This window comes from Streptomyces sp. NPDC002328, from assembly GCF_042890065.1.
GTDB lineage: Bacteria > Actinomycetota > Actinomycetes > Streptomycetales > Streptomycetaceae > Streptomyces.
Map to the genome: position 1 here is coordinate 1 of NZ_JBIARQ010000020.1, position 110,131 is coordinate 110,131.

General features: G+C 71.9%; 106 protein-coding genes and 4 pseudogenes (1 of these 110 cut by a window edge). 56 read left to right on the forward strand and 54 right to left on the reverse strand.

Annotated elements, in window-relative coordinates:
* Positions 1–149 precede the first annotated feature (149 nt).
* The 3 genes and pseudogenes from ACFYX4_RS34115 to ACFYX4_RS34125 all read left to right on the forward strand — a co-directional run bounded on the left by ACFYX4_RS34115 (position 150) and on the right by ACFYX4_RS34125 (position 1,792).
* Positions 150–767, forward strand: a complete 618-nt coding sequence (locus ACFYX4_RS34115; protein ID WP_389341728.1) for a DUF1707 domain-containing protein — start codon at positions 150–152, stop codon at positions 765–767.
* A 43-nt stretch (positions 768–810) separates the two neighbouring features.
* Positions 811–1,149, forward strand: a pseudogene (locus ACFYX4_RS34120) (IS5 family transposase); the annotation flags it as partial.
* Between the two features lie 145 nt (positions 1,150–1,294).
* Positions 1,295–1,792 (forward strand): YfbM family protein, encoded by a 498-nt coding sequence (locus tag ACFYX4_RS34125; RefSeq protein ID WP_389341731.1) that lies wholly within the window; start codon positions 1,295–1,297, stop codon positions 1,790–1,792.
* A 68-nt stretch (positions 1,793–1,860) separates the two neighbouring features.
* Here ACFYX4_RS34125 and ACFYX4_RS34130 read toward each other — a convergent pair whose 3' ends face one another.
* Both ACFYX4_RS34130 and ACFYX4_RS34135 read right to left on the reverse strand, forming a co-directional pair.
* Positions 1,861–2,586 (reverse strand): dienelactone hydrolase family protein, encoded by a 726-nt coding sequence (locus tag ACFYX4_RS34130; RefSeq protein WP_389341734.1) that lies wholly within the window; start codon positions 2,584–2,586, stop codon positions 1,861–1,863.
* A 100-nt stretch (positions 2,587–2,686) separates the two neighbouring features.
* Positions 2,687–3,247: a barstar family protein gene (locus tag ACFYX4_RS34135; protein WP_389341737.1), complete on the reverse strand. Its 561-nt coding sequence runs from the start codon at positions 3,245–3,247 to the stop codon at positions 2,687–2,689.
* A 324-nt stretch (positions 3,248–3,571) separates the two neighbouring features.
* On the opposite strand from ACFYX4_RS34135, the gene ACFYX4_RS34140 reads away from it, so the two are divergent.
* The 3 genes from ACFYX4_RS34140 to ACFYX4_RS34150 all read left to right on the forward strand — a co-directional run bounded on the left by ACFYX4_RS34140 (position 3,572) and on the right by ACFYX4_RS34150 (position 5,814).
* Positions 3,572–3,697, forward strand: a complete 126-nt coding sequence (locus tag ACFYX4_RS34140; protein WP_389341740.1) for a hypothetical protein — start codon at positions 3,572–3,574, stop codon at positions 3,695–3,697.
* Between the two features lie 358 nt (positions 3,698–4,055).
* Positions 4,056–5,048 carry an STM4015 family protein gene (locus tag ACFYX4_RS34145; protein WP_389341743.1) on the forward strand — a complete coding sequence of 331 codons (993 nt, stop codon included), beginning with the start codon at positions 4,056–4,058 and terminating at the stop codon, positions 5,046–5,048.
* Positions 5,049–5,481: 433 nt separating this feature from the next.
* Positions 5,482–5,814: a DUF6234 family protein gene (locus ACFYX4_RS34150; RefSeq protein WP_389341746.1), complete on the forward strand. Its 333-nt coding sequence runs from the start codon at positions 5,482–5,484 to the stop codon at positions 5,812–5,814.
* Positions 5,815–5,957: 143 nt separating this feature from the next.
* Here ACFYX4_RS34150 and ACFYX4_RS34155 read toward each other — a convergent pair whose 3' ends face one another.
* Positions 5,958–6,371, reverse strand: a complete 414-nt coding sequence (locus tag ACFYX4_RS34155) for a winged helix-turn-helix transcriptional regulator (RefSeq protein ID WP_389341749.1) — start codon at positions 6,369–6,371, stop codon at positions 5,958–5,960.
* An 85-nt stretch (positions 6,372–6,456) separates the two neighbouring features.
* Here ACFYX4_RS34155 and ACFYX4_RS34160 point away from each other — a divergent pair, with 85 nt between their 5' ends.
* The gene (locus ACFYX4_RS34160; protein WP_389341752.1) at positions 6,457–7,269 is read left to right on the forward strand and encodes an NAD(P)H-binding protein; all 813 of its coding nucleotides are present in this window, start codon (positions 6,457–6,459) and stop codon (positions 7,267–7,269) included.
* A gap of 528 nt (positions 7,270–7,797) precedes the next feature.
* On the opposite strand, the gene ACFYX4_RS34165 is transcribed toward ACFYX4_RS34160, so the two are convergent.
* The 5 genes and pseudogenes from ACFYX4_RS34165 to ACFYX4_RS34185 all read right to left on the reverse strand — a co-directional run bounded on the left by ACFYX4_RS34165 (position 7,798) and on the right by ACFYX4_RS34185 (position 14,342).
* Positions 7,798–10,449 (reverse strand): RICIN domain-containing protein, encoded by a 2,652-nt coding sequence (locus tag ACFYX4_RS34165; protein WP_389341755.1) that lies wholly within the window; start codon positions 10,447–10,449, stop codon positions 7,798–7,800.
* A gap of 413 nt (positions 10,450–10,862) precedes the next feature.
* Positions 10,863–10,988, reverse strand: a pseudogene (locus tag ACFYX4_RS34170) (IS5/IS1182 family transposase); the annotation flags it as partial.
* Positions 10,989–11,692: 704 nt separating this feature from the next.
* On the reverse strand, positions 11,693–12,280 hold the full coding sequence (locus ACFYX4_RS34175; protein ID WP_389341758.1) for a TetR/AcrR family transcriptional regulator: 588 nt from the start codon (positions 12,278–12,280) through the stop codon (positions 11,693–11,695).
* 134 nt (positions 12,281–12,414) lie between these two features.
* Positions 12,415–12,900: an SRPBCC family protein gene (locus tag ACFYX4_RS34180; RefSeq protein WP_389341761.1), complete on the reverse strand. Its 486-nt coding sequence runs from the start codon at positions 12,898–12,900 to the stop codon at positions 12,415–12,417.
* A gap of 35 nt (positions 12,901–12,935) precedes the next feature.
* Positions 12,936–14,342 carry a flavin monoamine oxidase family protein gene (locus ACFYX4_RS34185; protein ID WP_389341764.1) on the reverse strand — a complete coding sequence of 469 codons (1,407 nt, stop codon included), beginning with the start codon at positions 14,340–14,342 and terminating at the stop codon, positions 12,936–12,938.
* A 345-nt stretch (positions 14,343–14,687) separates the two neighbouring features.
* Here ACFYX4_RS34185 and ACFYX4_RS34190 point away from each other — a divergent pair, with 345 nt between their 5' ends.
* From ACFYX4_RS34190 to ACFYX4_RS34205, 4 genes and pseudogenes are all read left to right on the forward strand, one after another.
* Positions 14,688–16,886 carry an MMPL family transporter gene (locus ACFYX4_RS34190; protein ID WP_389341767.1) on the forward strand — a complete coding sequence of 733 codons (2,199 nt, stop codon included), beginning with the start codon at positions 14,688–14,690 and terminating at the stop codon, positions 16,884–16,886.
* Positions 16,887–17,713: 827 nt separating this feature from the next.
* Positions 17,714–17,923 (forward strand): hypothetical protein, encoded by a 210-nt coding sequence (locus ACFYX4_RS34195; RefSeq protein ID WP_389341770.1) that lies wholly within the window; start codon positions 17,714–17,716, stop codon positions 17,921–17,923.
* Between the two features lie 39 nt (positions 17,924–17,962).
* Positions 17,963–18,232 (forward strand): annotated as a pseudogene (locus ACFYX4_RS34200) (DDE-type integrase/transposase/recombinase); the annotation flags it as partial.
* 930 nt (positions 18,233–19,162) lie between these two features.
* Complete coding sequence (locus ACFYX4_RS34205) at positions 19,163–20,551, forward strand: MFS transporter (protein WP_389341773.1); 1,389 nt, start codon at positions 19,163–19,165, stop codon at positions 20,549–20,551.
* 150 nt (positions 20,552–20,701) lie between these two features.
* On the opposite strand, the gene ACFYX4_RS34210 is transcribed toward ACFYX4_RS34205, so the two are convergent.
* The 4 genes from ACFYX4_RS34210 to lnt form a co-directional block, all read right to left on the reverse strand.
* On the reverse strand, positions 20,702–22,651 hold the full coding sequence (locus ACFYX4_RS34210) for a helix-turn-helix domain-containing protein (RefSeq protein WP_389341776.1): 1,950 nt from the start codon (positions 22,649–22,651) through the stop codon (positions 20,702–20,704).
* Between the two features lie 77 nt (positions 22,652–22,728).
* The gene (locus tag ACFYX4_RS34215) at positions 22,729–23,532 is read right to left on the reverse strand and encodes a 3-hydroxybutyrate dehydrogenase (RefSeq protein ID WP_389341779.1); all 804 of its coding nucleotides are present in this window, start codon (positions 23,530–23,532) and stop codon (positions 22,729–22,731) included.
* Positions 23,533–23,586: 54 nt separating this feature from the next.
* On the reverse strand, positions 23,587–24,066 hold the full coding sequence (locus ACFYX4_RS34220) for an NUDIX domain-containing protein (protein WP_389341783.1): 480 nt from the start codon (positions 24,064–24,066) through the stop codon (positions 23,587–23,589).
* A 67-nt stretch (positions 24,067–24,133) separates the two neighbouring features.
* The gene (lnt, locus tag ACFYX4_RS34225; RefSeq protein WP_389341786.1) at positions 24,134–25,741 is read right to left on the reverse strand and encodes an apolipoprotein N-acyltransferase; all 1,608 of its coding nucleotides are present in this window, start codon (positions 25,739–25,741) and stop codon (positions 24,134–24,136) included.
* A 250-nt stretch (positions 25,742–25,991) separates the two neighbouring features.
* Here lnt and ACFYX4_RS34230 point away from each other — a divergent pair, with 250 nt between their 5' ends.
* Positions 25,992–27,080, forward strand: coding sequence for an O-antigen ligase family protein (locus ACFYX4_RS34230; RefSeq protein ID WP_389341789.1), 1,089 nt, complete (start codon positions 25,992–25,994; stop codon positions 27,078–27,080).
* Positions 27,081–27,259: 179 nt separating this feature from the next.
* On the opposite strand, the gene ACFYX4_RS34235 is transcribed toward ACFYX4_RS34230, so the two are convergent.
* Complete coding sequence (locus ACFYX4_RS34235) at positions 27,260–27,805, reverse strand: hypothetical protein (protein WP_389341792.1); 546 nt, start codon at positions 27,803–27,805, stop codon at positions 27,260–27,262.
* 97 nt (positions 27,806–27,902) lie between these two features.
* On the reverse strand, positions 27,903–28,688 hold the full coding sequence (locus ACFYX4_RS34240; RefSeq protein WP_389341795.1) for a glutamate racemase: 786 nt from the start codon (positions 28,686–28,688) through the stop codon (positions 27,903–27,905).
* A gap of 39 nt (positions 28,689–28,727) precedes the next feature.
* Between ACFYX4_RS34240 and ACFYX4_RS34245 the strand changes: the two genes are divergently transcribed.
* A complete protein-coding gene (locus tag ACFYX4_RS34245) occupies positions 28,728–29,921 on the forward strand; it encodes a glycosyltransferase (protein ID WP_389341798.1) in 1,194 nt (397 codons plus the stop codon).
* An 18-nt stretch (positions 29,922–29,939) separates the two neighbouring features.
* Here the strand turns inward: ACFYX4_RS34245 and ACFYX4_RS34250 are convergent, their stop codons facing one another.
* Positions 29,940–31,274 (reverse strand): TerD family protein, encoded by a 1,335-nt coding sequence (locus ACFYX4_RS34250; protein WP_389342097.1) that lies wholly within the window; start codon positions 31,272–31,274, stop codon positions 29,940–29,942.
* Between the two features lie 301 nt (positions 31,275–31,575).
* Between ACFYX4_RS34250 and ACFYX4_RS34255 the strand changes: the two genes are divergently transcribed.
* The 4 genes from ACFYX4_RS34255 (at position 31,576) to ACFYX4_RS34270 (ending at position 36,272) form a co-directional block, all read left to right on the forward strand.
* Complete coding sequence (locus tag ACFYX4_RS34255) at positions 31,576–32,016, forward strand: DUF6643 family protein (protein WP_389341801.1); 441 nt, start codon at positions 31,576–31,578, stop codon at positions 32,014–32,016.
* Positions 32,017–32,057: 41 nt separating this feature from the next.
* The gene (locus ACFYX4_RS34260; protein ID WP_389341804.1) at positions 32,058–32,882 is read left to right on the forward strand and encodes an MOSC domain-containing protein; all 825 of its coding nucleotides are present in this window, start codon (positions 32,058–32,060) and stop codon (positions 32,880–32,882) included.
* 191 nt (positions 32,883–33,073) lie between these two features.
* A complete protein-coding gene (locus ACFYX4_RS34265) occupies positions 33,074–33,679 on the forward strand; it encodes a hypothetical protein (RefSeq protein ID WP_389341807.1) in 606 nt (201 codons plus the stop codon).
* A 157-nt stretch (positions 33,680–33,836) separates the two neighbouring features.
* A complete protein-coding gene (locus ACFYX4_RS34270) occupies positions 33,837–36,272 on the forward strand; it encodes a right-handed parallel beta-helix repeat-containing protein (protein ID WP_389342100.1) in 2,436 nt (811 codons plus the stop codon).
* Here ACFYX4_RS34270 and ACFYX4_RS34275 read toward each other — a convergent pair.
* Positions 36,269–38,797 (reverse strand): hypothetical protein, encoded by a 2,529-nt coding sequence (locus ACFYX4_RS34275; RefSeq protein ID WP_389341810.1) that lies wholly within the window; start codon positions 38,795–38,797, stop codon positions 36,269–36,271. The genes ACFYX4_RS34270 and ACFYX4_RS34275 overlap by 4 nt on opposite strands.
* A gap of 303 nt (positions 38,798–39,100) precedes the next feature.
* Here ACFYX4_RS34275 and ACFYX4_RS34280 point away from each other — a divergent pair, with 303 nt between their 5' ends.
* Both ACFYX4_RS34280 and ACFYX4_RS34285 read left to right on the forward strand, forming a co-directional pair.
* Positions 39,101–39,931, forward strand: a complete 831-nt coding sequence (locus ACFYX4_RS34280; RefSeq protein ID WP_389341813.1) for a DeoR/GlpR family DNA-binding transcription regulator — start codon at positions 39,101–39,103, stop codon at positions 39,929–39,931.
* A gap of 189 nt (positions 39,932–40,120) precedes the next feature.
* Positions 40,121–40,597, forward strand: coding sequence for an SRPBCC family protein (locus tag ACFYX4_RS34285; protein WP_389341815.1), 477 nt, complete (start codon positions 40,121–40,123; stop codon positions 40,595–40,597).
* A 49-nt stretch (positions 40,598–40,646) separates the two neighbouring features.
* On the opposite strand, the gene ACFYX4_RS34290 is transcribed toward ACFYX4_RS34285, so the two are convergent.
* Complete coding sequence (locus tag ACFYX4_RS34290) at positions 40,647–41,771, reverse strand: PLP-dependent cysteine synthase family protein (RefSeq protein ID WP_389341818.1); 1,125 nt, start codon at positions 41,769–41,771, stop codon at positions 40,647–40,649.
* A 351-nt stretch (positions 41,772–42,122) separates the two neighbouring features.
* On the opposite strand from ACFYX4_RS34290, the gene ACFYX4_RS34295 reads away from it, so the two are divergent.
* Both ACFYX4_RS34295 and ACFYX4_RS34300 read left to right on the forward strand, forming a co-directional pair.
* Entirely contained in the window at positions 42,123–42,446 is a 324-nt protein-coding gene (locus ACFYX4_RS34295) for a hypothetical protein (protein WP_389341821.1), read from the forward strand.
* A 207-nt stretch (positions 42,447–42,653) separates the two neighbouring features.
* Positions 42,654–43,175 (forward strand): ATP-binding protein, encoded by a 522-nt coding sequence (locus ACFYX4_RS34300; protein ID WP_389341824.1) that lies wholly within the window; start codon positions 42,654–42,656, stop codon positions 43,173–43,175.
* A 115-nt stretch (positions 43,176–43,290) separates the two neighbouring features.
* Here the strand turns inward: ACFYX4_RS34300 and ACFYX4_RS34305 are convergent, their stop codons facing one another.
* The 5 genes from ACFYX4_RS34305 to ACFYX4_RS34325 all read right to left on the reverse strand — a co-directional run bounded on the left by ACFYX4_RS34305 (position 43,291) and on the right by ACFYX4_RS34325 (position 47,415).
* Entirely contained in the window at positions 43,291–43,713 is a 423-nt protein-coding gene (locus tag ACFYX4_RS34305) for a PPOX class F420-dependent oxidoreductase (protein ID WP_389341827.1), read from the reverse strand.
* 195 nt (positions 43,714–43,908) lie between these two features.
* Entirely contained in the window at positions 43,909–44,793 is an 885-nt protein-coding gene (locus ACFYX4_RS34310; RefSeq protein ID WP_389341830.1) for an NAD(P)-dependent oxidoreductase, read from the reverse strand.
* Between the two features lie 79 nt (positions 44,794–44,872).
* Complete coding sequence (locus ACFYX4_RS34315; RefSeq protein WP_389341833.1) at positions 44,873–45,250, reverse strand: SRPBCC domain-containing protein; 378 nt, start codon at positions 45,248–45,250, stop codon at positions 44,873–44,875.
* A gap of 120 nt (positions 45,251–45,370) precedes the next feature.
* Positions 45,371–46,615: an ROK family protein gene (locus ACFYX4_RS34320; RefSeq protein WP_389341836.1), complete on the reverse strand. Its 1,245-nt coding sequence runs from the start codon at positions 46,613–46,615 to the stop codon at positions 45,371–45,373.
* Between the two features lie 137 nt (positions 46,616–46,752).
* Complete coding sequence (locus ACFYX4_RS34325; RefSeq protein ID WP_389341839.1) at positions 46,753–47,415, reverse strand: alpha-ketoglutarate-dependent dioxygenase AlkB family protein; 663 nt, start codon at positions 47,413–47,415, stop codon at positions 46,753–46,755.
* A gap of 94 nt (positions 47,416–47,509) precedes the next feature.
* Between ACFYX4_RS34325 and ACFYX4_RS34330 the strand changes: the two genes are divergently transcribed.
* From ACFYX4_RS34330 to ACFYX4_RS34345, 4 genes are all read left to right on the forward strand, one after another.
* Positions 47,510–48,730, forward strand: a complete 1,221-nt coding sequence (locus tag ACFYX4_RS34330; protein ID WP_389341842.1) for a methyltransferase — start codon at positions 47,510–47,512, stop codon at positions 48,728–48,730.
* Positions 48,731–49,000: 270 nt separating this feature from the next.
* The gene (locus ACFYX4_RS34335) at positions 49,001–50,158 is read left to right on the forward strand and encodes an aKG-HExxH-type peptide beta-hydroxylase (protein WP_389341845.1); all 1,158 of its coding nucleotides are present in this window, start codon (positions 49,001–49,003) and stop codon (positions 50,156–50,158) included.
* On the forward strand, positions 50,151–50,432 hold the full coding sequence (locus ACFYX4_RS34340) for a hypothetical protein (protein ID WP_389341849.1): 282 nt from the start codon (positions 50,151–50,153) through the stop codon (positions 50,430–50,432). Before ACFYX4_RS34335 ends, ACFYX4_RS34340 begins: the two co-directional genes overlap by 8 nt.
* A gap of 303 nt (positions 50,433–50,735) precedes the next feature.
* Positions 50,736–52,307, forward strand: coding sequence for an FAD-dependent monooxygenase (locus tag ACFYX4_RS34345; protein ID WP_389341852.1), 1,572 nt, complete (start codon positions 50,736–50,738; stop codon positions 52,305–52,307).
* A 214-nt stretch (positions 52,308–52,521) separates the two neighbouring features.
* On the opposite strand, the gene ACFYX4_RS34350 is transcribed toward ACFYX4_RS34345, so the two are convergent.
* On the reverse strand, positions 52,522–53,346 hold the full coding sequence (locus ACFYX4_RS34350; protein WP_389341855.1) for an SAM-dependent methyltransferase: 825 nt from the start codon (positions 53,344–53,346) through the stop codon (positions 52,522–52,524).
* A gap of 143 nt (positions 53,347–53,489) precedes the next feature.
* On the reverse strand, positions 53,490–53,888 hold the full coding sequence (locus ACFYX4_RS34355; RefSeq protein ID WP_389341858.1) for a MarR family winged helix-turn-helix transcriptional regulator: 399 nt from the start codon (positions 53,886–53,888) through the stop codon (positions 53,490–53,492).
* A gap of 86 nt (positions 53,889–53,974) precedes the next feature.
* On the opposite strand from ACFYX4_RS34355, the gene ACFYX4_RS34360 reads away from it, so the two are divergent.
* The gene (locus ACFYX4_RS34360; RefSeq protein WP_389341861.1) at positions 53,975–55,465 is read left to right on the forward strand and encodes an MFS transporter; all 1,491 of its coding nucleotides are present in this window, start codon (positions 53,975–53,977) and stop codon (positions 55,463–55,465) included.
* Between the two features lie 70 nt (positions 55,466–55,535).
* The gene (locus ACFYX4_RS34365) at positions 55,536–55,814 is read left to right on the forward strand and encodes a DUF6332 family protein (RefSeq protein WP_389341864.1); all 279 of its coding nucleotides are present in this window, start codon (positions 55,536–55,538) and stop codon (positions 55,812–55,814) included.
* Between the two features lie 10 nt (positions 55,815–55,824).
* On the opposite strand, the gene ACFYX4_RS34370 is transcribed toward ACFYX4_RS34365, so the two are convergent.
* Positions 55,825–56,784, reverse strand: coding sequence for a helix-turn-helix transcriptional regulator (locus ACFYX4_RS34370; RefSeq protein ID WP_389341867.1), 960 nt, complete (start codon positions 56,782–56,784; stop codon positions 55,825–55,827).
* On the opposite strand from ACFYX4_RS34370, the gene ACFYX4_RS34375 reads away from it, so the two are divergent.
* Positions 56,684–56,974, forward strand: coding sequence for a hypothetical protein (locus ACFYX4_RS34375; protein WP_389342118.1), 291 nt, complete (start codon positions 56,684–56,686; stop codon positions 56,972–56,974). The two genes, ACFYX4_RS34370 and ACFYX4_RS34375, sit on opposite strands and share 101 nt — an antisense overlap.
* Here ACFYX4_RS34375 and ACFYX4_RS34380 read toward each other — a convergent pair.
* Entirely contained in the window at positions 56,940–57,632 is a 693-nt protein-coding gene (locus ACFYX4_RS34380) for a TetR/AcrR family transcriptional regulator (protein WP_389341870.1), read from the reverse strand. The two genes, ACFYX4_RS34375 and ACFYX4_RS34380, sit on opposite strands and share 35 nt — an antisense overlap.
* A gap of 153 nt (positions 57,633–57,785) precedes the next feature.
* Between ACFYX4_RS34380 and ACFYX4_RS34385 the strand changes: the two genes are divergently transcribed.
* Positions 57,786–58,241 carry a nitroreductase/quinone reductase family protein gene (locus ACFYX4_RS34385; RefSeq protein WP_389341873.1) on the forward strand — a complete coding sequence of 152 codons (456 nt, stop codon included), beginning with the start codon at positions 57,786–57,788 and terminating at the stop codon, positions 58,239–58,241.
* A 33-nt stretch (positions 58,242–58,274) separates the two neighbouring features.
* Here the strand turns inward: ACFYX4_RS34385 and ACFYX4_RS34390 are convergent, their stop codons facing one another.
* Positions 58,275–59,537 (reverse strand): geranylgeranyl reductase family protein, encoded by a 1,263-nt coding sequence (locus ACFYX4_RS34390; protein ID WP_389341876.1) that lies wholly within the window; start codon positions 59,535–59,537, stop codon positions 58,275–58,277.
* Between the two features lie 134 nt (positions 59,538–59,671).
* Here ACFYX4_RS34390 and ACFYX4_RS34395 point away from each other — a divergent pair, with 134 nt between their 5' ends.
* Together ACFYX4_RS34395 and ACFYX4_RS34400 are read left to right on the forward strand one after the other, a co-directional pair.
* Positions 59,672–61,027 carry a dipeptidase gene (locus ACFYX4_RS34395; RefSeq protein WP_389341879.1) on the forward strand — a complete coding sequence of 452 codons (1,356 nt, stop codon included), beginning with the start codon at positions 59,672–59,674 and terminating at the stop codon, positions 61,025–61,027.
* A gap of 83 nt (positions 61,028–61,110) precedes the next feature.
* Positions 61,111–61,842 carry an MBL fold metallo-hydrolase gene (locus tag ACFYX4_RS34400; protein WP_389341882.1) on the forward strand — a complete coding sequence of 244 codons (732 nt, stop codon included), beginning with the start codon at positions 61,111–61,113 and terminating at the stop codon, positions 61,840–61,842.
* 90 nt (positions 61,843–61,932) lie between these two features.
* On the opposite strand, the gene ACFYX4_RS34405 is transcribed toward ACFYX4_RS34400, so the two are convergent.
* From ACFYX4_RS34405 to ACFYX4_RS34415, 3 genes are all read right to left on the reverse strand, one after another.
* Positions 61,933–62,976 (reverse strand): NUDIX domain-containing protein, encoded by a 1,044-nt coding sequence (locus ACFYX4_RS34405; RefSeq protein ID WP_389341885.1) that lies wholly within the window; start codon positions 62,974–62,976, stop codon positions 61,933–61,935.
* A 140-nt stretch (positions 62,977–63,116) separates the two neighbouring features.
* A complete protein-coding gene (locus ACFYX4_RS34410; protein WP_389341888.1) occupies positions 63,117–63,341 on the reverse strand; it encodes a hypothetical protein in 225 nt (74 codons plus the stop codon).
* Between the two features lie 135 nt (positions 63,342–63,476).
* Positions 63,477–64,430 carry an ROK family protein gene (locus ACFYX4_RS34415; protein ID WP_389341891.1) on the reverse strand — a complete coding sequence of 318 codons (954 nt, stop codon included), beginning with the start codon at positions 64,428–64,430 and terminating at the stop codon, positions 63,477–63,479.
* 262 nt (positions 64,431–64,692) lie between these two features.
* On the opposite strand from ACFYX4_RS34415, the gene ACFYX4_RS34420 reads away from it, so the two are divergent.
* Together ACFYX4_RS34420 and ACFYX4_RS34425 are read left to right on the forward strand one after the other, a co-directional pair.
* Positions 64,693–65,742 carry a LacI family DNA-binding transcriptional regulator gene (locus ACFYX4_RS34420; protein ID WP_389341894.1) on the forward strand — a complete coding sequence of 350 codons (1,050 nt, stop codon included), beginning with the start codon at positions 64,693–64,695 and terminating at the stop codon, positions 65,740–65,742.
* Between the two features lie 124 nt (positions 65,743–65,866).
* The gene (locus ACFYX4_RS34425) at positions 65,867–66,256 is read left to right on the forward strand and encodes a VOC family protein (RefSeq protein WP_389341897.1); all 390 of its coding nucleotides are present in this window, start codon (positions 65,867–65,869) and stop codon (positions 66,254–66,256) included.
* 58 nt (positions 66,257–66,314) lie between these two features.
* On the opposite strand, the gene ACFYX4_RS34430 is transcribed toward ACFYX4_RS34425, so the two are convergent.
* Positions 66,315–67,619 (reverse strand): DUF6986 family protein, encoded by a 1,305-nt coding sequence (locus ACFYX4_RS34430; protein WP_389341900.1) that lies wholly within the window; start codon positions 67,617–67,619, stop codon positions 66,315–66,317.
* Between the two features lie 230 nt (positions 67,620–67,849).
* Between ACFYX4_RS34430 and ACFYX4_RS34435 the strand changes: the two genes are divergently transcribed.
* Positions 67,850–68,743: an endonuclease/exonuclease/phosphatase family protein gene (locus ACFYX4_RS34435; protein ID WP_389341903.1), complete on the forward strand. Its 894-nt coding sequence runs from the start codon at positions 67,850–67,852 to the stop codon at positions 68,741–68,743.
* 90 nt (positions 68,744–68,833) lie between these two features.
* On the opposite strand, the gene ACFYX4_RS34440 is transcribed toward ACFYX4_RS34435, so the two are convergent.
* The 4 genes from ACFYX4_RS34440 to ACFYX4_RS34455 all read right to left on the reverse strand — a co-directional run bounded on the left by ACFYX4_RS34440 (position 68,834) and on the right by ACFYX4_RS34455 (position 71,988).
* Positions 68,834–69,796 (reverse strand): electron transfer flavoprotein subunit alpha/FixB family protein, encoded by a 963-nt coding sequence (locus tag ACFYX4_RS34440; RefSeq protein ID WP_389341906.1) that lies wholly within the window; start codon positions 69,794–69,796, stop codon positions 68,834–68,836.
* A gap of 52 nt (positions 69,797–69,848) precedes the next feature.
* Positions 69,849–70,637, reverse strand: a complete 789-nt coding sequence (locus tag ACFYX4_RS34445; protein ID WP_389341909.1) for an electron transfer flavoprotein subunit beta/FixA family protein — start codon at positions 70,635–70,637, stop codon at positions 69,849–69,851.
* A gap of 219 nt (positions 70,638–70,856) precedes the next feature.
* A complete protein-coding gene (locus tag ACFYX4_RS34450) occupies positions 70,857–71,366 on the reverse strand; it encodes a flavin reductase family protein (protein WP_389341912.1) in 510 nt (169 codons plus the stop codon).
* A 208-nt stretch (positions 71,367–71,574) separates the two neighbouring features.
* Positions 71,575–71,988: a TlpA family protein disulfide reductase gene (locus ACFYX4_RS34455; RefSeq protein ID WP_389341915.1), complete on the reverse strand. Its 414-nt coding sequence runs from the start codon at positions 71,986–71,988 to the stop codon at positions 71,575–71,577.
* Between the two features lie 75 nt (positions 71,989–72,063).
* Between ACFYX4_RS34455 and ACFYX4_RS34460 the strand changes: the two genes are divergently transcribed.
* Both ACFYX4_RS34460 and ACFYX4_RS34465 read left to right on the forward strand, forming a co-directional pair.
* A complete protein-coding gene (locus tag ACFYX4_RS34460; RefSeq protein WP_389341918.1) occupies positions 72,064–72,480 on the forward strand; it encodes a DUF4395 domain-containing protein in 417 nt (138 codons plus the stop codon).
* A gap of 190 nt (positions 72,481–72,670) precedes the next feature.
* Positions 72,671–73,399 carry a lysophospholipid acyltransferase family protein gene (locus ACFYX4_RS34465; RefSeq protein ID WP_389341921.1) on the forward strand — a complete coding sequence of 243 codons (729 nt, stop codon included), beginning with the start codon at positions 72,671–72,673 and terminating at the stop codon, positions 73,397–73,399.
* A gap of 24 nt (positions 73,400–73,423) precedes the next feature.
* On the opposite strand, the gene ACFYX4_RS34470 is transcribed toward ACFYX4_RS34465, so the two are convergent.
* From ACFYX4_RS34470 to ACFYX4_RS34485, 4 genes are all read right to left on the reverse strand, one after another.
* The gene (locus tag ACFYX4_RS34470; RefSeq protein ID WP_389341924.1) at positions 73,424–73,996 is read right to left on the reverse strand and encodes a transglutaminase domain-containing protein; all 573 of its coding nucleotides are present in this window, start codon (positions 73,994–73,996) and stop codon (positions 73,424–73,426) included.
* Positions 73,997–74,080: 84 nt separating this feature from the next.
* On the reverse strand, positions 74,081–75,151 hold the full coding sequence (locus tag ACFYX4_RS34475; protein WP_389341927.1) for a threonine aldolase family protein: 1,071 nt from the start codon (positions 75,149–75,151) through the stop codon (positions 74,081–74,083).
* Positions 75,148–75,894, reverse strand: a complete 747-nt coding sequence (locus tag ACFYX4_RS34480) for an SDR family NAD(P)-dependent oxidoreductase (protein WP_389342103.1) — start codon at positions 75,892–75,894, stop codon at positions 75,148–75,150. Before ACFYX4_RS34480 ends, ACFYX4_RS34475 begins: the two co-directional genes overlap by 4 nt.
* A 41-nt stretch (positions 75,895–75,935) precedes the next feature.
* A complete protein-coding gene (locus tag ACFYX4_RS34485; RefSeq protein WP_389341930.1) occupies positions 75,936–77,333 on the reverse strand; it encodes a DUF6421 family protein in 1,398 nt (465 codons plus the stop codon).
* Between the two features lie 215 nt (positions 77,334–77,548).
* Here ACFYX4_RS34485 and ACFYX4_RS34490 point away from each other — a divergent pair, with 215 nt between their 5' ends.
* Complete coding sequence (locus ACFYX4_RS34490; RefSeq protein ID WP_389341933.1) at positions 77,549–78,268, forward strand: glycerophosphodiester phosphodiesterase; 720 nt, start codon at positions 77,549–77,551, stop codon at positions 78,266–78,268.
* A 3-nt stretch (positions 78,269–78,271) separates the two neighbouring features.
* On the opposite strand, the gene ACFYX4_RS34495 is transcribed toward ACFYX4_RS34490, so the two are convergent.
* Entirely contained in the window at positions 78,272–78,811 is a 540-nt protein-coding gene (locus ACFYX4_RS34495) for a GNAT family N-acetyltransferase (RefSeq protein WP_389341936.1), read from the reverse strand.
* A 158-nt stretch (positions 78,812–78,969) separates the two neighbouring features.
* Between ACFYX4_RS34495 and ACFYX4_RS34500 the strand changes: the two genes are divergently transcribed.
* Positions 78,970–79,362: a VOC family protein gene (locus ACFYX4_RS34500; RefSeq protein ID WP_389341939.1), complete on the forward strand. Its 393-nt coding sequence runs from the start codon at positions 78,970–78,972 to the stop codon at positions 79,360–79,362.
* 70 nt (positions 79,363–79,432) lie between these two features.
* Positions 79,433–80,197: a VOC family protein gene (locus ACFYX4_RS34505; RefSeq protein WP_389341942.1), complete on the forward strand. Its 765-nt coding sequence runs from the start codon at positions 79,433–79,435 to the stop codon at positions 80,195–80,197.
* A gap of 35 nt (positions 80,198–80,232) precedes the next feature.
* On the opposite strand, the gene ACFYX4_RS34510 is transcribed toward ACFYX4_RS34505, so the two are convergent.
* The 3 genes from ACFYX4_RS34510 to ACFYX4_RS34520 all read right to left on the reverse strand — a co-directional run bounded on the left by ACFYX4_RS34510 (position 80,233) and on the right by ACFYX4_RS34520 (position 85,489).
* Complete coding sequence (locus ACFYX4_RS34510) at positions 80,233–82,833, reverse strand: cellulosome protein (RefSeq protein ID WP_389341945.1); 2,601 nt, start codon at positions 82,831–82,833, stop codon at positions 80,233–80,235.
* Positions 82,834–82,949: 116 nt separating this feature from the next.
* Positions 82,950–83,411 carry a MarR family winged helix-turn-helix transcriptional regulator gene (locus ACFYX4_RS34515; RefSeq protein ID WP_389342106.1) on the reverse strand — a complete coding sequence of 154 codons (462 nt, stop codon included), beginning with the start codon at positions 83,409–83,411 and terminating at the stop codon, positions 82,950–82,952.
* Between the two features lie 278 nt (positions 83,412–83,689).
* A complete protein-coding gene (locus tag ACFYX4_RS34520; protein ID WP_389341948.1) occupies positions 83,690–85,489 on the reverse strand; it encodes an FUSC family protein in 1,800 nt (599 codons plus the stop codon).
* Positions 85,490–85,654: 165 nt separating this feature from the next.
* On the opposite strand from ACFYX4_RS34520, the gene ACFYX4_RS34525 reads away from it, so the two are divergent.
* From ACFYX4_RS34525 to ACFYX4_RS34550, 6 genes are all read left to right on the forward strand, one after another.
* Positions 85,655–86,215: a DUF5134 domain-containing protein gene (locus tag ACFYX4_RS34525; RefSeq protein ID WP_389341951.1), complete on the forward strand. Its 561-nt coding sequence runs from the start codon at positions 85,655–85,657 to the stop codon at positions 86,213–86,215.
* Positions 86,216–86,317: 102 nt separating this feature from the next.
* On the forward strand, positions 86,318–87,253 hold the full coding sequence (locus ACFYX4_RS34530) for a M56 family metallopeptidase (protein WP_389341954.1): 936 nt from the start codon (positions 86,318–86,320) through the stop codon (positions 87,251–87,253).
* A 111-nt stretch (positions 87,254–87,364) separates the two neighbouring features.
* Positions 87,365–88,036, forward strand: a complete 672-nt coding sequence (locus ACFYX4_RS34535) for a phosphatase PAP2 family protein (protein ID WP_389341957.1) — start codon at positions 87,365–87,367, stop codon at positions 88,034–88,036.
* On the forward strand, positions 88,033–88,209 hold the full coding sequence (locus ACFYX4_RS34540; RefSeq protein ID WP_389341960.1) for a hypothetical protein: 177 nt from the start codon (positions 88,033–88,035) through the stop codon (positions 88,207–88,209). The genes ACFYX4_RS34535 and ACFYX4_RS34540 overlap by 4 nt, the downstream gene beginning before the upstream one ends.
* Before the next feature lie 10 nt (positions 88,210–88,219).
* A complete protein-coding gene (locus tag ACFYX4_RS34545) occupies positions 88,220–88,912 on the forward strand; it encodes an HAD family hydrolase (RefSeq protein ID WP_389341963.1) in 693 nt (230 codons plus the stop codon).
* 216 nt (positions 88,913–89,128) lie between these two features.
* The gene (locus ACFYX4_RS34550) at positions 89,129–89,839 is read left to right on the forward strand and encodes a TetR/AcrR family transcriptional regulator (RefSeq protein WP_389341966.1); all 711 of its coding nucleotides are present in this window, start codon (positions 89,129–89,131) and stop codon (positions 89,837–89,839) included.
* Here ACFYX4_RS34550 and ACFYX4_RS34555 read toward each other — a convergent pair.
* Positions 89,818–91,329, reverse strand: coding sequence for an LVIVD repeat-containing protein (locus tag ACFYX4_RS34555; RefSeq protein WP_389341969.1), 1,512 nt, complete (start codon positions 91,327–91,329; stop codon positions 89,818–89,820). The two genes, ACFYX4_RS34550 and ACFYX4_RS34555, sit on opposite strands and share 22 nt — an antisense overlap.
* 199 nt (positions 91,330–91,528) lie before the next feature.
* Here ACFYX4_RS34555 and ACFYX4_RS34560 point away from each other — a divergent pair, with 199 nt between their 5' ends.
* Entirely contained in the window at positions 91,529–92,173 is a 645-nt protein-coding gene (locus tag ACFYX4_RS34560; protein WP_389341972.1) for a DUF305 domain-containing protein, read from the forward strand.
* 176 nt (positions 92,174–92,349) lie between these two features.
* Positions 92,350–93,696, forward strand: a complete 1,347-nt coding sequence (locus tag ACFYX4_RS34565; protein WP_389341975.1) for an FAD-dependent oxidoreductase — start codon at positions 92,350–92,352, stop codon at positions 93,694–93,696.
* Between the two features lie 409 nt (positions 93,697–94,105).
* Here the strand turns inward: ACFYX4_RS34565 and ACFYX4_RS34570 are convergent, their stop codons facing one another.
* Both ACFYX4_RS34570 and ACFYX4_RS34575 read right to left on the reverse strand, forming a co-directional pair.
* Positions 94,106–94,666, reverse strand: coding sequence for a DUF2087 domain-containing protein (locus ACFYX4_RS34570; RefSeq protein ID WP_389341978.1), 561 nt, complete (start codon positions 94,664–94,666; stop codon positions 94,106–94,108).
* A 134-nt stretch (positions 94,667–94,800) separates the two neighbouring features.
* Entirely contained in the window at positions 94,801–96,063 is a 1,263-nt protein-coding gene (locus ACFYX4_RS34575; RefSeq protein WP_389342109.1) for a PHB depolymerase family esterase, read from the reverse strand.
* Positions 96,064–96,513: 450 nt separating this feature from the next.
* On the opposite strand from ACFYX4_RS34575, the gene ACFYX4_RS34580 reads away from it, so the two are divergent.
* Both ACFYX4_RS34580 and ACFYX4_RS34585 read left to right on the forward strand, forming a co-directional pair.
* Complete coding sequence (locus ACFYX4_RS34580) at positions 96,514–97,491, forward strand: polysaccharide lyase family 1 protein (protein ID WP_389341981.1); 978 nt, start codon at positions 96,514–96,516, stop codon at positions 97,489–97,491.
* A gap of 40 nt (positions 97,492–97,531) precedes the next feature.
* On the forward strand, positions 97,532–98,332 hold the full coding sequence (locus ACFYX4_RS34585) for a pectate lyase (RefSeq protein ID WP_389341984.1): 801 nt from the start codon (positions 97,532–97,534) through the stop codon (positions 98,330–98,332).
* Positions 98,333–98,413: 81 nt separating this feature from the next.
* Here ACFYX4_RS34585 and ACFYX4_RS34590 read toward each other — a convergent pair whose 3' ends face one another.
* Positions 98,414–99,181 carry a PaaX family transcriptional regulator C-terminal domain-containing protein gene (locus ACFYX4_RS34590; RefSeq protein ID WP_389341987.1) on the reverse strand — a complete coding sequence of 256 codons (768 nt, stop codon included), beginning with the start codon at positions 99,179–99,181 and terminating at the stop codon, positions 98,414–98,416.
* A gap of 71 nt (positions 99,182–99,252) precedes the next feature.
* Between ACFYX4_RS34590 and ACFYX4_RS34595 the strand changes: the two genes are divergently transcribed.
* The gene (locus ACFYX4_RS34595; RefSeq protein ID WP_389341990.1) at positions 99,253–100,926 is read left to right on the forward strand and encodes a DNA alkylation response protein; all 1,674 of its coding nucleotides are present in this window, start codon (positions 99,253–99,255) and stop codon (positions 100,924–100,926) included.
* A 22-nt stretch (positions 100,927–100,948) separates the two neighbouring features.
* Here ACFYX4_RS34595 and ACFYX4_RS34600 read toward each other — a convergent pair whose 3' ends face one another.
* Positions 100,949–101,533: a hypothetical protein gene (locus tag ACFYX4_RS34600; protein ID WP_389341993.1), complete on the reverse strand. Its 585-nt coding sequence runs from the start codon at positions 101,531–101,533 to the stop codon at positions 100,949–100,951.
* A 276-nt stretch (positions 101,534–101,809) separates the two neighbouring features.
* Here ACFYX4_RS34600 and ACFYX4_RS34605 point away from each other — a divergent pair, with 276 nt between their 5' ends.
* From ACFYX4_RS34605 to ACFYX4_RS34620, 4 genes are all read left to right on the forward strand, one after another.
* Positions 101,810–102,895 (forward strand): WD40/YVTN/BNR-like repeat-containing protein, encoded by a 1,086-nt coding sequence (locus tag ACFYX4_RS34605; protein ID WP_389341996.1) that lies wholly within the window; start codon positions 101,810–101,812, stop codon positions 102,893–102,895.
* Positions 102,896–102,920: 25 nt separating this feature from the next.
* Complete coding sequence (locus ACFYX4_RS34610; protein ID WP_389341999.1) at positions 102,921–103,433, forward strand: helix-turn-helix domain-containing protein; 513 nt, start codon at positions 102,921–102,923, stop codon at positions 103,431–103,433.
* Positions 103,434–103,649: 216 nt separating this feature from the next.
* Positions 103,650–103,922, forward strand: coding sequence for a hypothetical protein (locus tag ACFYX4_RS34615; protein WP_389342002.1), 273 nt, complete (start codon positions 103,650–103,652; stop codon positions 103,920–103,922).
* On the forward strand, positions 103,919–104,827 hold the full coding sequence (locus ACFYX4_RS34620) for a hypothetical protein (RefSeq protein ID WP_389342005.1): 909 nt from the start codon (positions 103,919–103,921) through the stop codon (positions 104,825–104,827). Before ACFYX4_RS34615 ends, ACFYX4_RS34620 begins: the two co-directional genes overlap by 4 nt.
* Positions 104,828–104,913: 86 nt before the next feature.
* Here the strand turns inward: ACFYX4_RS34620 and ACFYX4_RS34625 are convergent.
* Positions 104,914–105,348: pseudogene (locus ACFYX4_RS34625) on the reverse strand (DUF389 domain-containing protein); the annotation flags it as partial.
* Between the two features lie 45 nt (positions 105,349–105,393).
* Between ACFYX4_RS34625 and ACFYX4_RS34630 the strand changes: the two are divergent.
* Positions 105,394–105,792: a hypothetical protein gene (locus tag ACFYX4_RS34630; protein ID WP_389342008.1), complete on the forward strand. Its 399-nt coding sequence runs from the start codon at positions 105,394–105,396 to the stop codon at positions 105,790–105,792.
* On the opposite strand, the gene ACFYX4_RS34635 is transcribed toward ACFYX4_RS34630, so the two are convergent.
* From ACFYX4_RS34635 to ACFYX4_RS34645, 3 genes are all read right to left on the reverse strand, one after another.
* Positions 105,695–106,207 carry an anthrone oxygenase family protein gene (locus ACFYX4_RS34635; RefSeq protein WP_389342011.1) on the reverse strand — a complete coding sequence of 171 codons (513 nt, stop codon included), beginning with the start codon at positions 106,205–106,207 and terminating at the stop codon, positions 105,695–105,697. The two genes, ACFYX4_RS34630 and ACFYX4_RS34635, sit on opposite strands and share 98 nt — an antisense overlap.
* A gap of 147 nt (positions 106,208–106,354) precedes the next feature.
* Positions 106,355–107,023: an NAD(P)-dependent oxidoreductase gene (locus ACFYX4_RS34640; RefSeq protein ID WP_389342014.1), complete on the reverse strand. Its 669-nt coding sequence runs from the start codon at positions 107,021–107,023 to the stop codon at positions 106,355–106,357.
* Positions 107,020–107,853, reverse strand: coding sequence for an NAD(P)H-binding protein (locus tag ACFYX4_RS34645; protein ID WP_389342017.1), 834 nt, complete (start codon positions 107,851–107,853; stop codon positions 107,020–107,022). Before ACFYX4_RS34645 ends, ACFYX4_RS34640 begins: the two co-directional genes overlap by 4 nt.
* Before the next feature lie 440 nt (positions 107,854–108,293).
* On the opposite strand from ACFYX4_RS34645, the gene ACFYX4_RS34650 reads away from it, so the two are divergent.
* Entirely contained in the window at positions 108,294–108,500 is a 207-nt protein-coding gene (locus tag ACFYX4_RS34650; protein WP_389342020.1) for a DoxX family protein, read from the forward strand.
* Positions 108,501–108,711: 211 nt separating this feature from the next.
* Here ACFYX4_RS34650 and ACFYX4_RS34655 read toward each other — a convergent pair whose 3' ends face one another.
* Entirely contained in the window at positions 108,712–109,908 is a 1,197-nt protein-coding gene (locus ACFYX4_RS34655; protein ID WP_389342023.1) for an NAD(P)/FAD-dependent oxidoreductase, read from the reverse strand.
* A 113-nt stretch (positions 109,909–110,021) separates the two neighbouring features.
* Positions 110,022–110,131, reverse strand: the final stretch of a protein-coding gene (locus ACFYX4_RS34660; RefSeq protein WP_389342026.1) for a nuclear transport factor 2 family protein. It continues 343 nt past the right edge of the window; only the last 110 of its 453 coding nucleotides appear in the window; its start codon lies beyond the right edge, outside the window — the gene reads right to left on this strand; it ends in the stop codon at positions 110,022–110,024.

Below are 110,131 nucleotides of genomic sequence, written 5' to 3' on the forward strand. Positions count from 1 at the left end.
CTCGCCGACCCACTCACCCATCGCCACATGACGAGTCTGGCCCTGCCGCTGACGCGGCAGGGCCAGAACCCCAAGATCTTCATGAGCCTTCTAGGCAGTGGTTGAAATGCGCAGTCCTCTCGGTCCGATGGCTGTTTATTCTTGTGGCCATGACTGCTCAGCCTCCGGAGTCCTCTCCGCGTCCTGCTCGATTAGGAGAGCTCCGCGCCTCTCACGACGACCGTGAAGCAGTGGTGGAGCAGCTGCGCGATGCGGCAGCCGAGGGGCGAATCGATCTCGACGAGCTTGATTCGCGCCTGGAGCAGGCTCTGAAGTCCAAGACTCACGCCGAGTTGGACGTCCTGACCGCCGACTTGCCGAGGCTGAATCCCTCTGTGAGCCAGCCGCCGCTGGTACTCAAGGGCGGCATGTACGGCGCGTCTCGAGGCCCCGGGCGTTGGGAGGTTCCCGGGCACGTGATCGCTCGCGGAGGCGTGGGGGGTGTGAAGGTTGACTTCACCCGGGTTGAGTGCCGCCTCACGGAGGTCGCAGTGGAGGCGTACGGGGAAACGTCCGGTGTCACGATTGTCATCCCCGACGGCTGGGCCGCAGACACCAGCGGCATGGATCCCGGCGTCGGCGGCCTGACGGACGAGACCACTCCCGACCGGCTCCCGGGAACTCCGCTGATCCGGCTCACTGGGTCGGGTGGCATGGCGGGAGTAGTCATCCGTCATCCCAACCGCCGGGAACGGCGCAAGCTGGACAGCAACCCGACGCAGGGCTAGAACGCGTGCCAAGGTGTTGATCAAGATCTGAAACGATCTTGAAATGACTCGCGGCGATCTGACGGGCGAACAGTGGGTGCGGCTGGAGCGGCTGTTGCCGCCGATACCGACAATGGGGCGACCGCCACGGGATCGGCGGCAGGTCTTCGACGGGATCTGGTGGTGTGCTCGCACGGGCTCGCCATGGCGGCACATACCCGAGCGGTACGGTCCGTGGGAGACCGCATACACACTCTTCCGTCGCTGGCAGATCGACGGCACTTGGGCCAGAGTCTTGAAGAAGTTGCAAGTCAAGGCCGATGCTGCCGGGCACCTCGTGTGGGAGGTGTCGGTCGATTCCACGATCTGCCGGGTCCACCAGCAAGCCGCCGGGGCGAGGAAAAGGAGGACTGGTGATCCGGGCCTGGCGACTCCCGGCGGCCTGGCGGCCGAGCCGGACGAAGAAGGGCACCAAGCCCCGACGCACAAAGTAACCGGCGGCCCGGGGCCCAGCCCCGCTGTCAGATCTGCTCCGTATGCTGCGGCCCATGAGCATGAACGGGGAGTATCTGCGCCTCATACCTGCGGAACTGGACCGGGCCCTCAAGGATCCCGAATGGGCCCTGGACCTCGCTGCGGAGATTCAGGACGCGCAGGAGGAGCACCAGCCAGCTCCGAACGAGGCGTGGCACTTCACCACGCACCAGACATGGGATCTGCTCGGCTTCCTCCTGCGACGCTCCGCCTTCCCGGTCGACATCGTCCACGGCGAGGAGCCCCTCGCTGGCGACGACTGGGGCTACGGACCGCCGCGATACCTCACTCCGGATCGGGTCCGGCTGGCCGCTGACACCCTGCACCAGACGACGTATGACCAGCTCATCCGGGGTGTCGATCCCTCCGAACTCGCCGAGGCCGAGATCTACCCCCGAATCTGGGACTCGCCCACCTCACTGGAGTGGGCCCGCGACCTGTTCACTCCCCTGACAGAGTTCTTCCAGGGTGCCGCATCCACCGGTCACGCGGTGCTGATCTGGCTCGACTGAGCCACCGCCGGCGGCCGGACATTGAACGACACGGCAAGGGCCTGTGAACGCACCCCAGTCCGCCCGGATCACTCCGTCATGGGCAGGCACTCGGCGAGCAGGTCGACGACGTCCCGCCAAGCTCGCTGCGCGTGCTGAGGGTGGTATCCGACCCCGGGAAGCACGATGTGGTCGACCGGTGGGTGATGGAAGGCGTGCAAGGCGCCGCCGTAGACCACGAGGCGCCAGTCGACGCCCGCAGCCTGCATCTCGGCGGTGAACGCGTCCCGTTGCGCGGGCGGCATGATCGGGTCTTCCGACCCGACCCCGGCCCACACCGGGCAGTGAATGCGCGCCGTCTCGCCCGGTCGGCCCGTGGTCAGTCCGTTGACTGTCGCGATGGCGCGCAGGTCGACGCCGTCGCGCCCGAGTTCCAGCGCGATCGCGCCCCCGGTGCCGTAGCCTACGGCGGCGATCCGGTCCGGGTCGGTCCGCGGCTCGGCGCGGAGCACGTCGAGCGCCGCGTGGCCGATGCCTCGCATCCGGTCGGGGTCGGCGAGCAGAGGCATGCAATGCGCCAACATCTCCTCAGGGTCGCCCAAGTAGCGGCCGCCGTGGAGGTCGAAGGCCAGCGCCACGTATCCCAGCTCGGCGAGCGCATCGGCCCGGCGGCGCTCGACGTCGCTGAGCCCCACCCCCTCGGGCCCGACCAGGACCGCGGGCCGGCGGTCGCCGCCGGCCGGGAGCGCGAGGTGCCCGATCATCGTCAGGCCGTCGGCCGCGTATTGGATCGCGCGCGTTGTGACTGTCGTCATGAGCCTGGACTGTAGTGATCGTCGAGCCCGGTCGGGCCGGTGTTCTGCCGTCGGCAGAGGCAGATCTCTGGCGTACGGGGTTTGTTCACAGGCTCTCGCCTCACCGAAGGATGACGCTCACACCTCGTTCCTCGAAGATCTCCAGGAGCAGGTCGAACAGCACGAGCTCGCGATCGCCGACGTGCACGCGCTCCGCCAACCGCGTCCGAGCCTCGCCCGAGAAGTCCCAGAGCAAGGTGAACGGAGTGGTCGCGCCCCAGCCGCCTCTCAGACAGTCGTCCAGAGCGTCCAGGTTCCAGCCGACGTATCCACCGGGTCCGTTGATGGCCTCACCGATCGCGCAGTAGAAGGTGTCCCGGTCGACGACATGTCGGCCGTCCAAGGTGAACACCTGACCTGAAGGCGCATCGGGCTTCCCCCGGCGCTGGTACTCCCGGGACCACAGGGTCACCGACAGCCACGCGTGTCGGTCCTCGGGCGCGAGCTCGTGCCACATTCCGGTGTGGTTCAGGCGCCCGGCGCGGACCAGCTCCCACGGTCGTTCAGCTCCCGGCAGGGCGTTCTCGCACCAGAGCGTCACCGTGAGGTCGACGAGACCGTCACCGCTGGCGGAGGGCTTGACGTCGATGACGGTGACCTCGTTGACGAAGTAGGACCCCATGGTGGCACCGTCACCGTCGAGGAGCTCGAACCAGGCGTTCCCCGCCACAGCACGACGACTGCCGACGTGGTCAACGCACCTCCGTAGGCCACCCTGTGGGAGGCAACCCGCGAGGTGCACTCGGCGCGCGCCCTCCTCACCCGGCAGGGGCGTGAACAACCCCTCTGCCTCGTGAGCGAAGCCCCAGAAATCGCTGTCGTCCTCATCCGAGGTCAGCGCGTACTTCTGCCCCTCGCCGCCCAGCCCCGATGTCCGCATGGCACCCCCCATGAGAGCGCTGATCTTACCGACGCCGGGGGATCTGAAGGTCCGGGAACTCCTCGCATGTCCCTACCCGCAGCGCATCCCGAAGGGCGGGTCCGTCGAGTAGTGGGTGGGCATTTCGACGTCGACCGCAACCTCCAGGACGACAACCGGCTCGACGGTTGGAGTTCGGCGGCCCGGGCCTGACATACGGCCGCGCGGTCGACAGCCTCGCCCGCGCACCAACCGGTCGGCCTGCCGGAGTGCTGCGGAGCGGGCATTCCCTTCGGCGGCCCCGGAGGTCGAAGTCCCCGCCGAGGCCGTGCCGTTGGACCGCGTGGCGTGTTCACGGGCCGCGCACCCAACTGGGCCGCGGCCGCTCGGGTTTGACATGCCTGCTGGGCGAAGGGCCGTGGTCGACGGGGCGGCGGCACTCAGGTATCGCCGCCGCGGGGAACCGAGGACACCGGTCGCCGGCTCGCTCACCGGCGCGTTGTCAGTCGCCACTGGTAGAACCGATGCACGCATCACCCCTCTGACACGTCGTAAGGCAGGAGCAGCGCGCATGAGAACCCAGGACGAGCACCTTGAGGAGCTGTACGGTCTGCCCGCCTTCACGTTTCCCGAGCCCGGCGCGACGGCAGGGCTGCCTGATCCGGACGCCGTGGCCTGGCGGATCGGCCACGAGAGGTGGAAGGTTGAAGAGCTGTGGGTGGATGCCTTCGCCCGTTTCCGCGCCGACGTCGACATCACGCGGGTCCGTGCTCTGATCGTCGGCATCTGGGAGGACCCGGAGGACACCGATCCGTCCGAGGTCGTCGAAGCACTGCTGGCCGTGCGGGACCGGCTGCCCGCCCTGCGGTCGATATTCCTCGGGGACATCACGGACATGGAGTGCAAGCTCTCCCGGATCAGCCAGACCGACGTCACACCGCTGCTGGCCGGCTTCCCGGCACTGGAGGAACTCCACGTGCGCGCGGGAGAGGGCGTCACCATGGGGGAACCCCTGAAACTGAGGTTCCCCACCCTGCGGCACGACACGCTACGCAGACTGACCGTGGAAAGCAGTGGTCTGCCGGGTGACGTCGTACGCGGTGTCGGGGAGAGCGAACTGCCCGCGCTGGAGCACCTCGAACTGTGGCTGGGACGCGCGGACGACGGTGCCGACTACGCGGCGGCCGACCTGGAGCCGATCCTCTCCGGTGCCCGGTTGCCCCGGCTGCGGCACCTGGCCCTGCGCAACAGCGAGATCCAGGATGAGGTCGCCGCCGCCGTGGCGTCCGCCCCGGTGCTCGGTCGGCTCGAGGTGCTGGACCTGTCCATGGGCACCCTGAGCGACGAGGGCGCCACCGCCCTCCTCGACGGCCAGCCGCTGACCCACCTCAAGAAGCTGGACCTGCACCACAACTATCTCAGCGAGCCCTTCCGGCAGCGTATCCGTCAAACGCTGGAGCCCATGGGCGTCGAGGTGAACCTCGACCAGGCCGACGCGGAATCGTACGAGTCGGACGACGGCACCATCGAGCGCTACATCTCGGTGGGACCACTCAGCTACTGAGCACACGCCGACTTCACCGGAGTCACCGACGTCGACCGGCCCTCGCCGAGCCGGGCCCGCGCTCACGAAGCCACGGGACAGGAAAGATCCGCACCGTACGCGGACCAACCGAGCCAGAAAGGCCCCCTCTTACACCATTACCGCAGTGCAGGGGCTCGCAAGCGCTGTTCCACCAGCAGACGAAGGAACTACTAGGCTCATCGAAGGCTCTGCTGTACAGGGCTGAGGAAACAGCAGCAGGTGTTCAGCTCAGACACGAGTCGGTTGCGACCCGGTGAACCGCGGTGCAGCGCACAGCATGACCTACGAGCGTGTGACCATGAGCTTCGAGCCGAGTCCGCAGGTACCGCGCTTACCGACGACCGATGGCGGGCCTGGCGAGTCTTCAGTGTCCCGAGGCGACGGGTTCGCAGGCGGCTGCATCAGTCTGATCGTGCTGCTCATCGAAATCCCGGCCGCCATCCTGCTCTGGCTGATGCTCGGCATCCGTGGATCGGACCGCGCGGACGAGCGAATCGGGACGCCCACGATGGACTGGGTCCCGGTCCTCTGGCTCGGCGGGTTCACGCTGGGCGTGCTCGTGGTCGCCGTCGTCTTCCTGCGCTCGGCTCACCCCTACGCGGGAGCGGTCCAACTGCTGATAGCGGCCACAGCGCTGGTCTTCGCTATGACTGCCTGGCACGAGGAGTACGAGCGTGCCCATCCGTCTCCGCTGCCAACGTGCCCGACAAGGGCCGGGACGCCCTGCGCCTCATCGGTCCCATGACCACCGGCAGGCCAACGGCTGGACTCGGCAGCACTACGCAGATCGTTTGAACGAGCACTCGGGGGCCGTCTCGGCCGTCCGCGGCAGCATGGCCGTCCGCGGCAGCATGCGTCGTAGTCGGCAAGGTGCTGGAGCCCGCTTGTTCAGCGGATTCCGGAGTCGGGATGTTCGGCATCCCATTCTTGACGTGCTTTCGCGATGGCGTCGCGGTGCTCTGCCGACCAGTCCGCGAGGGATTTGACCAGATGTGTAAGGCTGTGGCCCATCGCCGTGAGCTCGTACTCGACCTGCGGGGGCACCGTGGGGTGCACGGTCCGGGTGACCAGGCCGTCGCGTTCCAACCGGCGCACAGTGAGTGTCAGCATCCGCTGCGAAATACCGGGGACAGCGCGCTGTAGCTGTCGGAATCGGCGGACGCCCTGGGCCAGTTCGACGACGACCAGCACCGACCATTTGTCCCCGATCCGGTCGAGTACCTCGCGGATCCCGCAGTCCTCGTGCTCGTCGCCGCAACTGACGACGGGCTCGGTGGTTACCCCTGTGTGCCCCACTGACATGGAAGTGCCTCCTTACGATCCCTGGCGCAAAACCGCAGGATGATCCCGGTTACCCAAGAGAACCTACCGGAACGGGAAGACCCTGATGATCCTGATTACTGGCGCCGCCGGCGCCCTGGGCACGCTGATCTCCGAACGGCTGGCCGACCGCGCCGACACCGTCCTTGGAACACGTGACCCTCAGCAACTCAACGCCCCGCTGCCGGTCCGCCGCATCGACTTCGACGAGCCCGGCACCCTCGCCGGGGGCTTCGAGGGTGTGGATGTGCTGCTGCTGATCTCCGCGGGCTACGGCGAGGACGACATCGTCATAGCCCGGCACGGCGCCGCCATCGACGCCGCGGAGAAGGCCGGCGTGAGGCATGTCGTCTATACGAGCCTGACCACCGACGGCGATCACTTCCCCTACGCCCTGCCGCACCGCTGGACCGAGCGTCGGCTCCAGGCCAGCACCATGGACTGGACGATCCTGCGCAATGGCCTGTACGCGGAGTTGCTGGCCTGGCTCGCGGCACCGTCGGCCGACGGGCGGATCACTGCCCCGCTCGGCGAGGGCCGCCTGGCCGCCGTGGCACGCGCGGACCTGGCCGACGCCGCGGCACGTGTGACGGTAGAGGCACCCGCTCATGCGGGGCGCATCTACGAACTCGTCGGTGAGCAGTCCATCGGCGGCGCCGATCTGGCCCGCGCGCACGGCCCGCACGTCACCTACGAGCCGGAGACTCTCGCCCAGGCCCGCACCCGAATTGCCGCGTCCGGCGCCGAGCCCTTCCAGGTGCCGATGCTGGTGGGCACCTACTCCGCCATCGCGGCCGGGTTCTTGTCCCGCACCGGCGGTGACCTGCGCCGACTGCTGGGCCGCGCACCCCACTCCGCGCTCGCAGTAGCCCTCGCATAGTCCACACAGCAACGAGCCCACGCCGCCAGGAAAATGCCATGCCCCGCGCAATCGAGGGCATCGGCGAGGTAGGCCGCGATGTCGGGCAGGGCGGGGGCACACGACAGCGTTGCTCCTCCCGGTGGAAGCCAGGTCTCCGGCCGTACTGCTCCGGGTCGGCCGACCGTCGCCGACACGGGCTTCAGCTGACGGCTGATGATCGAGTACGGAGGCAGCGTCTGTGCGGCCGCCGTCCCCTGCGCCGCCGTCGTCAGGGCGGCGCCGCCCTTGGCACTCCTGGCCGCCCAAGGGCCGTACCACGGGAAGGACTATGCCCTTCGCCCACGGCAAACCCTCGGCCCTCGGCCGCAGCTGCGGCCGAGGGCCGAGGGTTTGCCGCGCGCAGATGGCCGGCTGTGGCGCGCCGGGTCTGCATCGTTCACGACTTATCGGTGAAGCGAAGTGGCGGCCCATGTCTGCGTGAGGTCCCTCAGCACGGTGCAGGGGCTGCATGCGCACCGGCCTGCGCCCCCTGCCTGGGTGCCTGGGTCAGGACGGGTCGCCGTACTGGAGACCGCGTCCGTTGGTGCCGATGTAGACGCGGCCGTAGGTGTCGGGGTCGCCGGTGATGACGCCGACGCCGCCGATGGAGCCCCACTGGTGGGCGTCGTCGTTGACGCGGAGCCAGCTGGCGCCCTTGTCGGTGGAGCGGAAGACTCCGGTGACGTCCTTGACGGTGCCGATCAGGTACAGGGCCTGGTAGTCGGTGCCCGCCTTGGCCTTGCCGAAGCCGAGGGCGGAGGCGGACTGCACCGTGCTGAGCGTGGTGAAGGTGCGGCCGCCGTCGGTGGAGTGCAGCAGTCCCTTGCCACTGCCGGCGATCCACAGGTCTCCGGCGATGCCGGGGACTGCGGTGAGCCGGCCGGAGGGCAGGCCCGTGGCGCGGGCGGTGAAGGTCGCGCCGCCGTCGGTGCTGGCGTAGAGCTTGCCGCCGGACAGGGAGTAGAGGGTCTTGGCTGTGGAGCGGTCGGCGACGACCACGGCGTCGGTGCCCAGGCCGCTGACCCTCGACCAGCTCGCTCCGTTGTCGGTCGAGCGGTAGGGGGCCTGACCGGCCTGGGTCCAGACGATGGTGGAACCGTCCGCGGCGAGCGCGATGCGGCCGTCCTGGGCGCCGGCCACCGGCTCCGCCTTGAAGCCGGTCCAGGTGCTGCCGCCGTCGGTGGAGTAGGCGCCGGCCTGCGCCCCGCCATGGCCGACGCGGACCATCACCGAGGGGTTGGACTGGGCGAAGTCGATGTCGGTGCTGTTGCCCATCAGCGGGTTATTCAGCCGCCCAGAGGGCACCTTGGTCAGGGAGTCGTGGCGGAAGCCTCCCTGGTCGCCCATGGCGGTGATGACGGTGGCGCCGCCCGGAGGGGCGATCGCGTCCATCAGCGCGGTCTCCTCCAGCCCTCGGGCGCCCGCACTCCAGTGGCTGGTGCCGCCGCTGTCGGAGGCGTTCGCGTCCTTGCTGCGCCAGATGCCGTTGCCGGTGCCGTACAGCACGTGCCCGGAGTTGAAGGGGTCGATGGCCAGGGCGGTCATCCAGTGCCCGGTGTGGTCGCCGACGTACGGCGCGCCGGAGGCGTCCCGCACCGACTTGTCCGCCAGCGCCTTCCAGGTCGTACCGCCGTCGGTGGTGCGGTAGATCTCGTCCTCGGGCCACCAGCGGTCGAGGGTGGTGACCATCACCGTGGAGGGCTTCTGCGGGTCGACGGCCAGACCGGAGAACCCGTAACCACCCTGCGAGGGGGAGATGTTCTTCCACGCCCCGGTGTTCGGGGTGTACTTCCACACCGAGCCCGCCGTCGCGTCCATGGGGCCGATGCTGTTGCTGTAGGACAGGTACAGCGACCCGTCACCGGAGACCACACCGTGCTGCGGCATCTGGCCGGTGGGCTGCCCGGAAACGGCCTGCCAGCTGCTGCCGCCATCGGTCGAACGGTACAAAGGCGTGGACTTGTCGTTGACGCCGACGTAGACCGTGTTGCTGCCGGCCGGGCCGTACGTCACGAAGGAGATGCCTGCGCCGCTGCCCGCCCCGTCCTTGACGGGGAACGAGGAGACCTGCTTCCAGTTCGCGCCGTAGTCGGTGCTGCGCCACAGGCCGTTCTTGCGGGTCCCCAGCAGCAGGGTGCCGTGGTTCGCGGGGTCGATCACCAGACGCTCGCCCGCGCCGCGGCCGGGCTCGTTGGCGCCCAGCTTGAAGGGCAGCTCGGTGCGCTGGAAGGTGCGGCCCTGGTCGGTGGAGCGCAGGATCGCGCCGTTGCCGGCCCAGTCGTTGGTGTAGGTGCCCGCGCCGAGGTAGAGCCGCTTGGGGTCGGTGGGGTCGGTGGCCAGTGAGTCGATGCCCAGGAGGTTCCAGTCCTTCTCGCCGATCCAGTCGGTCAGCGGGATCCACTGCTCGGCCCCGGTGTCCCAGCGGTAGGCGCCACCCATGTCGGTGCGCGCGTACAGCAGGCCCTTCTCCTTCTGGTTGAACACCAGCCCGGTGACGTAACCGCCGCCCACCACCTGAGCGTTCTTCCACACATACGGCCCGGCCGCGGCCGTCGTCTGCTCCCCGCCGGCCCCGGACGCCTGGGTCTCGGCCACCTGCACCAGCTTCCACTGCTGGTTGGTGCCGCCCGTGCCCGGATACTGGATGACCGCCGCGCCCTGGGCCGTGGAGCCCCCGGAGACGTCCAGGACCTGGCCGCTCCTGCGGGAGGTGAGGGTGACGGCGTCGGAACCGCTCACCTCGTCGATCTTCCACTCCTGGGAGGTGGAGGAGCTGTCGGTCTGCTGCTCGGCGGCGGCCGTCCGAGCGGTGGAATTGCCTGCTATGCCGAGCACTTTGCCGCTGTTGCGGTTCACCAACTCGTAGTAGCCGTCCCCGATGGGCCTCAGCTTCCACTGCTGGTTGGCGGTGTTCTGGTCGGTCCACTGCTGGATACGGGTGCCGTCGGCGGTGGAGAAACCGTTGACGTCCAGCACCTTGCCGCTGCGCACCGAGACCAACCGGTAATAGGCAGTGCCGTCGACCGTCGCGGCCTGCGAGTCCTCCTGTGCGTAGAGGAGGTACGGCACGAGGACGGCGGGCACGCCGAGCAGCAGACCGGTGGCGGTCCAGCGGCGGCGGTGACGCCCGCGGCGCCCGCCGTTCGTGGGGTTGTTCATGGGGAGGCGTTCTCCTTGGAAAGCCGTGCACGGGGGAAAGACGGATCCGGGCACCGGAACTGGCCGGATCCATTCCCTTGTTGTCACAGGCCCCGCAAAGGGTTGCCTCGAGCCGGAGAAACTTTTTCAGGGCACCTCGTGGTGCGGCAGGCGTTGATCAGCGTCTGGGTAGGCAGATGCCGCGCACAAGAACCTGGCCGACTGCGCGGAGCGCACCAACTTGCCGGCCGAGCCCTTGGGCCGGCTTTGGTGCGCGGGCGGCTGCCTCAGTGAGGGGCGCCGCCAGTTCGAATGTGGCGTAGCTGACCTGGTTGCTCAATGGGCAGTGTGTGTCGTGAAGTTGCAGGTCACGGGTCTGGTGTGCGCGGGGCTCGGGCTGGTCGCGGGCGGATGACTTCGGTGTAGATCGTCGGTCAGCGGGAGACTTCGCGGTTCGTTAGGACCGGCAGGGCCCTGACCAGGGCGGTCGCCCACTTCGGGTCGGTGCGGACCTTGCCGAGGACCCGCCAGTTCTTCAGGTGGGCGAAGCCGTGCTCGACCGTGAGGAACTGCGGGCCGATGAGCGGCTCGTAGGCGAAGACGGTCCGGCCCACACGGATCGCGGCGGCCTTCTGGATGCGGACCGACACCGCGTCAGGCGAGCGCCGGGGCCGGGTCCCCAGGGAGTCCCTGCGCAACGGCATGCCGGACCGGCCGTCACCGTCGGTCCTGATCGCCAGCACCTGGTTGGCCGCGTGCATGGCCAGCGAACCTCCAGCCGCAGCCCACGTCCAGCAGCCGCTGCCCTCGCGCAGGGCGAGCTTGCGGCAGACCAGGTCGAGTTCGGCCTCCTGGGCCTGCTCCGCAGTGCCGCCGGAGCCGGAGGACTTCTCGCCCTGCCAGTAAGCACAGGAGTAGACGAGCGAGGGGCACTTCGAGATCTCCGGCCACAGACGCCGCAGGGTGTCAGGGTCGCGCAGGACGAAGGCCGGCCCGTTCCTCGGAACCGGCCGTGCTGCCGTCCCAGAGGCGGATTCCCACGGGCAGGGGGAGACCCGGCACCTGTTCACTGGGACAGGCCAGAACTGCTGCGGCTGCCTCGGCCATGAGAATCGGACGTTGATCGAAACCTCAAAGCGGCCTGCTCCCTGCGTTCGGCCGCCCATCCATGCGACCGCGGCTCCCCGCCCCGGCCACCGCGCCGGCCGTGATCGCCCCGCTGGGGACGGAGGCCGCGGTGTGGCGTCGTGATCGCCGAGCGACCTCAGGCCATGGCCAGGACGGCCGAGACCAAGGACCGCAGGCAGACGTGCTCGGCTTCCTCGTCCGGCAGGGAGAGGTGCTGCATCGTCAGTCCGTCGAAGCCGGCCAGGAAGAACCTCGCGATCGTCTCAGCGGGCTGGCCGAGCCGGTGACCGGTGCGTTCGGCGGCCTGCTCGACCAGCTTCGTCGTCACCGCCAGGACCTCGCCGTGGTGGCTCTGAAGAGCCTCCTTCAGGTGTGGCGTACGCAGGGCGAACATGCTCAGCTCGGTGAGCAGCTGGTGCGAGGCGGGCTGTTCGAGCACGGTACGCCAGAGTGCTTCGGCGAGCGTGACGATGGTTCCCTCGAAGCTCGCGTCCGTGGGCGCGGCCCGTGTCACCTGGTCGGTGAGGTCGCGCGTGAGCTGTTCCATGACGGCCCGGTACAGCTCCTCCTTCGTGCCGAAGGTGTAGTGCACGGTCGCCTGTGCCACGCCGAGCTCGGCGGCGATGGCGCGGGTGCTGCCGGCGGCGACGCCCTCCCGGGCCATGAGGACGATTGCCGCCTTGATCAGTTGCGGGCGGCGCTCCGCCGCGGATACATGAGCCATGAAGCGATCCTATCCGACTCAGTCTGTCGAACAGGTCGCTCGACAAATCAGCGATACATGGTGAGGGCCGCTCCTGGGCCGGCGGTCGGCCCACCCGTCCGGCTGGCCGCCGGCCCAGGAGCATTCGCCGCCTGTCAGGGAGCGGTCCTCGACGCCTCGGAACGGAGCAGGGTGCTGAGGTTGTCCATCGAGGTGCGCATGCCGGCGCGCATCGAGGACTGCTGTACGGAGTCGAGGAGCAAGCCCAGCGGGCCGAGACCGATGGTGTACTCGACCTGGTAGAGCATCTCCGTCGCCTCCCGGCCGTCGGCGCTCTGGACCGGGCGGAACTCGAAGATGTTGGTGACGTCCTGGAGTGGGGCGAATCCGACGCCGGTGTCGACGCGGCGCTGCAGGGGCACGATCTCCACGACGGTCCAGACCGAGTCGGTCTTGAGCGGGCCGAGGGTGCGGTTGCGCTCGGAGTAGGTCTTGCCGATGGTGGCGACGCCGTGGTGGTCAGTGACCTCGATGGCTCCGGCGACCCACTCGGCGTACCGGTCGGTGCGGGAGATGACGTCCCAGACCCGCCCGAGGGGGGCGTCGATGACGGCGGTCTCGGCGACGACGAAACGGTTCATGGCAGGGTTCCCTTGCTTGTCGGTACTTCTTGCGCTCAGCTCTGGTGGAGGAGTTCGGTGGCGGTGTGGCGGCCGGAGCGGACCGCGCCGTCCATGTAGCCGTTCCAGTAGGGGGAGAACTCGGCGCCCGCCCAGTGCACGCGGCCGTGGGGGCGGCTCATCCACTGGCCGAAGTCGGTGAGCACGCCGGGGGCGGCGACGGAGGTGGGGCCACCCTGGGTCCACTGCTCGGCGGTCCAGTCCTGCTCTACGTAGTCGACGGTGTCGAAGGCACGGTCCCCGACGACCTGGGCGAAGCAGCGCAGGACGGCGCCTCGGCGCTCGGCGGCCGGGCGGTGGGCCCACTTGCGCCATTCCCTGCCGCCGAGGAAGCCCATCAGGACGCCCGGTCCGCCGTCGGGCGGGGTGTTGTCGAACATCTCGCGGATGGGGGAGCCGCCGCGCAGCAGGCCCATGCCGGAGAGCCCGTCCTCCCGCCAGAACGGCTTGTCGTAGACGGCGACACACTTCATGAGGGTGCCGAACGGCAGCCGCTGGAAGAGCTGGTCCTGCTGGGCCGGCAGCAGCGGGTCCCACACGATCCGCGAGGCCACCAGCGGCGGTACGGCGACGATCACTCGCTCGGCCCGCCAGTCACCGGCGTCGGAGACCACGGTGACACCGGTGGAGTCCTGGCTGACGCGTCGCACCGGCGCCGACAGGTGGACCCGGCCGTCGAGTTCCTCGGCGAGGCGCTGGGCGACGAGCTGTGAACCGCCGACGAAGCGGCTGTCCTGGGCGCCTCCGGTGGTGCCGGTGCCGCGCTCCATGGTGCCGGGGTTGGTCTCGTTGCCGAACGTCGAGACGTACCAGAGGCTGAACAGGGCGGAGGCGTCGCGTGCCTCGCCGCCGTAGGCGGAGTTCAGGAAGAGGCTGATCATGTCGACGGCGTCGCCGGTGATCTCGGCCTTGCGCAGCCAGGTCTCGTAGGTCATGGCGTCCAGCTCACGGGCGTTCGGGGCCTTCCACGGGGCGGCCGGGTCCACCTTGGCCGCGGCCTGGCCGACACGGGCCAGGGCGATACCCATGTCCGGCAGAGCGAGCAGGTCCGGCGGGGTGTGCCCCGTGAACCGCTTGGCCTTGCCGTCGTGCACGTAGACGGTCTCGCCGGGGACGGCGGCCTGGTAGGTGGCCACGCCGACCTCCTTGGCCAGCGCCAGGATGTGGTCCTGGGTCGGACCCACGAACTGCCCGCCGATCTCGGTCACTTGACCGTCGCCGAGGTCGTGGTTGAGCAGCCGGCCGCCGACCCGGTCACGGGCCTCCAGCACGGCGACCGACTTGCCCGCCGCGGCGAGCTCCCGTGCCGCGGTCAGACCGGCCAGCCCCGCACCGATCACCACCACATCCGCCCTGCGGGCGTGGTGCGCCGTGGCGATGCCCCTGTTCTGCGTGCTGCTCATGATCACTCCTTGTCCTGGGGTGGTCCCGGCGCTGCGGACGTGCTCCGCGAGGAGAGCGGCGCAGGCCCATGACCTGGCTCTTCCCGGGGGCGGTGTGCTCCGGTGGCCATCACCATACAGATGACATGGTCGACCGACAATGTCGTAAGTTCAAGTTGAGTGATTTTGTCGTGCGACTTGAGCAGGTGATAAAGTCGATGCTCGAAGCAGCTCGGATGCCGCCTACGGCACCGGCATGCCTCATGCCCGTGGCCGCTCGACGGCGCGGGCCGACCCGCTCCGCCGTTCGTCCCGCGTCCGCGCCGAGACGTCCGGGATATACCTGACCGACCTTGGGAGTTCGCCATGGCAGTCCTGCTCCACCGGCTGGGCCGCAGTACCTACCGCCACCGCAAGCTGGTGCTCGGCATCTGGCTCGTGGTCCTGGCCGCGCTCATCGCGTGCGTCGGCGTCTTCGGCGGCAAGCTCGACGACCGCTTCACCGTGCCGGGCACCGAGTCGCAGCGCGCGCTGGACACGCTCGGCAAGACGCTGCCCGAAGCCTCTGGAGCGGACGCCCAGATCGTCTTCACCGCACCCGAGGGCCACCACATCACCGAGGCCCCCTACAAGGCGGCCATCGCCGAAACCGAGGCGGCGGTCACGAAGGCGCCCCAGGTCAAAGCCGTCATAGGCCCGGGCCTGTCAGGGGCTGTCTCCGCCGACCGGAGCACGGTGATCGTGCAGGTGCAGTACTCGGTGCAGCGGGCCGAGGTACGCCCTTCGTCCCTGGACGTGATCGAACGGGCGGCCGATGCGGCCGAGAAGAGCGGGCTCAGGGCCTCGGTGGGAGGCAGTGCCTACGGCAGCAACGGCGTGCACATAGGCCCGTCCGAGATCATCGGTGTCGCCGTTGCCGTGCTCGTCCTCGTCGTCACCTTCGGCTCCCTGCTCGCCGCGGGCATGTCGCTGCTGCCCGCTCTGCTCGGCGTGGCCGTGGGACTCGCCGGGCTGCTCGCCCTCACTCCGGCCGTCAGCATCTCCTCCACCGCCGTCACGCTCGCGCTGATGCTGGGGCTGGCCGTGGGCATCGACTACATCCTGTTCATCCTGACCCGCCACCGCCAGCAGCTCGCCCGCGGAACCGACCCACAGGAGTCCATCGCGCTGGCCAACGGCACGGCCGGCAGCGCGGTCGTCTTCGCCGGCAGCACCGTGATCATCGCCCTGGCCGCACTCAGTGTCATCGGCATCCCGTTCCTGACCGTGATGGGTCTCGGTGCCGCCGGAGCCGTCCTCGTCGCGGTCCTGGCCGCGATCACCCTGCTCCCGGCCCTCGCCGGATTCGCCGGCACCCGGTTGACCCCGAAGCCCGGCAGCAAGGAGGCCCGGCGGGCCACCGATCCTGACGGATCCGCCGCCAGGGCGACCCTGGGCGCCCGCTGGGTGAGGACCGTCGTCGCCAAGCCCGTGCTCACCGTCCTGGCTGTCGCCGGCGTCCTCGTCGCCCTGGCGCTCCCTGCGGCGGACCTGCGCCTTGCCCTGCCGGACAACGGCTCGGCCCCGGTCACCTCCACCGAACGCAAGGCGTACGACACGGTCGACGACAAGTTCGGCCCCGGCTTCAACGGCCCGCTCCTGGTGCTGACCGAGACCGACAAGGGGCCGGGGGCGCACGCGGGTGCTCAGGCCGCGCGGAAGTTGCGGGACGTCAAGGGGGTCAAGGCGGTCCTGCCCCCCGTGCCCACACGCGATGCCGCGCAGACCGTCATCCAGGTCATCCCGGAGACCGGTCCCGACAGTGCCCGCACCGACCGGCTGGTCCGCGACATCCGTGCCGCCGCCCCGGACATCCGCGGAACGACCGGAGCGACGGTCGCGGTCACCGGCACCACCGCCGTCAACATCGATGTCTCCAACCGCCTCAGCGACTCCCTGCTGCCGTTCATGGCGATCGTCGTCGGCCTGAGCCTGATCCTGCTGACCATGGTGTTCCGCTCGCTGGTCGTCCCGCTCAAAGCCGCCGTCGGTTTCCTGTTGTCGGTGGCGGCCTCGCTCGGCCTGGTCGTCGCCCTGTTCCAGTGGGGCTGGCTGGCGGACAGCCTCGGCCTCGCCAACACCGGTCCCGTCGTCAGCTTCCTGCCGATCATCCTGATCGGCGTGCTCTTCGGACTCGCCATGGACTACGAGGTGTTCCTCGTCTCCGGGATGCGGGAGGAGTGGGTCCACACCGGCGTGGCCCGCAGGTCGGTGACCGACGGCGCGCGGCACAGCGTCCGGGTCGTCACCGCGGCCGCCCTGATCATGTTCACCGTCTTCGCCGGGTTCTTCCCGCTCGACGACGCCCTGATCAAGCCCATCGCCTTCGCACTCGCCGTCGGCGTCGCCATCGACGCCTTCGCCGTCCGCCTGACCCTCGTCCCGGCGGTCCTCGCCCTCGCCGGACGGCATGCCTGGTGGCTTCCCGCCTGGCTCGACCGCGTCCTGCCCGACCTCGACGTAGAAGGCACCCGCCTCCAGAAGGCCCCGCAGGTGCAGCACAAGGAGCCCGAGCGAGCCTGCTGAACCGGCTGCGCACCCGGCGGATCCGCCGCCGGCAGGGGCCCTGGCCCGGAGGGGGCGCCACCTCCGGGCCAGGGCCTCGCCTTTGCTGGGGTGCCGTCCCCCAAGGCGTCCCGATCACGGGGATGCAATCAGGCCGGCTGGAACACCGTCTCCACCATGGCGAGCAGCGCGGCGCGACCCTCACCGAGCTCGCACCAGCCCCGGGAGAGACGAGGCGTGTTGCCCGACGCCTGCTGCGGGTCAACAAGGGGACACCTCGACATGTACTTCCGAATGCATCCCCCGCCTGAATGTCCACTACAGACCGGCGTCGGATCGCATCTGACGCCCGGAATGCCCGGATCTGCCGCGTGGACGGTGGACAGGGGCGACAGTTCGCGGGCATGGCCTCTGAACTGCGGAGATAAAGAGCGGCAGATGAGCCGGGCTGTACGCCGGGTTTTCCTGACGCAACCTTCTGGCCGGCGTCTTCGTGGACCAGATCGGTTGTGACCTGCTAGAGGTCGCGTTGCAGAGGCAGCCGAACGCAGTCAGAGGAAATCGCTCTGATTCGACCCCAATTCGACCGGAGCCACTCGGAACCGATCCGAGGCAATCACCCTCTGGTTCGGCTCGGAGTCGGCCGAGGTCGGGGCGGTGTCGGACCAGGGTCTTTGCGTGATCGAGATTGGTCCGGTTCGCGTGTGACGTGACGTCATGTCCCGTGGCGGGGCCGGGAAGCGGTGCAGGCATGGCCCCGATGATCACGTGGGTGTCGAATCCGTTGATCACCGAGCGAGTCCGTACCTGCCTCTGCATCATCCCCTATGCCCGCGGCGTTGGAGTGCTTGGCCCAGGCCGGTTCCGCGGCGCCGGCCATCGACGCGGTCCGTCTGCGCGGCTTCGTGAACCTGCTGCCCGATCCGCGCGACCGGCGCGGCCGCCGTTACCCGCTGTCCGCGCTGCTGTGCGCGGCGGCTGCCAGCGTGCAGCGATCAGCTGAGCGTTTCCGAATCAGCGGGTGTGCGTTCCGGAGCGATCTTCTGGCCAGCCGCTGACCCGCGGCGACGGAGTTTTCCACCAGCCCCAAGCGCAAGTACCGTCGCTGGCAGCGTGAAGCACCGATGCACCTGTGGCAGCTCGACCTCGTCGGTGGTGTCATGCTCGCTGACGGACACGAAGGCAAGATGGTCACCGGCATCGACGATCACTCCCGCTTCGTCGTGATCGCCCAGGTTGTGGCCGTGCCCAGTGGCCGGGCGGTCTGCGAGGCCTTTGCCCTGGCCATGCGTCGCTATGGGGTGCCCTCGGAGGTGCTGACCGACAACGGAAAGCAGTTCACCGGCCGACACACCAAGCCCGCGCCTGGTCGCCGCCGCAGTTCTGCGACCATGACCCGGGGGCGTCCCAGGGTCGGGAGGCGCTGGTAGGCACTGATCAACCCGCCGCCGCGACGCCTCGGCCAACCGAGCCCCCCACGGGACGAATTCTCAACGCGGTGTCGTCGCGGTCCTCCCAGGACAGTGCCACGGTTGTAGGGCCGGGCCGAACAAACCGCCACTGGCCTCCGCCAGCGCCGGATCCAGCCTTGGTGCAGCCCGGTCAGGACAGTCTTCTGCGGCCCGTCGTCGCCTCTCGAAGCAGTGCCGAGGCCGTCATCGTCGTACGAGCGCAACATGCGAGCACCGCTCATCACCACGAACACTTCTAACCAAGATCCGGACCATACCCGGACCAGCCTTCCGCAGCTGTGGCCATCGGAGCTGTTTTCGCTGGTCAAGCTACATCCGAGCCGTGTACCACCAGCAGACGAAGAATCTGCTGAGCGGGAGGGCCCCTCGCTCACGTGTCGCGAGCGATGAGAAGGCACACAGGCAGGTGCGCATCTTCACTGGCGGGTCGCTTTGAGTTCGGCGATGCAGGGTCACCACAGCGGCGGCGACCACCGACCGACGCACGCCCGATCTGCCCCATGAGCCGGATTCTGACGCAGCGTAGTCAGCACCAAGTCAGCACGGGTGGGGTGAGAACGGGTGATGACGTGGGCTTTTAGTCAGCACGAAGTCAGCACGGGAGTCAGCACCCGGCCATGAAATCATGCCGAACAGTGCAACTCGGACAGCGCCTTCGTGGGGTCGATGGCGGCCTTGGTAGCGGCTTTCGTGATGCCCTCATAGTGTCCGCACGCACCTCTGCGCGCAGAACTATGGTGTCCCACCACATGTGCCACTGACCTGCGGATTCCTACGGTGTGGCGACACGCAAACGTCCCCGCCGACCGTCAGGAAGTGGTGCCGATGTCCTCCCCCGCGACCGCTCCCCCATCCCCCGCCAGCCTCAAACGCATCGTCACCGCGAGCCTCATCGGGACCACCATCGAGTGGTACGACTTCTTTCTCTACGGGTCCGCCGCCGCTCTCGTGTTCAACAAGCTGTTCTTTCCGGACTCCGATCCGCTCGTCGGTACGCTGCTCTCCTTTCTGACGTACGCCGTCGGGTTCGCGGCGCGGCCGCTCGGGGCGTTGGTGTTCGGGCACTACGGGGACCGGCTCGGGCGCAAGAAGCTGCTGGTGCTGAGCCTGCTGCTGATGGGCGGGGCGACCTTCGCCATCGGGCTGCTGCCGACGCACGCGACCGTCGGGACCGCCGCGCCGGTGCTGCTGACCCTGCTGCGGCTGGTGCAGGGGTTCGCGCTCGGCGGTGAGTGGGGCGGGGCCGTGCTGCTGGTGTCGGAGCACGGGGACGCGCGGCGGCGCGGGTTCTGGGCCTCCTGGCCGCAGACCGGGGCGCCGGCGGGGCAGTTGCTCGCGACCGGCGTGCTGTCCCTGCTCACCGCCGTGCTGTCGGACGCCGCCTTCGTCAGCTGGGGCTGGCGGATCCCGTTCCTGCTCTCCGGTGTGCTGGTGATCGTCGGCTTGTGGATTCGTCTGTCTGTCGACGAATCGCCCGTCTTCCGGCAGGCGTTGGCGCAGGCCGAGGCCCGGAAGGCCACGCAGGAGGCCGACGCCGAGAAGCTGCCGCTGGTGTCGGTGCTGCGCCACCACTGGCGTGATGTGCTGGTGGCCATGGGGGCGCGCATGGCGGAGAACATCTCGTACTACGTCATCACCGCCTTCATCCTCGTCTACGCGACCACCTCGGCCGGCGTCTCCAAGCAGACCGCCCTCAACGCCGTGCTCATCGCCTCCGCCGTGCACTTCGCGGTGATCCCGGCCTGGGGCGCGCTGTCCGACCGGATCGGCAGGCGTCCCGTGTATCTGCTGGGCGCGGTGGGCGTCGGGCTGTGGATGTTCCCCTTCTTCTCGCTCATCGACACGGGCGGCTTCGGCAACCTCGTCCTCGCGGTCACCGTGGGCCTGGTGCTGCACGGGGCGATGTACGCGCCCCAGGCCGCCTTCTTCTCCGAGATGTTCGCGACCCGGATGCGCTACTCCGGCGCTTCCATCGGCGCCCAGTTCGCCTCGGTCGCCGCCGGCGCGCCGGCGCCGCTCATCGCCACCGCGCTGCTGGCCGACTACGACAGCTCCACCCCGATCGCCCTGTACGTGATCGCGGCGGTCCTGCTGACGGTGGTCGCCGTGGGCGCGGCCAAGGAGACCCGCCACCGCGACCTGTCCGACGTCGGCCCCTCCGACGGGGTCGGGGAGAGCGAGGCGGCCCGTACGGCGGACGTTCGCGTCGTCTGATCGGGGCGGGACGCCGGAGCGCCGGGGTGCCTGGGTGCCTGGTCGTGGGGGGCGTCAGATCGTCGGGGCGTCGGCTTCCTCGCCGTCGATGCAGTCGCCGCTGGTCCGGCCTCATCCGCCGAGCCCTGTACGCCCACCCGCGTACGGGGCTCAGCGGCGCGTTGGGGACGCCAACGTGTGGAGTCTGAGGGCCAGTTGTATCTCCAGGGTGCGGGCCGGGCTCTGCCAGTCGTCGCCCAGGAGGCGGCCGACGCGTTCGAGGCGCTGGGCCACCGTGTTGACGTGGACGTGAAGTTCGTCCTTGGTGCGGGCCGGGCTCATGCCGCAGGCGAAGTAGGCGTCGAGGGTGCGGACGAGGTCGGTGCCGCGCCGTTCGTCGTAGGCGACCACCTGGCCGATGGTGCGGTCGACGAAGCCCGTCACATCGCGGTCGCCGGCGAGCAGCAGGCCGAGGAAGCCGAAGTCCTCGGCGGCGGCCCCGTCTCCGGAGCGGCCCAGCAGATGGAGGGCCTCCAGGCAGCGGCGGCTCTCCGCGTAGCCGGCGACGACCGAGTCCGGGTGGGCCGTGAGGTCGCGGACGGGTGCGGAGGCGCCGACGGTGACCGCTTCATGGACGGCGGTGCCGAGGTGCCGGGCGGTGCGGCGGGCCAGGTCGGTGGCGGTGTCGCCGGGTTCCAGGGGCAGCAGCAGGACGGTGCCCCCGTCGCGGGCGGCGGCCAGGCCCTGACGTGTGGCGGCGAGGTGGGAGGCGGCCGACCACAGGCGGCGGCGGGCCTCCGCCTCCTCGTCGGCGTCGGCCGCCGCGGCGTCCAAGCGGGCGGCGAGGACGACATGACCGGCGTCGAGGTCGGCGTGCAGCCGGGCGGCGCGGTCGCGCAGCAGGCGGGGGTCGCGGTCGCGGGCGTCGAGGAGGTCGTCCAGCAGTTCGCCGCGGACGCGCTGTTCGGCCTCGGCGGCGGAGCGCCGGGCGAGCAGCAGCAGCGAGGTGACCATCGCGGCGCGCTCCAGGGTGCGCTGGTCGACGGGGTCGAGGCCGGGGTGTCCGCGCAGGACGAGCGCGCCGAGCAGTTCGCCGCCGGCGGCGACGGCCGCGATCCAGTCCTCCTCGTGCCGTACGGCGTGTCCTTCCGCGCGGGACGCCTCCACGGCCGTGGCGGGCGCGGTCTCGGTAAACTCGACCGCGCCGTCGAGGACTTGGGAGACCGCTGCGGCCACGTCGTGGACCCCGCCGCCGCGCAGGACGAGTTCGGCGAGCCGGTCGTGGACGTCCGAGGCGCGCTCGATGACCGCGCTGCGGTCCTGGATGATCTCGTTGGCCCGCTCCAGGCCGGCCAGGGCCGAGCGGGTCTCCGTGAGCAGGTTGGCGGTGTCGATGGCCGCCGCGGCGAGCGCGGCGAAGGAGCCGAGCAGGGCGATCTGTTCCCGTTCGAAGACCCGCGCGCGCCGGTCGGCGGCGAACAGCACCCCGATGACGTTCGCGCCCAGGGTCAGCGGCACGCCGAGGATGGCGACCAGGCCTTCGTCGCGTACGCCGGCGTCGATGCTCGTGGTGTGCCGGAAGCGTTCGTCGCGGAAGTAGTCGTCGGTGACGTAGGGGCGGGCGGTCTGGGCGACGAGGCCGCCGAGTCCCTCGCCCATGCCGAGGCGCAGTTGCTGGAAGCGGGCGGCGACCGAGCCCTCGGTGACCCGCATGTAGGTGTCGCCCCTGGCCGGGTCGTTCAGGCTGAGGTAGGCGACGTCCGTGCCCAGCAGTGAGCGGGCCCGCTGCACGATCGCCTGGAGGACGGCGTCGACGTCGCGCAGACCGGCCAGGTCGTGGGCGGTCTCGAACAGCGCAGACAACTCGGCCTCCCGTCGGCGGCGGCCCTCCAGCTCGGCGCGTACCCGCAGGGCGAGCGGCTTGGCGTGTTCGAGCGCCGCGATCCGCTCGGCCGGCCGTCCCTCGGCGCGCGCGAGGAGCACCGGCCGCTCGTAGGCCTCGGCGGCGGCGCCGCGGGCGAGCAGCTCGAGGAACGGCGCCTCGGCGCTCTCGGGAGCGCCGGGGGCCGGCTCGGCATCGGTGACGGAGCGCTCGATCGGCTCCACGTGATCGCGGGACATGTGCACAGGATTGCTCATCGGCGGGCCGGCCCGTCAGGCCTGTGGATAACTCGAGGTTCCGCTCGCGTCGGGCTCGCTCAGTGCGCGGTCCAGCCGCCGTCGAGGACGAGGGACGCGCCGGTCACGAAGGAGGCCTGCGGTCCGCACAGGTAGGCGACGGCCTCGGCGACCTCCTCCGGTTCGATGAGCCGTTTGACGGCGCTGTCCCGCAGGAGCACGTCGGCCAGCACGCGTTCCTCGGGCAGGCCGTGGGTGCGGGCCTGGTCGGCGAGCTGCTTCTCCACCAGCGGGGTGCGTACGTAGGCGGGGTTCACGCAGTTGGAGGTGACGCCGTGGGGCGCGCCTTCGAGGGCGGCGGTCTTGGACAGGCCCTCCAGCCCGTGCTTGGCGGCGACGTAGGCCGACTTGTAGGCGGAGGCCCGCAGTCCGTGGACGGAGGAGACGTTGACGATGCGCCCCCATCCCTGCCCGTACATGTGGGGCAGCGCGCCGCGGATGAGGCGGAACGGCGCTTCCAGCATGACCGTGAGGACGGTGTGGAAGACGTCGGGCGGGAACTCCTCCAGCGGGCGCACCAGTTGGAGTCCGGCGTTGTTGACCAGGACGTCTGTTCCGGCGGCGGCGGCGACTTCGGCGGCGTCGAGGTCGGTGAGGTCCAGAACGTGCGGATCGACGGCGCCGGGGAGGCCGAGGGCGCTCTCGGTGAGGGACTCCAGGCCGTCGGCGTCCCGGTCGACGGCCCGTACCTTGGCCCCGGCGGCGGCCAGCCGCAGGGCGCAGGCGCGGCCGATGCCGCTGGCGGCGCCGGTGACGAGGGCGGTGCGACCGCCGAGGTCGAGCGGGGTCGCGTGGGGGGCGGGTGGGGCGCTGCGAGCGGTCATGTCCCGACCTTAGGCAGCGCCCCTCCGTCGTCCCATGTGGTCAGCAGCCACACTTCACTCGAAGGGCATGGTGTCGAACCATGTAGGTGCGTCCGACATGGCCTGCTTGATCCGCAGCAGGGCGAACTGGTTCAGCTCCGGCAGGGCGTCCACCGCGAACCAGCCCACCTCCAGCGACTCGTCGTCGTTGACCCGGGCCTCGCCGCCCACCGCCCGGCAGCGGAACGTGATGTCCATGTACTGGCAGACGTCGCCGTTGGCGTACCTGACCGGCTCCAGCGCCTGGACGAGGACGACGCGTTCGACGACGCAGTCCACCGCGGTCTCCTCCTGGACCTCCCGCACGGCGCAGACCGCCGGCTGCTCCCCGGGGTCGGGGATGCCGCCGATCACCGACCACTTGAGGGTGTCGGAGCGGCGTCCGAGCAGCACACGGCCCTCGTCGTCGAAGACGATGGCGGTGACGCCGGGCAGCCACAGCAGTTGGTTCCCGGCGGACGCCCGGAGCGTACGGATGAAGTCAGGAGTAGCCATGGCCCGACCCTAACGGCCAGGTCCCGCCCCGCCGGACGGCTCCGGGGAGCGGGCGACCGGCGTACGGCTACACGCCACCGGCGCGCCGCCCGCGCACTCCCGCGGCGATCGCCCAGCCCAGGCCGCCCGCGGCGACGAGCACCAGGGCGATCTCCGGGAGGATGCCCAGCCGCGTCGCCGGCGTCTCCGAGGAGCGCAGCGGCACCTTCTGCACCAGGGAGTCGGGCACGAACATGCCGGTCTTCTGGGTGATCGTGCCGTCCGGCATGATGATCGCGCTGACGCCGCTGGTCACCGGCACGGTGACGGTACGGCTGTGCTCGACCGCGCGCACGCGCGACATGGCGAGCTGCTGGTAGGTCATCTCACTGCGGTCGAAGGTGGCGTTGTTGCTGGGGACCGAGATCAGCTGGGCGCCGTCGGCGACCTCGGAGCGCACGGCCCAGTCGAAGGCGGCCTCGTAGCAGGTGACCAGGCCCACCTTGGCCTCGCCCATGTCGAACACGCCCGGCTCGGTGCCCCGGCTGAAGTCCTGGCGGACCATCGAGGTCCAGTCGCTGTTGATCGCCCCGATGAGCGAGCGCAGCGGCAGGTACTCGCCGAACGGCTGGATCTGCCGCTTGTCGTACGTCTGGGTGGGGCCCTTCACCGGGTCCCAGAGGATCTGCTCGTTGTAGAGCTTGCCGTCGCGTTCGACGACCCCGCCGACCGAGATGGGCACGCCGATGGCGTCGGCCGCGCGCTCGATGACGGCGGCGGCGTCCGCGTTGGCGAAGGGGTCGATGTCGGAGGAGTTCTCGGGCCACAGCACGAAGTCAGGCTTCGGCGTCTTGCCGGCCTTGACCTCGGCGGCCAGCCGCTCCGTCTCGCGCGCGTGGTAGTCGAGGACGGCCCGGCGCTGGGCGTTGAACTCCAGGCCGAGGCGGGGGACGTTGCCCTGGATGAGCGCGACCGTGGCGGTACCGTCCTCCGCCTTGTCGCTGACCAGCGGGCGGGCGGCCACCGCCGCCATGACCGGCACCGCGAGGCTGAGCAGGGCCACGGCGGCCGCGGACCGCCGTACCTCACGGGTACGACGCCAGTCCAGGCCCACGCGGACCGCCTCGTAGAGGCCGAAGCCGCACAGGACGACGGCGAAGCCGAGCACGGGGGTGCCGCCGACCGCGGCGAGCGGGAGGAAGACGCCGTCCGCCTGACCGAACGCGATCTTGCCCCAGGGGAAGCCCCGGAAGGGCACACGCGCGCGTGCCGCCTCGCCGGCGATCCACAGGGCCGCCGCCCACACCGGCCAGGCGGGAAGCTTCGACACGGCCGCGATCCCGACGCCGACCAGGGCGACGAAGACCGCCTCGATGACCACCAGGGCGAGCCAGGGACCGGGGCCGACCTCGACGCCCGTCCACACCAGCAGCGGCAGCAGGAAGCCCAGGCCGAAGAGGTACCCGAGACCGAGGGCCGTCTTCCAGGCGCGTCCGCGCACCGCCCAGCCGAAGCCGGCGAAGGCCGGCAGGGCCAGCCACCACAGGGTGCGGGGCGGGAAGCTGACGTAGAGCAGGACGCCGGAGAGCGCCGCTACGAGGGCCGGGACGAGGCGCAGGAGCCGGGCGCGGAACGGCGACGCGGTCGCGGGCTCCACTTGGTCCGGTCGGCCTACGGAAGTTGCGGTGACGGTCACCCCGGGAGTGTACGGCGAGTGACCTTTTGGCCGACAGCACGGTCGTCTCGGCCGACGGCACGGTAAGTCCTTTTGGCCGACGGCCCGGCCCACGGCGTCCGGAGCCCCGGCCGCCCGCATCCCGCGCGACACATCCACAAACCGCCCATCAGCCGTTACGGTGTGCCAAAGCTCCCGTCGCGCGGGGCGGCCGGGGTGCGACACGGTCGGGGGGCGACCGGGTTCGGGGGGACGGGTGGGGTCCACGGGGATGACGTCCGCGACCGCTCAGGAGGCGGACGGGGAGAGACGAATCGTTTCTGACACGGCGGGCGTGGCCGTGCTAGGGGCCTGCGCGAGCTGGTCCGTGGTGACCGCCGCCGCGCACGGCGGCCGGCCGGAGGGCGTTCTGCTCGCGGTGCTGGCCGTGGCCGCCGGGTACGCGGCGGGACGGGTCCTCGGGGTGCTGGCGCCCGTCGCCGCGCCCGTCGCGGGCGCGCTGGCCGGGGTGGCCCTGACGGCGGCCGCGCCCCGGCTCGCTTCCGGACCCGAGATCGCCGAGCCGCTGGGGCACGCGGGCGCGACCACGGCGGTGCTGACGCTGTCGGCGGGCGCCGCGTCCTGCGCCGCCTGGGCGACCTCCGCGCCCTCCCTGCGGTTCGCCCTGAGCGTGCTGGCCGGGGGCATCGCGGTGACCGGGGCGGTCGTCGGCTCGACCACGGCGACCGTCACCTGCACCGCCGTGCTGCTGTGCTCCCTGGCCGCCGGCCGGATGCGCCACCGGGGGCGCGGCCTGGCGGGACTGGCCCTCGCGGCCGTCGGGGTGACGGGCCTGACCTGGGCGGTCGCCGGGAACGCGCTGCCCGGCGGACTCGCCGAGTCACTGGAGGACCAACTGACGCCGCACCGGGTCGGCCTGTGGCGTGACGCGCTGCGCCTCGCGCGTGACGACGCGGGGCTGGGCGTGGGCCCCGGCCGGTTCGGCGAGCTGAGCGCCACGGCCGCCCGGTCGCCCCTGTCCGACGGCAAGCCGCACTCTGCGCCGTTGCAGATGGCCGCGGAACAGGGCGTCGTCGGGGTGCTGCTGCTGGCGGCGGTCTTCTGCTGGGTGCTGCTCGCCCTGTGGCGCGCGCCGCGGCCGACGCCGGTCGTGCTCACCGCGGGGGCCGCGCTCACGGCCCTGGCGGCCGTCGCCGCGGTCGGCAACGCGCTGAGTTTCACCACGGTGTCCGTCGGGGCCGGGCTGCTGGCCGGGCTGGCGACGGCCCGCCCGCTCGCCGTCGAACCGACGCCGGCGGCCACGGCGAAGAACGCGCCGGAGAGGGAGCCGCGCCCTCGCGACGACCGCCGGGCCACATGACGCACGCGCCGCCTCACGTACGCGGCCCATGACGTGCGCGCTACCTCACGTACGCGCCCCCATGACGTGCGCGCCGCCCGAAGACCGCCCCACCTGAAGACACCCCCCGACCTCAGCGGGCCGGCCCCCGCGCGCCCGGCCGCACCTCAGCGCCCCGGGCCCGCGCGCCCAACCGCACCTCAGCGCGCCGGCCCCGGCGTCCCCTGCCGCAACCGTGCTCTGATCGCCTGGACGGCGGACTCGGCGTCGTCCACGGTGATGGTGAACGTGTGGCCGTCCCACAGCCGCAGCACCACGCCCTCACCTTGCCGCACGACGACGGCGGTGCCCTTCTCCGGACGCCAGCGGTAGCCCCAGCCGCCCCAGTGGCGCGGGGTGACGTGCGGCTCGAACTCGGCTCCGGCGACATGGGACAGCGGGATGCGGCGGCGCGGCAGCCCGATGTGGCCGCAGCGCACTTCCAGGGACTCCTTGTCGAGCTTCAGGTCGACGTGGACGAAGGCCAGGGTCCCGAAGAGGACCATGAGTCCGGCGGCGATGCAGCCGACGACGGACATGACGAGCGGCGCGGCGCCGGACGTCCAGGCGGAGTCGATCGCCAGTTCGATGCCGAGCGCCATGCAGGCGGCCCCGATGAGCGCGAGCAGCCACTGGAACCGGTTGGTGGCGCGCCCGTGCCAGACGGGAGCATGCGGGGCGCTGTCGTCGCGGGGGTGGTCCCTCATGTTTATGAGACTACTCAGATTCCGCTCCGCCGGTACCGCGTAGCGCAGGGTGACCGCAACGGCCGATCAGGCACGGCCGCTGACCGGCCGCGGCCGGTCAGCGCACCGGGCTGGCCTCCTGAAGGAGCCGGCCTTCCGCATAGGCGAGCGCGGGCGCCGGAAGAGCCCCCTCCCGGCCGCTGAGCAGGACCGTCACCGTGCCGACGGTCTCGGTCTCCGCCTGGAGGCGGGCGCCGATGCGGCGCAGGGCCTGCGCCGCCACCGCGCCGGCCGAGCCGTGCAGCACGAGCGGGGGGCGGCCGGGGCGCTGTACGGCGGCGCGGATGCGTTCGTCCACGAGTTCGTAGTGGGTGCAGCCCAGGACGACGGTGGTGACGTCCTCCGGGGTGAGCGCGGCCGCCGCGGCGACGGCTGCGTCGATCGCCGCCTCGTCCGCGCGCTCGACGGCCTCGGCCAGGCCCCAGCAGGGCACCTCGGCGACGGGGACGCCGTCGGCGAAGTCCCGGATGAGGTTGCGCTGATAGGGGCTGCCGGTGGTGGCGGGCGTGGCCCAGATCGCGACGGGGCCGCCGCCGGCCGCGGCCGGCTTGATCGCGGGGACGGTGCCGATCACCGGGATGTCCGGTTCGAGCAGGGCCCGCAGGGTGGGCAGGGCGTGCACGGTCGCCGTGTTGCAGCCGACGATGAGTGCTTCCGGCCGACGGGCCGCGGCGGCTTCGGCGACGGCCACCGCGCGCGCGGTGAGGTCGTCGGGGGTGCGCGGCCCCCAGGGCATGCCGTCGGGGTCCAGGGAGAGCACGAGATCGGCGTCGGGTCGCAGGCGCCGTACCGCGGCGGTGGCCGCCAGCAGCCCGATTCCGGAGTCCATGAGCGCGATCTTCACCCGGCCACCATAGACGATGTGCTCTCGCGGCCAGTTCCCGTGGGGCAGACTGCGGCCGTGAGCGCCATCGTGTGGATCGCCGCCCTCTCCCTCCTCGCCTGGCTGTGGCTGCTCTTCTGCCAGGGCTTCTTCTGGCGCACGGACGTCCGGCTGCCCCCGCGCGCGACGCCCGCGGAATGGCCGAGTGTGGGCGTCGTCGTCCCCGCGCGCGACGAGGCGGAGGTGCTGCCGGCGAGCCTGCCGTCGCTGCTGTCGCAGGACTATCCGGGGCGCGCGGAGGTCTTCCTGGTCGACGACGGCAGCCGCGACGGCACCGGGGACCTGGCGCGTGAGCTCGCGCGGCGGCACGGCGGGTTGCCTCTGACGGTGGACTCGCCGGGTGAGCCGCCGGCCGGCTGGACCGGCAAGCTGTGGGCGGTGCGGCACGGCATCGGCCTCGCACGCGCGCGTGACCCCGAGTACCTCCTGCTGACGGACGCCGACATCGCGCACGCGCCCGACAGCCTGCGGGAGTCGGTCGCGGCGGCACGCGCGGGCGACTTCGACATGGTCTCGCAGATGGCGCGGCTGCGGGTGGAGACCCCGTGGGAGCGGCTGGTCGTGCCGGCCTTCGTCTACTTCTTCGCCCAGCTCTACCCTTTCCGCCGGGTCGGCCGGCGCGGGGCGCGGACGGCTGCCGCGGCGGGCGGCTGTGTGCTGCTGCGCACCCGGGCCGCCGAGCGGGCCCGGATCCCGGACGCCGTCCGGCACGCGGTCATCGACGACGTGGCGCTCGCACGGGCGGTGAAGGGGACGGGCGGGCACATCTGGCTGGGGCTGGCCGACAAGGTGGACAGCGTGCGGCCGTACCCGAAGTTGCGCGACCTGTGGCGGATGGTGTCGCGCAGCGCCTACGCGCAACTGCGGCACCATCCGCTCCTGCTGGTCGGGACCGTGCTCGGCCTGGTCCTGGTGTACCTGGTGCCGCCGCTCGCCCTCCTGGCCGGGCTCGTGCTCGGCAGCGGGGCCGCGGCGGCGTTCGGCGGGCCGGCGTGGCTGGTGATGACGGGGACGTACATGCCGATGCTCCGCTACTACCGCCAGCCGCTGTGGCTCGCTCCCCTGCTGCCGTTCACCGCGTTCCTGTATCTGCTGATGACGGTGGATTCCGCGGTGCAGCACCACCGGGGGCGCGGTGCGGCCTGGAAGGGCCGCACCTACGCACGCCCGGAGCCGCTGCCCGACGAGGGCTGAGCGGCGCCCTGAAGGGGGCTACTTGCGGCCGGGCGTCCAGTTCATGCCCCACCCGTAGGCGTAGTCGACGGTGCGCTGCGGGCTGACCCCGCGTTCGGGCACCAGGTAGCGGGCCTCGCGCTGGACGACGAGGTCGCCGCCGGTGTTGGTGATGAGGGCGAGCGCGCACACGGTGGAGGGGACCGTGCACTCGTCCAGGGAGAAGTCGATCGGGGCGCCGTGCTGCGGGTGGAGCGTGACGGTGGCGTGCAGGTCGGCGAAGGAGCGGGCGCCCTCGTAAATGGTGACGAAGACGAGGATGCGCCGGAAGTCGAGGCGGTGGTCGAGGTTGATGGTGAGGTTCTCGCCGCTCGCCAGGGCGCCGGTGCGGTCGTCGCCGTCGAGGTGGATGTAGGGCGGCTGGTGCAGGGCGCCGAAGGCGTTGCCGAGCGACTGGACGACGCCCTTGCGGCCGTCGGCGAGTTCGAACAGGGCGCACAGGTCGAGGTCGAGGTCGTTGTGCAGCGCGACCGCGCGTCCGCGTTTGCTGCCCCAGCCCGAGAACTGCTTGCGCACCTCCCAGTTGAGGTTCACGCGCATCGCGCCCGAGGTGCCGCCCTGTTTGGTCAGCGACACCGAGGGGGCGGCCTTGGTGAGCGTCACCTTGGTCAGCCGGACCGGCGCGGCGGCGGGCGGCGCGGGCGGAGGCGGAGGCGGGGCGTGGTGGACGGGCGGGAGCACGGTGGCGGGGACGGAGGGCATCGTGGGCGGAGGCGGCGGTGTCGGGGCCGCGTAGGGCGTCGGCGGCGCGGCGGGGTGGACGGGCTGGGGGGCCGTAGGCGCGGCCGTGTGCTGCGGTTCGTCCACGGTGATGCCGAAGTCGGAGGCCAGGCCCTCCAGTCCGCTGCCGTAGCCCTGTCCGACGGCCCGGAACTTCCAGGCGCCCTGGCGGCGGTAGAACTCCCCCAGCACGAACGCCGTCTCGACGGTCGCGCCGGTGCTGTCGAAGTGGGCGACGACGGTCTGCCCGGCGGCGTCGCGCACTTCGACGTAGAGGTCGGGCACCTGCCCGAACGCGCCGCCGTCCGTCGAGGCGGCCAGGACGACGGTCTCGATCGCGGGCTCCACGCGCGCGAGGTCGACGACGAGCGTGTCGGTCACCCGGCCGCCGGCGTCGCGCTTGCCCTCGTGGCGGACCGCGCCGGAGGAGTGCGCCGGCTGGTTGTAGAACACGAAGTCGCTGTCGGAGCGGACCTTCCCGCCGAGCAGCAGCAGCGCCGAGGCGTCGGCGTCGGGCACGCCGGGCCCGGAGCGCCAGCCCACCTCGACTCTCAGTGCCGCTGTCGGCACGGGAGTGTTCGAACCCTTCGACATGGACATGTCCGCCCCCATCACCTGTGACCACGCCGGTCGGCGCGCCGCTCGGGCGCCCCTCGGCTTGCTTGCCGGGTCAACTTATTCGTCCCGACAGTGAACTCCCATACACGGCACGTGAACAGACCCGTCCGACCTCCGGTAACCCCCCGGAACTCGGCCTTTACACGATTCAGACGGCGACTGCCGCCCTTTTTCGCCAACTTCGCTCGCATTGGGGATCCAGAGTCATGCCCGACACGGAAAACAACCCTCTTATCGGTCTCCCCAACCAGCACATCGTGGGCTTAACTTATGTGCCATGACCTCCCCCCGCTCCACCTATGGCGGCGGCTACTACAGCGCCTCCTTCCCGGACACTCCGATCTACGACTCGCTCGTGGCCGAGCGGGGGACCCCGCAGATCGCCCCGATCCGGGTCCCCGCCGCGTACGACACGAGCAGCAGCGGCCTGCCCGCGCTGCCGTCGGCGCTGCCCGCCCTCCCGGCCGCCCCGTCCCAGCCCGCCTACGGTTACCCGCAGGCGCAGCAGCCCGCCCCGCTGCAACAGGCGCCCGCGGCCTACATCCCGCCGCAGGCCTCCGCCCCGCGCGGCTACCCCGGCCCCCAGGCGCAGCAGCAGCCGCGCCCCGCCGGTCCCGGCACGGGCTACGAGGCGATGCGCCCCGCCGCTCCCCGGCCCGCGGCGCCGCAGTACCAGGACCCGTACAACAACCAGCAGCAGCAGTACCGCGGCTACTGAGCCGACCCGCGGTCGTCCACGCCTCCTGGCAGGATGAGCCCATGGGGTATGCGCGACTGCTGTCGATCCACGTCCATCCGGTCAAGGCGTTCCGGGGCCTGTCGCCCCGGGAGGCTGCCGTGGAGCCCTGGGGGCTGGCCGGAGACCGACGCTGGGCGCTGATCGACGACGGGGGAAAGGTCGTCACGCAACGCCAGCAGCCGCGCCTCGCGCAGGCCGTCGCCGAGTTCACGCCCGGCGGCGGCCTCCGTCTGTCCGCGCCCGGTCTGGAGCCGCTCACCGTCGCCGTGCCCGAGCCGGTGGAGACGGTCCCGCTGGAGATCTTCCGCGACAAGGTGGAGGGCGTCCCCGCCGCCGCGGCCGCCCACGCCTGGTGCAGCGCGTATCTCGGCTTCGACGTGCGCCTGGTGCACATGGACGATCCCGCGACACGCCGCGCGGTGGACCCGGAGTACGCGCTGCCCGGCGAGACCGTCACCTTCGCCGACGGCTATCCGCTGCTGGTCGCCGCCAGTTCGTCGCTCGACGCCCTCAACGCCCTGATCGCGCGGGGCGAGCACGCGGCCGAGGGCCCGCTGCCCATGAACCGCTTCCGGCCCAACATGGTCGTGGAGGGCACCGACCCGTGGGCCGAGGACGGCTGGTCGAGGATCACCGTCGGCGAGGTCGGGTTCCGCGTCGCCAAGAAGTGCGGCCGGTGCGTGGTGACCACGACCGACCAGAGCACCTCGCAGCGCGGCAAGGAGCCCCTGTACAGCCTGGGCCGGCACCGCCGCATCGACGGCAAGCTGGTGTTCGGGCAGAACCTGGTGCCGCTGTCCGGCGGCACGATCCGGGTCGGGGACCCGGTGCGGATCGTCGGCTAGCGCCGAAGACGATCGGGGGGAACCTCCGCGCACCCCCGGGCCGTTGTGTCCGTGTGAGCAGTTCATGAGACGTCCCGGCAGCAGTTCATGAGAGGCCCCGGTTCCGGGTGATTTCGCTCTCTCTTGGACCCGAACCGCACGTGAACGGCTCCACGGGGAGTTATCACGGAGCGGGAAGGGGGTGCGGGACGGTGCGAGCGATCGGTGGAATCTGGCGCTGGCGGCACAATCCGCTGCGGCGTACGACGGATCTGGTCGAGGCATGGGTCGCCCTGTCGGCGCTGCTCCTGGTCCTCCTGGTCGCGCCCGTCGTGGGCGCGGTCGTCGGCGCCGTCGCCCAAGGCGCGTTGCAGCAGGCGGTCCGCGACCAGCGCGAGTCCCGGCACCAGGTCACGGCCACCGTGGTGCGCGGGCTGGGCGGTTCGCCGTTGGAGGCAGACCCGGAGACCACCACCGGACGCGACACGCGCACGCGGGTGCTCGCCGACTGGACCGCCCCCGACGGCGCGGCCGGGCACGGCGCGGTCCTGTCGGGCCTTCAGGACCCGCACCGCGGCGACCGGTTCGCGATATGGACGGACGCGCACGGCAGGCCGGTGGCCCGCCCGCTGGACGCCGCCACGGCGACGACACACGCGGTGCTCGCGGGAATCGGCGCGGCCTTCCTCGCCGCCGGGCTCGTCGAGAGCAGCCGAAGAGTGATCGTCTGGCGCATGGTGCGCCGCAGGTACGCGCGTTGGGACCAGGCATGGGAGCGCGCGGGCCCGGACTGGGGCCGTACCGGCGCCGGCAGCTGACGGCCTTCCGTCACTTGTCAACCGAGCGCCCCCGCGCACGCTACGGTGGACCGGCCGAGACACTCGGCACCAACCCGCGCGCGAGGGAGCCGGAGGGGCATGCCGCCCCGACGGCGAACGAGCCATGACTACCACGAGGTGGGGGCACAGCAACGCCATGGCACAGGGCACGGTCCAGGTGACGCACACCGGCACATCGAGGTGGCGGCGGCGCACGGGTGAGTACGCGTCGCTCGCCGCCGCCCTGGAGGCCGCGGCCGAAGGCGACGTGCTCACCATCGCTCCCGGCACCTACCGGGAGAACCTCGTCGTCCAGCGGGCGGTGACCCTGCGCGGCCCCGAGGGCTCCTCCGGCTCCGTGCGGATCGCGCCCCTGGACGGGGTGCCGTTGACCGTGCGGGCCTCGGCGGTGGTGCAGGACCTGCACGTGGAGGGCCAGGACGCGGCCGCGCCCGCCGTGCTCGTCGAGGAGGGCACGCCCGAGCTGCTGGACCTGCGGATCGTCACCCGGTCCGCGGCCGGCATCGAGGTGTGCGGCGGCGCGCGTCCCACGGTCCGGCGGTGCACCGTCGACAACCCCGCGGGCGTCGGCATCGCCGTGGTCGACGGCGGCGGCGGGGTGTTCGAGGAGTGCGAGGTCGTGTCGGCCGGGCAGGCGGGCGTCGCGGTGCGCGGCGGGGCCCACCCACGTCTGGAGCGCTGCCGGGTGCACCACACCTCCGGCTCCGGGCTGAGCGCCACCGGCGACAACTCCGCGCTGGAGGCGGTCGGCTGCGAGGTGTACGAGGTCCGGGGCAGCGGCGTGCAGATCACCGCCCGCGCCACCGCGCACCTCACCGACTGCGACGTCCACCGCACGACGGGCGACGGCGTCACGCTCGACATGGACGCCGTGGTCACCCTGGCCGACTGCCGGATCCACGACATCCCCGAGAACGCGGTCGACCTGCGCTCGCGGTCCGTCCTGACGCTGACGCGGACGACGGTGCGTCAGTTCGGGCGCAACGGGCTGTCGGTGTGGGACCCGGGCACGCGGGTGGACGCCAACCAGTGCGAGATCTTCGACAGCACCGGCGACTATCCGGCCGTCTGGGTGAGCGACGGCGCCACCGTGGTGCTGGACTCCTGCCGGGTGCACGACGTGCCGGACGCGCTGTTCGTCCTCGACCGCGGTTCGCGCGCGGACGTCGTCGACACCGATCTGACGCAGGTGCGCAACACGGCGGTGTCGGTGAGCGACGGCGCCACCGCCCAGCTCGACGACTGCCGGATCCGGGACGCGGCGACCGGCGCCTGGTTCCGCGACCACGGCAGCGGCGGCACCCTCAACGGCTGCACGATCGACGCCACCCAGACCGGCGTCATCGTCACCAAGGGCGCCGATCCCGTCGTCGAGCGCTGCACGGTCGACTCGCCCTCGGAGGCCGGGTTCTATGTGTCGGCCGGGGGTCGCGGAAGCTTCCTGAACTGCCGCGTCACCAACAGCGGCGGCTACGGCTTCCACGTGATAGACGGTTGCCGTACGACCCTGCGCAAGTGCCGCACCGAGCGCTGCGCGCGCGGGGGTTACGAGTTCGCGGACGGCGCCGACGCCACGCCCGGTACGGGGCCCGTGGCCGAGGACTGCACGAGCGACGAGAGCGCGAGCCGGGGGACGCCGCCGGCGGCGCGTGAGACGGCCGTCCAGACGGCCGACCGCTCCCCCGGGCTGCTCGGCGCGATGCCCGAGCAGCGCGCCGCAGAGCCGGAGACGCCGGCCGCTTTCGAGACGGAGCATCCCGTGCGGACCTCCAAGGACGTGCTCGGCGAACTCGACGCGCTGGTGGGCCTGGAGAGCGTCAAGCGCGAGGTGCGGGCGCTGATCGACATGATCGAGGTCGGCCGGCGGCGGCAGCGGGCGGGGCTCAAGGCGGCCTCCGTCAAGCGGCATCTCGTCTTCACGGGCTCCCCCGGCACCGGCAAGACCACGGTCGCCCGCCTCTACGGCGAGATCCTCGCCGCGCTGGACGTCCTGGAGAAGGGCCATCTCGTCGAGGTGTCCCGTGTCGACCTGGTCGGCGAGCACATCGGCTCCACCGCGATCCGCACCCAGGAGGCCTTCGAACGGGCCCGTGGCGGGGTGCTGTTCATCGACGAGGCGTACGCGCTCTCCCCCGAGGACGCCGGGCGCGACTTCGGCAAGGAGGCCATCGACACGCTGGTGAAGCTGATGGAGGACCACCGGGACGCCGTGGTGGTGATCGTCGCCGGGTACACGGCCGAGATGGAGCGCTTCCTGTCGGTCAACCCCGGTGTGGCGTCGCGTTTCTCGCGAACCATCACCTTCGGGGACTACGGCCCCGAGGAGCTGTTGCGGATCGTGGAGCAGCAGGCCGAGGAGCACGAGTACCGGCTCGCGCCGGGCGCCGCCGAGGGGCTGCTGACGTACTTCACGACGATGCCGAAGGGCCCCGCGTTCGGCAACGGCCGCACGGCGCGCCAGACGTTCGAGGCGATGGTGGAGCGGCACGCGAGCCGGGTCGCGCAGGTGCCGGACCCGAGCACGGACGATCTGACACTGCTGTACGCGGAGGACCTCCCGGAGGCCCGCTAGGTCACACCGTTCCGTTCGGCCTCGTTCTCTCCGTTCCCCTCCTGCGCCGCCCCCTCAGTCCTCTCCTGCGTCGACGGCTCCGTCCCTTCCGTCCTCTCCAGCACGATGACGACGGGGACTTGAGGCTGCTCCGTTCGTGCCCGCTGGGTCGGCAGCTCCGGGTGGAGGCGGGCCAGCAGGCGTTCGCGTTCCACCGCGAACGCCGGGTCCGCCTGGTAGTCGGAGTGGCCGAGGATGGGGGCGGGCAGGGGGTGCTCCTCGGTGCGACCGTAGGCGAGGGGGTCGGCCAGGGGCGGGTGGTCCACCTCGGGGCCGCAGTCGTCGCCGGACAGCCGTACGGGGCCGCCGATGGGGTCGGTGAGCCGGTAGAGGTTGCGCCAGCAGTCGATGTCCTGGTGCAGGGCGTTCAGCGCGGCCGGGCCGAAGTGGGCCGGGAACCAGCGGCCGTAGAGGCGCTCGATCGGGGAACCGTAGGTGAGCAGCGCGACGCGTTTGCGGTCGGCGGGTTGCAGTTGCCAGGCCGCGGCGGCGGCGAGGACGCTGCCCTGGGAGTGTCCCGAGATGACCAGCCGCCCGCCGGTGGCGCGGGTCCAGGTGGCCATGCGCCAGGTCAGGTCGGGGACGGCGCGCTCGGCGTAGCAGGGCGGGGCGAAGGGGTGGGCGGCACGCGGCCAGAAGGTGCCGACGTCCCAGAGGATGCCGATGGTGCGGCGCGCGGAGGCGTCCTTGTAGGCGCGTCTGCCCCAGGTGACGAAGAGGAGGAAGCCGAGCCCTATCAGCCAGGAGCCGAGCGCCTGTCCGGTCTGGGCGGCACCCTGGACGAAGGGGTGGGCGGACTCGGCGGCCCGGTGCGGGGTCCTGCCGGTGGCGAAGGCCCCGACGAGGGCCCCGGCGCCGAGCAGCAGCGTGGTGACGGAGGTGACCGCGACGAGGAGCGGGCCGCGGTCGGTGAGCGTGGCCATGGCCCGCGCGCGGGCGATGCGCCGGGTGCGGGCGGGGTCTCCGGGGTCGGCGTCGTAGGCGCGGGCCACCGCGGCGCGTTCGGCGCGGGTCAGCAGCCAGGCTCCGCGGCCGAGCAGCGCGCCCAGCACGAGCAGCACGACGATCAGCGCGGGGATGACGGAGGCCTGCCAGGTCAGCAGGACGGGCGGGCCGACCAGGAAGGTCCCGGTGCCGTCGAGCCAGTCCGAGACGCGCTGGGCGACCCCGCCGGACATCACGCCGCCGAGCGCGCAGGCCAGCATGGTGACGGCGGGTCCGCCGAGGCCCCGCAGCGCGGTGCGTCCTCCGGGGTCGCGGGCGGAGCCGCGGTGCAGCACGGCGGCGACCACGGCGAGGGCGATCACCAGGGCGCCCTGGGCTATGGCGATCCCGCCGAAGGTCAGATCGCCCGGCAGCCGGCCGGACGACGTCCAGCCGGAACGCTCCCAGCCGGCGTAGAAGAGGGTGAGGACGAGGAGCGCGAGGGCGGCCAGCGGCAGACGTCGTACGAGCTGGGCGTCGAGTTCGCGGTCGAGGCGGTGTTCGCTGCGGCCGCGCCGGCACACCACCCAGACCGTGGCGAGGGCGCCGGCGGCCAGGGCCGCTTCGAGGATCCGGCCGAGGACGTCGAGGAGGGCGGGGCCGCCCGCTCGGGCGTCGTACCGGGCGGCGGCCGTGCCGACGGCGGTGGCCACGGTGAGCAGGCCCGCCGCGGTGTGCGCCGCGCGCAGCCGGGCGACGAGGCGGCGGCCGTACCAGAAGCCGGGGCGGCCGAGGGCGGTGTGGCCGAGCACGTCCTCGGGTTCGGGCCGGGCGTTCAGCGGTTCCTGTGACTCGTAGGCACGCCAGGTGCGGTGGGAGAGGTACCACAGGAGTCCGGTGAGGGCGGCCGGGACCAGGGCGGCGAGGGCGAGGCGGCGGCCGGGCTGGGTCCACCAGCCGCCGTCCCGGACCGTCGGCGACAGGAAGCTCAGCCAGGTGTGCCGCTCGGCGCACGCGGTGGTGCCCGCGCACTGCCAGGCCGTCAGGTCGAGGGCGACCTCGCAGGCGGCGGCGACCAGCAGCACCGTCAGGCTGAGGCCGGCGAGCCGCACCAGCAGTCCGTAGCAGCGGACGGCACGCGTGCGGTCCCGTGCGGCGGGGCGCATCCAGTGGGCGAGGTTGACGACCATGAACGGCAGCAGCAGGAGCCACAGGGCGCGGGTGCCGTTGCCGGAGGTGAGGTTGCACCAGACGTAGGCCTCGGGGACCGGGCGGTCCCGGGGTCCTGCGGTGGCGGCGTGACCAATGTGACCCGCGCGACCCGCGTGATCAGCGTGATCCGTGTGACCGGCGTGGCTGTCGTGGCCCGGGCGGTCGAGGCGGTCGGCGTCGACGTCCTCGGCGCGCCGGAACACGGCGGCCGTCTCGTCGCCGGTGATCCGCACCGTGCGCGGATCGTTCAGCATCTTCTCGGGCGTGGCCCCGCCCACGCCGTGGACCAGGAGTTCGAGGGCGGCCGTGGCCTCCCCACCGGTCGGGGCTCTGTCCTGCGCACGTTCCACCGTTCTGGCACTTCCCCCGTGACGCGCTGTCGACATGTGTGCGTGCGGGGCCAGGATCTCCGCTGGACGGTCCGAGCACACCTGTTGTGACCGAATTTCCCCCGATCCGTGTGACGGACGGAATCGGCGCGTGTCATATCCGTGACATGCTCGCGTCGGACAGGTGGTGGCGCGACCGGTGGCCGCCCGTGCGAGGATGGGACGCCCGCGCCCCGCCGACCGGCAGAATGTCCACGTCGGCGCAGGTGTGCGTGGCGTGTCGGACGGAGTGGATCGGCTTGAGTCGAGAGGACCGGAGCGTACGTGAGTGAGAATCAGAACCTCCTCGCGGAGCAGCGCCGCGCACTGATCCTGGACGAGGTCCGGCGCCGGGGCGGCGTCCGTGTCAACGAACTGACCCGCAAGCTCGGCGTGTCGGACATGACGGTGCGCCGCGACCTCGACGCGCTGGCCCGGCAGGGCGTGCTGGAGAAGGTGCACGGCGGCGCGGTCCCGGTCGTGGAGGCGAGCACCCACGAGCCGGGTTTCGAGGCCAAGTCGGGGCTGGAGCTGACGGCCAAGGAGGACATCGCGCGGGCGGCGGCGGAACTGGTCGCGCCGGGCAGCGCGATCGCCCTGTCGGGCGGGACGACGACGTACGCGCTGGCGCACCGGCTGGTCGACGTGCCGGACCTGACGGTGGTGACCAACTCGGTGCGGGTGGCCGACGTGTTCCATGTCGCGCAGCGCACCTCGGGCCCCCGGCAGGGCGCGGCCACGGTGGTGCTGACGGGCGGGGTGCGCACGCCCTCCGACTCGCTGGTGGGTCCGGTGGCCGACCAGGCCATCGCGGCGCTCCACTTCGACGTGCTGTTCCTGGGCGTGCACGGGATATCGGCCGAGGCGGGCCTGTCGACGCCGAATCTGGCGGAGGCCGAGACCAACCGGCGGCTGGTGCAGTCGGCGCGCCGGGTCGTGGTGGTCGCGGACCACACCAAGTGGGGTGTGGTGGGCCTGAGTTCGTTCGCGGCGCTGGAGCAGGTCGACACGCTGGTGACGGACGCGGGGCTGCCGCAGGCGGCGCGCGCGGAGGTCTCGGAGCATCTGCGGCGGCTGGTGATCGCGGGCGAGCCCGACGAGGACGCGGACATCTGACGGCCACCGGCCGAGGACGCACGCGGCGTCCGACGGCGCGCGGATGTGCGACAGCTCCGGGACGTCCGACAGCTCCGGGACCTCCGACAGCTCGCGTACGACCGACAGCGCACCGGCTCAGGGCGCAGACATCCGGGACGGCACTGGCTAGGGTGACGCACCCGTCCGTCGTGCTGGGAGGTTGCGCTCATGGCTCACCGGTTGCGTCCCGAAGGGCTCGACTTCCTCACGACCGCGCCCGTGCGGCTGGTCTTCGCGCGGGAGGTGTCCGCTCCACCGGAGCAAGTCTTCCGCGCGCTCGCCGAGGACGTGTCCGGCTGGGCAGTCTGGTTCCCGGCGGTGGCGTCCGCGCGGCCGGTCGACGGCGGCGCGGGACGGGACGTGCGGCTGCGGGGCGGGACGCGTTTCCGTGAGACGGTGCTGGCGGCGAAGGATCCCGAGGTGTACGCCTACCGGGTCGACGTGACCAATGCGCCGGGGGCGCGGGCGCTGGTGGAGGAGTGGCTGCTCGCGCCGGCCGGTACGGGGACGCGGGTGCGCTGGACGTTCGCGGCGGACGGCACGGCGGCGTTCCGGGGTGTGCTGCGGCTGGCCCGGCCGGGGATGGGGCGGACGTTCCGGGACGCGGTGACGCGACTGGACCGCCGGCTCACGGCGTCGCCGTAGCGGCGGGCGGTCAGATCACGCCGTGGGGCCGCGGCGGTGTCCCGGCGTGTCACTCCGGCCAGACGCCCGTGGCCAGCAGGCTGTCGATCGCCGCCGTGTACGGGGCGATGTCCAGGCGCTGTTCGGTGAGCCAGGCGTCGGAGTAGTACTTGTCGAGGTAGCGGTCGCCCGGGTCGCACAACAGGGTGACCACGCTCCCCTGCCGCCCCTCCGCCACCATCTCGGCGATGATCTTCAGCGCGCTCCACAGGCCGGTGCCCGTCGAGCCGCCCGCCTTGCGCCCTATGGCCCGCTCCAGCGCACGTACGGCGGCGACGCTGGCCGCGTCCGGGACCTTCATCATGCGGTCGACGGCGCCGGGCACGAAGCTCGGCTCCATCCGGGGCCGGCCGATGCCCTCGATACGGGAGCCGCAGTCGCAGGTGACGTCCGGATCGCCGGTGGTCCAGCCCTCGAAGAAGCAGGAGTTCTCGGGGTCGGCGACGCACACGCGCGTGTCGTGCTGCATGTAGTGGACGTAGCGCGCGATGGTCGCGGAGGTGCCGCCGGTGCCGGCCGTGGCGACGATCCACGCGGGCTCCGGGAACCGCTCCAACTCCAGTTGCCGGAAGATGGATTCGGCGATGTTGTTGTTGCCGCGCCAGTCCGTGGCCCGTTCGGCGTAGGTGAACTGGTCCATGTAGTGGCCGCCGGTGTCCGCCGCGAGGCGGGCGGACTCCTCGTACATCGTGCGCGGGTCGTCGACGAAGTGGCAGCGGCCGCCGTGGAACTCGATCAGGCGGATCTTCTCGGCGCTCGTCGTGCGCGGCATGACGGCGATGAAGGGGACGCCGATCAGCTTGGCGAAGTACGCCTCGGACACGGCCGTCGAGCCGCTGGACGCCTCGATCACCGGGCGGTCCGGCCGGATCCAGCCGTTGCACAGGCCGTAGAGGAACAGGGAACGGGCCAGGCGGTGCTTCAGGCTGCCGGTGGGGTGGGTCGACTCGTCCTTGAGGTACAGGTCGATGCCCCACCGCTCGGGCAGCGGGAAGAGCAGGAGGTGGGTGTCGGCCGAGCGGTTGGCGTCGGCCTGGACCTTGCGCACGGCCTCTTTCAGCCAGGTGCGGTAGTAGGCGTCACTGCGGTCGACGTCGAGCGTGGCGCCGGTCCGGGTCTGCTGGGGGGTGGTCACGGCGGGGCTCCTTCATACGTCGCGCCGACGGCGGCTCACGCGGCCGACTCCTCGATCATAGACACCTTCCGAACCGCTTCCCACCTGCATAAACGCATCTTTGAGGGGCCCAAAGCCGGCCCTGGGGGCAGGGGGCTCGCCGGGTGGGGGCGCATTCGCGCGAGTGCTCCGGGTGGCCGCCGTCCGCGTGTCGCACGTACTGGTGCTCGCCGCCGTGCGGGGGCAGACTGCACGGCGGCGGGGCCAAGGCCCCGGACGGGGGCGCACACTGGATCACGACACGAGCTGGTTGACGGCCCGGGCGACCACGCGGGAGCACGGGCCGGCACACCCACGCGCAAGGGGGCGGGGATGGCGGAGCCGGAGTTCACGGCGACGGGCGTGCGGATCGGGAAGCGGCTGCGCTCGCTCACCCGGGCCGGGCAGGTCCGGATCAACGACGGCAGGCTGGAGTTGCTCACCAGCTACGGCAGCGAGATCGACAGCGCGCCGGTGCAGGCGGTACGCGCCTCCCGGCCGTGGTTCGCGCCGGAGGACCGGGCGCAGGCCGACCTCAACGGCAACCGGTATCTGCTGACCCTGGGCGAGCACGACCCGGCGCCGGGCGAGCCGGGGCCGCCCGCGGCGCGCCGGTTCATCGAGGCGGTGCGCAAGGCGGCGGGGCGCGAGGACTGAGCGGGGCGCGCGGGCGGACGGCGACGGCGAGTTGCGCTCCCCGATCCCCTGCGTCACGCTGTTCTCACGTCACTCTGGGTTTACCGGCGATAACGCTGCGAACCAGCCCGCCGGACACGACAGCAGGCGGCCGCCTCGCGCAGACGCACTGCTCCGATCGATCCGAACTCCGTGTTCTTCCGGACCTCATGTCGGGGAGTCGCAGCCGTGATCAGCAACCCAAGCAGGCACTGCACGGTGGAGCTTCAAGCCCTGCCGTCGCGGATCGGCCAGGTCCGCAGAATCGTCTCGGCGCAGCTGCGCTACTGGCATCTGGACCCGTTGATAGACCGGGCCGCGCTCGGTGTGACGGAGCTGTTGACCAACGTCCATCTGCACGCTCTGCCCGACAAGACGTGCACCGTGGAGATGGAACTGCTGCTCGACCGGCTCACCGTCTCCGTCCACGACCACGATCCGCGCCTCCCGGCGCTCGAGAAGGCCGACGCCTTCGCCACCTGCGGGCGCGGGCTCGCGATGGTGGCGGCGGTCAGCGAGAGCTGGGGCGCGCGGCCGAACGGCGAATCCGGCAAGGTCGTGTGGTTCACGCTGCCGGCGCCCCTTTCCGCGCCGGACCGGCTGGCGCGGCCGCCCCGACGGCTGTCCGGGGACCGGTTGTTCCCCGAGGTCGTCGGGGTCGACGAGCGCAGGCCGGCGCACGCTTCCGTCCGGTCGGCCGCGGTGGGCTGAACACGCGGCCGCGCCGCGCCGCGCCGAGTCGGCGTGACGCGGCCGGGTCCGGGTGCCGGGCCCGGGGGTGCCGCGTTCCGGGTGCCGGGTCGGGTGCCCGGTGTCGGGTGTCGGGTCAGGTGGACGCCTGGTCGCCGTCCTTCATCGCGCCCCAGCCGTGCCAGCGCTCGACCTCGATCCAGGCGCTGACGCGGGGGCGGACCCGGTCCGGGTAGGGCTTGCCGATGTAGTGGGCGGCGATGCGGTCGATGTCGGCCAGGCCGTCGTCCTCGCGCGTCTCGGTCACCCGGCCGATGAGGGACACGTGCGTGTACCAGTCGTCGCCGTCGAGGACGGTGAGGGTGACGCGCGGGTCGCGGCGCAGGTGCTTCAGCCGGACCCGGCCCTCGTCCAGGCTGATCAGCACCCGGCCGTCGTCCCACACGTACCAGGTGGGGGTGGAGACGGGGGTTCCGTCCGAGCGCAGTGTCGCCATCACGCAGGGGTTCGGGCGTTGCAGCAGTTCCACGGCCTCGGCGGGCAGCGGCGGCTTGGACACGGGTCCTCCTCGGGGGTCCGGCGTTACAGGGTCCGGCGTTCCGTGTTCGGGTGTTCCGGATCCGGGTGTTCCGGATCCGGGCGCGCCGGGTTCGGGCGCGCCGGGTTCGGGCGCGCCGGGTTCGGGCGCGCCGGGTTCGGGCGCGCCGGGTTCGGGGGTTCCGGTTTACGGCTTCCCGGTTTACGGCTTTCCGGATCAGGCGTTCTCGTCGAAGCTGGCGAAGTACGCGGCGGCCATGTCCTCGTCGGCGTGGCCCTGTGCGGCGGCCCGCTCCAGGCGCTCGGCGCTCGCGGCCGCCACGTCGAGGCGGACGCCGTTGCTGCGGCCGGCCTCGACGATCAGGCGGGCGTCCTTGGCGGCGGTCGCCACGCCGAACTGGGCGGGCGTGAGCCGGTCCTCGAGGACCAGGCCGGCCTTGGCGCGCAGGTAGCCCATGTCCAGCGGGCCGCCGGCGATCAGCTCGAAGAACGAGTCCGGGTCCACGTCCAGGGCCTTGGAGAGCGCGAGGACCTCACCGGTCGCGGCGGTGGCGGCGATGACCCAGCTGTTCGCGACCAGCTTCAGCCGGGTCGCGGTGCCGGCCGCGCCGTCCTCGCCGGTCCACACCGTGCGGGCGCCCACGGCGTCCAGGACGGGGTTCACAGCGTCGCGGTGTTCGACGGGGCCGGCCGCGAGCACGGTGAGCTGACCGGCCTCGGCGGGCTGACGGGTGCCCAGGACCGGCGCGTCGAAGAAGACGAGGCCATGTTCGCGGGCGAACGCCGCCAGGTCCGCGGTCGCCTCGATGCCGGCGGTCGTCGACTGCACCCAGGCGGTGCCGGGGCTGAGGCCGGGCACCGCCTCGCGCAGGGCGTCCAGGACGGCTGGGCCGTCGTGGACCATGGTCAGGACCACGTCGGCGCCACGGACCGCCTCGGCCGGGGTGTCGGCGACGGTGACGCCGTCGGCGGTCAGCGGCTCCGCCTTGGCGCGGGTGCGGTTCCAGGCGCGGACGGTGTGTCCGGCGCGGGCGATGTTGCGGGCCATCGCGGCACCCATGATGCCGGTGCCCAGAACGCTCACGGTGAGCTTGTCGGTCATGAGACGTCAACTTCCTGAACCATTGGGGGAGCTGTCACGAACGGTGACGGTGCGGGACCGTCCGGGTCACTTCGAAGGGTCACTTCGAAGCGGCGCGGACCAGTCCGTCTAGCCAGGCCTGGTGGCCGTCGAGCATCGGGTTCGAGCGCTCGTTCGCGAGGGCGGCGGCGGGCTCGCCGAGCTGGGTCTCCTGGGTGAGGATGCGGACCCGGCCGCCGGGAAGGTCCTCGACCAGCCAGGCGTGCAGCACGTCGAGCCGCTCCTCGGGGCCGCCGCCGTTCGGGAACGAGATGTCGGCGACGTTGTCGTAGTAGCCCTCCCACTCGGAAGTGTCGACCAGGTAGCTCCAGACCCGGGCGGCGGTGAGGCCCTGGACGATCACCTCGTTGGAGACGAAGTTGTCGCGGGTGCCGGGCAGGTACTTCTCGGGCCAGTCGATCGCGTTCTGCGTGGTCATCGGGGTGTCCCCTTCGGGAGTCCGCGGGTGCCGCCGGTCGGCGACGTCTTCGACGATAGGTTCACCGGACATCGGCGATCCAATAGGAACGTCGATATCTGTCATCGGTGTACCGATGCGTCAGACCCCGGCCAGCGCCTCCAGCGGATCGTCCAGTACCGGCTGCCAGGCCAACTCCGCCGCGCCGACGAGGCTGTTGTGGTCCAGGGAGCACGCGAGGATGGGGACGCCGCCGCTGCGGCCCCAGAGGCCGCGGTCCGCGACGACCGCGCGGAGGCGTTCGGGGTCGGCGTCCAGGAGGGTGCGGTGCAGGCCGCCGAGGATGATGCGGTCGGGGTTCAGGATGTTGACCAGCCCGGCGAGGCCCAGGCCCAGCCGGTCGATGAGGGCCTCGGTCGCGATGCGGACCGCGGGGTCGGTGTACTCCTCGCGGATGAGGTCGTTGGCCTGCTGGAGCAGGGAGCCCTCGGGGCCGGGGTCGCGCCCGGCGGTCGTGAGGAGGGCCAGCGGATCCGCCTCGACGTCCAGGCAGCCGCGGCTGCCGCAGTGGCAGGGGCGGCCCTCGGGGTTGACGGTGAGGTGCCCGACTTCGAGGGCGAGCCCCGAACTCCCCGTGTGCAGACGGCCGTCGAGCACCAGCGCGCCGCCGACGCCACGGTGCCCGGTGGCCACGCACAGCAGGTCGCGGGCGCCGCGTCCGGCGCCGTGCCGGTGTTCGGCGAGGGCGGCGAGGTTGACGTCGTTCGCGGCGAACGCGGGACCGGTGACGCCGGCGGCACGGACCCGCTCGGCGAACACCTCCCGCACCGGCGCGCCCGCCGGCCAGGCGATGTGCAGGGGGTTCAGGGCCAGGCCCTCGGGCTCGGTGACCGCCGACGGCACGGCCAGCCCCGCGCCCACACAGCGGCGGCCCGTCCGGCGCAGCAGTTCGGCCCCGGCGTCCACGGCGGCGCCGAGCACCTTGGCCGGATCGGCGGCCACGGCCTCACAGCTGGGAGTCGTCGCGACGATACGGCCGCCCAGGCCGACCAGCGCCGCACGGAACCCGTCGGCGTGCACCTGCGCCGCCAGGGCCACCGGCCCCTCGTCCGCGAGGGCGAGCCGGTGCGAGGGGCGGCCCTGCGATCCCGCGGCGGCGCCGGGGCGGGCGTCGACCCGGATCAGGCCGAGCGCCTCCAGCTCGGCGGCGACCGCGCCGGCCGTGGCGCGCGTGACGCCGAGTTCCGCGGTGAGCACCGCGCGGGTGGGAGCCCGCCCGGTGTGCACGAGCTCCAACGCGGGTCCGAGCGCACCGCGCCCCCGGTCCAGCCGCGCCCTCGAGGTGGTCCCTTCCCCCGCCTGCCGGGGGTCCGCCTTGCCGCTCATGAGGGCGATCCTCCCATGATCCGCTACGTCTGCCGCTCCCCCGCGTCTGCCGTCGCCTCCGCGTCAGCCGGTGTCGCCTCGGCCTCCGGACGGTGTCCCCGGGGCGTCAGCGGGCATCACCTCGGCGTCAGCAGGCGTCAGTCGGCGGCCGGGAACCCGCTGACCCGCAGCGTCACGTTGAGTCGTCCGCTCAGCCCCAGATGGGCGGGTGCCGTCCCCGAGAACACCCTCGGCACCCCGTGGTGGGCGAGCCGGGACGGCCCGCCGAAGACGAACAGGTCGCCGCTGCGCAGCTCGACGTCGGTGTAGGGCCGGGTGCGCGTCTCGGTGTTGCCGAAGCGGAAGACGCAGGTGTCGCCGAGGCTGAGGGAGACCACGGGCGCGTCGGAGGTCTCGTCCGCGTCGCGGTGCATGCCCATCCGGGCGTCGCCGTCGTAGAAGTTGATCAGCGCGATGTCGTACTCCGCCGCCCCGCCGGCCTGCGGCCCCAGCGCGTCGGCCAGCGCGCGCCGGCCCAGTTCGCCGAGCCAGGCCGGGAAGGGCTTCACGGGCGCGCCGTCGCCGTCGACGACCGTGCGGGAGTAGGCGTACGGGTACCAGTGCCAGCCCAGGCAGACCTGGCGGGCGGTCATGGTGCCGCCGCCGGGTGTGCGGACCGTGCGCAATCCGGCGGGCGGCCTGGCCCACTCGCGACAGGCGACGAGCAGCTCGCGCTGGCGGGCGGGGCCGAGCCAGTCGGGCACGTGCACCGCGCCCGGCGCGATCAGGGCGCGCTCACGGGGAAACAGCTCCGTGTCCATCCCCCCATCCTCCCCCACCACCCCCTCTTCCCCGGCCTCCCCCACGGGGTCTGAGCTGCGGCTCGGTTAGCCTTGACGCACGATGGACGACCGTATGACGACGCCATGGGGCGAGCTCGCGCTGGCCCGCCACCCCGAGGATCCGCGCGACCCGCTGCGCGCCTGGGACGCCTCCGACGCCTACCTGCTGCGGCATCTCGCCGAGCGGGAGACCCCGCTGACCGGGACGGTCGTCGTGCTCGGCGACCGCTGGGGCGCGCTGGTCACGGCGCTCGCGGCGCACCGGCCGGCGGGGGCGGCCGACTCCTCGCCGGCCCAGATCACCGACTCCTGGCTGGGGCAGGAGGCCACCCGGGCGAACCTCGCCCGCAACGGTGTCGCGCCCGGCGCGGTCCGGCTGCTCACCACCCAGGACCCGGTGCCCGAGCGGATCGACGTGCTGCTGGTGCGCGTACCGAAGAGCCTCGCCCTGCTGGAGGATCAACTCCTGCGCCTGGCACCCTCGTTGCACGCGGGGACGGTCGTCGTGGGCGCCGGCATGGTGAAGGAGATCCACACCTCGACGCTCCAGCTGTTCGAGCGGATCCTCGGCCCCACCCGGACCTCGCTCGCCCGGCAGAAGGCCCGGCTGATCTTCTGCACCCCTGAACCGTCGCCGAATCGGGAGTCGGAGCGGGAGTCGAATGGGGAGCCGGAGCGGGAGTCGCAGCGGGATTCGGGACGCTCGGCCAACCCCTGGCCGTACCACTACGACCTCCCCGACGGGATCGGCCCGCTGTCCGGCCGTCCCGTCGTCAACCACGCGGGCGTGTTCTGCGCCGACCGGCTCGACATCGGCACCCGGTTCTTCCTGAGCCATCTGCCCCCGACGCACGGCGATCGGCGGGTCGTCGACCTGGGGTGCGGCAACGGCATCGTGGGGACGGCGGTGGCGCTGGCCAATCCGCAGGCCGAAGTGCTGTTCACGGACGAGTCGTTCCAGGCGGTGGCCTCGGCGGAGGCGACGTTCAAGGCCAACGGGGTGCCGGGGCACGCCGAGTTCAGGGTCGGCGACGGGCTCGCGGGGGTGCCGGACGGCAGCGTGGACCTCGTGCTGAACAATCCGCCGTTCCACTCCCACCAGGCCACGACGGACGCGACGGCGTGGCGGATGTTCACGGGGGCGCGGCGCGCGCTGCGGCCGGGCGGCGAGCTGTGGGTGGTGGGCAACCGGCATCTCGGCTACCACGTCAAGCTGCGGCGGCTGTTCGGCAACAGTCAACTGGTCGCCGGCGACCCGAAGTTCGTGGTGCTGAAGGCCGTCAAGCGCGGGTGAGCCGCATCCCGGCGACCGTGCTCGCTCACCTCGGCGGTGGTGCCCGGGCGGGTGAGGGCCATGATCCGGTCATCTGCGCGGGCGGGGCTGTTCAGCTCGTCCTCGACGTGAGCCGCCTGCGGGAAGGAGCACGTCGCCGCCGCGGTGACGGGCCGCCCCACCGGAACCGGCCATTCACCGACTCGCCCTCGAATCACCCCTCTTGACCCGTGTCACGGCCCCGGCTTTGGATGTTGCCTCGTCGGCCGAGCCTTTCACCGAGGAGGTTCCGTGTCCGTCCCAGACGACGACCTCGTCTCCGTAGAACGTGCGCTTGCCTCACACCCCGAGTTCAGCGATGCCCCGCTCATCACGCTCAAGGCGGTGGAGTTCTACCGCTTCGCCGTCGACCTGCTCGCCGAGCGGTCGCCCACCGTGGACCGGCTCACGGCCGGCATCCGCGACGGTGACGGCCGGATACCCGTCGCGGTCGCCGAGGACCCCCTCGTCCGCGTCACCCTGGACGAGGCCGTCTCGCGGATCGAGCAGGGCCACGTCGACGAAGCCGCGTGGAGCGAGGTCACGACCATGCTCCGGCTGGTCGCCGACGCTCTCGCCGCCCACGGCGTCCACGCCCCGCCGACCGGGGCCGGTCTCGGCGAGGGGCGCGTCGTGCGGGTCTCGCCGGAGCGGACGGCCTGGCTGTGCGGCGTCGGCGAGGGCAGCACCGAGCCGCTGACCCGCACCTTCCAGGACACCTTCGTCCGCGACTTCCTGCGCGGCGTCCCCGGCGACCTGCTCCGTCCCACGCAGGAGCACGCGGACCGGCTGGACACCGGTTTCGCCGCCCTGCACGCGCTGCTGCCCGAGCTGGCGACGAGCGTCGGCGCGCACTACGTCGGCGTGGGCGTCGTCGACGTGCGGACCGAGGGCGAGACGTTCCTCGCCGGGAACGTGGGACGGATCCCCGGCGTGGTGTTCTTCTCGCCCAACCGGATGGCTCGCCCCTGGCGGTTCGCCGAGACGGCCCTGCACGAGGGCCTGCATCTGAAGCTGTTCGACATCCAGCGCTCGGCGAGCATCTTCACCGCTCCCGAACGGCTGGGCGACGGCCCCAAGGTGAAGGTGCCCTGGCTGAAGTGGGCGTCGATGGTCGCGCCCAACGAATGGGCCCTGGACCGCGCCCTGGGCGCCTTCCACGTCTACGCCCACCTGGTCCCGTTCCGGCAGGCGCTGCGCACCCGGCTCACCCCGGAGCTGCTGGAGCGGTTCGGCCCGCCGGAGGCGGAGGACCCGCCGTCCCTGTACCGCTTCGGCGCCGACCGCGCCCGCTATCTCGGCGAGCAGATCCTCAAGCACGGGGAGGGCGAACTCACCGACTTCGGTCGGGAGTTCGTGGAGTGGCTGCTCGCCGCCGTGGACCGTGTGGAGGGGGCCGTGCATGTCTGACGACGTCCGCTACGCCAAGGCGCGGGGACTGCGCACGCGTCCCGTGGAGGCGGCCGGCTGCCTGATCGTGTTCACGCCGGAGCGGCCCAAGGTGCACTGGCTGAACCTGGCGGGCTGGTATCTGTTCGAGCTGAGCGAGGGCACGCCCGGGGAACGGATCGCCGCCGAGTACGCCGAGGCGGTCGCCGGGCAGGTGCCGCACGACACGGCGTTGGAGCAGGCGCGGACCTGTCTGGCGGATCTGGTCGAGCGGGGCATCCTCGTGGCGGCCTGAGCACCCCTGGTCTCCGCGGTCGGTCCGGCCGCGGGTTCCTCCTGCCTGCGAGAAGGAGGTGAACCATGACCGAGCAGCTCAAGAAGAGGCTGGCCAAGGCGGAGAACGTGAACCCGCCGAAGGCGGCGGCGCCCTCGCGGGACCAGCGCCTGTGGCCTCCGTGGTACATGCAGAAGCACTGACGAGGCGGGCGCCGGGCCGTCGCTCCACTCCGGGGGCGGGCGGTTCGGCGCTCCCGCTCGGTGTAGGCCGATGGGGCCCGGCGTCCGCGTCCGCGCCCGCGTCCCGGAAGGAAGGCGGTTCATGCGACAGGTTCCCGTCCTCGTGGCGGGCGGCTCACTGACCGGGCTGACGACGGCGCTGTTCCTGACCCTGCACGGCGTGCCCGTGACCGTCGTGGAGCGCCGCGGCGGCGTCCTCCCGCACCCCAGGCTGCGCGGCCTGTCGCCGCGGGCCCTGGAGCTGTACCGGCAGGCGGGCCTGGAGCAGGACATCCTCGCGGTGTGCCCGCCGGGGGCGGCGGCCGAGCGGCTGGTCTCGGTGCGCGCCCGCACGCTGGCCGACGAGCACGAGGTGCTGGGCGATCCGGGGGCCGACGCCGGCCTGGCCTCGTCGTCGCCGTGCCCGTTCGTCCCGCTCGGCCAGGACGAGCTGGAGACGCTGCTGGTCGAACGGCTGCGCAAGCAGGACGCCGAGGTGCTCTTCGACACCGCGCTGACGGGCTTCACGCAGGACGACGACGGTGTCACCGCGCGCCTGCGCGCCCCGGACGGCGCCGAGGAGAGCGTCCGGGCGGACTATCTGATCGCGGCGGACGGGGCGTCCAGCGGGGTCCGCAAGCGGCTCGGCATCGCCTCGCACGGCCCCGGGGTGCTGTTCCGCATGGCCACCACGCATGTGCGCGCCGACCTCGCCCCTGCGCTGCGCGGCCGGGAGATCGGCATGGCCTACCTCGACCGGCCGACGCCCGGAACGGTCCTCGGACCGCTCGACGGCAGCGGTCTGCACTGGTTCTTCGGCACCGCGGTGGCCGAGGGCGCGCCCGAGGAACCGGCGGCCTGGCTGCGGGCGGCGACCGGACTGCCCGCTCTCGACGTCGAGTTGCTCGAACAGGTCCCCGGCGCGCCCCGCGTCTTCACCTTCCCGCTCGGGGCACGCGTCGCCGAACACTTCCGCGCGGGACGGGTGTTCCTCGCCGGCGACGCGGCCCATCTGATGCCCCCGACCGGCAGTCTGGGCGGCCTCACCGCCATGGAGGACGCCCACAACCTCGCCTGGAAGCTGGCCTTCGTCCTGCGCGGCACGGCGGGCCCGGGGCTCCTGTCGACGTACGAGGACGAACGGCGGCCCGTGGCCGAGCGCAACATGCGCCAGGCGTATCTGCGCGGGCGCGCCCGCTGGCGGCTGCCCGGGTACGCGGACGACGAACCGCTCCTCGATCCGGACGCGCTCACCCACGGCGGCGTCTACCACTCCGCCGCTGCGCCCGGTGCCCCGCCCGCCCGGCTCCTCGCTCCGGACGAGGTGAACGGCGTCCCCGGCGCCCGCGCCCCGCACGTCTTCGTGACGCAGGACCCAGAGACGCCCCTCTCCACCCTCGATCTCTACGGGACCGACCTCGTCGTGCTGGTCGGCCCGAGCGGCGACGCGTGGGCCGCGGCCGCCCACCGCGCCGCGCGGGAACTGGCCGCGCCCGTCGAGGTCTACCACCTGGACGCGGACCTGACCGAGCCGCACGGGCTGGGCCCACAGGGCGCGCTGCTCGTACGGCCCGACGGGTACGTGGCCTGGCGGTCATCGTATGAATCGCCGTACGCGGAGGCGGAGTTGAAGCAGGTTCTGCGGACCGTGCTCGCCCGGCCGGAGGCCTGCTGACCGGCGTGCTTCTCGGCCGGCCTCGCTCCGGACGGTCGTCGCCCCCGAGAGGACCGGCACCCGAGTGGGGCGGATGCCGGCCCGTTCGGGGGCCGTGGGGACGGCGGACTCCTCCGCCGGCGAGCGGCGGACAACGGTGGCGCTGACCGTGTACTGCCCGCTGCGGGGGCCGAAGAAGCCGCACACCCTGCCGCTGTACGTTCCCGGACGTTGGCTACTTCTTGCGGCCTACCGCGCAGTAAGCGTCCACGCCTTCGGCCGACTTGGCCTGATCGCCCGCCTCGGGCCGCCACTCGGGAACGCGGACGACACCCGGTTCGACGAGTTCGAGACCGTCGAAGAACCCGGCGATCTCCTCCACTTCACGGACGTAGTACGGCACCGCGCCACTGGCGTTGTACGCCTCGGACGCGGCGATCATGCCCTCACTCGTGGCGGTGCTGTCGCTGATCACCAGATAACTGCCCGACGGGAGACCGGCCATGAGCCGGCGCACCAGATCGCGGGCCTGCTCGTGGTCGGCGACGTGGCCGAGGGTGTTGAGGATCATCAGGGCCACGGGCCGGGAGAGGTCGAGGGTCTCGCGGGCGGCTTCGAGGACGGACTCCGGCCGGTACAGGTCGGCGTCGAGGTAGGCGGTCCGGCCCTCGGGGGTGCTGGTGAGCAGGGCGTTGGCGTGGGCGAGCACGATGGGGTCGTTGTCGACGTAGACGATCCGGGCGTCCGGTGCCGCGCGCTGGGCGACCTCGTGGGTGTTGTCGGCGGTCGGCAGGCCGGTGCCGACGTCCAGGAACTGCCGGATGCCCTGCTCGACGGCGAGATGACGGACCGCGCGGCCGAGGAAGTGCCGGCTGGTGACGGCCACGTCGACGAGACCGGGGAAGATCTCCTTGATGTGGTCGCCGATCTCCCGGTCGACCTCGTAGTTGTCCTTGCCGCCGACGAAGTAGTTCCAGAACCGGGCCGAGTGCGGCTTGGACGTGTCGATCCGGCCGAGGGCGTCGACGGCGGCGGTGCTGTGGGGTGCGGGTTCCGACACGACTGGGCCTCCTGCGCGCGTAAGTTGATGATCGGTAACCCAACCTAGGCGAACCGGTCCTCGACTCAGTCCAGTTGGAGCACTCAGCGCCGTGCGGCCGTACCGTTTCGGCCATCCGCGATACAGGGAGCGTGCCGACCCGGTCAGCCCTGCCGGTCCGGCAACATCCTGTGCAGCACCGCCCGTTGCACCGGCAGCACCTCGTCGTGCAGCGCGCGCCCCTTCCCGGTGAGGGCCACCCGGACTCCCCTGCGGTCCTCCGGGCACATCTCGCGCTCGACGAGGCCGTCCTTCTCCAGTCGGGCGATCAGCCGCGAGAGCGCGCTCTGACTGAGGTGGACGCGGTCGGCGATCTCCTGGACGCGGAAGGCACAGGCATCGGCCGCCGCAGTTGCGGCGAGGACGTCGAGCACCTCGAAGTCACTGCCGCACAAGCCGTGTTGATACAGCGCCCGGTCCAACTCGCACTGGGTACGCGCGTGCAGCGCCAGCATGTCCCGCCACTGTGCCACGAGCGCCTGCTCGGCCTTGTCCGCCGCCATGGCCCGCACCGTAGCAGAGAACGGCATTCATTGCATCAGAATTAAATGCGTTTGCATTCCATGCACGCGCATGTAGTGTCTGCGGCATGACCTCTCCGCTCCCCTCCCCCGCGTCCCACCTCCCGGAGGTGCGCTGGACGCCGCGCCTGTGGGGCACCCTGCTGGTGCTCTGCGCCGCGATGTTCCTGGACGCGCTGGACGTGTCGATGGTCGGCGTCGCCCTGCCGTCCATCGGGTCCGACCTCGGCCTCTCCACCTCGACGCTGCAATGGATCGTCAGCGGCTACATCCTGGGATACGGCGGCCTGCTCCTGCTCGGCGGCCGTGCGGCCGACCTGCTGGGCCGCCGCCAGGTCTTCCTGGTCGCCCTCGGCGTCTTCGCGCTCGCCTCGCTGCTCGGCGGCCTGGTGGACTCCGGTCCGCTGCTGATCGCCAGCCGGTTCATCAAGGGCCTGAGCGCGGCCTTCACCGCCCCGGCGGGCCTGTCCATCATCACGACGACGTTCCCGGAGGGCCCGCTGCGCAACCGCGCGCTCTCCATCTACACCACCTGCGCCGCCACCGGCTTCTCCATGGGCCTGGTCCTCTCCGGCCTGCTGACCGAGGCCAGTTGGCGCCTCACCATGCTGCTGCCCGCGCCGATCGCCCTCGTGGCCCTGGTCGCCGGCCTGAAGCTGCTGCCGCGCAGCGCACGCGAGCGGGGACACAACGGCTACGACGTCCCCGGCGCCGTCCTCGGCACCGCGTCGATGCTGCTGCTGGTGTTCACCGTCGTCCAGGCGCCGGAGGTCGGCTGGGCGTCCGCCCGTACGCTGCTGTCCTTCCTCGCCGTCGCCGTCCTGCTGACCGTGTTCGTCCTCGTCGAACGGCGCTCGCCCGGCCCGCTGGTCCGGCTCGGTGTGCTGCGCTCCGGCAGCCAGGTCCGCGCGCAGCTCGGCGCGATGACGTTCTTCGGGTCGTACGTCGGCTTCCAGTTCCTGGCCACCCTGTACATGCAGACGCTGCTGGGCTGGTCGGCGCTGCACACGGCGCTCGCGTTCCTGCCGGCGGGCGCGCTGGTGGCGCTCTCGTCGACCAAGGTGGGCTCGATCGTGGACCGTTTCGGCACCCCGCGGCTGATCGCGGCGGGCTTCGCGCTCATGGTCGCCGGGTACGCGCTGTTCCTGCGCGTCGACCTGGACCCGGTGTACGCGGCCGTGATCCTGCCCAGCATGCTGCTCATCGGCGCGGCCTGCGCGCTGGTCTTCCCCTCGCTCAACATCCAGGCGACGAACGGGGTGCCGGACCACGAACAGGGCATGGTCTCGGGCCTGTTGAACACCTCCGTGCAGGTGGGCGGGGCGATCTTCCTCGCCGTGGTGACGGCGGTGGTCACCGCGGGCGCGCCGGACGCCCCCACCCCGCAGGCGGTCCTGGACAGTTACCGGCCCGGCCTTGCGGTGGTCACCGCGGTCGCCGCGCTGGGCCTCCTGACCAGCCTGACGGGCCTGCGCACCCGCCGGCCCCAGCAGTCGGTGCTGGTCGTCAAGTCCACTGTGCAGGAGGCGGAAGCGGAGCCTGTTCCGGTCCGTGACTAGGGGGACGCCTCCGGTGTGTGCCCGGCGGGGCTGGTTGCTCCGCCGGGCACACGCCTGTTTGACTCGGGGGATGAACGAGTACGGGGGACGGCGCAGGCAGGAGCGGCGGGACGCGATCACCGTCGAGATCGGGTACGCGCTGTTCAGCGCGGCGTTCGCGGCGGCGGTGCTGTTCGGGGCGGTGGCCGGGCCGGCGCTGCTGTTCCAACTCCCCTCCACCGTGGAGACGTTGCTGATCCGCACGGGGTATGTGCTCGCGCCCTTGGTGTTCGTGGTCCGGGTGGTGAGCGTGCTCGTCCGGTTCCGTCCCGAGGGGGCGACGCCCGGCCCCACCCACCCCGACTCGTAGACCGGAAGGGTCAGTTGGGCGGCCCGGTCGGCGGGCGGGTTTCCTCAGCTCCTCGGGTCTGCGGCTGGCCCTCGTCTTCCGAGGTCGCGGCCAGCAGGCGTTCGCCGAAGGCGCGGCAGTCTCGGGCGAACCGTGTTCCGGCGAGGATGCGGAAGTCGGCGTCCAGGAACGCCAGCTGGAGCACCAGCCACTGCCACGAGCCCACCGCGAGGCCCACACGGGTGTGCCGGTCGTCCTCGGAGTGGACCTGGGCGTCCTGGAACTTCAGGGCGTCGACGACGTCCACGGCCGATGCCTCGACCAGGAGTTGGACCGGCTCCCTGTCCTTGTGGAGCCCCTGGCGCAGATAGTCCGTCGCCGACTCGGCGGGAAACGGCCGGGGCGTGTGGTGGACGCCGGTGGGCAAGAGGTCGTCGAGCCGGTCGAAGCGGAACACCCGCCAGTCCTCCCGCCGGCAGTCCCAGCCGAGCAGGTACCAGCGCAGCAGATGGTGGACCAGTCGGCAGGGCTCCACCCGCCGGCCCGTCCGCTCGCCCCGGGCGTCGGTGTACACGAAGGTGATCGTCTCTCGGCGCGCGACGGCCTCGGCGACGACGGCAAGCCGCTCGGCGGTGACCCGGGGAGCCCACTGAGGGCTCGTCTCCAGCCCGGCCCGGAGAGAACTCGCCCAGGGACGCAGCCGTGCGGGCAGGGGATACCTGCGCCTCGGCCAGTCCCTGAACTCGCTGTCCGGAGGCGAGTCCCAACGGGTGAAGATCGCCGAGGAGTTGGGGGCGTCGCGGCCGTCGAGGCAGACAGGGCCGTCGGGGCAGACGCGGCCATCAGGGCAGACGGGACCGTCGAGACAGGCCGCGCAGTCGACGACGTACGTGCTCGACGAGCCGACGACCGGGCTGCACCGCGACGACGTCGACCCGCTCCTGCACGTCCTGGACAGCCTCGTCGAGCAGGGCCAGACGGTCGTCGTCATCGAGCACGATCTCGACGTCGTCCGCCGGGCGGACTGGCTGATCGACCTCGGCCCGGGACCCGGCCGGCACGGCGAAACCGTCCTGTACGAGGGCCATGTCGCCGACTACACCGACCGCCCGACGCCGACCTGCCGGGCCCTGGCCCTCGACGGGATCAGCGCAAGCCCACGCCGTGGGCGAGACGGGTAGCCGCGTGCCGGAAGAACGGCTCCCGGTCCTCCACCAGCCGGTGGAACTGCCCGAACACCTCGAAGCCGATCAGCCCGAACAGCTCGGACCAGGACGCGATCAGCACGGCGACGGTCTCCGGGGGGAGGTCGGAGGCGAAGTCGGCGGCCATGCGTTCGGCCTCGGCGCGCAGGTCGTCCGGCAGCGGCGGCAGCTCGGTCCCGCCGGCGCGCAGGCGGGCGTCGCGCACGATGGCGATGAGGAGGAGGCCCACCCGGGAGGCGGCGGGGACGGTCGTGTCGGGCGCGCTGTAGCCGGGCACCGGCGAGCCGTAGATCAGCGCGTACTCGTGCGGATGCGCCAGCGCCCAGCCGCGCGCCGCTTCGCAGACCGTGACCCAGCGCAGGACGGGGTCGGCGTCCGCGACGGCGGCGTGGGCGGTCTCGGCGCTCTCCCCGAGCGAGTCGTAGGCGTCGATGATGAGCGCGGTGAGGAGGTCGTCGCGGCTCGGGAAGTACCGGTACAGCGCGGAGGACACCATGCCGAGCGCGCGGGCCACGGCGCGCAGGGAGAGCTTGGCGGCGCCCTCGGCCGCGAGCTGGCGGCGGGCCTCGTCCTTGATGGCGGCGGTGACTTCGATCCGGGCGCGGGCGCGGGCCCCTTGTGCGGTGTTGCTCATGGCGGGCAGTGTCGCACGAAAGCAGAGCAGTGCACATGTTCGAGAGCAGCGAACTAAAAAGAGAGCACTGCTCTTGCAATGGAACACCGATCTGATGCAGACTGCTCACAAGGAAAGCGAGAGCACCGCTCTCTCAACCGCCTGGGGGTCACCATGTCGTCGCCGTACTACATCCAGAGCAGCCCGCTCAACACCCGCTTCAACAGCGTCGTCGGCTGGCTGGCCCGGCACGGGCTGAGCATCGCCGGCACGGCGGAGATGTCCGTACGGGGCCGAAAGAGCGGCCGGATGCAGCGCATCCCGGTCAACCCGCACACCCACGGGGGCGTCCGGTACCTGGTCTCGGCCCGTGGCCACTCGCAGTGGGTGCGCAACATGCGCGTCGCCGGGGGCGGTGAGCTGCGCGTGGGGCGCAAGGTCCGCGCGTTCTCCGCGGTGGAGGTTCCGGACGAGGAGAAGCTCCCGATCCTGCGGGCCTATCTGGAGAAGTGGGGTTGGGAGGTCAATCAGTACTTCGACGGGGTGACCGCCAAGTCCACCGACGAGGAGATCACCGCGGCGGCGGGCGACCACCCGGTGTTCCGGATCACGGTCGACGCCCGCCCGTGATCCGCGGCCCGCGCGCCTCGGCCACCGCCCCCCTCAGGCCTCCGGCGACCCACCCGACCCGCCCGTCCCAGCCGTCCCGCCCGTCCCCATCCGGCGGTCCATCGCGTTCAGCGCACGCTGGGCCATCGGGTGCGAGCGCACCAGCTCGCCCAGCGTGGTCCGGCCGCGGGTGATGTCCGTGAACGCACGCCACGCCGGCCGGATGCCGGTGAGCGCCGCGTGGAAGAGGCCGGGACGGCGCTCGAAGGCGGCGAGCATCCGCTTGCCGACGCTCATCTCCACCCCGAGGCCCGCCTTGACGGCGAAGGCGTAGTTCAGGGCCTGGCGGCGGGTGTCGACGGCGTCGTGCGCCTCCGCGATGCGCACCGCCCACTCGCCGGCGAGCCGGCCCGAGCGCAGCGCGAAGGAGATGCCCTCGCGGGTCCACGGCTCCAGCAGGCCGGCCGCGTCCCCGCAGACCAGCACGCGCCCGCGTGAGAGCGGGGAGTCGTCGGCACGGCAGCGGGTCAAGTGACCGGAGGAGATGCTCGGTTCGAAGCCGGCGAGGCCCAGCCGCCCGATGAAGTCCTCCAAGTACCGCTTGGTGGCCGCGCCTTCGCCGCGCGCCGAGATCACCCCGACCGTCAGCGTGTCGCCCTTGGGGAACACCCAGCCGTAACTGCCGGGCATCGGGCCCCAGTCGATGAGCACCCGCCCCTTCCAGTCCTCCGCGACGGTCTCCGGCACCGGGATCTCCGCCTCCAGGCCGAGATCCACCTGGTCGAGCTTCACCCCGACGTGCGCTCCTATGCGGCTCGCGCTGCCGTCCGCGCCGACGACCGCCCGCGCCAGCACCGTCTCGCCGCCCTGGAGGACGACCGCGACCGTGCGCCGGTCCGGCACCGCCGAGCCGTGCTGCTCGACGCGCTGCACGGTGACGCCCGTACGCAGCTCCGCGCCCGCCTTCTGGGCGTGCTCGACGAGCTGCTGGTCGAACTCGGGCCGGTTGATCAGCCCGAACAGCATCTGCCGGGAGCGGCGCGTACGCGCGAAGCGCCCGTTGTGGGAGAAGGTCACCGCGTGCACCCGGTCCCGGAAGGGCAGCTCGAAGCCCGGGGGCAGCGCGTCGCGGGAAGGTCCGATGATGCCGCCGCCGCACGTCTTGTAGCGGGGCAGCTCCGCCTTCTCCAGCAACAGCACGCGCCGCCCTGTGACCGCCGCCGCGTAGGCGGCCGAAGCCCCCGCGGGTCCCGCGCCCACCACGACGACGTCCCACACCTGCCGCACGTCGTCCGCCGAAGAGTTCTCGCTGCTCACGATGGTCTACTGCTCCCGATCAAGCCGCTTGCCGCACCTGTCCCACGCATCCTACGGCGGAGATCGCCGCCGTCCGCTGTGGGAGGATCGACGGCACCCACAGGTACAACGTCGCACCCACGAGGAGCGTGCCCATGTCGTCGAATCCGGTCGCCGAGACCGTCGCCTCTCTGATGCCCCGGGCGAAGGCGGAACTCACCGAACTGGTGGCGTTCAGGTCGGTGGCGGACTTCGACCGGTTCCCGAGGAGCGAGAGCGAGGCCGCCGCGAACTGGATCACGGCCGCCCTGCGTGTCGAGGGCTTCCAGGACGTGGCGCTGCTGGACACCCCGGACGGCACACAGTCCGTGTACGGCTTCCTGCCCGGTCCCGAGGGCGCGAAGACCGTCCTGCTCTACGCCCACTACGACGTGCAGCCGCCGCTGGACGAGGCCGGCTGGATCACTCCGCCGTTCGAGCTGACCGAGCGCGACGGCCGCTGGTTCGGGCGCGGCGCCGCCGACTGCAAGGGCGGCTTCATCATGCATCTGCTCGCGCTGCGCGCCCTCAAGGCCAACGGCGGGATCCCGGTGAACGTGAAGGTGATCGTCGAGGGCTCGGAGGAGCAGGGCACGGGCGGTCTGGAGCGGTACGCCGAGCAGCACCCCGAGCTGCTGGCCGCCGACACGATCGTCATCGGCGACGCGGGCAACTTCCGGGTCGGCCTGCCCACCGTCACCTCCACCCTGCGCGGGATGACCATGGTGCGGGTGAAGATCGACACGCTGGCGGGGAACCTGCACTCCGGCCAGTTCGGCGGGGCGGCCCCCGACGCGCTCGGCGCGCTGATCCGCGTCCTGGACTCGCTGCGCGCCGAGGACGGTTCGACGACCGTCGACGGTCTGACGGACGGCGCGCCGTGGGAGGGCCTCCAGTACGAGGAGGAGCAGTTCCGCCAGGACGCCAAGGTCCTGGACGGCGTCGGGCTGATCGGCTCGGGCACCGTCGCCGACCGTATCTGGGCGCGGCCGGCGGTGACCGTCCTCGGCATCGACTGCCCGCCGGTGGTCGGGGCGACCCCGTCGGTGCAGGCGAGCGCCCGCGCGCTGATCAGTCTGCGGGTGCCGCCGGGCGTGGACGCGGCCGAGGCGACCAAGCTGCTCCAGGCCCATCTGGAGGCGCACACGCCGTGGGGCGCGCGCGTACGGACCGAGCAGATCGGGCAGGGGCAGCCGTTCAGCGCGGACACCACGAGCCCGGCGTACGCGGCGATGGCCGAGGCGATGGCGGTGGCCTACCCCGGCCAGGAGATGCAGTACGCCGGCCAGGGCGGCTCGATCCCGCTGTGCAACACGCTCGCGGCGCTCTACCCGCGCGCGGAGATCCTCCTCATCGGGCTGAGCGAGCCGGAGGCGCAGATCCACGCGGTCAACGAGAGCGTCTCCCCTGAGGAGTTGGAGCGCCTGTCGGTCGCGGAGGCCCTGTTCCTGCGCACGTACGCGGCGAACTGAGCTACCCCCTCGCCCCGAGCCGTCCGCTCTGCCCTCGGCAGAGGGCCTCGCCCATCCGGCGGGGCCCTCTCTACGGTCGTCCCATGGACGCAGTCGAGCTCCTCCCCCGTCTCATCCTCCCCCGTCTCCATCTCCTCCGTTTCCCGGTCGGCCAGGCCTATCTGTGGCGTGACGGCGAGGAGTTGACCCTGGTCGACGCCGGTCCGGCCGGCTCCGGCCGGGCGATCGCGGACGCGATCACGGCCCTGGGGCACTCTCCGCGGGCCGTACGGCGGGTGGTGCTCACCCACTTCCACGAGGACCATGCGGGCGGCGCGGCCGAGTTCGCCGCCCTGTCCGGGGCCGAGGTGCTGGCCCACTCCGCGGACGCGGCCGTGCTGCGCCGCGAAGTCCCCACGCCGCCGCCGGTGTTGCGGGACTGGGAACGCCCCCTGCACGCCGCAGCCCTGCGGCAGCTCCCCGAGGGGGACTTCGAACGCCCCGCGCGGATCACGGAGTTGGCCGACGGAGACGTGCTCGCCTTCGGTGACGGCGCGCACGTGGTGCACGTGCCGGGCCACACCGACGGAAGCATCGCGCTCCATCTCCCCCACCAGGGCGTGCTGTTCACGGGTGACACGATCGCCGCCTCACCCGTCGACGGAACGGTCATGCCCGGTGTGTTCAACCTCGACAGCTCCCTGGTCGACGCCGCCCTGCACCGACTGGTCGCCCTCGACACGGCCGTCGCCTGCTTCGGCCACGGCAGCCCGGTGACCGCGGACGCCACGACTGTCCTGCGCGAGGCGGCGGACAAGTACCGGGCCTCGCGCTGAAGACGGGGATCATGCAGCGGGCGGCGGCAGTACCGCACCGCCTGTGAGCGGCAGCCGCACCGCCTGCGTAGGGACGTCCCGCGCGCCCCGTCACCCGACGGGGACGCCGGCCTCCAGATACAGCGCGGCCCCCCGCTCACGTGCGCGCAGCGCCCACCGCAGACGTTCGTAGCGGACCGGGGGCAGCAGGTGGGCCGCCTCCTCCTCGGTGACGAAGCGCCAGGCACGCAGTTCGGGGCCGGGGAGCAGCAGGCCCGCGACGGCGGCGGGGTCGAGGGGGCCGCCGTCGAAGAGGAGGCGCAGTCCGCCGTAGCCGGGGGGCGTGGGGCGTTCCCAGTCGACGACGAGCAGTCTGGGCACCTCGTCCAGCAGGACGCCGGTCTCCTCACGGACCTCGCGCATCCCGGCGCGTGCCGGCGCCTCGCCCGGTTCCACGACGCCGCCGGGGAACTCCCAGCCGGGTTTGTAGGTCGGGTCGACGAGGAGCACCCGGTCGTGTTCGTCGAAGAGCAGCACGCCGGCGGCCAGGGTCTCGGCGGTGGGCTCGGGGGTCTGCACGATGTCGCAGGCGGACGCGGCGCCGCCGCTGACGGCCTCCGCGACGCGGACGGCGGTCTCGTACGGGGTGAGGGCGCCTGTGTCGACGATGTGGGCGTCGGCGGTGAGCCAGGAGGCGAGGGCGGCGCGGTAGGGCTCGATGTGGTCGTAGGACCACTGCCGTACGCGCATCTCGCCGTCGGGGAGGTCGGGCGGGACGTCCCGCCCCGCTATTCGCTCGCGCAGGATCGTTTCAGCCGGGGCCAGAAGCACATGCCGGACGGGGATGCGGCGGGCGGCGAGACCGCCGAAGATCTCGTCGCGGTACTCCTGGCGGAGCAGGGTCATGGGGACGACGAGGGTGCCGCCGAGCTCACCGAGCAGCGCGGCGACGGTGTCGATGACGAGCCGGCGCCAGATCGGCAGGTCCTGGAAGTCGCCGACCTCGGCGAGGCGTTTGGCCGGCAGCAGCTGCGGGAGCGCCGCGCCGATGACCTCGGGGTCGAAGAGCGTGCTGTTCGGGATCAGGTCGATCAGTTCCCGTGCGGTGGTGGTCTTCCCCGCACCGAACGCGCCGTTGATCCAGACGACGGTCACGTGTCCCCCTCTTCTGTTGGCCCCCTGTGGCTTGCCCGCTCCACCCTGCCACGGAAACCATCTCCCGTTGAGGGCGCGTGACGCCGTGGCGCCGGCCCCCGCACGCTGGGGACCGGCGCCATGCCCTCGTACGGAATCCGTCAGCGGCCGTCGCCGAGAGCGCCGTCGCCGAGAGCGCCGTCGCCGAGGGCGCCCTCCTCCACGGCGAGGCTGTCGCTGGCGATGGTGTGGTCGAGGGTGCTGAGGGTGTCGCCGACGTTCAGACCGTCGAGTTCCTCACCGCCCAGGCCGTGCGAGGGGGTGATCGCCGCGACGACGAAGCCGGTGGCGAGGGAGGCGATGGCGAGCATGCTGCGCTTCTTCATGCCCGGATCAACTACGCAGCCGCCGTGAAGTCACGCGTCGGCCCGAGAAGACCGCGAGCGGCGCGTGGGCCGCCCGGTGCGCCCGCACCCGACGAAACGTTCCGCCATCGGCCCGCACCCGCCGCCCGCACCCGCTCACACCCCCGCCGCCGTCACCTCAGACCCGCTCGCCAGTGCCGCCGCGGCCGCGCCGACCAGCCCCGCGTCCGTGCCCATCTGCGCGGGCACCACGGTCAGCCGCTGGACGAAGGAGAGCGTGGCGTAGTCGGCCAGCGCCTTGCGCAGGGGCGTCAGGAGCACGTCGCCCGCCTTGCCGACGCCTCCGCCGATCACCGCGATGTCGATCTCGACGAGGGTCGCGGTGGCGGCGATGCCGGCGGCCAGCGCCCGGGCGGCGCGCTCGAAGGAGGCCACCGCGACCGGGTCGCCCGCGCGCGCGGCGGCAGCCACCGCGACCGCCGAGACGTCTCCGTCGGGGCCCGGCCGCCAGCCGTTCTCCAGGGCGCGGCGGGCGATGTTGGGGCCGCTGGCGATCCGTTCCACGCAGCCGCGCGCCCCGCAGGGGCACGGGTCGCCGTCGAGGTCGACGCTGATGTGACCGATGTGACCGGCGTTCCCGGTGGGGCCGGGGTGCAGTCGGCCGTTGAGCACCAGGCCGCCGCCGACGCCGGTGGAGACCACCATGCACAGCGCGTCGTCGTGGCCGCGGGCCGCGCCCTGCCAGTGTTCGGCGGCCGTGATCGCGACGCCGTCGCCGATCAGCTCGACGGGCAGGTCCCCGGTCGCGGCGCGGACCCGTTCGACGAGCGGGAAGTCGCGCCAGCCGGGCACGTTGACCGGGCTCACGGTGCCGGCGGAGGCGTCCACAGGGCCGGCGCTGCCGATGCCGAGGGCGTGCGCGCGTTCCCACAGCGGCGACGCCGTCAGGTCCCCGAGCACCTCCTCGACGGCCCGCATCACGGTGTCGCCGTCCTCCTGCGCGGGCGTCGGCCGCTGGGCGCGGACCAGGATCGCGCCGGCGCGGTCCACCAGCGCCCCGGCGATCTTGGTGCCGCCTATGTCCAGCGCTGCCACGAGATCGGTGTGCATCAGTCTCGGTTCTCCCCCGTCGACCGTCGGGATCCATGGAGATTCCCGTTCACGGGTCATGTCCATGGAGCTTCATGGGATTCCGGCCGGCCGGTCCAGCGGTGGGGGCGCGGGCCGGGCAGCGCGGTGGACAGTCTCTCCCGCATCTGACAACGTTGTCCAGGCCCTATGCTCGACGCCACGTCCTCATGACATCCTCATACGACCCCAGGGACCCCGGGGACCCCCGCGTCCCGTGGACAACAGAACAGGACACCGCATCGTGCCAGAGACGCCCCGCCGCGCAGTCGGCATCGCCGGAACTCGCTACGGCAACCGTCCCACGATGAAGGACGTGGCGGCGCGGGCGGGGGTCGGTCTGAAGACCGTCTCGCGCGTGGTGAACGGCGAGCCGGGGGTCACGCCGGAGACGGAGCGGCGCGTCCAGGAGGCGATCGACGCGCTCGGCTTCCGCCGCAACGACAGCGCGCGGGTGCTCCGCAAGGGCCGTACCGCGAGCATCGGGCTGGTCCTGGAGGATCTCGCCGACCCGTTCTACGGGCCGCTCAGCCGCGCGGTGGAGGAGGTGGCCCGCGCTCACGGCGCACTGCTGATCAACGGCTCCAGCGCCGAGGACCCGGACCGCGAGCAGGAGTTGGCGCTGGCGCTGTGCGCACGCCGCGTGGACGGGCTGCTGGTCATCCCCGCGGGGGACGACCACCGGTATCTGGAGCCGGAGATCAAGGCGGGCGTGGCGACAGTGTTCGTCGACCGGCCGGCGGGGCGCATCGACGCCGACTGCGTGCTGTCGGACAACTTCGGCGGCGCTCGGGAGGGGGTCGCCCATCTCGTCGCGCACGGCCATCGCAGGATCGGGTTCATCGGCGACATGCCGCGTATCCACACCGCCGCGGAGCGGCTGCGGGGCTACCGGACGGCGATGGAGGACGCGGGGATACCCGTCGAGGCCGCCTGGACGTCCCTGGGGACGACCGAGCCGGGCCGGGTGCGCCGGGCGGCCGAGGAGATGCTGTCCGGTCCTGAGCCGGTCACGGCGATCTTCTCGGGCAACAACCGGGTGACGGTCACCGTGATCCGGGTGCTCGCCGAACGGACGCGCCGGGTCGCCCTGGTCGCCTTCGACGACCTGGAGCTCGCGGACCTGCTCCAGCCGGGCGTCACCGTGGTCGCCCAGGACGCGTCCGCCATCGGCCGCACGGCCGCCGAGCGTCTCTTCCGGCAGCTGGACGGCACCCTGGTCACCCCCGAACGCATCGAGCTGCCGACGCGTCTCGTGGCCCGTGGCTCGGGCGAGCTGCCGCCGGCGGACTGAGGCGGAATTCCCGGCCGGAGCGGCTGATGCTCCGTTAGGGTGATCTCACGGCATCGCGTGTCGGTCACCGTCCGGGTGAGGCATGGAGGCGCCCGTGAGTTTGCCTTACGGAGGCATTCCACACATGTCAGTCGAGCTCAACCACACCATCGTCCACTCCCGTGACAACCGGGAGTCCGCCGAGTTCCTCGCCCGCATCCTGGGACTCGAGGTCGGAACCGCCTGGGGCCCGTTCGTCCCCGTCGACACCAGCAACGGCGTCACCCTGGACTTCGCCACCGTCCCGGCGGAGTCGATCGTCACGCAGCACTACGCGTTCCTCGTCTCCGACGAGGAGTTCGACGCGGCGTTCGACCGGATCAGGCAGGCGGGGATCACGTACTACGCCGATCCGCACCGCGAGCTGCCGGGTGAGATCAACCACCATCACGGCGGCCGTGGCCTGTACTTCATGGATCCGGCGGGTCACGGGATGGAGATCATCACCACCCCGTACACCTTTCCGGAGGAGTAGCCCGCGCTGAGCGCGGCCCCGCCGAGCTGCCGGCCTTCAGCGCCGCCGCTCCGCCGTCCTACGGCGCGGAGGCCGTCAGGTCGCCCCTGCGCGGGGCCGCGAAGCCCTCCAGGGCGGCGCGGGTCAGTCCTGTCGCCCCCGTCACCTCGTCCGGGTCGAGGGCGCCGCAGTCCAGGCCGCGCAGCAGGTAGCCGCTGAGGGCCTTGGCGGTGGCCGGCTCGTCCATGACGTCGCCGCCGGTGCGGTTCGCGTAGCGGGCCAGCCGGTCGGCGGCGTGGGCGAACCCCTCGCGGTAGAAGGCGAAGACGGCGGCGTAGCGGGTGGGGAGGTGGCCGGGGTGCATGTCCCAGCCCTGGTAGTAGGCGCGGGCGAGGGCGCGGCGGGTGAGGCCGTAGTGCAGCCGCCAGGCGTCGTGGACCTGTTCGGTGGGGCCGACGGGCAGGACGTTGGTGGAGCCGTCCGAGACGCGTACGCCGGTGCCCGCGGCGGCGACCTGCATGACCGCCTTGGCGTGGTCTGCGGCGGGGTGGTCGCTGGCCTGGTGGGCGGCGGAGACGCCGAGGCAGGCGCTGTAGTCGAAGGTGCCGTAGTGCAGGCCGGTGGCGCGGCCGTCGGCGGCCTGGATCATGCGGGCGACGGTGGCGGTGCCGTCGGTGGCGAGGACGGCCTGGCTGGTCTCGATCTGGATCTCGAAGCCGAGCCGGCCGGGGGCGAGGCCGCGCGTCTTCTCGAAGGCCTCCAGGAGCCGGACCATCGCGGTGACCTGCTCCGGGTAGGTCACCTTCGGCAGGGTCAGCACCAGTCCGTCGGGCAGTGGGCCGGCCTCGGTCAGGGCGGTGAGGAAGACGTCGAGGGTGCGGATGCCGCGGTCGCGGACGGCGGCTTCCATGCACTTCATGCGGATGCCCGCGTACGGGGTGGCGGAACCGTCCGCGTGGGCCTCGGCGATCAGCCGGGCGGCGCGGGCGGCGGCCCGGTCCTCCTCGGCGTCCGGGCGGACGCCGTAGCCGTCCTCGAAGTCGACGCGCAGGTCTTCGACGGGCTCGCGTTCCAGCTTGGCGCGCACGCGCGCGTGGACGGGTTCGGCGAGTTCGTCGGAGAGGCCGAGAACGGCGGCGAGGGCCGCGGCGTCGGGGGCGTGTTCGTCGAGGGCGGCGAGGGCCCGGTCGCCCCAGGAGCGGACGGTGTCGGCGGTGAAGGCGTCGCCGGGGACGTAGACGGTGTGGACGGGCTGGCGGGTGCCGGGGTCGCCGGGGTAGCGGCGGTCGAGTTCGGCGTCGACCGGTGCGAGGGAGGCGCCGATCTCCTGGGCGACGGCGTCCGCGAGGCTCGTCGCTGCCGTCTCCTGCTGGCCGTGACCCATCCCACAACCTCCCGGTTTCCGCTCTACGGAATCAACAATCCGTAGAACGAAGCTATCCGTGGCTCTTCCCGCCGGTCAACACCTGTCCATCCCCTGATCTCCCGGCAGTCATCCGATTCCCCTTCCGCACAGCGGTTCGCACCTTCATCCTGGATCACGGGGGAGGGAGCACAGGGAGGGAGCACATGACGGGCACCGGGGGGATCTCTCGTCGTACGGGGATGAGGACCATGATGGCAGCGGCCGTCGCGGTGCCGCTGCTCGGGACGGTCCGCTCCTCCGGCGTTCCCGACCGGTCCCGGGAACCGAAGGAGCAGGGCGAGAGCATGCAACCGCCGGTCGAGGCACCGCCGTTGGAGGTCATGACCTTCAACCTCCGCTTTCCCAGCGTCAAGGAGCCGCACAGCTGGGCGAGCCGTCGCCCGGCGATGAGCGCCCTGTTACGCCGAGCGGCTCCGCACGTCATCGGCACCCAGGAGGGCGAGCCGCCGCAACTGCGGGACATCGAGGCCGACTTGGGGCAGCACTGGGACTGGATCGGCACCGGCCGCGGCGGCGGGGACCAGGAGTCCATGGCCGTTTTCTTCGACACGCGGCGGCTGACGCCGGTCGAGCACGCCCACTTCTGGCTCTCCGACACGCCCGAGGTGTACGGCTCCAACACCTGGGGCGGCATGCACCCCCGCATGGTCACCTGGGTCCGCTTCCGTGATCTGCGCGCCGGGGGGCGGGAGTTCTGCCTCTTCAACACCCATCTCGACCACAAGAGCAAGAAGGCGCGGGAGCGCGGGGCCGCCCTGATCGCGTCCCGGGTCGCGGGCTTCGAGCCGGGCCTTCCCCTGCTGGTGACCGGCGACTTCAACGTCGGCGCGCACAAAGGCCGGGTCTACGACACGCTGCTGGGCGCCGGTCTGGTCGACACCTGGGACACGGCTCGGGCGCGCGGCGAGGCCTACGGGACCTATCACGCGTACCGGCGGCTCAAGCGGGGCGGCTCCCGGATCGACTGGATCCTGGCGACGCCGGGCGTCACGGTCCACCGGAGCTGGGTCGACACGTTCACGCTGGACGGCCGTTACGCGAGCGACCATGTGCCGGTGCAGGCCACGGTGACGCTGGGGTGAGGTGACCCGGAACGGGCCGAGGCCCCCGTGACCGGCGTGGTCACGAGGGCCTCGGGCAGCCCGGCGGGCGTCGGGCGACGCGGCGGACGATCAGCCCTTGCGGGTCTTGATCTCCTCGGTGAGCTGCGGGACGACCTCGAAGAGGTCGCCGACGACGCCGTAGTCGACCAGGTCGAAGATCGGGGCCTCGGGGTCCTTGTTGACGGCCACGATGGTCTTCGAGGTCTGCATGCCGGCGCGGTGCTGGATCGCGCCGGAGATGCCGTTGGCGATGTACAGCTGCGGCGAGACGGACTTGCCGGTCTGGCCGACCTGGTTGGTGTGCGGGTACCAGCCGGCGTCCACCGCGGCGCGGGAGGCGCCGACGGCCGCGCCGAGGGAGTCGGCGAGGGCCTCGATGATCGAGAAGTTCTCGGCGCCGTTGACGCCGCGGCCGCCGGAGACCACGATCGCGGCCTCGGTCAGCTCCGGGCGGCCGGTCGACTCGCGCGGGGTGCGGCCGGTGACCTTGGTGCCGGTCGCCTGGGCGGAGAAGGACACGCTCAGCGCCTCGACCGCGCCGGCGGCCGGGGCGGCCTCGACGGCGGCGCTGTTCGGCTTGACCGTGATGACCGGGGTGCCCTTGGAGACACGGGACTTGGTGGTGAAGGACGCGGCGAACACCGACTGGGTGGCCACCGGGCCCTCGTCGCCGGCCTCGAGGTCGACGGCGTCGGTGATGATGCCGGAGCCGATGCGCAGCGCCAGACGGGCGGCGATCTCCTTGCCCTCCGCGGAGGACGGGATGAGCACGGCGGCCGGGGAGACGGCCTCGACGGCGGCCTGGAGCGCGTCCACCTTCGGTACGACGAGGTAGTCGGCGTACTCGGAGGCGTCGTGCGTGAGGACCTTCACCGCGCCGTGCTCGGCGAGCGCGGCGGCGGTGTTCTCGGCGCCGGAGCCGAGGGCGACGGCGACGGGCTCGCCGACGCGGCGGGCCAGGGTCAGCAGCTCGAGGGTGGGCTTGCGGACGGCGCCGTCCACGTGGTCGACGTAGACGAGGACTTCAGCCATGGGATTGCTCTCCTGCGAAACGAAGTTGAGGGGGCGGGCGACGTGCCGGGGCCTAGATGAACTTCTGGCCCGCGAGGTACTCGGCGAGCTGCTTGCCGCCCTCGCCCTCGTCCTTGACGATCGTGCCGGCGGTGCGCGCGGGGCGCTCGGTCGCGGACTCGACCTTGGTCCACGCGCTCTCCAGGCCGACCTCCTCGGCCTCGATGTCGAGGTCGGACAGGTCCCAGGACTCGACCGGCTTCTTCTTGGCGGCCATGATGCCCTTGAAGGACGGGTAACGCGCCTCGCCGGACTGGTCGGTGACCGACACGACGGCCGGCAGGGAGGCCTCCAGCTGCTCCGAGGCGGCGTCGCCGTCACGGCGGCCCTTGACGGTGCCGTCCTCGACGGAGACCTCGGACAGCAGGGTCACCTGCGGCACGCCCAGGCGCTCGGCCAGCAGGGCCGGGACGACGCCCATGGTGCCGTCGGTGGAGGCCATGCCGGAGATCACCAGGTCGTAGCCGGCCTTCTCGACGGCCTTGGCCAGGACCAGGGAGGTGCCGATGGCGTCGGTGCCGTGCAGGTCGTCGTCCTCGACGTGGATCGCCTTGTCGGCGCCCATCGACAGCGCCTTGCGCAGCGCGTCCTTGGCGTCCTCGGGGCCCACCGTCAGAACGGTGATCTCCACGTCGTCGTCGGAGTTCTCGGAGATCTGCAGCGCCTGCTCGACGGCGTATTCGTCGAGCTCGGAGAGCAGACCGTCCACGTCGTCCCGGTCGACGGTCAGGTCATCGGCGAAGCGCCGATCGCCAGTGGCGTCGGGCACGTACTTCACAGTGACAACGATCCTCAAGCTCACGCCGGCTCTCCTACTGCAATCGTCAGTTCTCGGCTGCCTTCTTGCAGGCAGCATAGGCGCTGCAAGCGGCCGATCCCGGTCGGGGCGGCCCGCGCTCCGACCGAAATATTACTCGCCAGTACACCCAGTTCGTTCCCGCTGAGCAAGCGCTTTGAACTGTGACCTGTGCAACGCAGCGTAATCGGAATCCGACGGTTCCGCAGGAGCGCGGGCCCGTGATCAATCACGCAGAGCGGTGAACCGGCCCTGGTGGTAGAGCAACGGCCGCCCGGCGCCCGCCGGATCCCCGAGGACGACCTCCGCGAGCACGATGCGGTGATCTCCCGCGGGCACGCGCGCGACGACCCGGCACACGAGCCACGCGAGCACGTCGTCCAGCACGGGAACCCCCTCGGGGCCCTCGCGCCAGGCGGTCGGCGCCCCGAACCGGTCGGCGCCGCTGCGGGCGAAGGTGTCGGCCAGCTCCCGCTGGTGCTCGCCGAGTATGTGCACGCCGACGTGGTCGGCCCCGGAGAGGGCCGGCCAGCTGGACGCGCCGGTGCCGATTCCGAAGGAGAGCAGCGGCGGCTCGGCGGAGACGGAGGTCAGGGAGGTGGCGGTGAAGCCCACGGGGCCGTTCTCGCCGGAGGCGGTGATCACGGCCACTCCGGCCGCGTGCCGGCGGAAGACGGAGCGCAGCAGGTCGGGCGAGGCGAGTCGGGGGGTGCTGAGGCCGGGCGTGGCCGTCATGGAGTAGTCCTTCTGCGGGAGGTGACGAGCTGGGTCGCGGGTGCTCACCGGCCCGGACAGCGCGCGCTCGCGGTACGTACGAGGTCGACGTGGACCCGTCCGTGGAGAAGGAGTTCCTCTGGCATACGGTCAGGCTGACGATAGGTGGCAGGCGCAGTCAAGTCCGTCCCGGGATCCGGGAGCCGCCCCGCCGCTCGCCGCACGGGCTTCACACGGCCTCCCCCAGGGCCGCGATGACGTCGGCCTTGCGGGGCTGGCCGGCGGCCCGGCGCACGATGCGGCCGTCGGCGTCGAGGACCAGCACGGTCGGGGTCTTGAGGATGCCGAGGTCGCGGACGAGATCGAGGCGGGCCTCGGCGTCCACCTCCAGGTGGACGACGCCCGGGACCATGCCGGCGACCTCGTCGAGGACGCGGCGGGTGGCCCGGCAGGGGGCGCAGAAGGCGCTGGAGAACTGTACGAGCGTGGCGCGCTCCCCCAGTTCGCCGCCGAGCCGGTCCGCACCGAGTCGCTGTCCCTCGTCGCGTCCGCGCACGCGTACTCTCCCGTTCCGCCGTCGGTGCAGCACTCCGTAGACGCTCGCCGCCGCGAGCGCCGCCACGCACACCATGAGTCCGGTCATCACCCGCACAACCATTCACGAGACTGCAAAGATTCCCGCCTCCACGAGGTCTTCCCGATGCGGAATGCTTGATTCATGGACATCGATGTGAGGGGGCCGCGGTTCGGAGCCGCCGTGACGGCCGTCGTTCTCGCGGTCGTGCTGATCACGGGGAGCGCCTGGCTGCTGGCCTGGCAGACGCTGGCGTTCGCGCTCGGCGCGGCGGGCGGGGTGGCGCGCTCGCCGTACGGGTGGGCCTTCCGGGTGGCGGTGCGCCCGAAGCTCGGGCCGCCGACGGAGTTCGAGCCGCCGGAGCCGCCGCGGTTCGCGCAGGCGGTGGGGCTGGTCTTCGCGGGGCTCGGCCTGGTCGGCTTCACGCTCGGGCCCGAGTGGCTGGGACTGGCGGCGACCGCGGCGGCGCTGGCGGCCGCGTTCCTCAATGCCGCTTTCGGGTACTGCCTCGGCTGCGAGATGTTCGTGCTCGTCCGCAGGGTGACGGTACGAACGAAGTAAAGACGATCTAAAAGCACAAGGTGGGTCAGGGGGGTGAAGTGACGAGGATCTCGCGGTTCGGGGGCACCAGGGCTGGCTCCCGAGCCGTTCTTCGGGCACGATCTGCGACATGCCGTAAACCTACGGCTGCGTAACTTTGCTCCTCGGGAGTCCTCCCGCGGGCAGAGAGAAGGAAGGGTTCGCCCCGCCCATGGCTGAGCTTGTCTACCGCCCCGTCGTCGGCCTCGCCCAGACCCTGTTCAAGGTCTGGGATCTCAAGATCGACTGCAAGGGGTCGGAGAACATCCCGCGCTCGGGCGGAGCCGTGCTGGTCAGCAATCACATCAGCTACCTCGACTTCATCTTCGACGGTCTCGCCGCGCTCCCGCAGAAGCGCCTCGTGCGGTTCATGGCGAAGGAGTCGGTCTTCCGCCACAAGATCTCCGGTCCGCTGATGCGCGGCATGAAGCACATCCCGGTGGACCGCAAGCAGGGCGAGGCCGCGTACGCGCACGCCCTGGACTCGCTGCGCTCCGGCGAGATCGTCGGCGTCTTCCCGGAGGCCACGATCTCCGAGTCGTTCACGCTGAAGAGCTTCAAGTCGGGCGCCGCGCGGCTGGCCCAGGAGGCGGGCGTCCCGCTGATCCCGATGGCCGTGTGGGGCACGCAGCGGCTGTGGACCAAGGGGCACCCGCGCAACTTCAAGCGCAGCCACACGCCGATCACCATCCGCGTCGGGGAGGCGATCGAGGCCTCCCGCGACAAGTACGCGGGGGCGATCACCCGGCAGCTGCGCGAGCGCGTCCAGGAGCTCCTGGAGGCCGCCCAGCGCGCCTACCCGGTGCGTCCGAAGGACGCCGAAGACACCTGGTGGATGCCGGCCCACCTGGGCGGCACGGCCCCCACTCCGGAGCAGGTGCGCGCGGCCGAGGCCCGCTGACCCCTCCCGCGCGCGGGAGCCGGCTCACAGCGCGGTGGGGAGCGTCTCCCAGAGGCGGGGGCGGTCCGGGGCCGCCTTCAGCGCGCTCAGCACGGCCGGGTGCGGGGTGGCGTACAGCACCGGGTGGTCGTACTCTCCGGCCTCGGCGTCGGGCGTGAAGGCGAGCCGCTCGCCGTCCAGACAGAAGCGGGCGTCCACGCCCGGCTTGTTGCCGCGCGGGTCCTGGCGGTGCCAGGCGCCGCGGAAGCGCACGGCGACCAGTCCGTGCACCACGTCGAGCTTCTGGTAGCACAGCGCGGCCGGGATGTCCTCGGCCCGCAGCAGCGCGGCCAGGGCGTGGGCCTTGGCGTAGCAGACGCCCGTCCGCTGCTCCAGCACGTCGGAGGCGCGCCAGGTGACGCGCGGGTCGCCGGAGTCCTGCGAGTGCGGGATGGCGTCGCGGACGTAGGCGAAAGCCAGTCGCGCATAGGCATACGAGTCCGCCGCGTCGTCGGCGAGACGCGCGGCGGTCTCCCGCACCAGCGGATGGTGATGGTCGATGACCTCGTCCGCGGCCAGATAGGCGGACAGGTCGGGGTTCTCCTGGATCAGCTGCATGGCGCGAGAGCATAGGAAAGCGATCACCCGAAGGTCAATGACTTTTCAGGTGATCGCATACCTATGCAGTCAGGGAGGGGCCTCTCAGCGGGCCATCTCCTCCTTCAGCGCCGCGACGAAGGCATCCACGTCGTCCTCCGTCGTGTCGAAGGCGCACATCCAGCGCACGACGCCGGCCGCCTCGTCCCAGAAGTAGAAGCGAAACTTCTTCTGGAGCCGCTCGCTCACCTCGTTCGGCAGCTTGGCGAACACGCCGTTGGCCTGCACCGGGTAGAGGATCTCGACGCCGTGCACGGCCCGGACGCCCTCGGCCAGCCGCTGCGCCATCTCGTTGGCGTGGCGGGCGTTGCGCAGCCACAGGTCCTTGGCGAGCAGGGCCTCCAACTGCACCGACACGAAGCGCATCTTGGAGGCGAGCTGCATGGACAGCTTGCGCAGGTGCTTCATGTGGCTGACGGCGTCCTGGTTCAGGACGACGACCGCCTCGCCGAACATGGCCCCGTTCTTCGTCCCGCCGAGGGAGAGGACGTCGACGCCGACCGCGTTGGTGAACGTGCGCATCGGCACGTCGAGCGAGGCCGCCGCGTTGGCTATGCGTGAGCCGTCCAGGTGGACCTTCATACCGCGCGCGTGGGCGTGGTCGCAGATCGCGCGGATCTCGTCCGGCGTGTAGAGGGTGCCGAGCTCGGTGCTCTGGGTGATCGAGACGACCTGCGGCATCGCGCGGTGCTCGTCCTCCCAGCCCCAGGCCTGCCGGTCGATCAGCTCGGGGGTGAGCTTGCCGTCGGGAGTGGGCACCGTGAGCAGCTTGAGGCCGCCCATGCGTTCGGGCGCGCCGCCCTCGTCCACGTTGATGTGGGCGCTCTCGGCGCAGACGACCGCGCCCCAGCGGTCGGTGAGCGCCTGGAGCGCGACGACGTTGGCGCCGGTGCCGTTGAAGACCGGGAACGCCTCCGCCGTGGGGCCGAAGTGGCTGCGGACGATCCGCTGGAGGTTCTCGGTGTAGTCGTCCTCGCCGTAGGCGACCTGATGGCCGCCGTTGGCCAGGGCCAGGGCGGCCATCACCTCCGGGTGCGCCCCGGCGTAGTTGTCGCTGGCGAAGCCTCGGACCTGCGGGTCGTGACGGCGGCGAGCGTCGGTCCTGGGTGGGTTCACGGCTTCTCGGTGAGCCACAGACGATGTCCGTTCACTTCGGCGGCGGGCTTCTCCCAGACGTCGGCGATGGCCTCGGCCAGGTCCTTCACGTCGGTGAAGCCCGCGAACTTCGCGTTGGGTCGGTCGGCGCGCATCGCGTCGTGCACCAGCGCCTTCACCACCAGGATCCCAGCCGCCGAGGTCAGGCCCTCGGTGCCCCCCGCCTTGCGGAAGTAGTCGGCCATGGCCAGCGTCCACGCCTCGGCGGCGGCCTTGCCGGCGGCGTAGGCGGCGTTGCCCGCGGTGGGCTTGCTGGCGCCCGCGGCGCTGATCAGGACGTAACGGCCGCGGTCGCTGCGCTGGAGCGCCTCGTGGAAGGCGAGCGAGGTGTGCTGCACGGTGCGGACGAGGAGCATCTCCAGGAAGTCCCAGTCGTCCAGGCTCGTCCTGGTGAAGGTCTCGCTTCCGCGCCAGCCGCCGACGAGGTGGACCAGGCCGTCGACCCGGCCGAAGTCCTTCTCGACCCGCAGGGCCCACTCCTGGGTCGACTGGAGGTCGAGCAGGTCGACCGTGTCGCCGATGACGCTCGCGCCGCCGGCTCCGTAGCGGGCCGCGTCGACGGCCTCCGCCAGGCGCTCCGGATCGTTGTCCGAGCCGATGACGGTCGCGCCCGCCTCGGCGAGTCGCAGCAGGGTCGCCCGGCCGGCGGGTCCGCCCGCTCCGGCCACCGCGATGACCGCACCGCTGAGAGCCCCGTTCCCCATGGTCTTCGCCTCCTGAGCAGTGTTCTCGGTACGCAGGTCGCTCACGCGGCGATCCGCTCGGCGCCGTCCGCCGTGATGCCCTTGGTGGAGGCGATCACGTTCTTCAGCTTCTTGGACAGGGCCTCATAGAACATGCTGAGCGGAAACTCGTCCGGAAGCACGTCATCGACGAGCTTGCGCGGCGGCTGGGACAGGTCCAGGGCGTCGGGGCCCTTGGCCCACCTGGAGCCCGGGTGCGGGGCGAGGTAGTCGGAGACCAGTTCGTACCCGGCGAACCAGTGGACGAGCTTGGGGCGGTCGATGCCGTCGCGGTAGAGCTTCTCGATCTCCGCGCACAGCTCGTTGGTGACCTGCGGGGCGCGCTGCCAGTCGATGTGCAGCTTGTTGTCGGTCCAGCGCACCACGTCGTGCTTGTGCAGGTAGGCGAAGAGGAGCTGGCCGCCGAGGCCGTCGTAGTTGCGGACGCGCTCGCCGGTGACGGGGAAGCGGAACATGCGGTCGAAGAGCACCGCGTACTGCACGTCACGGGCCTGCGGGACGCCGTCCGCCTGGAGCTTGACGGCCTCCTTGAAGGCGGTGAGGTCGCAGCGCAGCTCCTCCAGGCCGTACATCCAGAACGGCTGGCGCTGCTTGATCATGAACGGGTCGAAGGGCAGGTCGCCGTGGCTGTGGGTGCGGTCGTGGACCATGTCCCACAGGACGAAGGCCTCCTCGCAGCGCTTCTGGTCGTGGACCATGGCGGCGATGTCCTCGGGCAGTTCCAGGCCCAGGATGTCGACGGCGGCCTCGGTCACGCGGCGGAAGCGGGCGGCCTCGCGGTCGCAGAAGATGCCGCCCCAGGAGAATCGTTCCGGCGCCTCGCGGACGGCGATGGTCTCCGGGAACAGGACGGCGGAGTTGGTGTCGTAGCCGGCCGTGAAGTCCTCGAAGGTGATGCCGCAGAACAGCGGGTTGTCGTAGCGGGTGCGCTCCAGCTCGGCCAGCCAGTCGGGCCAGACCATGCGCAGCACGACCGCCTCGAGGTTGCGGTCCGGGTTGCCGTTCTGCGTGTACATCGGGAAGAGGACCAGGTGCTGGAGGCCGTCCCGGCGGTTCGCGGCGGGCTGGAAGGCCAGCAGCGAGTCCAGGAAGTCCGGCACCTCGAATCCGCCCTCGACCCAGCGGCGCAGGTCCTTGACCAGGGCGCGGTGGTACTCCGCGTCGTGCGGGAGCAGCGGGGAGAGCTCCTCGACCGCCTCGACGACCTGTCGCACGGCCTGCTCGGCGTCGGCCCGTCCGGGCGCGCCCTCGGCCGCGAAGTCGATCGACCCGTCCTTCGACTGCCAGGGGCGGATCCGCTCCACGGCATCCTTGAGCACGGGCCAGGCAGGGTGCTCCACCACCCTGGCCGTGGGAGGAACCTGTTCCCCCGAACCCACCTGCACAAGAATTTCCGTCATGTCCCACCTTCCACGGGAGAACCTCGCGTAAGGACACCGTATGCATACGAGCTTTCTTCCAGCAAGAGGGGGCTCGGGAAATTATCCTGCGCACCCCCCATGGTCACCGCTCTTTTTCCTGTTTCCCGTTCGGTATGCAATGACTTTCGCCACGCTCTCGGGGTAGGGGAACAGTCGCTGCCCTGACGCCGCCGACGACGGAAGCGAGCCGAGCCTTGAGCCTCCTCACCATCGGTCACCGCGGAGTGATGGGCGTCGAGCCCGAGAACACCCTCCGGTCGTTCGTCGCCGCCGAGCGGGCCGGCCTCGACGTCGTGGAACTCGATCTGCATCTGAGCAAGGACGGCGCGCTCGTGGTCATGCACGACGCGGACGTGGACCGTACGACCGACGGGAGCGGGCCGATCGCGGACCACACGCTCGCCGAGCTGCGCGCGCTCGACGCGGGGCGCGGCGAGCGGGTGCCGGTGTTCGAAGAGGTCCTGGATGCGGTGTCGTTGCCGATCCAGGCCGAGATCAAGGACGTGCGGGCGGCGCGGGCGCTCGCCGAGGTGATGCACGCGCGCGGGCTGGTCGAGCGCGTCGAGGTGTCCTCGTTCCACGACGAGGCGGTCGCCGAGATCGCCCGGCTGGCGCCCGGTGTGAGCACCGCTCTCGTCGCCAGCCTCCCCCACTCTCGAACAAACTCGAGCGGGGGGACCCCCATCGGCGTCGACGTCGTGGAGCGAGCGGTGGCCGTGGGCGCGGCGACCGTGTGCCTGGACATCCGGCGGCTCACCCTGGAGATCGTCGAGCGGGCCCGCGGGAACGGTCTGCGGATCATCGGCTGGGTGGTCAACACGCCTACCCACCTGCGGCTGGTGCGGGCCCTGGAGCTGGACGGCGCGACCACCGACCAGCCCGGGATCAAGCGCGCCGGCCGCCTGACGGCGTGACGGTCAGCCGAGTTCCTTGACCAGCAGCTCGAACTGGAGGTCGTCGCGCTGCGGGATGCCGAAGCGCTCGTCGCCGTACGGGAACGGCGTCATCCGGCCGGTACGCCGGTAGCCGCGCCGCTCGTACCAGGCGATCAGCTCCTCGCGCACCGAGATCACGGTCATGTGCATCTCGGTGGCGTCCCAGGTCTGCCGGGCGAGGCGCTCGGCCTCGGTGAGGACGATCCGGCCGAGGCCCGCGCCCTGGGCGGTCGGGCTGACCGCGAACATCCCGAAGTAGGCGTGGTCGCCGCGGTGCTCCAGCTGGCAGCAGGCGACGATCCGGCCGTCCCGCTCGACGACCAGGACCCGGCCGTCGGACGACTTCACGATCTCCAGGACGCCGTCGGGGTCGGTCCGCTGCCCCTGGAGGATGTCCGCCTCCGTGGTCCACCCGGCCCGGCTGGACTCGCCCCGGTAGGCCGACTCGACGAGCGCGACCAGCGCGTCCACGTCGGTGTCGACGGCGTCGCGGAAGGTGAACTCGGTGGCGGTGGTGTCCATGGGGCGGTCTCCGGTCTCCGGGGTCGGGCGCGGCGGTGCGGTGCGGCCGGTGGCAGGGCGTGCGGCGCGGCAGCGGGTGACGACCCGGTAGCCGAGGGCGCGCCGCGTGCAGCGCTGAGCCTAACCCGGCCCGGGGAAGGGCCCTATGCTCCGGTTGCATGGTGCATGTACTCAGCAGCCGGATCCTGCTCCGCCCCACCGACCCCGAGCGCTCCCGCGCCTTCTACGGCGAGCAACTCGGCCTCGCCGTCTACCGCGAGTTCGGGACGGGGGCCGAGCGCGGGACCGTCTACTTCCTCGGCGGCGGCTTCCTGGAGGTCTCCGGGCGCGCGCAGACGCCGCCGGACCCGGCCGTGCGGCTGTGGGTGCAGGTCGCGGACGTGTCGGCGGCGCACGAGGAGCTGCGCGCGAAGGGCGTGGAGGTGGTGCGCCCGCCGGTCGAGGAGCCGTGGGGGCTGGTCGAGATGTGGATCGCGGACCCGGACGGGACGCCGATCGCGCTGGTGGAGGTGCCGGCCGACCATCCGCTGCGGTACCGGCCGGGCCTGTGAGCCCACCGGATGCCGGGGGTGGGAGCCGGGCATAGCGTGCTGAAGGGGGTCCCCCTTCGGAAGGAACGCCATGAAGCTCGACACGCCCGTGCCCGGCGGACCCTGCTGGACCGAGCTGGGCACCAGTGACCTGGCGGCGGCGCAGCGCTTCTACGGGGAGTTGTTCGGCTGGCGGTGCGAGACGGATCCCCGGCAGGAGGCGGGCGGCTACACCGTCGCCCACCTCGGCGACGCGGCCGTCGCCGCGCTCAGCCCGCTGTACCAGCAGTCGCAGCCCGTCGCCTGGAACGTGTCCTTCACGGTCTCCGACGCCGATGTCAGCGCCCGGATGATCGAGGAGGCCGGGGGCAAGGTGCTGGTCGGCCCGATGGACGTGTTCGACATGGGCCGCTTCGTCGTCGCCCTCGACCCCGCCGACGCGGCCTTCCAGCTGTGGCAGGCGCGGACCTTCCCCGGCGCGGGGCTGGTCAACGCGCCGGGCTCGCTCGGCTGGGTCGAGCTGCTGACCCGGGACCCGGCGCGGGTGAAGGCCTTCTACACGACGGTGTTCGGCTGGACCGTGAACACCTCGGAGCACTACACGCAATGGGGCGTCGGCGGGGCCGACTTCGGCGGCATGATCGCCATGGACGACACGTTCCCGCACGAGGTGCCGCCGCACTGGCGGCCGTACTTCGCGGTAGCGGACGTCGACGCGACGGCCGCGGCGGCCCTGGGGGCGGGCGGAACGGCCCCGACGGAGCCCGCCACGCTGCCCGACGGGCTCCGGATCGCGGTGCTCCGGGACCCGCAGGGCGCGGCGTTCGGCGTGTACCGGGCGGGCGACGAGAAGTAGCCGCCGCCTGTTGGCTCCGGATACGAACTGGCGTGTCAGCAGAGCGCGGTGACCCGCACGCTGTCCAACACGGGTGCGTACGGCGAGCGTTGGCCGAACGGGTTGCGGGTGACGCCGTCGAAGTCGGGGAGTTCGTCGGCGGTGAAGGTCAGGGTGTTGGCGCCGCGGCGCAGGGTGACGGGGACGGACAGCTCGGCGAAGGCGTTGAAGTGGAAGGTGGTGGGGAACAGCACGCGGTGCGGGGCGGATCCGTCGACGGTGAGGTCGGCGTGGCGGCACAGGGGGTCGGGGTTGTAGTGGGTGGCGGGGGCCTGCTCTCCGTTGGAGTAGCGCAGGGTGAGGGCGTGGCGGCCGGCCCGTTCGGCGGTCACGGTGAGGGTGAGCGCGTTCGCGGGTCCGGCCCCGACGCCGTCGACGGCCTTGCCTCCGGTGGCGTACGGGTACGCGCCCGTCACCCGCGCGGCTCCCGACAGGACTCCGTCCTCGGCCTGGTGGGTGCTGGTCGGCAGCAGTCCTCGCGAGGGGCCGACGCGCAGCCGGTCCACGACGAGCCGCTCCGAGACGCCGGTGACGGTGACCTTGTTGACGCCGCCGGCCAGGAACAGCGGTACGGCGCCCTCGCGGACCGCGCCCACGGCCTCGCCGTTGACGGTCAACTTCCCTTCGCCGGGCACGACTCGGTCGACGGTCACGCTCGCCTCGCCGTCGTCGTCCGCGTGCACCCAGAAGGTGACGGCGGCGTCCTTCGGCAGCACGACCACGCCGGGGCCGGAAGCGCCGGGGGTGGTGTGGTCGATGCGGGCCCCGGCGGTGAGGGAGGCGTATGCGGCGTCGTAGACGCTGTCGGCGTCAGCGTCGGTGTCGGCCTCGGCTTCGGCATCGGCCTCACGGAGGGTCAGGTCGAGGCGGTCTATGACGGCGTCGCCGCGGGTGACGCCGAGTTCGGGGTCGCGGGCGGACAGGGTGAGGGTGTGCCGGCCTGCGGTGAGGTCGACGCGTGTGTCGGTGCGGCCCCAGACGGCCCACTGGTAGCCCAGGGGCAGCAGGAGTTCCCGCGGCCGTTCGCCGTCGACGCGCAGGAAGACGTTGGCGGGGCCCGGCTCCCGGACCAGGTCGGCCTGGTTGTGCGAGTTGGCGAGGATCGAGACGTCGTACGTGCCGTCCTGCGGGACCTCGACGTCGAAGGCGAGGACGCCGTCGGAGCCGGTGCGCAGACCGCCGACGTGATAACCGCCGGAGGTGGCGAACTTCCCCACCTCGGACGGCGATCCCTCGGGGCCGTGCTTGACGTGGCCGGATCCCGAGTACGTCGCCTCCTCGGCCTCGTAGCCGCGCCGCCAGCGCACGGAGGGCCGGCCGGGTGTGGCGCCGTGGCCGCCGGGAGAGAGGGTGAGCTGGTAGGCGGACATCGCGTCCAGGCCGGACACGGGGAGGGTGATCCTGCCCTTCTCGACCGGGAGTTCGGTGTCCCGCAGCAGCAACGGCTGTGGACTAGCGCCGAGTTGCCCCGTCCACGGGATCTCCTCCAGCCGCGCGTGCACGGCGGCCCCGAAGAGGGCGGGGTCGGCGTGCTCGACGACGATCCGCGCGTGACCGTTCCCGCCGCCGAACAGGACGCGGGCCTGCCGCTTGTCCGGGTCGAGCGCGGCGACGCCCTGAAGGGTGTACTGCGCGTTGGGGTGCGGCGCGGTGACGCGGACGGTGTGCCCGGTGAGCCGGCCGTAGGCGTTGAACAGCCACCACTGGCCGTTGCCTTTGTTGGCGCCCACCGCCGAGTCGTTGAGGTTGCCCGCGATGTTCCAGTACGCCATGTCGGCGTCGACCTTGGACTCCTCGATCGCGGAGATCCACTGGATCATCTGGCCGGGCACGGACAGGTGGTAGTTGTGCGCGTACTCGTTGATGTTCACCGGGAGCGGGCCGATCCCCAACTCCCGTTCCAGGTCCCGGTATCGAGCGACGTTGGTGCGGACCTCGGCGGGGGACGACAGCTCGTGCCAGGTGACGACGTCGGGCAGGACGTCGTGCTCCCGGGCGAACTCCAGGAAGCCGCGCACCTCTTCGTAGAGGACGCAGGTGTTGGGGCCGGCGACGCGCGCGCCGGGGTGGAGTTCCTTGATCAGACGGTGGGCGTCCCGCCAGGCGGCGAAGTAGGCGCGGGGATCGCTGCGCCACGAGACCCCGTCGTGGCTCCACTCCCCCGTGCCGAACATGTTGCCCTCGGGCTCGTTGAACGGCACGTACACGATGTGCGAGGCCAGGTCCTCACCGAGGGTGAGAACCTGCTCCACCTGCCGGCGGATCCGCCGCATGAGCCCGGCGAGCCGTTCCTCGCCGGTGGCGCCGGGCCACTCGTAGGGGAACCCCCGGTAGGCGTCCGGGATGTAGACGTACACGTCCCGGCCGCCCGCCGCGACGAAGGACGGCAGGATCTCCAGGGCGTCGGCGCCGGGGTGCTGCACGCCGTCCTGGGCCTTGGTCGCCACCGTGCGCACGGCCATGCCCTCGACGAGGGTGCGGCTGGGCACCCCGTCTCCGTACAGGCCGTAGAGGGTCCCGCTCGCGCCGCCGTGGAAGGGGCCCGTGTCGGCGGCGAGGTCGACGGTGAGGGTCTCGGGGGCGGTCTCGGCGGCCACGGCACCATCCTCTGTTCGGGATTTCGACTGACGGTCGGTCCATCGAAACGATCGCCGATCGAACGTAGAGAGGGTGCGCGGTCGGCGTCAACGGCCGTGCGCTGGGGGCCGGGGGGTCAGACCTTGAGGGTCCGCATGTGTCCTTCCAGGCGGCTCAGCAACTCGCCCAGCAGATCGGCCAGTTCGCCTTGCCGTTCACCGTCCATTGCGGACAGTACGGCGGTCTCGTAGGCGAGTTGCTCGGGCATGATGCCGTCGACGAGGTCACGGCCGGCGTCGGTGAGGCGGACGTGGGCCACGCGGCGGTCGCGCGTGTCCACGCGGCGCTCCACCAGCCCGCGTTCGGTCAGCTGCTTGACGCGTTTGGTGACGGCCGCGCCCGAGGAGAAGGTCTCCCGGGCCAGCTCGCCGGGGGTCAGCTCATGCCCGGTGCGGCGCAGGGCGCCCAGCAGGTCGAACTCGGGCCGGCTCAGCCCGGCCCGCCGCAGGGGGGCGTCCTCGGCCTGCTGGAGCAGGGCGGCGCAGCGGTTGACCCGGCCGATGATCTCCATCGGCCCGGTGTCGAGATCGGGCCGCACCTCCCGCCACTGCCGGACGACGGCGGCGACGGTGTCGGCGCGACCGTCCCGCGCGGAAGCGGAAGCGGAGGTGGAAGCGGGCGCGGAAGCTGTCGCGGACGCCGGCTGTTCGCTGCTCCCGCGCGCGGACGTCTCCCGCTCCTCGGCGGCGGCCGGCTCACGCCGTCCCTCGGCGATGCCCTCCCGATCCCCGCGCGCGGGCACCCCCCGCTCTCCGTCCCTCCTCACCCCGTCCCCGTTCGCCCCGTCGCCGTTCGCCGGCTGCCCCTGCGTCCCCGTCATGGCCGTGTGGCCTCCGCTTCGCTGCCCGTGTTCGTGTCCCTGACCGCGGCCCGGGTCAGGAGTCCCTGATGCCGTGCCGTCGCCGCGAGCGTACGGTGTCCGGTCCGTTCGACCGCCACGACCCGCTCCTCGGGGAGGGCGCGCTGCCACCACTCGCCGGCGGCGGCGTCGGCGGTGGTGCGCAGGTGGACCAGGGCGGTCGCGAGCGTGCGGCGGGCCGACTCCAGGGCGGCCGGGGCGGGGTGAGGCCGCGGTTCGGCCAGAAGGCGGACGACGTGCTCACGGGCGCTCTCGGCGGCCGTCAGCGCCTGCCCGAGGCGGTCCCCGGCGCGGCGGTTGGTGACGGCGACGGCGGCGACGAAGCCGACCAGCGCGCCGACGAACGTGTCCACGACCCGCTCGGTGATCAGCTCGCCCGCGTCCTGGTACCGGGCGAACTCGGTGATGAGCAGAGCCATCGGGGTCACGCAGACGCTGCCGAGCCAGTAGTTGCGGCTGATCAGCGCCTCGGCCCCGAAGTTCAGGGCGAGGCAGGTCAGGACCAGGGCCGCCTGGTGGAGGTGGGCCAGCGGCACGATCACCGCGAAGGCGAGCACGCCGACGAGGTTGCCGACGACACGTTGGACCCCTCGGCTCCAGGTGAGGGTGACGTTCGCCTGGTAGAGGGACGCGGCGGTGACCAGCGCCCAGTAGGAGCGGCCGATCCCGAGGGCGAGCGAGACGTACCCGGCGAGCGCGCAGCCGAGGGCGGTGCGGACGGCGAGCGGGATGAGGGGGCCGAGGCGACGCCACAGCGGGGGCTGTCCGACGGCGAGCGTGGCGTCCAGGCCGAGGAGTTCGTCGTCGTCCACGAGGTCGTCGGGGCGCGGGACGGCGGAGGTGCCGCGCAGTCGCCGCGCCCAGGCGCGCAGCCGTTCCGGGTCGCTGTCGGCGGGCGCGGCGAGGGCGACCTCGACGCGGACCAGGAGGCGTCGCAGGGCGCGGCGGGTCTCCGTGTCGCGCGCCCACAGCAGGGTCTGCCAGGCGGCGTGCACGGCGGCAGCGGCGGCGGCACGCGCGCGTGCGTGGTCGTCGCGGGCGTCGGGCGCGGTGCCGGTGTGGTCGTCGCCGGGGCGTCGCGCGGTCGGGTGGGCGGCGGTCGCGGAGGCCGTGGTCGCATGCACGGCGGTCGCATGCACGACCGTCGCGTGCACGGCGGTCGCATACGCGGCGGTCGCGTCGAGGGCCTGGGCCGTCGCGCGGCGTTCGGGGCCGTGGGGGCGCAGCAGGCCCGGCGCCATGCCGATCAGCCAGGCCCACGCGCCCGCGGCGAGGGCCAGTGCCAGATGGCCGGGGATCTGGCCCGGGGTCTGCGGCACGAACAGCGAGGCCGAGCTGATGAAGGTGAGGACGACGTTGCCCGGCGGTCCGACGCGGGTGGCGTCGCACAGCGTCTTCTGCGCGGCGGCCAGGAGGGCGCCGACGGTGACGAGGACGACGGCGTTCGCGGTGAGCGAGGCCGCGAGCACGGCGACGGCGAGCCCGCCGGTCATGCCGAGCACCACCCAGGCGAGCGCGCGGGCCCGTGCCGCGTACGGGCGGTTGTGGGCGTACAGGGCGCACAGGGACCCGGCCATCGTGTACATCGCGAGGTCGAGGCGGCCGAGGGCCAGCAGGGTGAGGTTCGGCGGCGCGACCGCGACGACCACGCTCAGGGCGGGCTTGAACCAGATGTCGGAGGGGCGGCCGAGCCGCAGCACCCCGGCGAGGGGGAGCCGGGCCGGGGGGCGCGGACGGGTGGGGGTCGCACTGCTCATGCCACTAATTTAGCATGTGTTTTACTCGTGAAATACATGCTCCCGGCAGCCCTGCTCACCGCACCGCGCTCCTCGAACGCTCCCCGCGCACCCCCCTGCGGGTGCATACGCGCCGCGCGTCCTGGGCATCGCATCCCTCGACCGACCGTCCGGCGGGGGGTGCGCGTGCACGGACCGGCTTCGCCCGGCTGGCTGCTGGTCGCGCTGTGCGCGGCCACCGGCGCCTACTGCCTGCTGCGGATGCGCAGCGCCGACGAGGGACAGCGCCGCGCCGCGGGCGGAGAGGCGCTCATGGGGTTCGGGATGGCGGTGATGGCGGTGCCCGCGGCCGTGTTCACCCCGCCGCGGTGGGCCTGGGCGGCGTACGCGGCGGTCTTCGGCGCGGCCGCGTTGCGCGCACTGTGGGCGGCCCGTTCCGGCGCGCACCATCTGCACCATCTGGTGGGGGCCTCGGCCATGGTCTACATGGCGGTCGTGATGGCCGCCTCCTCCGCCTCGCCCCGCGCGGGCGCCGGACACACGCACGGCGGCGGCTCCGGGGTCCCGTTCCTCACGGGCGTGCTGCTGCTCTACTTCGCAACGTACGTCCTCGTGTCCGGGGTGCGGCTGCTGCCCGTGGGCGGAGGTGCGGCAGGCGGCGTCGCCTGGGGCGACCGGCCCGAACTGGTGCGCGCGTGCCGCCTGTCGATGGGCATCGGGATGCTGGCGATGCTGCTGACGATGTGACGCGGCGCGCTGCCCCTCCGGCGGCGGGGCAATCGTGGTCTGCGTCACTTTGCCGGGGCAAGCCGTACCCGTGAGCGACGCGCCGCTCATAGGGTGCTGCCCATGATGGTCCCCGCGGTCCTGCTCCTGCTCGGCGCTCTGACCGCCGTCGCCGGTCCCCGGCTGCTCGCCCGGGCCGACTGGCCGGACCGTGAACCCGTGGTCGCGCTGTGGGCGTGGCAGTGCGTGGTGGCGTCGGTCCTGCTGTGCTGCGCGCTGTCGATGACGCTGAGCGCGGCGGGGGCCTGGCAGGCGGTGCGCGGGCACGTCTTCGCGCCGGCTCCGAGCGCGGTCGTGGAGGCGTACGCGCTGAGCACTACCGGCCCTTGGGCGGCGGCGACCGCGGTGGCCCTGGCGTGCGGTGGGCTGTGGAGCGGGGCCATGCTCGCGCGGGAGATCACCCGCGCCCGGTCCCGGCGACGCCGTCGGCGGGTCGAACTGCGGCTGCGGGCACCGCTGTTGCCGGGCGAGGTGGACACGACGGGGCGGCTCGTCGTGCTGGAGGGCGAGCGGCCAGACGCCTGGTGGATGTCCGGGGCCACGCCTCGACTCGTCGTCACGACGGCCGCGTTGCGTCGCCTGAAGGGCCGTCAGCTGGACGCGGTGCTCGCGCACGAGCAGGGGCACGCGCAGGCGCGGCACGACTGGCTGCTGAACTGTTCGGCCGCGTTGGCGAACGGGTTCCCGCAGGTGCCGGTGTTCGCCGCGTTCCGGGACGAGATGCACCGTCTGGTCGAGCTCGCCGCCGACGACATGGCGTCCCGCCGCTTCGGCCGGCTCACGACCGCGCTCGCCCTGGTCGAACTCAACGAGGACCGGGGCGTGTTCGGCCCCTCCCCCGCCCCGCACGCCCATGTCCCCCAGCGGGTGAACCGTCTGCTGACGCCCCCGGACCGGCTGACCGCGGCCCGCAGACTGCGACTGACGGCGGCGGCGGCGCTGGTGCCGGTGATCCCGGTCCTGGTGACGCTGGTGCCGGGGCTGCGGGCGCTCGGCTGAGGCCGCCCGGTGTGAGACCGGTTCGCCGCGGGGCGCTCGGCCGAGGGCGTCGGAGTCGGGAAGCCGGACCCGGGTTGGCTTCGAATCCCGGAGTTCGGCAAGGATCACACCATGCACTCGCCGTCCGTCGACTCCCCGCCCGCCCCCTCGCCGTACCGCACGGCCGTCCGCGCCGCGCTGGCGCTGGGGCTCTCCTCGCTGCTGCTTCTCGTCCTGGTCGTGGCGGAGTGGGGTCCCCTGATCTCCGTCGACGGCGACATCGCCCGCACCACCCACCGCTGGGCCGTCGCCGACCCGGACGTGACCCAGGTCTGCCGCGTCCTCACCGACTGGGTCTGGGACCCGCTGGTCATGCGGTTGCTGTGCGCGGCGGTCGCCGTCTGGCTGGTGTGGCGGCGTGCGGCGTGGTGGACGGCGGCGTGGCTGGTCACGACGTCGGCGGTGGGCACGGCGATCCAGCAGGGCATGAAGGCCGCCGTCGGCCGCGAGCGCCCGGTCTGGCCCGACCCGGTCGACTCCGCCCACTACGCGGCCTTCCCGTCCGGCCACGCCCTCACGGCGACGGTCGCCCTCGGCCTCGTCCTGTGGCTACTGCACCGCGAGGGCGTGAGTCCGGCCGTGTGGCGCACGGCGGTGACGGTGGCGGCGGTCTCCGTGGTGGGCGTGGGCCTGACGCGGATCTGGCTGGGCGTCCACTGGGCCTCGGACGTCCTGGCCGGCTGGCTGCTCGGCGCGATGCTGGTCGCCCTGGCGATCGCGGCCCACACCCGCTGGCGCCCATGACCACACCGGGACACCCGCGCCCCGGTACCACCACGGCCTGCGCGGGCGGCGGCGACGTACTGGCCGCGGGCGAGATCACGTTCACGCGAACCCCCGACGGCCGCGCCCCGCCCCGCCCCGGGCTGCTGGCCAACCTTCCGCATTCCTGGAACCGGGACTCCGCCGCTCACTAAGATCAACTGCATGACCACAGCCGTGCTGTTCGACTTCTCCGGGACCCTCTTCCGTATCGAGTCCACCGAGGCCTGGCTGCGTGCCGTGCTCGACGCGGCCGGTGTCGTGCTGGCCGAGGAGGAGCTGACGGACACGGCGCGTGCGCTGGAGTGGGCCGGGGCGCTGCCGGGCGGCGCGGCACCCGTGCGCGTGCCCGAGGAGCTGGCCGGGCTGTGGCGGGAGCGGGACCGCAGCGCCGAGCTGCACCGGGCCGCGTTCACCGGGCTCTCCCGTCAGGTCGCGCTGCCCGATCCGGCCCTGCACGACGCGTTGTACGACCGGCACCGCACGCCGGCGGCCTGGGCGCCGTACCCCGACGCCCTCGATGTGCTGGGCGCGTTGCGCGAGCGCGGGATCCGGGTGGGCGTGGTGAGCAACATCGGCTGGGACCTGCGGCCGGTGTTCCGGGAGCACGGCCTCGACCCGTTCGTCGAGGCGTACGTCCTGTCGTACGAGCACGGCGTCCAGAAGCCGCACCCGCGGCTGTTCGCGACGGCGTGCGAGCAGCTCGGCGTCGATCCGCGGACGACGCTGATGGTGGGCGACGAACGGAGAGCGGACGGCGGGGCGGCGGAGCTGGGCTGCGCGGTCCACTTCGTGGACCATCTGCCGGCGGCGGAACGGCCGAACGGGCTGCGGCCGGTGCTGGACCTGGTGAGCTGAAGCCCGTCCCGGCCGATTCGCTCCCTGCGCCGGGGAACCGGAATCCCGCCCGCCCGACAAGGAGCCTCAGGCCACCATCGGGGGAAAAGCGCGCCCACTCTGGACGATCCCCCGCGTCGCCCAGAGCAGGCGGCAGCCCGGTGCGGTTCCGAACGGAATCGACCGGGATGCGTTGAGTATAGTTGGCTGGCAGCCAGTCAACGCAGGAGTTCCAGGATGTCCCCGCGCAGCGCCTCGGTCAATGAAGAATTGCGGCGGCGTTCCCGGGAGCGGCTCCTTCAGGCGGCCGTCGAGCTGGTGAGCGAGCGCGGGTACGAGGCGACGACGCTCGGTGACATCGCGGACCGGGCGGGCTCGGCCAGGGGCCTGGTGTCGTACTACTTCCCCGGCAAGCGCCGGCTCGTGCAGTCGGCCGTGCACCGGCTGATGCACCGCACGCTGGAGGAGGCGCTGGAGCGGGAGCCGCGCACCGAGGACGGCCGGGAGCGGATGGCGCGGGCCATCGACGCGATCCTGGGGCTGGCGCGGGACCGGCCGGTGCTGATGCGGCAGCACATGGCGGGGCTGCTCCAGGCGGAGGGCTTCGTGCAGTGTCCGGAGCAGCGGCGGCTGGCGGAACTGCTGCGGGACACGGTGGCGCGGCACGGCTCGTGCGACGTGGACACGGACTACCCGGTGCTGCGTTCGCTGTTGATGGGCTCGGTCTACGCGATGGTGCTGCCCAATGTGGGGATGCCGTTGCGGCCCGTGCGCGCGGAGTTGTTCACGCGCTACCGGCTCGGCTGGGACCAGGGGGTCCCGCCGGACGCCGCAGCGCCCGGCGGGACCTGTGAGACGGACCTGTCGCGTTTCTTCTCGACGGGCCTGCCCGCCCGGGATTCCGGGGATTCAGCCGCCGTGGAGGATCAGCCGCCGTACTTGAAGTAGTCCGGCTGGGTCTGGACGTTGAGCTCGGGCAGCCGCACGCGCTCGGCCACGTCCGTGCGCTGGTCCTTGATCTTCAGCACGTCGAAGCCCTTGGCGATGTCGTTCGAGTAGATGTAGCCGTTGTAGTAGTACGCCGACCACGGGCCGGCGGTCGTCAGCCGCTCGGTGTCCACCGGGCCGCGCTCGAAGTAGGCGATCTCCTTCGGGCGGGCGGAGTCGGTGAAGTCCCAGACGGAGACGCCGCCCTGGTACCAGGCCTGGACCATGAGGTCCTTGCCCCTGACCGGGATCAGCGAGCCGTTGTGGGCGACGCAGACCTCGGTGGGCCCCTGGTGGCGGGCGATCTTGAAGTAGCTGCGGAAGACGAGCTTGCGGTTGTCGCCCTTGCCGACGATGTCGTAGATGCCGTCGGCGCCGCGGTTCGGGCCGATCTCGGCGGTGCAGGTGGCCGCGCCGCCGCCGCCCAGCTCATCGGTGAAGACGACCTTGTTGGCCTTCATGTTGAAGGTCGCGGAGTGCCAGAACGCGAAGTTGACGTTGTCCTGGACCCGGTCGATGACCTTCGGGTGCTCCGGATCCTTGATGGAGAACAGGATGCCGTCGCCCATGCAGGCGCCGGCCGCGAGGTTCTTGCTCGGCAGGACGGTGATGTCGTGGCAGCCCGTCGTCTTGGAGACGCCCGGGTTGGTGGGCCCGCCGGGGTTGCCGCCGCCGTCCGGTCCCTCACCGGGGAAGAGGACGGGGAAGCCCACGACCGCGGCCTTCTCGGGCGACTCGCGCGGCACCTTGATGATCGAGATGCCGTCGTGCGGCGGCTGGCAGTCGGGGTAGGCCGCGTTGGGCGAGTACGACGAGACGTAGACGTAGACGTTCTTGCGCTCGGGCACCAGCGTGTGGGTGTGCGAGCCGCAGGCGGTCTCGACGGCGGCGACGTACTTGGGGTTCTTCTTATCGCTGATGTCGAAGACCTTCATGCCCTCCCAGGAGGACTTCTCGGTCGCGGGCTGGGTGGTGCTGTTGCAACTGCTGTCGCTGCGCGAGGAGTCGGTCGACAGGAACAGCAGGTCGCCGGAGACGGAGATGTCGTTCTGCGATCCCGGGCAGAGCACCTGGGAGACGGTCTTCGGGGCCTTCGGGTCGCTGATGTCGAAGATGCGGAAGCCGTCGTAGTTGCCGGAGAAGGCGTAGTCGCCCTGGAAGGCCAGGTCGGAGTTGGTGCCGGGTAGCACGTCCTTGGGGATGTTGGTGAGGTGCTCGATGTTGTCCGAGTGGACGATCTCGTCCTTGCCGGGTATCGCGCCGTCCGCGATCGCCTCGGCCGCCTCGGCCTGGGCGCGCTGGGACACCTCGCGCTCCACCGCCGGGCCGTCCCCCGGGTCGGGGGTCGCGGCGGCAGGGGCCGCCGTCAGCAGCGCGGCGAGGAGCCCGGCACAGGCCGCGACAACTCCCATCCGTCTGCGCCGCGTTCGGGAATCCTTCAACAGGGTCACTGCGTCCTCCCTTGATGCCGTTCGCTCAGGAACGGTTCACGGTCCTCCGAAGTATCGTCTTCATCATGCGCAGATCAACAGTCGGCAACGCACTCGTAATGAATGTTTTCGATCAACGCGGTCCAGAATCGTGTGAGGACGCTCCATGATCCTGTCCGGTCCGCTCGGGTCGTCAACCCGCCCTCACCAGGAGGTCGTTGTGCTCTTTCGTCGCGCGCCCCTCGTCACCGTCTCGTTCCTCGTGCTGGTCCTGGGCGGATGCGACTCCGGGTCGGACGACAAGTCCGGTGCGGCGAGCGGGCCTTCGGTGATCGCGCCGGGCAAGCCCGGCGAGGCGAACCGGACTCTGTCCCCCGAGGAGGCCGCGGCGCACCGCGCCGAGGACGACACCCCGAACTCGGCGGACGTCTCCTTCGCCCGGATGATGATCGAGCACCACGCCCAGGCCCTGGAGATGACCGAACTCGCCCCCGCGCAGGCCGAGTCGGCGAAGGTCAAGTCCCTCGCCTCCCGGATCACGGCGGCGCAGGGGCCGGAGATCGAGGCCATGAAGAGCTGGCTGAAGAAGTACGACAAGGACGGCGCGAGCGGCGAGGGCACCGCGCACCAGCACGGCTCGATGGCCGGAATGGCGACCGAGGCCCAGATGGACAAGCTCCGTGCGGCCAAGGGCAAGGCCTTCGACGAGCTGTTCCTGACCCTGATGATCACCCACCACGAGGGGGCGATCACGATGGCCGCGGACGTGAAGTCGCAGGGCAACAACATCCGGATCGAGGAGATGGCGGACGACGTGGTCGCGGAGCAGACCACGGAGATCTCCCGGATGCGCTCGATGCTGTGACGGACGATGCTGTGACAAACGCCGAGGTGTCGTGACCGCGTGATCACTTCGTTGCGCGCGAACGGACACGCACGCGCGTCAGGGCGCGGCACCTGTCGGGGAGGCCCCCGCGGTGCCATGCTGGGAGCTGGAAGCGCCAGCGCATCCCTCCGTCCCTCGGGGTAAGGAGTCCGGCCGTGCTGCGTGTCGCCGTCGTCGGCTCCGGGCCGAGTGGGGTCTACACCGCCCAGAGCCTCGTCCAGCTCGACCAGGGGGTCCTCGTCGACGTCCTGGACCGCCTGCCCTGCCCGTACGGGCTGGTCCGGTACGGGGTCGCCCCGGACCACGAGAAGATCAAGTCGCTCCAGCAGAATCTGCGGGCGGTGCTGGAGCACGCGCGCGTGCGCTTCCTCGGCGGGGTCCGGATCGGAGCCGACGGGGTGCCCGTGGAGCGGCTGCGGGAGCTGTACCACGCGGTGGTGTACTGCGTGGGCGCGGCGACGGACCGGCACCTCGGCATCCCCGGCGAGGAGCTGCCCGGCAGCTGGTCGGCGACGGAGTTCGTGTCCTGGTACAGCGCCCACCCGGACGTCGGCGCGGACGGCTTCATCGCCGGCGCCCGCACGGCCGTCGTCGTCGGCGTGGGGAACGTCGCTGTCGACGTCACCCGCATCCTCGCGCGCGGCGCGGCGGAGCTGAGCCCCACCGACATGCCCCAGGCGGCGCTGTCCGCGCTGTCCGCGAGCGAGGTGACCGAGATCCAGATGGCGGGGCGGCGCGGCCCGTCCCAGGCCCGCTTCACCACCAAGGAACTGCGCGAACTGGGCGCGCTGCCGGACACCGACGTCATCGTCGACGAGGCGGACCTCGCCCTGGACCCGGCCTGCGCCGACCCGTCCGCGCTGCCGGCGGCGCAGCGCCGCAACGTCGAGGTGCTGCGCGGCTGGGCGGCCACGCCGCCCAGGGGGCTGCGCCGCCGGATCCGGCTGCGCTTCTTCCTGCGGCCCGTCGAACTGCTCGCCGACGGGGGCCGGGTGGGCGCCGTGCGCTTCGAGCGGACCGCGCCGGACGGGCGGGGCGGGGTGACGGGCACGGGGCGGTACGAGGAGGTCGCGGCGCAGTTGGTGCTGCGGTCGGTGGGGTATCGCGGAGTGCCGTTGGAGGGGCTGCCGTTCGACGCGGAGCGGGGCACGGTGCCGCATCTCGCGGGGCGCGTGGTGCGGGAGGGCGCGGTCGCGCCGGGCGAGTACGTCGCCGGCTGGATCAAGCGGGGCCCGACCGGCGTCATCGGCACGAACCGGCCGTGCGCGAAGGAGACGGTCACCTCCCTGCTGTCGGACGCCCCCGCCCTCGCGGCACGGGAACTGCCCGGCGACCCGCTGACAGCGCTGCGCGCCGCCGGGACCGAGCCGGTCGAGTGGGCGGGCTGGCTGGCGATCGAACGGGCCGAGGCGGAGCTGGGCGCGTCCCTGGGCCGAGGCGTGGTGAAACTGCCGGACTGGGCCGCACTGCGCGCGGCGGCGGGCCGCTTGCCGGACGCCTGAGGCTTGAGGCCGCTTGCCGGACGCCTGAGGCTTGAGGCCGCTTGCCGGACGCCTGAGGCTCTGGGCCCGGGCGGACGCCGGTCGGCTGGACGTACGCCCAGCGGCTGGGCGGCACTGGACTCCCGGTGAGGCGCGTCGGGCGGCTCACGGCCCCCGAACGGGCAGGCGGCCCCGACGATCAGCGCCGGGCAGCCCGACGGACGCCGCACGGCAGGCGGACGCCGGACCTCACGCGGACGCCGGGCCCCTCACGCGGACGGCGGACACCCGACGGCCGGACGGACGCCCGAACCCACCGCACACACGACGGCCCCAGATGTCGCCGAAGCCAAGCGACCGCCACCGCTCCCCGCACCCGCAACCACCCATGGCCGACGCCCCCGCCATCGATGTCGCCCCCTGCCCCGGCTCAGGCAAGCAGCGCAGTGTCCTCCGGCGACCGCCGGTACACGCCGTCCTGTCGGTCCAGGTGGTGCAGGTCCACCAGGTAGCGGCGCAGCGTCACGTGGTCGATGCCGTCGTCCCGGCACCACGCGCGGAGCCTGTCGTCGACCTCGCGCTCGGAGTACTCGCGGCCGGTCTCGAAGCTGTGCTCCGCGAGATGGCGCAGGACGAGCTTCTTGCGCTCCCATTGCGCGGGCAGACGCACCAGACGCCCGTCGCGCACGAACGTCCGCAGCAGCGTCTCGACGCGTTCGTCCCCGGAGCCGTGGTCCTGCGGCGGCCCGGTCACGGCCGTCTCGCGGGCGAGGTCGCGGAAGCGGTCGTACGCGACCGCCAGTCCCCCGTCGGCGTCCGGCACGACGACCTCGCGGTCCTCCAGCCGGCGCAGTGCCGCGAGGGACTCCTTGGCCGACAGGCCGGTCCGCTCGGCGACCTCGGCGGCGTCCCGGGCGCCCAGCGCCACGGCGGCGAAGGCGCGCACCCGCCGCTCGTCGGCGAACAGCCTCACCACGTCGTCGGAAGTCATCCTCGCGTCTCCTTGTCCGCAGGGCCGGTCCCTGACGCGAGGACGCTACCTTTCGCCGCCGGTGGCCGCTCGGCAATTTGCGCGAGCGGCCCCCGGTCGTCGTGACCGCGGGGCCGCACTCGGACGACGGATCGTCAACTCGTCGTGCAGGCGACTCCGTTGAGCGTGAAGCCGGTCGGCGCCGCGCTGTTGCCGGTGTGGTTCGCCTGGTATCCGATGGTGACGCTCGCGTTCGGCGCGAGCGTGCCGTTGTACGACGCGTTGGTGGCGGTCACCGCGCCGGAGGCCGGTGCGTACGAGGCGCCCCAGCCGTTGGTGACGGTCTGGCCGGCGGGCAGGGTGAAGCCGAGCCGCCAGCCGTTCACCGTGCCGGTCCCGGTGTTGGTGAGGGTGATCGAGCCGGTCAGACCGGTGTTCCAGGCGTTGGTGGACGCGGTCACCTTGCAGGGGCCGGCCGGGGGCTGGGGGCCGGGTTCGCCCGCGGCGTCCAGGCCGAAGAAGGTGAGCACCCGGGCGGCCATGCCCCAGGCGTAGAGGTTGTGGCCGACGCCCTGAAGGCTGACGGCCTCGACGGCGGCCTGGTCACCGGTGCCGCCGTAGCGGGTGCGGGTCCAGCCGGACTGGGGCGAGTCGGTGGCGGCGGGTGTCTGGGACAGGCCCCGCACATCGGTCCACTGCTTGATCGCCTCGCCGAAGTTGGGGTAGCGCAGCACGTCGTCCTCGGTGCCGTGCCAGAGCTGCATACGCGGCCGGGGGCCGGTGTAGCCGGGGTAGGCCCCGCGGACGAGGTCGCCCCACTGCTGCGGGGTGCGGATCACGGTGCCGCCGGAGCAGGCGCTGTTCCACTCGGAGCCGTCGGTGGTGGCGAAGCAGCCGAACGGGACGCCGGCGAAGGCGGCGCCCGCGGCGAACACGTCGGGGTAGTCCCCGAGGAGGACGTTGGTCATCATCGCCCCGGAGGAGATGCCGGTGGCGTACACGCGCGTGGTGTCGGCGGAGTACCTGGCGGTCACCCAGTCGATCATCGACTTGATGCCGACGGGGTCGCTGCCTCCGCCGCGCCGCAGGGCCTGCGGCGAGGACACGTCGAAGCACTTGCTGCTGCGGGTGACGGACGGGTAGACGATCACGAACCCGTACCGGTCGGCGAGTTGGGCGTACTCGGTGCCGGAGTGCATGGCGGGGCCGGAGCCGCCGCACCAGTGCACGGCGACGAGGACGGCCGGGCGCGCGGTGACATTGTCCGGCACGTACACGTACATCTGGAGGTTGCTGGGGTTGGCGCCGAAGCCGGTGACCTCGGTGAGGGCGGCGGCCGCCGCCGGCGCCTCGGCCGACGGCGCGCTCGCGGTGGCCGAGGGGGCGGCGAGGAGAGCGCCGGTGAGCAACAGCACCAGCGCGGCGAGCGCCGAACGCAGCGCTCGTAAGGGCGAGTCGAGGGTGTACACGTGCTGGTCCCTTCTGTGGCGGCTCGGGGTGCGCGAAAGGTGGCTCAGCAGGCGGTGTCCGTGCGGGACGGCGGCTCGGACGCCCGGGATCCGGGGACGTCGGGCATCGGGGAGCACCCGTCCGCTTCGCATGGTGGCATGGCCATGCCCTTCATGGAAGCGCTCCCACGGTAGCTCCCACGACACGTCCCGGAAGCCCTTGCCGGTGGCCGGGGTGTCCGAATGTGTTCTGCGCAAAGCGTTGACTAGAAAGCGCTTGCCCCCTACGTTCCGTTCAGCAGTGTGGACGAGCCGCCCACTCCGATCCCCAGGAGACCGCACTGCCCGTGAAAGGCGTTCATTACTGCGTATGTCATTCACGTATACGGTCGACAGGCCCTCCCGAAGGGACGCACCCGCATGCGTACAGGCCCCCCACGTACACACGCGCAAAGGTCCACTCCGGCAGTGGCGGCGGTCGCCCTCGCCACACTGGCGGTCCTCGCCCTCCCCCAGCAGGCCGGCGCCGCCGAGAGCGCGCCGATCGGCTTCGGCGCCGGGACGACCGGCGGCGGCAGCGCCTCCGCCGTCACCGTCTCGACGCTCGCCGCCTTCAGGACGGCCGTCACCGGCGACGCGGCCAAGGTCGTGAAGGTCAACGGCCTGATCACGCTGAGCGGTCAGGTCGACATCGGGTCCAACACCACCGTTCTGGGCGTCGGTTCGTCGTCCGGCTTCACCGGTGGTGGGTTACGGCTGAAGAAGGTCACGAACGTCGTCGTCCGCAACCTGAACATCAGCAAGCCGCTGGCGCCGGCCGACGGCGTCACGGTGGAGTCGTCCACGAAGGTGTGGATCGACCACAACTCCTTCTCGGCCGACCGCAGTCACGACAAGGACCACTACGACGGCCTGCTGGACGTCAACCACGGCTCCGACAACGTGACGGTGTCCTGGAACACCTTCAAGGACCACTTCAAGGGCTCGCTCGTCGGCCACAGCGACAAGAACGCGAGCCAGGACACAGGGCACTTGAAGGTGACGTACCACCACAACCACTTCAGCGACGTGTACTCGCGCATCCCGAGCCTGCGCTTCGGCACCGGGCACTTCTACGACAACTACGTCGTGGGCGCCGACACGGCCGTGCACTCGCGCATGGGCGCGCAGATGCTCGTGGAGAACAACGTCTTCCGTGACACGAAGGTCGCGGTGACGACGAACCGCAGCAGCGACGTGGACGGTTACGCCAACCTGACCGGCAACGACCTCGGCGGAGCCGCCACCGAGGTGTCGCGGGTCGGGACGTTCACGAAGCCGCCGTACGGCTACACCGCCGAGCCCGCCTCCTCCGTCGTCGCCTCGGTGACGTCCGGCGCGGGCGCCGGAAAGCTCTGACCCCACCCCCGCACGGACCCCCACACAGAAGGAACGGGACATGACTTCTGCGACACGATCACGTCCGCGCTCGCGCTCGCGCCGACGGGCGCTGACCGGAACGATGGCCACCTTGGGCCTTTCGTTTGGCATGATCATGACTACTGGGACGGCGCCCGCCACGGCCGCCACCTGGCCGTCCGCCTCCGGCAGCCAGCCCGTCACCGCGACGATCAACCTGACCGCCTCGAAGGACTACGGCATGCTGCGCCTGTACGGCAGCGGCGCCCTCGGGACCGGTGACCAGTCCGAGGACCAGCAGCCGATCCTCACCCTCGCCAACGGCGTGACCCTGAAGAACGTCATCATCGGCGCGCCCGGCGCCGACGGCATCCACTGCCTCGGCAGTTGCACGCTCCAGAACGTGTGGTGGGAGGACGTCGGCGAGGACGCCGCCACCTTCCGCGGCGGCACGAGCGCCACGTACAACGTCGTCGGCGGCGGCGCGAAGAAGGCGTCCGACAAGGTCTTCCAGCACAACGGCGGCGGCACGGTGAACATCTCCAACTTCGCCGTGCAGGAGTTCAAGACCCTCTACCGCTCCTGCGGCGACTGCTCCACGTCGTACACGCGCAAGGTCAACCTCAACGGCATCGAGGTGACGGGGACGGGCTCCACCGCGCGGATCGTCGGCATCAACGTCAACCGCAACGACGTGGCGACGCTGCGCAACATCACGATCCTCAACGACTCCAGCCGCAAGGTCATCCCCTGCCAGAAGTACAACAACAACTCGACGGCGGGCACGGGTCCCGACAGCACGAACTGCCTGTACTCCGCCTCGGACGTCACCTACCGCTGACCCCCGGACCTGACCCGGGACCGGCGCTTTCCCCCCACGGGACGGCCGGCGGGGGCGGCCCGCATCCGCCTCCGCCGGCCGTCAGGCGTGTCCGCGCCCGGCCGCCTGGTCGGTGAACTCCCGCCGGTAGTCGGCGTACGCGGCCCGCAGGGCCGTGCCCGGCCAGTCGGCGGGCAGGAGTGCGGGCGGCAGGACGGGGTCGGCGAGCAGGTGTCGCACGACGGCCGTGAACGCGGTGAAGCGGTCGGCCGACCGGGGGGCCCCGGCGATGTGGCCGAGCAGTGCGCGCGCCGTGGCGGCCCACTCCCCCAACGGCCAGAGTGACGCTGCCAGTTCCCTAGCGGACGCCTCGGTGGGCAGGTCGGGGCGGGCGCTGAAGTACTGGGTGACGTCGGCGAGTCGGGGCGGCCAGGGGCGGTCCAGGGTGGCGGGGCGCAGCCAGACGCCCTCGCGCAGTTCGGCGAGCCGCAGTCGGGTCAACTCGGTGCGCAGCTCGGCGCGTTCGGCGGGGCTCCGGCCGGTCGCCGTGACCACGGCCATCTCCCAGTCGCCGTTCCAGGGCCGGGTCTCCGGCCGGACGGCGTCGTCCTGCCGCCGCTGGCGCTCCAGCAGACGGTCGCTGAGACCGTAGACGGCGCCGGCGCGCCGCAGGTCGCCCGCCGCGACCATCCGGCTGAGCGCGGCCCGCAGCGTGGACCCGCCGACGCCGAAGGGCTCCACGAGCCGGACGAGGTCCTTCACCGGCAACTCCGGCGGATGGACGCCGAGGAGCAGGCTCAGTACGACCGACCGCGCGGACAGCGGCCGCAGTTCCAGCTCGACGGCTTCCGCCGACACGTTCCCGCCCATGACTAGGTACTTTACGTGCGCCCTGTTGTTGCGCTATTGCTACGACTGTAGGAAGAGTGCAACATGACGGCATGACCCTCGCCGATCCGCACGCGCACCCGGACCAGAACACACACGACGTCACACACGACGTCACCAACCAGCCGCCGCCGCTGACCCCGTACGACGCCTCCGACGACGCGGCCCTGCTGGAGGGGCTGCGGCGGGAGGGCGCCGGCTGGGCGGAGGACGACGTCCGACGGCTCGGCAGGCGGGCCGGCGGTCCCGAGGCGCAGGAGTGGGCCGAATTGGCCAACCGGCACGAGCCGGTCCTGCGCACCCACGACCGGTACGGCCATCGCGTCGACGAGGTCGACTTCCACCCCAGCTGGCACGAGCTGACCCGGGTCGCCGTGACCGAGGGCCTCGCCGGTGCGCCCTGGGCGGACGACCGGCCCGGCGCCCACGTGGCCCGCTCGGCGGGTGGACTCGTCTGGGGGCACACGGACGCGGGCCACGGCTGCCCGACCTCGATGACGTACGCGGCGGTCCCGGCGCTGCGCCGGCAGCCGGACCTGGCGAAGGTGTACGAGCCGCTGCTCACCGCCCGCGCATACGATCCCGGGCTGCGTGTGCCCACCGACAAGCGCGGGCTGCTCGCCGGCATGGGGATGACCGAGAAGCAGGGCGGCTCCGACGTCCGCACCAACACCACGCGGGCCACGCCCACCGCCGAGCCCGGCGTGTACACGCTGCGCGGCCACAAGTGGTTCACGTCGGCCCCCATGTGCGACGTGTTCCTGGTGCTGGCCCAGGCGCCCGGCGGTCTGTCGTGCTTTCTCGTGCCGCGCGTGCTGCCCGACGGCACGCGCAACGCGTTCCGCATCCAGCGGCTGAAGGACAAGCTGGGCAACCGTTCCAACGCCTCCTCTGAGCCGGAGTTCGACGGGACCGTGGCCTGGCTGGTCGGGGCCGAGGGGCAGGGTGTGAAGACCATCATCGAGATGGTCAACTGCACGCGTCTGGACTGCGTGACGATGTCGGCGGCGTTGATGCGCAAGACGCTCGTCGAGGCCGGCCACCATGTGCGCCACCGCGGCGCGTTCGGGGCTCGGCTGATCGACCAGCCGCTGATGCGCAACGTCCTGGCGGATCTGGCGCTGGAGTCGGAGGCCGCGACCACGCTGACGCTGCGGCTGGCGGGGGCCGCGGACCGCGCGGTGCGCGGGGACGCGCGTGAGCAGGCATTCCGGCGGATCGCGACCGCCGTCGGCAAGTACTGGGTCACCAAGCGCGGCCCGGCGTTCACCGCGGAGGCGCTGGAGTGTCTGGGCGGCAACGGCTACGTCGAGGACTCCGGGATGCCCCGGCACTACCGCGAGGCGCCGCTGCTGTCGATCTGGGAGGGCTCGGGGAACGTCAACGCCCTCGACGTGCTGCGGGCGTTGAGCCGCGAGCCGGGCACCGCGCAGGCCCTCTTCGACGAACTGGCGCGGGCACGCGGGGCGGACGCCCGGCTGGACGCCGCGGTCGACGACCTGCGCGCGCGGCTCGGCGAGGCGACCCAGGCCGGCGCGCGCCGTCTGGTGGAGCGGATGGCGCTCGTCCTCCAGGCCTCCCTGCTGGTCCGGCACGCGCCGCCCGCGGTCGCCGACGCCTTCTGCGCGACCCGGCTCGGCGGCGACTGGGGCCACGCCTTCGGCACGCTCCCGGAGGGCGCGGACACCGACGGGATCCTGGCCAGGGGGCTGCCCGACGACGTGTGAGACGCCCCTGTGTCACGCCGGCTCACCCCATCGGCCGGCCCCGCAGCGCGTCGAAGCGGGCCCAGTCCGTGTCCCACTGGTCCACGCGCCGGCGTTCGAGGCGGGTGCGCAGGACGCGGGCGCCCGCGAAGGGCAGCGTCGCCGCGCCCAGGCCCGCCAGGGCGCCGACGAGGGCGGCGCGCACCCGGGCCTGGTCGGCGGTGGTCGGCTTGGTGACCAGGCGGCCCTGGCGGTCCGTCCAGATGGTGGCCTCGGTGCCGACCGCGCTGCCGGGGGCGACCCTGACCTGACCGGCGTGGACGGAGCTGTCGGGGGCGGTCCACTCGACCTTGGCCCACACCCGGTCGCCGCTGGCGGCCCCGGCACGCACAGAGGCCTTCCCCGGCGCCTGCTCGGTCAGCCGCCCGGCGACGGGCCGCCACTCGACACGTTCCCGGGCCAGCCCGTGTTCGACGGAGCGGGCCGCCGCCCAGCCGGCCAGGACCCCGGCGAGGACGGTCAGCGCCCACGCGCCGAGCACCACCCACGCCTCCACCGTGTCGGCGCGACGCTTGAGCGGGTTGCGCCGCCAACGCCACAGCCACACCTCAGGACCACGGAACGCCATCGAAGGCTTCCTCCTCATGAGCGCGCGAACATCCCGGCGCCCTCCCATACGGGTCGGGCGGTCCGGATGCTCAGGGCGAATCCCTCCGGCCCGGGAGTTCCACGGTCGCCGCCGCCCAAGCGCCGTTCGCGGCGAATGTGGCCGACACCATGCGGCGGCGACCGTCGTCGCCGTCCTGACCTGCGTCGACGCGTTTCCGGGGGTGACTGTCAGTGGTGGGGTGCAGACTGGCCGGTGCCGGGACAAAGCCGTCACGGCGCAGCGGAGGTGATCGGCATGACAGAGGTACTGCTCGCCGTGGGGACGCGGAAGGGGCTGTTCATCGGGCGCGGGCGCGGGGGCGTCTGGGAGTTCGACGATTCCCCCTACTTCAACGCGCAGGCGATCTACTCGGTCGCCGTCGACACGCGCGGTGATCGCCCGCGGCTCCTCGTGGGCGGCGACAGCGCGCACTGGGGGCCGTCGGTGTTCCACTCGGACGACCTCGGCCGTACCTGGACGGAACCGGCGAAGCCGGCCGTCAAGTTCCCCCAGGACACGGGGGCTTCGCTGGAGCGGGTGTGGCAGCTGCATCCGGCGGCGGCCGAGCCGGACGTGGTCTACGCGGGCACGGAACCGGCCGCGCTGTACCGGTCGGAGGACCGCGGGGAGAGCTTCGAGCTGGTCCGCCCGCTGTGGGAGCACCCCACGCGCGCGCAGTGGGTGCCGGGCGGCGGCGGAGAGGGCCTGCACACGGTGCTCACCGACCGGCGCGACCCGCACAGGGTGACGGTGGCCGTGTCGACGGCCGGCGTGTTCCGCACGAGCGACGGCGGCGCGCACTGGGACCCGTCCAACTCCGGTGTCTCCGCGGTGTTCCTCCCGGATCCGAACCCGGAGTTCGGCCAATGCGTGCACAAGGTCGCGCGGGACGCGGCGCACCCGGACCGTCTCTACCTCCAGAACCACTGGGGCGTGTACCGCAGCGACGACGCGGGCGGGCACTGGACGGACATCGGCGAGGGCCTGCCGTCCACGTTCGGCTTCGCCGTCGCCGCGCACCCCAGCCGCGGGGACACGGCGTACGTCTTCCCGATCAACGCCGACGCGGACCGGGTGCCCGCCGAGCACCGGTGCCGGGTCTTCCGTACGGCGGACGCGGGCAGAAGCTGGGAGCCGCTCACAGCGGGCCTGCCGCAGGAGGACCACTACGGCACCGTGCTGCGCGACGCGCTCTGCACGGACGACGCGGACCCGGCAGGCGTCTATTTCGGCAACCGCAACGGCGAACTCTTCGCATCGGCCGACGACGGCGACACCTGGAGGCAGTTGGCGTCCCATCTGCCGGACGTGCTCTGCGTGCGGGCGGCGGTGGTCGGGTGAGACCGCAGGACAGGACGAACCCCGCGTGGAGCGCGGAGAAGACCACCACGGCGAGCGGGGCAGGCCATACGCTTCGGTAGTCAACGCCGAACCGCGTCGAAGTCGAACTCGAAGGAGTGGGGAGTCGGTCGCACCACCGGCAGGTCCCGTCGCGGACTTCTGCGGGGAACTGCACCGGCGCGTACGCAAGTGCGGTGTGCGGCAGACGGAGATCGCCGCCGCGCTCGGCCTGAGCGCGAGCACCGTCTCGGGCCTGCTCGGCGGGCAACGGCGCACCGCACCGCAATGGGACGCGGTACGACGGATCGTGAGCCTGTGCGCCCGATCGCACGGCCCCGGAACACCCCCAGGCATGTGTGGACGGCAGAGACCGTCGCCTGCCCGGCGTGCCGGGGGTAATTTCCGACCGGCATCTATACGCAAGTTCGAATTCTTGAGTGGCCCCCTCGCGGCAACGAGGGGGCCAGGGTCGCGGTTTCCGGACAAGGCCACCACGAGGGTGCTCGCAGGAGCAACCGTGTCCATTGATGCTCGTTGAGGCCCAAACGGCAAGCGGAATCCGGAAGATAGCGTTGACCAGCATGTACAGCGGGGCACCGGTCGCCCGTAATGTTCCCGGTTCCCTCGCGGAGTGTCACTTCACGTCTTGCGACCTCTAGATTTACCGGTGTCTCCTCACCGTTGGGATGCCGGCAAGCATCCGAGGAGGCTTTGGTTTCCGGACGTGCAGTTGCGCCACGATGCAGGAGGAAGCGTGAACGCCCACGGCAAGACGGTCCTTATCGGTGTCACCCTCGGTGCTTTCATCACCCTGGCCCTCGCCATGCTGATGATAGGGCAGACCGTCAATGCAATTGTCGCACTGATCCCCTGGATTGCTTTCGGTGTACAGCAGATCGCTGCGGCGCAGGGCCAATCCGCAAGCCGGTCGGCGGCGTCGCGTCTCAGGACGGCCGGCGGGAACAGTGCCGCAGCTCGGGACGAGGAGAACGGAGAGTCGAGTGAGGACGGGAGGACTGTGGGGTGAGCACTGCCCCCGGCGCCCTGCGGCCACCGGTCCTTCGAACTCCCCAGATCAATCAGATCCAGGAGAGGCCGGCACCGAGAGGGGCGTTCCAGCGGCGGGGACGCACGCTGGGGCCCATCAGGGAAGGCATCGGAAACGATCACCGTCTTCTCCTCGAACTCCTCCGGATCGCCTACTTCACGAGCATGCTCACGTTCGCCGCCATCGCCGCCGAGACCGGCATGCAGCAATCCCATGTGTCGGAGTTCATGCGTGGCCACGGCCCCTACCCGCGGTGGAGACAAGTGCAGGCCCTCGCCGCGGTACTGCGTCGTTGGCTACCGCGCGAGGTGAGGGAAGAGGATTTTTATCAGCTGTGGGAGGACGGAGCACGGGAAAAGAAGAAGGGCAAGCAGTGGTTCGGTGGCTGCCTGGCGGAAAAACTGATCACGCTCTCCCCGCAAAGCATGGCCACCGTGCTCTTCATGGTGTTCGGACTCTTCGGGCTGGCATGGGCCGGCTTGAATGCCGGGCAGAGTGCCGGCAAGCCGCCCTCCTCAACCGGCACGCCGGAGCACGTCTCCGCGGGCTTGCCAAGGGTTGAGACGTATCAGGCGCCCTCACCCGTCCGTAATGCACAACCACAGTTCGCTGTCCGCGTCGCAGGCCGCATGTTGGTGTATCGCGTGCCGGGATCTCATTTCCAGCAGAACAAGGGCGTACAGATCTTCGAACTCCGCAGGACGCAGCAACTCACTTTCACCTGCCAGTCTCGAGATTACGCGCCGGTCGTCTATCTGAAGGTGTCCGGATCGCAGGAGGACTACGTCAGCACCCGAGGACTACGGAATTCGGCGGCGCTGAAGAATCTCGACCTTCCGGACTGCCCGGAACTCATCAGCCCGTCGCCGGACGAAAGGAGGTGAAGGTCGGCCGGACGACTCCCGCGACCGCCCTCGCCACACCCGAGCACGGTCGCGTCACCCGCGGTCCGAGCGCCTGCCGCGGCGGGCGAGAACGCGCAGGAGACGCCGATGTCGGCGGCGGCCGGGATGGTGGTGACCGAGATGAAGACGCCGAGCAGCGCGCTCGTCCTGGCCTGGGTCAGGGACATGATGCCGACGATGCCGGCCAGCACCGCGACGACCACGGAGAAGAAGTTGGGGGCGTCGATCAGCGTGGAGACCGGTCTGATGCCCAGGTCGAACGCCTCGGGCTGAAGGTCGAGCCCCCGGATCACCCACGAGAACAAGAAGGAGACCAGCACGGCCAGCGGGAAGCCCACGGACAAGGCGAACAGGCCCTGCCGGATCCGGGTGCCGTGGCCTCGGTCGATGTCCAGCGCGACGCTGGTGATGGCCCCGTACTCCGGTCCCACCACCATCGCCGCGACGATCAGGATCTGCGAGTTCGTGATGATTCCCACCGCCGCGATGAGGCCGAGCACCGGCTGGAGCTCGGCGAGGGCGGCGGCGTGTTCCGTGCTCCGGGGATGGACGCGCATGTGCAGGCCTCCTTCCCGCTGGAGCGGGACGGCCAGGACGTGTGCGGCAGGGTGACGCTGAGCGCCGGCGAGTCGGGCGGCGTCATGTTCACGGTCTGCGCCTCCGGCGGCGCGGCTCCTCCGCCCCTGACGGTCGAGGGGATCGAAGACATCAAGACCGCCGGAAGCCTCTCCCTGCTGGTCTCCCTGCCGACCATGCTGGTCGCGTTCGCCCGCTACAGCCGCGACGGCAGCTTCTCCGTCCTCGGCGCCGACATCCGCTTCACCACGATCATGGCCGCAGGCTCCGTCACCGGCGCGGTGCTCGGCGGATTGTCCGCGCCGAGGTGTTCGGCGGGCTTGAACGACGTGTACGAGGCAGCGACGTTGCAAGGGCGAGGGCCGTGAAGGCGAGCACCGCGGCTACCGTCCGGACGGCGTGGGCGATCTGCCAGCGGTCCCGTACGTTGGTCCAGTCGGAGGGCGGGGACTGGGCGTTCCAGCGGAGTTGATCGGAGTTGATAGGCAGGTTGACGGTCAGCGTGAGGCCGAGAACGAGGACCAGGAGGGCGAGTGCGGCCACGGTCGGCCATCGGGTGTTTGTTCGGTAGGTCTGGTAAACCAGTACCGCTGTGGCGATCAGCGCCGGCAGGAGTGTGGCGACGGCGAGTTTGTCGAGGGAGTCGAGTTCGACCAGCCGGACCTGTGTGTAGACGGTGCTGTCGAAGCCGCGCAGCGAGAGTTCCAGGACGAGGACCGACGTGAGGAATCCGGCGAACAGTCCCGCGCATACGAGGCTGACGAAACGGGCGCACTTCGTCATGATCACGCTCTTTCATGAGGGGTGACCCGGGCGGCGAAGGGGCGGGCGGGACGGCCGAGGCGTCTTCTTGACTTTGTTGGTGGCCGTCGCGGGTCGTCGCTTGTTTCCTGTGTCGCAGCCCGGGTCGTGTGCGTGGCTGGGTATGGGTCAGTTCGCGATTCCTACGACCTGCTCGATGGTGTCCGGCTGGTTCACCATGGCGAGCATGTGGTGGGCGACGTCGGCGCGTGACACGGAGAACCCGCCCCGGATGTTGCGGTTCCACGCGGTTCGGTACGTGCCGGTCAGGGGCTTGTCGGTGAGTTTGGGCGGGCGCGACACCGTCCATTGCAGTCCGCTGTCGCGCAGGATCTGCTCGGTGACGGCGAGGTCGGCGTAATGCCGGCCGAACATGGCCCGGGTCAACGGGACTCCCAGGTGGCGCATGAAGAAGCCGTCGCCGGGATCGTGCCTGGGTGGCGTCGGCCGGCCCGGCAGCGGCACCGGTCCGACGGGTGCAGCGCTGACGATGATGATCCGCCGGACGTGCTCGGCCTGCATCGCCGCGACGAACGCGCGGGTACCACGGGAGGTGATGCCCGCGTCCGCGCGCGGGTTTCGCGGGCCGAGCGCGGACAATACGGCGTCGGCGTCGCGTACCGCCGCGGCGAGCGTCCGCATGTCGGGGCGGGTGAGGTCGACGGCGACCGTCCGGACACCGCCCGGCAGCTCACGTGGTCGGCGGGCCACGGCGGTGACGTCATGCCCGCCGGCCACCGCCTGCTCGACCAGGTGCCGTCCGATACCGCCGGTGGCGGCCACGATCGTGAGTTTCATCGAAGTCCTCCTGCGGTGAAGGCGGCACGGTGGTCCTGCGCCCAGGTGGCGTACGTACGTGCCGGGCGGCCCAGCAGCCGCCGCACGGTGTCGGTGGTGGGCCCGGCTTCGCGGGCGTAGTCGGCCAGCGAGCCGAGCAGCCGGTCGGGTATGTCGTCGGGCAGGCCGGCGGCGAGCATGCCGCGGCGGATCTCGTCCGGTGCGGTTTCGACGAACGACAGTGTCCGGTCGAGCGCCGTGCCGAGCGCCGCGACCTTCTCCGGCTGGCTCAGCGACTGCCCTCCGGTGAGCAGGTACGTCTGACCGCGGTGCTGCGGGTGGGTCAGGGCGAGGGCGGCCACCGCGGCGATGTCACGCTCGTCGACGGTCGAGGTCCTCGCGTGCGGGTATGCCCCCCGCACGGTCCCGGTCGCCCGGATCTGCCCGGCCCAGGCCAGCGTGTTGGCGGCGAAATCGGCGCAGCGCAGAATCGTCCAGTCCAGGCCGCTCCTCCGGGCGATGTCCTCGGCCGCGTGGAACTGCTTCCGGAAGCGTGCGTGCCCGGCCGGGTACTGCACGGTCACGGCGGACAGTACGACCACTCTCGCCGCGCCCGTCTCGCGGGCCCGGGCCAACAGGTCGACAGCGGTGGGACCGGCGGCACGCGGGCTGAGCAGGATGGCTTCCACGCCGTCGAGGGTGGGAACCTTCGCGGGGTGGACGAGCTGTGTCCCCGCGAGGAATTCGGCGTGCGGGTCGCGGGTGACGGCGGCGACTTTCGCTCCCCCCTCGACCAGGAGGCGGACGGTTTCCCGGCCGACGACGCCAGTGGCCCCGGTAATCAGGATCATGACTGAACCCCCAGTGGGTGTGTCGATAATCGATCTTGCGCGCTGGATGAGCGCGATTCATATCGCGGGAAGACGTCACGGACGAGCCGTGCGCCGGGATCATCGGCATGCGGCACTGAAACCTCCGGTCCTGCCCTGTCAGGCTGGTCGGGAGATCACTGGGTTTTACGGGTCTGCTTCACTACCTGCGGCTCCCGGCCGACCGACAAGAAGTACTTGAGCGCCTTGCCTGCGGTCGGGCTGGCGAAGTAGTTCGTGCGTCCATCGTGTGCTCTCCACGTTCGTCGATGCCTTCACCCCCGAGACGAGAGGGCCCTCGCGCCTGTGACACGACGCGGTTGGCCCACGTCTCTCCGCTGACCGACTCGGGATGTCACAGGCCGAGTCGCTGCCTCGTCTCGGGTACGGAAGTTCTCGAAGCCGGGCCCACCACCGACACCGTGCGGCGGCTGCTGCCCGCGGTGCTCGACATCGCGCCGGTGCTGGTGCCGCTGGCCGCCACCGGACGCGTTCTGCTGTTCGCCTGCGCGGTCACCATGCGTCTGCGCCGTGGCGAGAAGGCCACGATCGTCGGCGACCTGATCTACCTCGCCCTTGCCGCCTTCATCGCAGGGGGCCGTTTCGGCCCCGAGTCCTTCACCGGCTGACCACCGGCGCGTATCAGTCGAGCGCCGAAGTGCCGGGGACACTCCAGGTCGTACCGACACACCTACCAGCCAACGGAGTTGGCTACGACATTTCTCTCTTCAGCGATGAACACCCGCCTACTGCAACAGCTTCGTCGCTATCGAACTTGCGCCGCGCCGCACGAAGAACACAGCGTAGTGCCGGGACCCACGTCGGCTGTCGGTGCGCGGTTCAGGCGGACTGCTCGGCGGTGGCCGCCGTCTCGCGGCGCTGGGCCCGCAGCAGTCGGCGGCCCTGCTCGCCCTTGGCCCAGGTGTGGGAGCCGGGCTTGCGTGCCTCGTTCACCAGCTGCTTGACGGTGAGCTTGCACACGAGTTCCTTCACCTTCGCGCCTGTTCGGCCGCCGAGGTGGAGCCGCGTGGCGGTGTCGTCCTTGTGGGCGAACTGGAACATCCCCGCACGGCGCCCCAGGCTGATGCACTGGCCGGCGAACCCCAGGTCGATCGGTGCGGGCCGCTTGCTCGTGATGCGGCTGAGCACCGTGTCGGCGGCGTGTGCGCCCAGCGGGCCGGCGGCCTGGCAGCTCATCCGGAACGGCATGTCCGACGGTGCCGCCGAGTCACCGGCGGCGACGATCCGCTCGTCGTCGATGCTCGTCAGGGTCTCGTCGGTGAGCAGGCGGCCCAGAGTGTCGGTGCTGAGCCCGCTGCGGGCGGCCAGGTCCGGCACGCCGAACCCGGCGGTCCAGATGGTGACCTCGCTCGACAGCTCACGGCCGTCGCCGAGCCGCACGCTGTCGCCGGTCACCTCCGTGACCTTCGTGCCGGGGCCCTGCGACACCGTCACCCCGAGGCCGGCCAGCCGCTTGGCGAGCGAGCGGCGGCCGTTCGGGTGCAGGTAGGGGCCGAGCAGCCCGCCGCAGACCAGGGTCACGGTGCGGCCCGCCTCCGCCAGTTCGGCGGCGGTCTCGATGCCGGTCGGACCGCCTCCGACCACCGTCACAGGGGCCGTGGCGGGAGCGGCGTCGAGGACCGACCGCAGGCGCCGCGCCTCCTCGAACGTGGCGATCGGGTGGGCGAACTCGGCGGCTCCGGGTACGCCCGGATCAGCGCTGCCGCTGCCCACCGCGTAGATCAGGTAGTCGTAGCCGGCCGTGTCGCCGCTCGCCAGCTCCACCCGGCGCCCCGTCGCGTCGATCCGGGTCACGGTGTCGACCACCAGTCGGACACGCTCGCCCAGGACCTTCCGGTAGTCGTTGACGGCCTTGTGCGTTCCGCCCGCCAGCTGGTGCAGTCGGATCCGCTCGACGAAGTCCGGGCGGGCGTTGATCAGCGTCACGGTCACGTCGTCGCGCTGTGTCAGCCGGTTGGCCGCCATGACCCCGGCGTATCCGCCGCCGATCACGACGACTTCGGTGTTCTCAGTCATGGTTTCTTTCCTCCGCTGTACAGGAATTCGCGTTTCAGGAATTCGCGCACGCAAGATGTCGACTTGGCGCGCAAGATGTCGACTTCGCACACCGTGACGGCGTGCGGGACGGATCAGCTGAGGCCGAGGCGCTGCGGCGCCGAGCCGCGGAGCGGGGTGGAGTCCAGGTACCGGACCTCGTAGATGCGTTCGCTGAACTTCCAGCCGTCGACGGTTCGCTCGT

Excerpts from the sequence above, each read along its gene's own strand:
- ACFYX4_RS34175 (WP_389341758.1), bottom strand. The coding sequence starts at position 12,280 with ATGGCTCATGTATCCGCGGCGGAGCGCCGCCCGCAACTGATCAAGGCG.
- ACFYX4_RS34605 (WP_389341996.1), top strand. The coding sequence starts at position 101,810 with ATGACAGAGGTACTGCTCGCCGTGGGGACGCGGAAGGGGCTGTTCATC.
- ACFYX4_RS34465 (WP_389341921.1), top strand. The coding sequence starts at position 72,671 with ATGGCTGAGCTTGTCTACCGCCCCGTCGTCGGCCTCGCCCAGACCCTG.
- ACFYX4_RS34470 (WP_389341924.1), bottom strand. The coding sequence starts at position 73,996 with ATGCAGCTGATCCAGGAGAACCCCGACCTGTCCGCCTATCTGGCCGCG.
- ACFYX4_RS34165 (WP_389341755.1), bottom strand. The coding sequence starts at position 10,449 with ATGAACAACCCCACGAACGGCGGGCGCCGCGGGCGTCACCGCCGCCGC.
- ACFYX4_RS34325 (WP_389341839.1), bottom strand. The coding sequence starts at position 47,415 with ATGGACACGGAGCTGTTTCCCCGTGAGCGCGCCCTGATCGCGCCGGGC.
- ACFYX4_RS34135 (WP_389341737.1), bottom strand. The coding sequence starts at position 3,247 with ATGGGGTCCTACTTCGTCAACGAGGTCACCGTCATCGACGTCAAGCCC.
- ACFYX4_RS34455 (WP_389341915.1), bottom strand. The coding sequence starts at position 71,988 with ATGACCGGACTCATGGTGTGCGTGGCGGCGCTCGCGGCGGCGAGCGTC.
- ACFYX4_RS34205 (WP_389341773.1), top strand. The coding sequence starts at position 19,163 with ATGTCCTCCCCCGCGACCGCTCCCCCATCCCCCGCCAGCCTCAAACGC.
- ACFYX4_RS34430 (WP_389341900.1), bottom strand. The coding sequence starts at position 67,619 with ATGGGTCACGGCCAGCAGGAGACGGCAGCGACGAGCCTCGCGGACGCC.
- ACFYX4_RS34215 (WP_389341779.1), bottom strand. The coding sequence starts at position 23,532 with ATGACCGCTCGCAGCGCCCCACCCGCCCCCCACGCGACCCCGCTCGAC.
- ACFYX4_RS34500 (WP_389341939.1), top strand. The coding sequence starts at position 78,970 with ATGGTGCATGTACTCAGCAGCCGGATCCTGCTCCGCCCCACCGACCCC.
- ACFYX4_RS34585 (WP_389341984.1), top strand. The coding sequence starts at position 97,532 with ATGACTTCTGCGACACGATCACGTCCGCGCTCGCGCTCGCGCCGACGG.
- ACFYX4_RS34160 (WP_389341752.1), top strand. The coding sequence starts at position 6,457 with ATGATCCTGATTACTGGCGCCGCCGGCGCCCTGGGCACGCTGATCTCC.
- ACFYX4_RS34330 (WP_389341842.1), top strand. The coding sequence starts at position 47,510 with ATGACGACGCCATGGGGCGAGCTCGCGCTGGCCCGCCACCCCGAGGAT.
- ACFYX4_RS34130 (WP_389341734.1), bottom strand. The coding sequence starts at position 2,586 with ATGACGACAGTCACAACGCGCGCGATCCAATACGCGGCCGACGGCCTG.
- ACFYX4_RS34365 (WP_389341864.1), top strand. The coding sequence starts at position 55,536 with ATGAACGAGTACGGGGGACGGCGCAGGCAGGAGCGGCGGGACGCGATC.
- ACFYX4_RS34355 (WP_389341858.1), bottom strand. The coding sequence starts at position 53,888 with ATGGCGGCGGACAAGGCCGAGCAGGCGCTCGTGGCACAGTGGCGGGAC.
- ACFYX4_RS34570 (WP_389341978.1), bottom strand. The coding sequence starts at position 94,666 with ATGACTTCCGACGACGTGGTGAGGCTGTTCGCCGACGAGCGGCGGGTG.
- ACFYX4_RS34185 (WP_389341764.1), bottom strand. The coding sequence starts at position 14,342 with ATGAGCAGCACGCAGAACAGGGGCATCGCCACGGCGCACCACGCCCGC.
- ACFYX4_RS34435 (WP_389341903.1), top strand. The coding sequence starts at position 67,850 with ATGATGGCAGCGGCCGTCGCGGTGCCGCTGCTCGGGACGGTCCGCTCC.
- ACFYX4_RS34495 (WP_389341936.1), bottom strand. The coding sequence starts at position 78,811 with ATGGACACCACCGCCACCGAGTTCACCTTCCGCGACGCCGTCGACACC.
- ACFYX4_RS34340 (WP_389341849.1), top strand. The coding sequence starts at position 50,151 with ATGTCTGACGACGTCCGCTACGCCAAGGCGCGGGGACTGCGCACGCGT.
- ACFYX4_RS34395 (WP_389341879.1), top strand. The coding sequence starts at position 59,672 with ATGTCGTCGAATCCGGTCGCCGAGACCGTCGCCTCTCTGATGCCCCGG.
- ACFYX4_RS34400 (WP_389341882.1), top strand. The coding sequence starts at position 61,111 with ATGGACGCAGTCGAGCTCCTCCCCCGTCTCATCCTCCCCCGTCTCCAT.
- ACFYX4_RS34250 (WP_389342097.1), bottom strand. The coding sequence starts at position 31,274 with ATGTCGAAGGGTTCGAACACTCCCGTGCCGACAGCGGCACTGAGAGTC.
- ACFYX4_RS34145 (WP_389341743.1), top strand. The coding sequence starts at position 4,056 with ATGAGAACCCAGGACGAGCACCTTGAGGAGCTGTACGGTCTGCCCGCC.
- ACFYX4_RS34115 (WP_389341728.1), top strand. The coding sequence starts at position 150 with ATGACTGCTCAGCCTCCGGAGTCCTCTCCGCGTCCTGCTCGATTAGGA.
- ACFYX4_RS34385 (WP_389341873.1), top strand. The coding sequence starts at position 57,786 with ATGTCGTCGCCGTACTACATCCAGAGCAGCCCGCTCAACACCCGCTTC.
- ACFYX4_RS34545 (WP_389341963.1), top strand. The coding sequence starts at position 88,220 with ATGACCACAGCCGTGCTGTTCGACTTCTCCGGGACCCTCTTCCGTATC.
- ACFYX4_RS34485 (WP_389341930.1), bottom strand. The coding sequence starts at position 77,333 with ATGACGGAAATTCTTGTGCAGGTGGGTTCGGGGGAACAGGTTCCTCCC.
- ACFYX4_RS34480 (WP_389342103.1), bottom strand. The coding sequence starts at position 75,894 with ATGGGGAACGGGGCTCTCAGCGGTGCGGTCATCGCGGTGGCCGGAGCG.
- ACFYX4_RS34125 (WP_389341731.1), top strand. The coding sequence starts at position 1,295 with ATGAGCATGAACGGGGAGTATCTGCGCCTCATACCTGCGGAACTGGAC.
- ACFYX4_RS34295 (WP_389341821.1), top strand. The coding sequence starts at position 42,123 with ATGGCGGAGCCGGAGTTCACGGCGACGGGCGTGCGGATCGGGAAGCGG.
- ACFYX4_RS34220 (WP_389341783.1), bottom strand. The coding sequence starts at position 24,066 with ATGGCTACTCCTGACTTCATCCGTACGCTCCGGGCGTCCGCCGGGAAC.
- ACFYX4_RS34155 (WP_389341749.1), bottom strand. The coding sequence starts at position 6,371 with ATGTCAGTGGGGCACACAGGGGTAACCACCGAGCCCGTCGTCAGTTGC.
- ACFYX4_RS34645 (WP_389342017.1), bottom strand. The coding sequence starts at position 107,853 with ATGATCCTGATTACCGGGGCCACTGGCGTCGTCGGCCGGGAAACCGTC.
- ACFYX4_RS34635 (WP_389342011.1), bottom strand. The coding sequence starts at position 106,207 with ATGACGAAGTGCGCCCGTTTCGTCAGCCTCGTATGCGCGGGACTGTTC.
- ACFYX4_RS34540 (WP_389341960.1), top strand. The coding sequence starts at position 88,033 with ATGACCACACCGGGACACCCGCGCCCCGGTACCACCACGGCCTGCGCG.
- ACFYX4_RS34535 (WP_389341957.1), top strand. The coding sequence starts at position 87,365 with ATGCACTCGCCGTCCGTCGACTCCCCGCCCGCCCCCTCGCCGTACCGC.
- ACFYX4_RS34260 (WP_389341804.1), top strand. The coding sequence starts at position 32,058 with ATGGGGTATGCGCGACTGCTGTCGATCCACGTCCATCCGGTCAAGGCG.
- ACFYX4_RS34450 (WP_389341912.1), bottom strand. The coding sequence starts at position 71,366 with ATGACGGCCACGCCCGGCCTCAGCACCCCCCGACTCGCCTCGCCCGAC.
- ACFYX4_RS34270 (WP_389342100.1), top strand. The coding sequence starts at position 33,837 with ATGGCACAGGGCACGGTCCAGGTGACGCACACCGGCACATCGAGGTGG.
- ACFYX4_RS34345 (WP_389341852.1), top strand. The coding sequence starts at position 50,736 with ATGCGACAGGTTCCCGTCCTCGTGGCGGGCGGCTCACTGACCGGGCTG.
- ACFYX4_RS34320 (WP_389341836.1), bottom strand. The coding sequence starts at position 46,615 with ATGAGCGGCAAGGCGGACCCCCGGCAGGCGGGGGAAGGGACCACCTCG.
- ACFYX4_RS34235 (WP_389341792.1), bottom strand. The coding sequence starts at position 27,805 with ATGAGGGACCACCCCCGCGACGACAGCGCCCCGCATGCTCCCGTCTGG.
- ACFYX4_RS34640 (WP_389342014.1), bottom strand. The coding sequence starts at position 107,023 with ATGAAACTCACGATCGTGGCCGCCACCGGCGGTATCGGACGGCACCTG.
- ACFYX4_RS34590 (WP_389341987.1), bottom strand. The coding sequence starts at position 99,181 with ATGGGCGGGAACGTGTCGGCGGAAGCCGTCGAGCTGGAACTGCGGCCG.
- ACFYX4_RS34360 (WP_389341861.1), top strand. The coding sequence starts at position 53,975 with ATGACCTCTCCGCTCCCCTCCCCCGCGTCCCACCTCCCGGAGGTGCGC.
- ACFYX4_RS34315 (WP_389341833.1), bottom strand. The coding sequence starts at position 45,250 with ATGACCACGCAGAACGCGATCGACTGGCCCGAGAAGTACCTGCCCGGC.
- ACFYX4_RS34230 (WP_389341789.1), top strand. The coding sequence starts at position 25,992 with ATGACGTCCGCGACCGCTCAGGAGGCGGACGGGGAGAGACGAATCGTT.
- ACFYX4_RS34655 (WP_389342023.1), bottom strand. The coding sequence starts at position 109,908 with ATGACTGAGAACACCGAAGTCGTCGTGATCGGCGGCGGATACGCCGGG.
- ACFYX4_RS34140 (WP_389341740.1), top strand. The coding sequence starts at position 3,572 with ATGTCCCTACCCGCAGCGCATCCCGAAGGGCGGGTCCGTCGAGTAGTG.
- ACFYX4_RS34630 (WP_389342008.1), top strand. The coding sequence starts at position 105,394 with ATGGACGCGCATGTGCAGGCCTCCTTCCCGCTGGAGCGGGACGGCCAG.
- ACFYX4_RS34370 (WP_389341867.1), bottom strand. The coding sequence starts at position 56,784 with ATGACGACGACCGTCTGGCCCTGCTCGACGAGGCTGTCCAGGACGTGC.
- ACFYX4_RS34310 (WP_389341830.1), bottom strand. The coding sequence starts at position 44,793 with ATGACCGACAAGCTCACCGTGAGCGTTCTGGGCACCGGCATCATGGGT.
- ACFYX4_RS34505 (WP_389341942.1), top strand. The coding sequence starts at position 79,433 with ATGAAGCTCGACACGCCCGTGCCCGGCGGACCCTGCTGGACCGAGCTG.
- ACFYX4_RS34210 (WP_389341776.1), bottom strand. The coding sequence starts at position 22,651 with ATGTCCCGCGATCACGTGGAGCCGATCGAGCGCTCCGTCACCGATGCC.
- ACFYX4_RS34425 (WP_389341897.1), top strand. The coding sequence starts at position 65,867 with ATGTCAGTCGAGCTCAACCACACCATCGTCCACTCCCGTGACAACCGG.
- ACFYX4_RS34600 (WP_389341993.1), bottom strand. The coding sequence starts at position 101,533 with ATGGCGTTCCGTGGTCCTGAGGTGTGGCTGTGGCGTTGGCGGCGCAAC.
- ACFYX4_RS34460 (WP_389341918.1), top strand. The coding sequence starts at position 72,064 with ATGGACATCGATGTGAGGGGGCCGCGGTTCGGAGCCGCCGTGACGGCC.
- ACFYX4_RS34190 (WP_389341767.1), top strand. The coding sequence starts at position 14,688 with ATGGCAGTCCTGCTCCACCGGCTGGGCCGCAGTACCTACCGCCACCGC.
- ACFYX4_RS34380 (WP_389341870.1), bottom strand. The coding sequence starts at position 57,632 with ATGAGCAACACCGCACAAGGGGCCCGCGCCCGCGCCCGGATCGAAGTC.
- ACFYX4_RS34255 (WP_389341801.1), top strand. The coding sequence starts at position 31,576 with ATGACCTCCCCCCGCTCCACCTATGGCGGCGGCTACTACAGCGCCTCC.
- ACFYX4_RS34595 (WP_389341990.1), top strand. The coding sequence starts at position 99,253 with ATGACCCTCGCCGATCCGCACGCGCACCCGGACCAGAACACACACGAC.
- ACFYX4_RS34180 (WP_389341761.1), bottom strand. The coding sequence starts at position 12,900 with ATGAACCGTTTCGTCGTCGCCGAGACCGCCGTCATCGACGCCCCCCTC.
- ACFYX4_RS34410 (WP_389341888.1), bottom strand. The coding sequence starts at position 63,341 with ATGAAGAAGCGCAGCATGCTCGCCATCGCCTCCCTCGCCACCGGCTTC.
- ACFYX4_RS34550 (WP_389341966.1), top strand. The coding sequence starts at position 89,129 with ATGTCCCCGCGCAGCGCCTCGGTCAATGAAGAATTGCGGCGGCGTTCC.
- ACFYX4_RS34530 (WP_389341954.1), top strand. The coding sequence starts at position 86,318 with ATGATGGTCCCCGCGGTCCTGCTCCTGCTCGGCGCTCTGACCGCCGTC.
- ACFYX4_RS34520 (WP_389341948.1), bottom strand. The coding sequence starts at position 85,489 with ATGAGCAGTGCGACCCCCACCCGTCCGCGCCCCCCGGCCCGGCTCCCC.
- ACFYX4_RS34440 (WP_389341906.1), bottom strand. The coding sequence starts at position 69,796 with ATGGCTGAAGTCCTCGTCTACGTCGACCACGTGGACGGCGCCGTCCGC.
- ACFYX4_RS34580 (WP_389341981.1), top strand. The coding sequence starts at position 96,514 with ATGCGTACAGGCCCCCCACGTACACACGCGCAAAGGTCCACTCCGGCA.
- ACFYX4_RS34285 (WP_389341815.1), top strand. The coding sequence starts at position 40,121 with ATGGCTCACCGGTTGCGTCCCGAAGGGCTCGACTTCCTCACGACCGCG.
- ACFYX4_RS34415 (WP_389341891.1), bottom strand. The coding sequence starts at position 64,430 with ATGCACACCGATCTCGTGGCAGCGCTGGACATAGGCGGCACCAAGATC.